This is a genomic window from Affinundibacterium macrobrachii, assembly GCF_014652415.1.
Taxonomy (GTDB): Bacteria; Pseudomonadota; Gammaproteobacteria; order Burkholderiales; family Burkholderiaceae_D; genus Undibacterium; species Undibacterium macrobrachii.
Genome location: NZ_BMYT01000003.1, coordinates 115,344 through 230,686 on the forward strand (window position 1 = coordinate 115,344; position 115,343 = coordinate 230,686).

The 115,343-nt window shown below is 45.2% G+C and carries 89 protein-coding genes and 2 pseudogenes (2 of these 91 cut by a window edge); 50 read left to right on the forward strand and 41 right to left on the reverse strand.

Going from position 1 to position 115,343, the window contains the following annotated elements:
* A protein-coding gene (apbC, locus tag IE103_RS09520; RefSeq protein WP_189345901.1) for an iron-sulfur cluster carrier protein ApbC crosses the window boundary here: on the reverse strand, positions 1–153 show its beginning. The gene continues 960 nt to the left of window position 1, outside the view; 153 of the gene's 1,113 nt are visible here — the first part of the coding sequence; the start codon lies at positions 151–153; the stop codon falls past the left edge of the window.
* A 294-nt stretch (positions 154–447) separates the two neighbouring features.
* On the opposite strand from apbC, the gene IE103_RS09525 reads away from it, so the two are divergent.
* Both IE103_RS09525 and IE103_RS09530 read left to right on the forward strand, forming a co-directional pair.
* Positions 448–885, forward strand: a complete 438-nt coding sequence (locus IE103_RS09525) for a pilin (protein WP_189345902.1) — start codon at positions 448–450, stop codon at positions 883–885.
* A gap of 84 nt (positions 886–969) precedes the next feature.
* On the forward strand, positions 970–2,568 hold the full coding sequence (locus tag IE103_RS09530; protein WP_189345903.1) for a sulfatase-like hydrolase/transferase: 1,599 nt from the start codon (positions 970–972) through the stop codon (positions 2,566–2,568).
* Positions 2,569–2,589: 21 nt separating this feature from the next.
* Here IE103_RS09530 and IE103_RS09535 read toward each other — a convergent pair whose 3' ends face one another.
* The gene (locus tag IE103_RS09535; protein WP_189345904.1) at positions 2,590–4,056 is read right to left on the reverse strand and encodes a phosphoethanolamine transferase; all 1,467 of its coding nucleotides are present in this window, start codon (positions 4,054–4,056) and stop codon (positions 2,590–2,592) included.
* Positions 4,057–4,358: 302 nt separating this feature from the next.
* On the opposite strand from IE103_RS09535, the gene IE103_RS09540 reads away from it, so the two are divergent.
* The 5 genes from IE103_RS09540 (at position 4,359) to IE103_RS09560 (ending at position 12,130) form a co-directional block, all read left to right on the forward strand.
* Positions 4,359–6,941 (forward strand): fused MFS/spermidine synthase, encoded by a 2,583-nt coding sequence (locus IE103_RS09540; protein ID WP_189345905.1) that lies wholly within the window; start codon positions 4,359–4,361, stop codon positions 6,939–6,941.
* A gap of 197 nt (positions 6,942–7,138) precedes the next feature.
* Positions 7,139–9,217, forward strand: coding sequence for a methionine--tRNA ligase (gene metG, locus IE103_RS09545; RefSeq protein ID WP_189345906.1), 2,079 nt, complete (start codon positions 7,139–7,141; stop codon positions 9,215–9,217).
* Positions 9,218–9,232: 15 nt separating this feature from the next.
* Positions 9,233–9,709, forward strand: a complete 477-nt coding sequence (locus IE103_RS09550; RefSeq protein WP_189345907.1) for a GNAT family N-acetyltransferase — start codon at positions 9,233–9,235, stop codon at positions 9,707–9,709.
* Between the two features lie 92 nt (positions 9,710–9,801).
* Positions 9,802–11,598 carry an aminopeptidase P family protein gene (locus IE103_RS09555; RefSeq protein ID WP_189345908.1) on the forward strand — a complete coding sequence of 599 codons (1,797 nt, stop codon included), beginning with the start codon at positions 9,802–9,804 and terminating at the stop codon, positions 11,596–11,598.
* A gap of 10 nt (positions 11,599–11,608) precedes the next feature.
* On the forward strand, positions 11,609–12,130 hold the full coding sequence (locus IE103_RS09560; protein WP_189345909.1) for a GNAT family N-acetyltransferase: 522 nt from the start codon (positions 11,609–11,611) through the stop codon (positions 12,128–12,130).
* Between the two features lie 12 nt (positions 12,131–12,142).
* Here IE103_RS09560 and IE103_RS09565 read toward each other — a convergent pair whose 3' ends face one another.
* The 7 genes from IE103_RS09565 to IE103_RS09595 form a co-directional block, all read right to left on the reverse strand.
* Positions 12,143–12,973 carry an alpha/beta hydrolase gene (locus IE103_RS09565; RefSeq protein ID WP_189345910.1) on the reverse strand — a complete coding sequence of 277 codons (831 nt, stop codon included), beginning with the start codon at positions 12,971–12,973 and terminating at the stop codon, positions 12,143–12,145.
* A gap of 76 nt (positions 12,974–13,049) precedes the next feature.
* Positions 13,050–13,889: an alpha/beta hydrolase gene (locus IE103_RS09570; protein WP_189345911.1), complete on the reverse strand. Its 840-nt coding sequence runs from the start codon at positions 13,887–13,889 to the stop codon at positions 13,050–13,052.
* A 444-nt stretch (positions 13,890–14,333) separates the two neighbouring features.
* Positions 14,334–15,014, reverse strand: a complete 681-nt coding sequence (gene rsfS / locus IE103_RS09575; RefSeq protein WP_189345912.1) for a ribosome silencing factor — start codon at positions 15,012–15,014, stop codon at positions 14,334–14,336.
* An 89-nt stretch (positions 15,015–15,103) separates the two neighbouring features.
* On the reverse strand, positions 15,104–15,832 hold the full coding sequence (nadD, locus tag IE103_RS09580; protein ID WP_189345913.1) for a nicotinate (nicotinamide) nucleotide adenylyltransferase: 729 nt from the start codon (positions 15,830–15,832) through the stop codon (positions 15,104–15,106).
* A complete protein-coding gene (gene hemF / locus IE103_RS09585) occupies positions 15,823–16,722 on the reverse strand; it encodes an oxygen-dependent coproporphyrinogen oxidase (protein ID WP_189345914.1) in 900 nt (299 codons plus the stop codon). Before hemF ends, nadD begins: the two co-directional genes overlap by 10 nt.
* Before the next feature lie 133 nt (positions 16,723–16,855).
* Positions 16,856–18,130: a phosphoribosylamine--glycine ligase gene (purD, locus tag IE103_RS09590; protein WP_189345915.1), complete on the reverse strand. Its 1,275-nt coding sequence runs from the start codon at positions 18,128–18,130 to the stop codon at positions 16,856–16,858.
* A gap of 196 nt (positions 18,131–18,326) precedes the next feature.
* Positions 18,327–19,052 carry a YebC/PmpR family DNA-binding transcriptional regulator gene (locus IE103_RS09595; RefSeq protein WP_189345916.1) on the reverse strand — a complete coding sequence of 242 codons (726 nt, stop codon included), beginning with the start codon at positions 19,050–19,052 and terminating at the stop codon, positions 18,327–18,329.
* A 256-nt stretch (positions 19,053–19,308) separates the two neighbouring features.
* Here IE103_RS09595 and IE103_RS09600 point away from each other — a divergent pair, with 256 nt between their 5' ends.
* The 9 genes from IE103_RS09600 (at position 19,309) to IE103_RS09640 (ending at position 29,989) form a co-directional block, all read left to right on the forward strand.
* The gene (locus tag IE103_RS09600) at positions 19,309–20,898 is read left to right on the forward strand and encodes a helicase HerA-like C-terminal domain-containing protein (protein ID WP_189345917.1); all 1,590 of its coding nucleotides are present in this window, start codon (positions 19,309–19,311) and stop codon (positions 20,896–20,898) included.
* 107 nt (positions 20,899–21,005) lie between these two features.
* Positions 21,006–21,476 (forward strand): 23S rRNA (pseudouridine(1915)-N(3))-methyltransferase RlmH, encoded by a 471-nt coding sequence (gene rlmH, locus IE103_RS09605; protein WP_189346337.1) that lies wholly within the window; start codon positions 21,006–21,008, stop codon positions 21,474–21,476.
* 38 nt (positions 21,477–21,514) lie between these two features.
* Positions 21,515–22,126 carry a Maf family protein gene (locus IE103_RS09610; RefSeq protein ID WP_189345918.1) on the forward strand — a complete coding sequence of 204 codons (612 nt, stop codon included), beginning with the start codon at positions 21,515–21,517 and terminating at the stop codon, positions 22,124–22,126.
* Between the two features lie 78 nt (positions 22,127–22,204).
* Positions 22,205–23,680: a ribonuclease G gene (gene rng / locus IE103_RS09615; RefSeq protein WP_189345919.1), complete on the forward strand. Its 1,476-nt coding sequence runs from the start codon at positions 22,205–22,207 to the stop codon at positions 23,678–23,680.
* 155 nt (positions 23,681–23,835) lie between these two features.
* Positions 23,836–25,347: a PD40 domain-containing protein gene (locus IE103_RS09620; RefSeq protein WP_189345920.1), complete on the forward strand. Its 1,512-nt coding sequence runs from the start codon at positions 23,836–23,838 to the stop codon at positions 25,345–25,347.
* A gap of 334 nt (positions 25,348–25,681) precedes the next feature.
* A complete protein-coding gene (locus IE103_RS09625; protein WP_189345921.1) occupies positions 25,682–26,878 on the forward strand; it encodes a hypothetical protein in 1,197 nt (398 codons plus the stop codon).
* Between the two features lie 175 nt (positions 26,879–27,053).
* Positions 27,054–27,410, forward strand: coding sequence for a helix-turn-helix transcriptional regulator (locus IE103_RS09630; protein WP_229827203.1), 357 nt, complete (start codon positions 27,054–27,056; stop codon positions 27,408–27,410).
* A 50-nt stretch (positions 27,411–27,460) separates the two neighbouring features.
* The gene (locus IE103_RS09635; RefSeq protein ID WP_189345922.1) at positions 27,461–28,441 is read left to right on the forward strand and encodes an AAA family ATPase; all 981 of its coding nucleotides are present in this window, start codon (positions 27,461–27,463) and stop codon (positions 28,439–28,441) included.
* 312 nt (positions 28,442–28,753) lie between these two features.
* Positions 28,754–29,989 (forward strand): phage/plasmid replication protein, II/X family, encoded by a 1,236-nt coding sequence (locus tag IE103_RS09640; RefSeq protein WP_189345923.1) that lies wholly within the window; start codon positions 28,754–28,756, stop codon positions 29,987–29,989.
* A 112-nt stretch (positions 29,990–30,101) separates the two neighbouring features.
* Here the strand turns inward: IE103_RS09640 and IE103_RS09645 are convergent, their stop codons facing one another.
* Both IE103_RS09645 and IE103_RS09650 read right to left on the reverse strand, forming a co-directional pair.
* A complete protein-coding gene (locus tag IE103_RS09645) occupies positions 30,102–30,707 on the reverse strand; it encodes a hypothetical protein (RefSeq protein WP_189345924.1) in 606 nt (201 codons plus the stop codon).
* A gap of 857 nt (positions 30,708–31,564) precedes the next feature.
* Positions 31,565–32,491 carry a viperin family antiviral radical SAM protein gene (locus IE103_RS09650; protein WP_189345925.1) on the reverse strand — a complete coding sequence of 309 codons (927 nt, stop codon included), beginning with the start codon at positions 32,489–32,491 and terminating at the stop codon, positions 31,565–31,567.
* A gap of 190 nt (positions 32,492–32,681) precedes the next feature.
* Between IE103_RS09650 and IE103_RS09655 the strand changes: the two genes are divergently transcribed.
* Both IE103_RS09655 and IE103_RS09660 read left to right on the forward strand, forming a co-directional pair.
* Positions 32,682–35,411 (forward strand): ankyrin repeat domain-containing protein, encoded by a 2,730-nt coding sequence (locus IE103_RS09655; protein WP_189345926.1) that lies wholly within the window; start codon positions 32,682–32,684, stop codon positions 35,409–35,411.
* Positions 35,412–35,881: 470 nt separating this feature from the next.
* On the forward strand, positions 35,882–36,241 hold the full coding sequence (locus IE103_RS09660; protein ID WP_189345927.1) for a hypothetical protein: 360 nt from the start codon (positions 35,882–35,884) through the stop codon (positions 36,239–36,241).
* Here the strand turns inward: IE103_RS09660 and IE103_RS09665 are convergent.
* The 5 genes from IE103_RS09665 to IE103_RS09685 all read right to left on the reverse strand — a co-directional run bounded on the left by IE103_RS09665 (position 36,238) and on the right by IE103_RS09685 (position 41,564).
* A complete protein-coding gene (locus IE103_RS09665; RefSeq protein WP_189345928.1) occupies positions 36,238–37,143 on the reverse strand; it encodes a hypothetical protein in 906 nt (301 codons plus the stop codon). The two genes, IE103_RS09660 and IE103_RS09665, sit on opposite strands and share 4 nt — an antisense overlap.
* Positions 37,144–37,368: 225 nt before the next feature.
* Positions 37,369–39,528, reverse strand: coding sequence for an N-6 DNA methylase (locus tag IE103_RS09670; protein WP_189345929.1), 2,160 nt, complete (start codon positions 39,526–39,528; stop codon positions 37,369–37,371).
* Between the two features lie 204 nt (positions 39,529–39,732).
* Positions 39,733–40,716 carry a site-specific integrase gene (locus tag IE103_RS09675; RefSeq protein ID WP_229827204.1) on the reverse strand — a complete coding sequence of 328 codons (984 nt, stop codon included), beginning with the start codon at positions 40,714–40,716 and terminating at the stop codon, positions 39,733–39,735.
* Between the two features lie 91 nt (positions 40,717–40,807).
* Positions 40,808–41,221, reverse strand: a complete 414-nt coding sequence (locus IE103_RS09680) for a hypothetical protein (RefSeq protein WP_186890622.1) — start codon at positions 41,219–41,221, stop codon at positions 40,808–40,810.
* A gap of 1 nt (position 41,222) precedes the next feature.
* The gene (locus IE103_RS09685; RefSeq protein WP_229827205.1) at positions 41,223–41,564 is read right to left on the reverse strand and encodes a hypothetical protein; all 342 of its coding nucleotides are present in this window, start codon (positions 41,562–41,564) and stop codon (positions 41,223–41,225) included.
* A gap of 654 nt (positions 41,565–42,218) precedes the next feature.
* Between IE103_RS09685 and IE103_RS09690 the strand changes: the two genes are divergently transcribed.
* A complete protein-coding gene (locus IE103_RS09690; RefSeq protein WP_186890621.1) occupies positions 42,219–42,704 on the forward strand; it encodes a GGDEF domain-containing protein in 486 nt (161 codons plus the stop codon).
* A 105-nt stretch (positions 42,705–42,809) separates the two neighbouring features.
* Here IE103_RS09690 and IE103_RS09695 read toward each other — a convergent pair whose 3' ends face one another.
* Positions 42,810–43,148 carry a YnfA family protein gene (locus tag IE103_RS09695; RefSeq protein ID WP_222613357.1) on the reverse strand — a complete coding sequence of 113 codons (339 nt, stop codon included), beginning with the start codon at positions 43,146–43,148 and terminating at the stop codon, positions 42,810–42,812.
* Entirely contained in the window at positions 43,148–43,654 is a 507-nt protein-coding gene (locus IE103_RS09700; RefSeq protein ID WP_308426980.1) for a MerR family transcriptional regulator, read from the reverse strand. Before IE103_RS09700 ends, IE103_RS09695 begins: the two co-directional genes overlap by 1 nt.
* An 86-nt stretch (positions 43,655–43,740) precedes the next feature.
* Between IE103_RS09700 and IE103_RS09705 the strand changes: the two genes are divergently transcribed.
* Entirely contained in the window at positions 43,741–44,019 is a 279-nt protein-coding gene (locus IE103_RS09705; protein ID WP_186890619.1) for a hypothetical protein, read from the forward strand.
* Between the two features lie 20 nt (positions 44,020–44,039).
* Here IE103_RS09705 and cadR read toward each other — a convergent pair whose 3' ends face one another.
* Positions 44,040–44,495 carry a Cd(II)/Pb(II)-responsive transcriptional regulator gene (gene cadR, locus IE103_RS09710; RefSeq protein WP_186890618.1) on the reverse strand — a complete coding sequence of 152 codons (456 nt, stop codon included), beginning with the start codon at positions 44,493–44,495 and terminating at the stop codon, positions 44,040–44,042.
* 76 nt (positions 44,496–44,571) lie between these two features.
* Here cadR and IE103_RS09715 point away from each other — a divergent pair, with 76 nt between their 5' ends.
* The 5 genes from IE103_RS09715 (at position 44,572) to IE103_RS09735 (ending at position 53,531) form a co-directional block, all read left to right on the forward strand.
* Positions 44,572–46,827 carry a heavy metal translocating P-type ATPase gene (locus IE103_RS09715; RefSeq protein ID WP_186890617.1) on the forward strand — a complete coding sequence of 752 codons (2,256 nt, stop codon included), beginning with the start codon at positions 44,572–44,574 and terminating at the stop codon, positions 46,825–46,827.
* Positions 46,828–46,870: 43 nt separating this feature from the next.
* Positions 46,871–47,245 carry a hypothetical protein gene (locus IE103_RS09720; RefSeq protein ID WP_186890616.1) on the forward strand — a complete coding sequence of 125 codons (375 nt, stop codon included), beginning with the start codon at positions 46,871–46,873 and terminating at the stop codon, positions 47,243–47,245.
* Between the two features lie 131 nt (positions 47,246–47,376).
* Positions 47,377–48,732: a TolC family protein gene (locus IE103_RS09725; RefSeq protein WP_186890615.1), complete on the forward strand. Its 1,356-nt coding sequence runs from the start codon at positions 47,377–47,379 to the stop codon at positions 48,730–48,732.
* 8 nt (positions 48,733–48,740) lie between these two features.
* On the forward strand, positions 48,741–50,306 hold the full coding sequence (locus IE103_RS09730; protein ID WP_186890614.1) for an efflux RND transporter periplasmic adaptor subunit: 1,566 nt from the start codon (positions 48,741–48,743) through the stop codon (positions 50,304–50,306).
* A gap of 81 nt (positions 50,307–50,387) precedes the next feature.
* The gene (locus IE103_RS09735) at positions 50,388–53,531 is read left to right on the forward strand and encodes an efflux RND transporter permease subunit (RefSeq protein ID WP_189345931.1); all 3,144 of its coding nucleotides are present in this window, start codon (positions 50,388–50,390) and stop codon (positions 53,529–53,531) included.
* A gap of 432 nt (positions 53,532–53,963) precedes the next feature.
* On the opposite strand, the pseudogene IE103_RS09740 reads toward IE103_RS09735, so the two are convergent.
* The 5 genes and pseudogenes from IE103_RS09740 to IE103_RS09755 all read right to left on the reverse strand — a co-directional run.
* Positions 53,964–54,077, reverse strand: a pseudogene (locus IE103_RS09740) (prevent-host-death protein); the annotation flags it as partial.
* Between the two features lie 184 nt (positions 54,078–54,261).
* Positions 54,262–55,452 carry a hypothetical protein gene (locus IE103_RS09745; protein ID WP_186890611.1) on the reverse strand — a complete coding sequence of 397 codons (1,191 nt, stop codon included), beginning with the start codon at positions 55,450–55,452 and terminating at the stop codon, positions 54,262–54,264.
* A 240-nt stretch (positions 55,453–55,692) separates the two neighbouring features.
* Entirely contained in the window at positions 55,693–57,447 is a 1,755-nt protein-coding gene (locus IE103_RS09750; RefSeq protein WP_229827206.1) for an Ig-like domain-containing domain, read from the reverse strand.
* Between the two features lie 30 nt (positions 57,448–57,477).
* Positions 57,478–57,912, reverse strand: a pseudogene (locus tag IE103_RS18670) (Ig-like domain-containing domain); the annotation flags it as partial.
* Between the two features lie 179 nt (positions 57,913–58,091).
* The gene (locus tag IE103_RS09755; protein WP_186890609.1) at positions 58,092–58,841 is read right to left on the reverse strand and encodes a DUF2628 domain-containing protein; all 750 of its coding nucleotides are present in this window, start codon (positions 58,839–58,841) and stop codon (positions 58,092–58,094) included.
* 180 nt (positions 58,842–59,021) lie between these two features.
* On the opposite strand from IE103_RS09755, the gene IE103_RS09760 reads away from it, so the two are divergent.
* Positions 59,022–59,225, forward strand: a complete 204-nt coding sequence (locus tag IE103_RS09760; protein ID WP_229827207.1) for a helix-turn-helix domain-containing protein — start codon at positions 59,022–59,024, stop codon at positions 59,223–59,225.
* Positions 59,226–59,264: 39 nt separating this feature from the next.
* Here the strand turns inward: IE103_RS09760 and IE103_RS09765 are convergent, their stop codons facing one another.
* Both IE103_RS09765 and IE103_RS09770 read right to left on the reverse strand, forming a co-directional pair.
* Entirely contained in the window at positions 59,265–59,774 is a 510-nt protein-coding gene (locus IE103_RS09765; RefSeq protein WP_186890607.1) for a hypothetical protein, read from the reverse strand.
* Positions 59,775–60,257: 483 nt separating this feature from the next.
* The gene (locus IE103_RS09770) at positions 60,258–61,529 is read right to left on the reverse strand and encodes a tyrosine-type recombinase/integrase (protein ID WP_186890606.1); all 1,272 of its coding nucleotides are present in this window, start codon (positions 61,527–61,529) and stop codon (positions 60,258–60,260) included.
* Positions 61,530–61,719: 190 nt separating this feature from the next.
* On the opposite strand from IE103_RS09770, the gene IE103_RS09775 reads away from it, so the two are divergent.
* The gene (locus IE103_RS09775) at positions 61,720–62,670 is read left to right on the forward strand and encodes a hypothetical protein (protein WP_189345932.1); all 951 of its coding nucleotides are present in this window, start codon (positions 61,720–61,722) and stop codon (positions 62,668–62,670) included.
* A gap of 164 nt (positions 62,671–62,834) precedes the next feature.
* Here the strand turns inward: IE103_RS09775 and IE103_RS09780 are convergent, their stop codons facing one another.
* Positions 62,835–63,413, reverse strand: a complete 579-nt coding sequence (locus IE103_RS09780; protein WP_189345933.1) for a flavodoxin family protein — start codon at positions 63,411–63,413, stop codon at positions 62,835–62,837.
* A gap of 128 nt (positions 63,414–63,541) precedes the next feature.
* On the opposite strand from IE103_RS09780, the gene IE103_RS09785 reads away from it, so the two are divergent.
* From IE103_RS09785 to IE103_RS09850, 14 genes are all read left to right on the forward strand, one after another.
* The gene (locus tag IE103_RS09785) at positions 63,542–64,612 is read left to right on the forward strand and encodes a LysR substrate-binding domain-containing protein (RefSeq protein ID WP_189345934.1); all 1,071 of its coding nucleotides are present in this window, start codon (positions 63,542–63,544) and stop codon (positions 64,610–64,612) included.
* Between the two features lie 58 nt (positions 64,613–64,670).
* A complete protein-coding gene (locus tag IE103_RS09790) occupies positions 64,671–65,180 on the forward strand; it encodes a GrpB family protein (protein ID WP_189345935.1) in 510 nt (169 codons plus the stop codon).
* A 211-nt stretch (positions 65,181–65,391) separates the two neighbouring features.
* Positions 65,392–66,609 carry a pyridoxal phosphate-dependent decarboxylase family protein gene (locus IE103_RS09795; RefSeq protein WP_189345936.1) on the forward strand — a complete coding sequence of 406 codons (1,218 nt, stop codon included), beginning with the start codon at positions 65,392–65,394 and terminating at the stop codon, positions 66,607–66,609.
* Positions 66,610–66,897: 288 nt separating this feature from the next.
* Positions 66,898–67,266 (forward strand): ArsR/SmtB family transcription factor, encoded by a 369-nt coding sequence (locus IE103_RS09800; RefSeq protein WP_189345937.1) that lies wholly within the window; start codon positions 66,898–66,900, stop codon positions 67,264–67,266.
* Between the two features lie 80 nt (positions 67,267–67,346).
* Positions 67,347–68,048, forward strand: a complete 702-nt coding sequence (locus tag IE103_RS09805) for an aquaporin (protein ID WP_189345938.1) — start codon at positions 67,347–67,349, stop codon at positions 68,046–68,048.
* Entirely contained in the window at positions 68,045–68,524 is a 480-nt protein-coding gene (locus IE103_RS09810; protein ID WP_189345939.1) for an arsenate reductase ArsC, read from the forward strand. The genes IE103_RS09805 and IE103_RS09810 overlap by 4 nt, the downstream gene beginning before the upstream one ends.
* Before the next feature lie 102 nt (positions 68,525–68,626).
* Complete coding sequence (arsD, locus tag IE103_RS09815) at positions 68,627–68,995, forward strand: arsenite efflux transporter metallochaperone ArsD (protein WP_189345940.1); 369 nt, start codon at positions 68,627–68,629, stop codon at positions 68,993–68,995.
* Between the two features lie 65 nt (positions 68,996–69,060).
* On the forward strand, positions 69,061–70,824 hold the full coding sequence (arsA, locus tag IE103_RS09820) for an arsenical pump-driving ATPase (RefSeq protein WP_189345941.1): 1,764 nt from the start codon (positions 69,061–69,063) through the stop codon (positions 70,822–70,824).
* A 387-nt stretch (positions 70,825–71,211) separates the two neighbouring features.
* Complete coding sequence (locus IE103_RS09825; protein WP_189345942.1) at positions 71,212–71,955, forward strand: FadR/GntR family transcriptional regulator; 744 nt, start codon at positions 71,212–71,214, stop codon at positions 71,953–71,955.
* 1,072 nt (positions 71,956–73,027) lie between these two features.
* A complete protein-coding gene (gene kdgD / locus IE103_RS09830; RefSeq protein WP_189345943.1) occupies positions 73,028–73,939 on the forward strand; it encodes a 5-dehydro-4-deoxyglucarate dehydratase in 912 nt (303 codons plus the stop codon).
* Positions 73,940–74,176: 237 nt separating this feature from the next.
* Positions 74,177–75,757, forward strand: a complete 1,581-nt coding sequence (locus IE103_RS09835) for an aldehyde dehydrogenase (NADP(+)) (protein WP_189345944.1) — start codon at positions 74,177–74,179, stop codon at positions 75,755–75,757.
* 200 nt (positions 75,758–75,957) lie between these two features.
* A complete protein-coding gene (locus tag IE103_RS09840) occupies positions 75,958–77,343 on the forward strand; it encodes an MFS transporter (RefSeq protein WP_189345945.1) in 1,386 nt (461 codons plus the stop codon).
* 1 nt (position 77,344) lies between these two features.
* Positions 77,345–78,265: an SMP-30/gluconolactonase/LRE family protein gene (locus IE103_RS09845; protein WP_189345946.1), complete on the forward strand. Its 921-nt coding sequence runs from the start codon at positions 77,345–77,347 to the stop codon at positions 78,263–78,265.
* A 68-nt stretch (positions 78,266–78,333) separates the two neighbouring features.
* Entirely contained in the window at positions 78,334–80,058 is a 1,725-nt protein-coding gene (locus IE103_RS09850; RefSeq protein WP_189345947.1) for a glycoside hydrolase family 43 protein, read from the forward strand.
* A gap of 56 nt (positions 80,059–80,114) precedes the next feature.
* Here IE103_RS09850 and IE103_RS09855 read toward each other — a convergent pair whose 3' ends face one another.
* The 4 genes from IE103_RS09855 to IE103_RS09870 all read right to left on the reverse strand — a co-directional run bounded on the left by IE103_RS09855 (position 80,115) and on the right by IE103_RS09870 (position 86,593).
* The gene (locus IE103_RS09855) at positions 80,115–81,419 is read right to left on the reverse strand and encodes an MFS transporter (protein ID WP_189345948.1); all 1,305 of its coding nucleotides are present in this window, start codon (positions 81,417–81,419) and stop codon (positions 80,115–80,117) included.
* Entirely contained in the window at positions 81,406–82,491 is a 1,086-nt protein-coding gene (locus IE103_RS09860; protein WP_189345949.1) for a glucokinase, read from the reverse strand. Before IE103_RS09860 ends, IE103_RS09855 begins: the two co-directional genes overlap by 14 nt.
* 24 nt (positions 82,492–82,515) lie before the next feature.
* On the reverse strand, positions 82,516–83,850 hold the full coding sequence (locus IE103_RS09865; protein ID WP_189345950.1) for a GH1 family beta-glucosidase: 1,335 nt from the start codon (positions 83,848–83,850) through the stop codon (positions 82,516–82,518).
* Positions 83,851–84,145: 295 nt separating this feature from the next.
* Positions 84,146–86,593 (reverse strand): TonB-dependent receptor, encoded by a 2,448-nt coding sequence (locus IE103_RS09870; RefSeq protein ID WP_189345951.1) that lies wholly within the window; start codon positions 86,591–86,593, stop codon positions 84,146–84,148.
* 171 nt (positions 86,594–86,764) lie between these two features.
* Here IE103_RS09870 and IE103_RS09875 point away from each other — a divergent pair, with 171 nt between their 5' ends.
* Both IE103_RS09875 and IE103_RS09880 read left to right on the forward strand, forming a co-directional pair.
* Positions 86,765–88,330 (forward strand): tryptophan halogenase family protein, encoded by a 1,566-nt coding sequence (locus IE103_RS09875; RefSeq protein WP_189345952.1) that lies wholly within the window; start codon positions 86,765–86,767, stop codon positions 88,328–88,330.
* A gap of 380 nt (positions 88,331–88,710) precedes the next feature.
* Positions 88,711–89,748, forward strand: a complete 1,038-nt coding sequence (locus IE103_RS09880; protein ID WP_189345953.1) for a LacI family DNA-binding transcriptional regulator — start codon at positions 88,711–88,713, stop codon at positions 89,746–89,748.
* A gap of 20 nt (positions 89,749–89,768) precedes the next feature.
* Here the strand turns inward: IE103_RS09880 and IE103_RS09885 are convergent, their stop codons facing one another.
* The 7 genes from IE103_RS09885 to IE103_RS09915 form a co-directional block, all read right to left on the reverse strand.
* Positions 89,769–93,725: a response regulator gene (locus tag IE103_RS09885; protein WP_189345954.1), complete on the reverse strand. Its 3,957-nt coding sequence runs from the start codon at positions 93,723–93,725 to the stop codon at positions 89,769–89,771.
* A gap of 77 nt (positions 93,726–93,802) precedes the next feature.
* Positions 93,803–94,720 carry a GGDEF domain-containing response regulator gene (locus tag IE103_RS09890; RefSeq protein WP_189345955.1) on the reverse strand — a complete coding sequence of 306 codons (918 nt, stop codon included), beginning with the start codon at positions 94,718–94,720 and terminating at the stop codon, positions 93,803–93,805.
* A 141-nt stretch (positions 94,721–94,861) separates the two neighbouring features.
* Positions 94,862–96,793, reverse strand: a complete 1,932-nt coding sequence (locus IE103_RS09895; RefSeq protein WP_229827208.1) for a glycoside hydrolase family 28 protein — start codon at positions 96,791–96,793, stop codon at positions 94,862–94,864.
* A complete protein-coding gene (locus tag IE103_RS09900; RefSeq protein WP_229827209.1) occupies positions 96,793–99,603 on the reverse strand; it encodes a pectinesterase family protein in 2,811 nt (936 codons plus the stop codon). The genes IE103_RS09895 and IE103_RS09900 overlap by 1 nt, the downstream gene beginning before the upstream one ends.
* Before the next feature lie 5 nt (positions 99,604–99,608).
* The gene (locus tag IE103_RS09905; protein WP_229827210.1) at positions 99,609–100,454 is read right to left on the reverse strand and encodes a rhamnogalacturonan acetylesterase; all 846 of its coding nucleotides are present in this window, start codon (positions 100,452–100,454) and stop codon (positions 99,609–99,611) included.
* Positions 100,455–100,682: 228 nt separating this feature from the next.
* Positions 100,683–103,379 carry a TonB-dependent receptor plug domain-containing protein gene (locus IE103_RS09910; protein ID WP_229827211.1) on the reverse strand — a complete coding sequence of 899 codons (2,697 nt, stop codon included), beginning with the start codon at positions 103,377–103,379 and terminating at the stop codon, positions 100,683–100,685.
* A gap of 251 nt (positions 103,380–103,630) precedes the next feature.
* Positions 103,631–104,308 carry a FadR/GntR family transcriptional regulator gene (locus tag IE103_RS09915; RefSeq protein WP_229827212.1) on the reverse strand — a complete coding sequence of 226 codons (678 nt, stop codon included), beginning with the start codon at positions 104,306–104,308 and terminating at the stop codon, positions 103,631–103,633.
* A 512-nt stretch (positions 104,309–104,820) separates the two neighbouring features.
* Here IE103_RS09915 and garD point away from each other — a divergent pair.
* The 6 genes from garD to IE103_RS09945 all read left to right on the forward strand — a co-directional run bounded on the left by garD (position 104,821) and on the right by IE103_RS09945 (position 111,233).
* Positions 104,821–106,383 carry a galactarate dehydratase gene (gene garD, locus IE103_RS09920; protein WP_189345958.1) on the forward strand — a complete coding sequence of 521 codons (1,563 nt, stop codon included), beginning with the start codon at positions 104,821–104,823 and terminating at the stop codon, positions 106,381–106,383.
* 98 nt (positions 106,384–106,481) lie between these two features.
* The gene (locus IE103_RS09925; protein WP_189345959.1) at positions 106,482–107,297 is read left to right on the forward strand and encodes an NAD-dependent epimerase/dehydratase family protein; all 816 of its coding nucleotides are present in this window, start codon (positions 106,482–106,484) and stop codon (positions 107,295–107,297) included.
* Between the two features lie 272 nt (positions 107,298–107,569).
* The gene (locus IE103_RS09930) at positions 107,570–108,037 is read left to right on the forward strand and encodes a MarR family winged helix-turn-helix transcriptional regulator (RefSeq protein ID WP_189345960.1); all 468 of its coding nucleotides are present in this window, start codon (positions 107,570–107,572) and stop codon (positions 108,035–108,037) included.
* A 1-nt stretch (position 108,038) separates the two neighbouring features.
* Positions 108,039–109,367 (forward strand): S41 family peptidase, encoded by a 1,329-nt coding sequence (locus IE103_RS09935; RefSeq protein WP_189345961.1) that lies wholly within the window; start codon positions 108,039–108,041, stop codon positions 109,365–109,367.
* 457 nt (positions 109,368–109,824) lie between these two features.
* Positions 109,825–110,553 carry a hypothetical protein gene (locus IE103_RS09940; RefSeq protein WP_189345962.1) on the forward strand — a complete coding sequence of 243 codons (729 nt, stop codon included), beginning with the start codon at positions 109,825–109,827 and terminating at the stop codon, positions 110,551–110,553.
* A 116-nt stretch (positions 110,554–110,669) separates the two neighbouring features.
* Positions 110,670–111,233 (forward strand): papain-like cysteine protease family protein, encoded by a 564-nt coding sequence (locus IE103_RS09945; RefSeq protein ID WP_189345963.1) that lies wholly within the window; start codon positions 110,670–110,672, stop codon positions 111,231–111,233.
* A gap of 137 nt (positions 111,234–111,370) precedes the next feature.
* Here the strand turns inward: IE103_RS09945 and IE103_RS09950 are convergent, their stop codons facing one another.
* The 3 genes from IE103_RS09950 to IE103_RS09960 form a co-directional block, all read right to left on the reverse strand.
* Positions 111,371–111,781, reverse strand: coding sequence for a hypothetical protein (locus tag IE103_RS09950; protein WP_189345964.1), 411 nt, complete (start codon positions 111,779–111,781; stop codon positions 111,371–111,373).
* A gap of 105 nt (positions 111,782–111,886) precedes the next feature.
* Entirely contained in the window at positions 111,887–112,771 is an 885-nt protein-coding gene (gene gcvA, locus IE103_RS09955) for a transcriptional regulator GcvA (RefSeq protein WP_189345965.1), read from the reverse strand.
* A 280-nt stretch (positions 112,772–113,051) separates the two neighbouring features.
* On the reverse strand, positions 113,052–113,969 hold the full coding sequence (locus IE103_RS09960; protein WP_189345966.1) for a hypothetical protein: 918 nt from the start codon (positions 113,967–113,969) through the stop codon (positions 113,052–113,054).
* 450 nt (positions 113,970–114,419) lie between these two features.
* On the opposite strand from IE103_RS09960, the gene IE103_RS09965 reads away from it, so the two are divergent.
* Positions 114,420–115,343: the 5' portion of a 2-dehydro-3-deoxygalactonokinase gene (locus IE103_RS09965; RefSeq protein ID WP_189345967.1), read on the forward strand. It continues 78 nt past the right edge of the window; 924 of the gene's 1,002 nt are visible here — the first part of the coding sequence; it begins with the start codon at positions 114,420–114,422; the stop codon falls past the right edge of the window.

A 115,343-nucleotide genomic window follows, 5' to 3' on the forward strand; every position in this document is an offset into this window, starting at 1 on the left:
CTCCAAACTCACAATACCTGTTTGAATTTGTATGTTTTTGATTGATTTGCTTGAAATAAAATCTTTATTGGTATTCGGATCAATTACCGAAGATAAGAGCGTTTTAATTTGCTCAACTTGTTGATTTTTTGGATCTTGATTTATTACAGACATACGTTTCTCCGTTCAATTTCCGCAAGTCTAACGTAAATCAGTCACAGACCTTTAGATAACCATGTCACGAAGTCGTGTTTTGAGTACCATAAAATTACATTAAAACTGACAATTTTTTGTCACATAAGATTTGAAACTGACAAAATTCGTCAACTAAAGCTGGAAAAATTATTGAAACCTTATTTAATCGAGCTCAAAACCGCGTTTTACAACTTGGCACAGCATTTGCATAATAAAGGTCGTAGCAAGCGGTAACACCAATTTTTTTTATTTTTAATCGAGGGAGTAACGAATATGAAATCCACACGAGTACAACAAGGTTTTACATTGATCGAATTGATGATCGTTGTTGCAATTATCGGTATCTTGGCAGCAGTTGCGTTGCCAGCGTACCAAAACTACACAAAGAAAGCGAAGTTTTCTGAAGTTGTGTTGGCAACGAATGGCGCGAAAATTGCTGTTGAAATTTGCGCACAAAATACAGTTAGCACGGAAGCTGGCGCAATTACAGCATGTGGCAATGCAAATCCCGAAAATGGCATACCTGCAGCCGTAGCCGCATCTGGATACATAGCTTCCGTTACAACTGCTGCAAATGGTACAATTACTGCAACAGCAGTATCCACCAATGGCCTTGGCGGCGAACAATATATATTGACACCAGCCTTCGCTGCCGGCAAAGTAACTTGGGCTAAATCAGGTAGTTGTACATCTGCTCCAGCACTTTGCTAATTTTTTAGTGCTCATAGAAAAGCCCACTTCGGTGGGCTTTTTCTTTACCTCGATACCTCAAAATATTAAAACTTCGCAAACTCCATGCCATTGAATCAAGCACTCGACGCGCGTTTTGCCTTATTCATCAGTTCTTTGATGCCGATGTCGGTATGGATATTGACTGGTCATACCATTGTTCATCCGTGGCAAGTCTGGGGCTGGAGTTTATTATGCGGTGTTCTAGGGGCGACAGCGCCGGCACGTTTTTTTAAACCTTTAGTGCTCTTGCAAATCTGCGCTTTGCCGCTAACTTTAGGCTGGATAGGTGCGATTGCTGTCACGGGTTTTGGCCCATCGAATGCCGCATTTGAAGCTGCACAGTATGGCCCATTACATGAATTTAAGATCGTACTCAATCTGGCGCTCAATCACTGGTCATTTATCTTAGCCGGTATAATGTGCTGCTGTAGTCTGATCGCAACAAGCTATCTCACATGGAGAAAAGCACCCCCACGCTCAAGTAAATTTGATTTAATTTTCTTAATCACCCTTGCCCCCTTGGCGATGATTAATCTAGATGGTTTGGGCTATTTTCAATTGACACGTATAGCCGGGCCAGAAGCACGTCTTTCTACCCCTTGGCTTTATCAAATAGAACTAGGCAAATCTATCATCATCAAAGCAGCAGACCAAGCCGGACGCATCCCTGGCAATAATCCGGATATTCGTGACGCAACATCCGTCGAGAAAACATTTACCATGCAAGATAGTATTGCCGTGTTTGTGGTTGGCGACTCCACCAGAGCTGATAGTTTTATTCAACCCGACCGTGGAATTTGGTCTAAGCAGTTACAACAAAGAATTAATGCAGGGATGGGAGTGCGTCTGAGCGATGCATGTGCGGGCGGAAGTTCTACCAACGATTCCGTACCAAGGCTATTCACAGCCTCAGCAATTGATGATATTAAAAGTATCAATCAAAGTCCGACAATTTTAGCGATAGCAAAAGCGGCTGGTGCCAAAACCGCCTACATCAGCAATCATGAAATGTGGCTACTCCCTGAGGCTGGACACGACCTCGCGCAGCGCACTACGGCCATCGAAAAACAAGCTTTTGACGATGTTCCGGTTGAAGTACTAGGCGATTTTATTAAGAAAAGTCGTGCGGGACCGAAAGCAGCAATTTTGCATTTGTACGGACAACACTTTTTATACGAAGACCGCTATCCTCAAGAAGAGTTCCCTGCCATACCATCTGGATTATCAGGCGATGAATTGACAGAGTTACATTACGAACGTGCGGTCGAATATGGCAATAAGGTATTACTTGAATTGGCCTCCATTTTAGATCAAAGCAACACCCCCTCATTTGCCATTTTCACCAGCGACCATGGAGAAAATCTCCCATCAGATAAAACTGGCAAGAAATATCACGCATTACCCAGCAGCGGAAAATTCGACACGACAGTACCCGCTTTGATTTTATGGAATAAAGCCTTTAAAGACACAGGGAAACCCGCTTTGCTCAAAACTCTGCAAAATCAAAAAGGACTAATTGCACACGGCGATTTGGCGCAAGCTTGGCTAGTTTTAGCAGGAATGAAAGGATCAATTGCTGCAACAGATAACCCACACACTTGGGGCGCTTTAAACCCTGGAGAAAAAAATAGAGCACTTGCTTGCAACACTTTACATCCATAAATTGACACCGCCATCAAGCATTTATGGAACTTTAATTTCAACCAAATTTCCATTATTTGCCAACACCTTTGCATTTGCGCGCATTTGATAATCAGTTCGCACCAAACTTAAATCTCGGCGTTGTAAAGGATATTGCATATCAAGCAAATCCAACATGGTATGGAAATAATTTTCTGCGCCAATCGCAGCGCTTTGGTGCCTACTCAATTGCTCCCACTGCGATGCATATTGCTGGCGAAACCCTTCACTTCCCCACTTAAAATACGGGATATGTTGTTCATACTGTGAAGAATCACTAGATCCATGTCCAAATCGCTGAACGCCATGATCGTATAAGTCATCCCCATGATCAGCAATGAAACTCATCGTACTAATCACATTCCGCGACTTCAGTTTTTGAATTACCTGATCAAGAAACCAATCAACATACAAGACGCTATTGTCATAACTATCCTGTAACTCTTGGCGTTGCGTGTACAAATTATCTTGCTTACTTGAAAATTGTGCAAAACGAGGGGGGTACCTTAAGTGATAATCCATGTGATTACCTGTCGTATGCAAAACGATGAATTTTTTTTGGTGAGAAAACTCTAAAACTTGATCCAATAAAGGCAGCAATTCCTCATCGTAAGGCAAGCGTTCAAACAAATACTTAGGTTGCCCCATATTGTTGTGGCGGGCTAGAATCAGGTCGGCTCTTACTTTGGCTTGAGCGCCCACTTGCGCGTCCTGACTACTTAACCAAGCCGTCATAAATCCAGCTTTCTTCATGTAGTCGAGAATTGTGGCGTACCTAGCGCTAGCCTGGTACTTCTCGGGCAATACGCCTGTCAATAAAATTGGAACTGCTACTATCGTCAAGTTGCCGCCACCATGCACCCGTTTAAAGCTAAGAAACTCAGAATCGTCTAACTTCGCAAGAAAGGGGGAAGTCGGTCGTGTATAGCCGTTGACTTGCCAACGGTCAAATCGGGAGGACTCGCCAATCACCAATACATGCACCTCATCTTGCTTTGGAATGGCCCTTCTTCTCACAACAATGTGAGTCGTATCAACATCTTGAGAAGTCATCTTCTCTATCGATACTTGCAATATCTTGGCAATTGCCGAAGGATAAACTTGGGTAGCACCCAAGTCAGAGACAGGTGAAGGGAAAGGAGGTGTTGCCCAAGGTAGATGATCCCAATGCAAACCCAACGCTATTGCAGCTAGGTTAAGTGCGAGAACATTCATGCGCCAATTTGACGGAAGCAAATCACCGCGCATTTTGCTAGCACACCAAATCGCCGAACCAATTGCAAACAGGAAAACAAAGAGCCAAATCAGCAAACCGGTGGCGTGTAGATATTCAATTGCTTCCGATAAATTTGACGTCGCAATAATGTCAATCAGCAGCGCTGCAGGTACACCTTGATGCTTTAGATTGATAACAAAAAAAATCCATGCACCAACACTATAGAAAACGGTTATGAAAGCTAAACGTCGCATGTTACGGCTCAAAATCAATATCGAGCCCAAAAAAATCAAACTAAATAAAAGGTAGGTTATCGCCATTGCAGGACCTTTTCTCAATTGCTGAGAAAAAATCAAAAATGCTGGCATAAAGCAAAACAAGAACAAGTAAATATATATAAATCGCACCATTTTTCCCAATCCCAAACTTGTCAAGAGCAAGCGAGTCCCTTACAACATTTTCACTCTATATTTACGCGACGCACATTGAATCAAACATCTAATGATATGCTACAAAAAACAAGTAAACTGCATCCAACATCTTTAGCGGAGCAAGAATGAAAAAGAATCGATTGCACACTTTCTTACCTTATTTCGTGGGTGCACTTTACAGCCTACTATACATCGTTGGAGATTTTTCACGCGGTGATCGTCTTTGGGACATCAGTCTTAACCAAGTTAGTGAAGGCTTGAGCCTATTAATTTTTCTTCCCCTAGCACTTCGACTCTGGCAACAATTTTCTCATGAAAAAATCATCGATAAAACCATGACGGAACTTGAACGGTCAAGTTTTTTCAGGTTTGAACAGTGGAGCTGGTTTATTCTACTCGTGCCAAATCAGTGGATGACGGGTATTCGTCCAAGCTGGGCATTGACTTTAGTTATGGTGAGTACCCTCATCATTTGCCAAGGAGTCTTTTACCTAACAACATTATCAGCTGAAAAACGCAAGACTCTATTTGGGTCAGAACGCTATATAGCTGTTCTATTTTTGGTGTCAGGATTCTCGGCATTGATCTATCAAGTGGTATGGCAACGCGTCTTATTTGCAACCTTCGGTATCAATAGTGAAGCGGTCACCGTGATCGTCTCTGTTTTTATGTTTGGTCTAGGTATTGGGGCTCTCGTTGGTGGAATTTTACAAAAACGCTTTAGCAAACACTTACTGAGGATATTTGTTGGTCTTGAGGTTTTTATCGGGTTATTTGGCCTAGTTAGCTTGTCATTGATCCATTACATCAGCTCACTAGTGAGCCAAAATTCCACGTTGCATTTGATTGGTTGGACCTATCTAATTCTCGCAATTCCAACGCTGCTGATGGGAGCTACTCTACCGATTCTCGTTTCGTTTCTTCAGCAATACTTCCAAAATTTAGGGAAAACGGTGGGCCTACTATATGCATTCAATACGATAGGTTCAGCGATTGCGGCTTACTTTACGGTGGAGGTTTTATTTGTATTTTTAGGTCAAAACTCTACAATTATCATTGCAGCACTGTGCAATCTTTGTACCGCTGTTTTAATTCTAAAGGCCAGTCAATTTTTGCGCGCTGCTCCAGCGGAACAAGCGATCAGTGCTCAATTTCTTCCAACGTCGACAAAAAGTACAACCGCACTTCCATATTGGTTTGTATTTACCAGTCTTATTTTTATTGGGTATATCTCGTTAAGCCAAGAAATTATCTGGTACCGTTTAATCGGTTTCTCCTCAGCAGGCCGACCACAGGTATTCGGCATATTACTGACCGCCTTTCTTATTGGTATAGCAATGGGATCGCTAAAGGCAAAGAAGCTATGTGAGTCCAAGGAAGACCCATACACCTGGTTAATTCGTGCCTTATTGATTGCGACTTTAGTATTTTATTTGGCGACGCCAAGTGTTGCCTTTGTTAGCGCTCTTATTAGTAAAACAACAGGACCAACTATTGCTTATTTACTGACGGCGATAGCTGCGTATTACACAGGCGGAATGCTGCCGATGTTAATTCATATCGGTGTAAACGAGCAGAAGAAAAACTCATCGATGGCAATGTCTTGGCTTTATTTTGCGAACATTATAGGTGCAACTCTCGGTCCATTATTGACAGGCTTTATATTACTTGAGTACTTTACTCTTGAACAGAATGTACTCATCCTATCAGCACTCACACTGCTATTCCTGTTTGCACTGTTACTATTCATTCCCGTAGAAAAGAACTTTAAATTGAAGACCATGGGAGTAATCATTGCAGGTCTTGCAAGCGCAGCAGTTTTACATGATCCACTCTATACAACCCACTTAGAACGCATTCAATTTGGCGCTTGGGAAAACGAGCCTTTCAAGTACAAACTAGAAAACCGTGCTGGAATCATTACAGTCGCAGCGAGCGACAGCGACAGCGATATCATTTATGGTGGAGGCATTTACGATGGTAAGTTCAATACTGACCTGACTAATTCCACAAATGGAATTGACCGCGCCTATATGTTTCCCGTCCTACATCGAAACCCGAAAAAAGTTCTAGAGATTGGTTTAAGTTCAGGCTCTTGGGCTAAGGTTTTAACTGAATATTTTCCACTTGAAAGTTTGACAATCGTGGAAATCAATAAAGGCTATCCGCAAATGATCCGGAACTATCCAGAAATTGCGGAAGTATTGAACCATCCTAAGGTTAGCCTTCATTTTGATGATGGACGTCGATGGCTGAGAAACCATCCCAATGAACAATTTGATTTCATACTTATGAATACAACTTTTCACTGGCGTAGCAATGCAACGAATCTACTTTCCAAGGATTTTTTGGAGCTATGTAAACGTCATCTAAAGCCGGGGGGGGTTGTTTACTACAATACAACGGGATCGAAAGACGTCGTTCTAACAGCTTCACACGTATTTAAATATGTGACTGTTTATGCTAATTTTGTGGCAGCTAGCGATTCGCCATTTGATATGACTACGGAAGAAAAAATTCATAATCTCAAGCTGTTTAAGAATAGTGAAGGACGCACACTCTATGATTCGGATACACAGCAGCAAAAAGCACTTGACTATTTGTCCAAAGTTAAATTATTGGAAGTACAAGAAAGTATTCGATCAAATAAGAATCTTCAATTGATTACTGACGACAATATGGCTGTTGAATTCAAAATAGATTACTAGATGTAATTCTCGCCCAATCCCTCTAAATAAAGTTGGGCGAGTAAATTCTCAACGAGAAATAATTAAGCCAATTAAAGTTCATGTGTTTCCGATCCTGACATTACGTCAATTCTTGCGAACAATTCAAAACCCTAAAAAAATACCGCATTCACTGTTAAAATAACGCCTTTATTCCTCAAATAAAGCAAACACCCATCATGACTCGCAAGCTGTTCGTCACCACTGCCCTTCCCTACGCTAACGCCCCTTTCCACCTCGGCCACATCATGGAGTATATCCAAGCTGATATCTGGGTTCGTCATCAGCGAATGTCGGGGCATGAAGTGAACTTTGTTTGTGCTGACGATGCGCATGGTGCGCCGATTATGATTGCTGCTGAAAAAGCGGGTATCACACCGCAAGAATTTGTGGGGCAAATTGCTGCTGGTCGCAAGCAGTACCTTGATGGCTTTCATATCGCATTCGATAACTGGCACTCGACCGACGGTGCGGAAAATCATACATTGTCGCAAGACATTTATCGCAAGCTAAAAGCTGCAGGTTTTATCACTAGCAAAACCATTGAACAGTTTTATGACCCAGTCAAAAACATGTTCTTACCAGATCGCTATATCAAAGGTGAATGTCCAAAATGCGGTGCTAAAGATCAGTACGGCGATTCATGTGAAGTGTGTTCGGCTGTCTATGCGCCAACTGAATTAAAGAACCCGTATTCCGTGTTGACTGGTGCCACGCCAGTGATGAAATCCTCTGAGCATTTCTTCTTCAAATTATCCGATGAAAAATGTGTGGAATTCTTGCGCGGTTGGGCTTTGCAAGATAATCGCTTGCAATCCGAAGTCGCGAATAAATGTAAAGAATGGTTGGAAGGTGAAGGCGGCTTGGGCGACTGGGACATCAGTCGTGATGCGCCGTATTTTGGCATCGAGATTCCTGATCAACCAGGTAAATACTTCTATGTTTGGCTCGATGCACCTGTTGGCTATTTGGCCTCATTAAAAAACTACTTCAACAAAACTGGCCGCGACTTTGACGCCTTCATGGCAGATCCAAGCACGGAGCAAATTCATTTTATCGGTAAGGATATTACCTATTTCCATACTTTGTTCTGGCCTGCAATGCTGAAATTCTCTGGCTACAAAACACCAGATAATGTGTATGCACATGGCTTTGTCACAGTCTCTGGCGAAAAAATGTCGAAATCCCGTGGCACAGGCATTTCCCCATTGCGCTATCTCGATATCGGTATGAATCCTGAATGGCTGCGTTACTACTTCGCGGCCAAACTCAATGCCAAGGTCGAAGATCTGGATATGAATCCAGATGATTTCGTTGCGCGGGTGAATTCTGATTTGATTGGTAAGTACATCAACATCGCAAGTCGTGCTGCTGGTTTCATTACTAAGCGTTTTAACGGTGTCGTCAACACAGCATGGGCGACTTCTGATGACGCGTTCATCCAAAATTTACGCAATGTATCTGGCGATATCCAAGCATTGTATGAAGCGCGTGAATTTGGCAAAGCCTTACGTGCCGTGATGGAACAAGCCGACATTATTAACGCCTATGTTGACGCGAATAAGCCATGGGAATTGGCAAAGCAGGCGGAGAACGACGCTAAATTGCAAGAAGTATGCAGCCGCTTGTTAGAAGCTTTCCGCATACTGACGATATTCTTAAAACCTGTATTGCCACACTTAGCTAGTCAAGTCGAAGCACAATTGAATATCTCTCCACTGAATTGGGCATGTGTAAACACGCCTTTGCCAGATCAACATACGATCAATCCTTATGTTCATTTGATGCAGCGTGTTGATATTAAGATTTTTGATCAATTGTTTGATGCGCCTGTGCCTGCGGTTGCTGCCAATTCTGTTACAGCAACTTCAACTGAAGCAACAAGCGAATCAAACACAAGTATTGAACCCTTGGCTGATGAGATCAAAATCGATGATTTCGCCAAAGTGGATTTACGTATTGCGAAGATCGTCAACTGTGAACATGTAGAGGGCTCTGATAAACTTTTACGTCTGACTCTAGATGTGGGTGAAGGCAAGACGCGAAATGTATTCTCTGGAATCAAATCTGCTTACCAACCTGAACAGTTAATCGGCAAGTTCACCGTCATGGTGGCCAATTTGGCACCACGTAAGATGAAATTTGGTATGTCAGAAGGCATGGTTTTGGCAGCTTCTGCGGCGGATGAAAAAGCCAATCCAGGCCTGTACATCTTAGAAGCATGGCCTGGTGCGCAACCGGGTATGCGTGTCCGTTAATTCTTCAAACGCACAATGGACATCGTTATACGCGAAGCCAATACCGAAGATGCGCCGCTGTTGGCGCATCTGACCCGAGCCTGCTGGGCGGGTAAAGTTGCTGCTACCTCATCTGGCCATACCGAAAGCAGTGAAAAAGTCGCTGAAGAACTCAGCTTAGGTGGCGGCTTTATTTTGTTAGTGGATGAAGAACCAGCAGGTTCTGTGCGTTGGTTACCCGTCGATGGTGAAACTAATACTTGGGAAATGCGCCGTATGGGCATACTCCCTGCCTTCCGTGGTGAAGCACTTTCTCAACATTTGCTCGAAGCCGTCATTCATCAAGCGCAAACCTCTGGCGTAGAAGAATTGCGTTTAGGTGTACGTACCGACCAACCGCGCCTAGTTGACTTATATACCGCTTACGAATTTGAGTTGGCTCCCGAACTCGAATATGCGCACGCCAATCCCAATGAACCAATGCCGCATGTGATGCGCCGTTTTCTGCGCTAGCAATCGATTAGCCGCATATATCCCAGTTTGATCGGCGCTCGTGTTTGTGCCTGTGTTTTTGTTTGTCTTTGTCTTTTTCAATTGGAATAATTATGAGTATCTCTATCCCAGAACGCCTGAGTGAACTCCGCGCAGCAATGGCCAAATTCGACGTTGATGCATGCTTGATTCCATCCGCCGACCCACATTTATCCGAATATTTACCAGCACGCTGGCAAGGTCGCGAAGTTTTTTCTGGCTTTACAGGGTCAGTTGCGACTCTCATCGTAACGCAAGATTTTGCTGGTTTATGGGTTGATAGCCGCTACTGGTCACAAGCAGAAATTGAGTTAGCGGGCTCTGGTATCCAGATGATGAAAATCCAATCAGCTGCAGCGACTGCGCATATCGATTGGCTTGCACAGCATTTGCAAGCTGGGCAAACACTAGCGGTTGATGGCAATGTGTTGGGACTAGCAAGTGCTCGTGCATTACAAACAGCCTTAGAGGAAAAACAGATCAAGATCAACACGCAACTCGATCTTTTAAATGAAGTCTGGCATGACCGTCCTGCTCTACCAGATGCAGCGATCTATGAGCACTTAGCACCATTTGCGGTCGTCAGCCGTGCTGACAAGCTCGCCGCAGTACGCGCGCAAATACAAGCCAAGGGGGCAAATTGGCATTTTGTCTCAACGGTTGACGACATCGCGTGGATTTTCAATTTACGTGGTGCGGACGTTAACTACAATCCTGTGTTTGTCTCGCACGCTTTAATTGGCTTGGATAGCGCGACCTTGTTCACACCATTACATAAAGTCTCGCAACAAATCGCTGACAACTTAGCGCAAGACGGTGTTGTCTGTCAGCCCTATGAAAACGCAGCAAGTGCCTTGCAAGTTCTGAATGCTAGCTCAACCCTGTTGATTGATCCACGTCGCATTACTTATGGTTTTCAACAGGCGATTCCCAAACACGTCAAGGTCGTCGAAGCGCTAAATCCATCGGTCTACAACAAATCGCGCAAACATCAAAACGAAGCACAATTCGTTCGCGAAGCCATGGAACAAGACGGTGCTGCATTATGTGAATTCTTTGCTTGGTTCGAACAGACACTGGGTAAGCAGCGCATTACAGAAATCACGATTGACGAGCAAATCTGTGCCGCGCGTGCACGTCAGCCACATTTTATTTCACCCAGCTTTGGTACTATCGCAGGCTTTAACGGGAATGGCGCGATGCCGCATTATCGCGCAACGGCGAATTCGCATGCAGTGATCGAAGGTAATGGTTTGTTATTAATTGATTCAGGAGGCCAGTATCTAAACGGCACCACCGACATCACGCGCGTGGTTCCAGTTGGCACGGTATCCGCCGAACAAAAGCGCGACTTCACGCTGGTATTAAAAGGCATGATCGCACTCTCGCGTATGCAATTCCCGTACGGTACTTACTCCACCGTACTCGATACGGTGGCGCGCGCTCCGATGTGGGCAGAGGGAATTAATTATGGTCATGGTACTGGTCACGGTGTCGGTTACTTCCTCAACGTGCATGAAGGCCCACAATCGATTTCTGGTGCCATTCCGAATAGCGATATGGTGATGGAAATCGGCATGATCACGTCGAATGAGCCTGGCATTTATCGCCCAGGAAAATGGGGCGTACGTATCGAAAATCTCTTATTATGTGTTCCCGCACAAACAACAGAATTCGGCGACTATTTGAAGTTTGAAAGCTTGACCTTATGCCCGATTGATACGCGTTGCATCGCCCTCGACTTAATGCAGCAAGAAGAAATCGATTGGCTAAACGCCTATCATCAAGAAGTACTACAGCGCCTGTCCCCTCGGGTACAAGGCCATGCTTTAAATTGGCTAAAACAACGCACTTTAGCGATCAGCAAATAGAAAGTTAGAGATGAGCGATTCCAAAACGTATATCGTCACGCCAGCCAGCAAACAAGATTTTGCTGGCATTAAAGCACTCTACCAAAGCGTGGCAAGACAAGGTGGCGGGATCGCGCGCACCGAAGAAGAAATCACCGACGATTACATACACCATAATTTAGAAAACGCACTAACACGTGGCATCTGTTACCTTGCAAAATCAGCTGATCAGGTCGTTGGTGAGATCCACGCTTATCGACCTGTGCCGACGCTATTCGCTCATGTGTTATCTGATCTGACGATTGCAGTCCATCCCGATTTTCAAGGATGCGGTGTTGGGCGCGCGATCTTTAGCGCTTTACTCGACGAAGTAAAAGCTAAACATCCGCACATCCTACGCGTCGAGCTTTTTGTCCGTGAATCAAATCTCAAAGCGCAAGCGTTTTACCAAAGCCTAGGCTTCCACATCGAAGGGCGCTTTCAACAACGTGTGCGTCGGCTCGATGGCGAACTCGAAGCGGATATTCCTATGGCATGGGTGCGCCAGAACTAATACAACTAATTCCTATTTTTTTTCAGGGGCAATTACAAATAGCTTTTGAAGTGCGAATAAAAGCATCGGTTGATAAAGCGGATGTACTTCATTGAAAGACGTACATTCCCAATATAATAGTTTAGGCTTTTGATCAGCCAACATTTGTAGGAATCGACCAAGGTAACTATTCATTACCAACTTTCCATGATCAAATAAGTAAAGGTTCTTAATTTTTGAATTTTGAGGCCTCCACAATTCAGGAAATTTTGAAGTTAAATATTCATCATTCCAAATCAACTGTGGACTAATCACGATATAGGTCTGAAAATTTTCAGGCGTACGAAGCAAGACCTCTAAAGTGAACAGTCCTGCCCAAGAATCGCCAACCAAGACACGCTCTTCCGTTCTCGGATATCGCAGTGAAATTTCAGTAATGAGTTCTTCATTTAAAAATCGACGAAATAACTCCGCCCTCCCCAAATTTCGGAAATTCGCTTTATCTATTTCACTCTCACTCGTGCCAACAAAATCAAGCAATTTAGTGTCTTCTATTGCCACTAAAATGATGGGACTAATCATTCGTAATTTGATAGCGTTTTTCACCCAATTTGCAACATAGGAAAAATCATCCGCTGTTTGACTATTGAGAAGATAAACAACAGGAAATGACTTCGTTCGATTTAGTTTATATTCATCTGGCAAATAGACATTAATATGTCGTTTCTCTCTCAAGTTTTCAGAATTGATATCTAGGGACTCAACAATGACTAACGGCTTATTTTCCACTTGTGCAAAGGCAGGCAATACATTCATCAGGCCGAATACAAACAGGGTGGCGATAAGCAGGTGATTGACTGACATACTTTTTTCCATAATTAGGTCATCGAGGGCACGATGATAAAGCTCGCTATAACACGCGCACATTTCGTACAAGATTTCATTTTTGCACTGAAATCGGGGTAAACAACTTACGAAATGCATTCATAGCCGCTGGATGATAAATCGTTGCGTGGGTTTCTTTAGCGAAGTGCTCATAAGTCCAACTCAGCCCTTCTGGTTTACTCGTTGTCAGCATCTGCGCAAATCGTTGAATTGCTGTTGCCATCCCCACTTGACCGCTGCTAGCAAAAAATAAGTTCTTCGCCAATCTAGGCTGCGATTGCAACTTCTTCGCAAAGTCTGCAATCAACTTTTCATCATTCCACCACAAACTAGGATCGATCGCGATATAGGTTTGAAACACATCGGGAGTTTGAAATAAGGTCTCGATCGTAAATAATCCAGCTAAAGACTCACCAACCAAGGCGCGCTCTTGCGTGGTGCGATAGCGTTGTTCGATTTCAGGAATGAGCTCCTTAATCAAAAAGCGACGATACAGTTCCGATCCACCCAAATTCGGTATCGCTTTTTTATCTAATTCGCTTTCGCTAGGCCCGGTCAAATCGCGACGTCGCACGGTATTTTCTATGCCAACTAAGATAAATGGGCGCATGCTGCCATTCGCGATAGAGACTTGCATGAGGCCAGCGATGTGCAAGAAATCTTCCGCTAGCCCACCATCGGGCATGTAAATCACAGGATAGGATTTGCTCTGATTTAACTTGTAATCATCTGGTAAAACCACATTGATGCGCCTTGTTTCTTGCATGGTTTTAGACGCGAGTTCTAAAGATTCGCCGATGATTAATGGTTTGACTGTGACTTGTGCTTGGCTAGTCGATGTAAATGCCAAGCTGATAGCTAGCAAAGCAGTGGAGATAAAGTGATGGAGTTGCATTGTGGTCTCTCAAATGATGGCGATGTGAATTCTCGCTGCGCTCCAAACCTGTCTTTGGGAATATGGGCGCAAAGCCTTGTTAATGCAATTTTGACTAATTAATGAATTACTGTCTATCTAGTCGTGCTAGATCGTGATCTGAAATGAATTTTTTTGCGGAGCTTACTTTGAACCGAAGGTCTTATCAATCTTGTGGTGCTGATTCGGTCATTTGGCTGCTACTTTATATTTTCTCTCACACCGCTCGGAGGCAGGACCGCCCTCACCCCAACCCTCTCCCGCTTGCGGGAGAGGGAGTTTTTGGCGGCAGGTTCGACCTGATTAAAAAATTCTGACAAGAAAAAAGGAGAAAGTCCCAAAAGACTTTCTCCTTTTTTTAGCCTAAATCGTCTGCAAAATTGATCGCAAAATCGACAGCGATCTCGCAACAATTTTCCCGAAGAATTACTCTGCTGTCTTACGACGCGTAGTTGCTTTCTTTGCTGCCGCCTCTTTCGATGATGCAGTTGCTGTCTTCGTCGCTGCGACTTTTACACGACCGCCAGATGGAATCTTTGGTGTTGCGGAAGTTGCACGAGGCTTGCGGACTGGCTTCTCACCTGCCAACTCAGCAGCCACTTTGCTCACGCGTGGTTTGCGTTTTGGCTTTTCGTCTTCTACTGTCGTTTGAATCGCCATCATATCTGGCGTTACTTCGACTGGTGCTGCTTTAGAACGTGAGCGTTTTGGTTTTTCTTCATCCAAAGGACCAGCAGTCATTTTCGAAGCGCGTGGTGCACGTTTCGCTGCGCCCATCTTCACTTCTTTGCCGCCCCAAATTTCTTCCAAACGGTAATAAGCACGAATCGCAGGTTGCATGATGTGTACCACCATGTCGCCCAAATCAACCAGCACCCATTCACCAGTCGCTTCACCTTCCATACCAACGATGTCGCCACCGTTTTCTTTAACCTTGTCGCGTACAGAAGCAGCGAGTGCTTTGGTTTGGCGATTAGAAGTACCTGATACTACGCAAACGCGATCGAACAAGCTGGTGATTTCGGTGGTGTCGAAGATTTGTATGTCTTGACCTTTAACGTCTTCTAATGCGTCGAAGACCAATGTTTGCAGTTTTTTGATATCCATAATGTCCTATCTATCTTAATTTCTTATCATCCTGATTGCTGCGTCACTACTAGGTAGATACTGCATTTATTCAGCTTAATCGTTTTGCGCTAATTGTAAATGTGATGCACTTGAAGATAGTCTAACACCTTGCGTGGAATAAGCGAGGTGGTTTCCTTGGTTTGCCCTTGTTGCTGCAATTCGTCGCGAATTCGTGTTGCAGAAATATCCCAAGCCAGATCAGTTTCTAGCCAAGTTTTACCAAAAGAGCATTGCTTTAGATCTTCAATAGCGCCATTTGCTTGCTGCCAGAGCGCGGCAAATTCGCTGGGTAATGTGTCGAGTTGCAAGCTGTAGCCTGGTCTTGCGGCAACGACGATATGTGCTAAATTAAAAATTTGTTGCCAGTTTTTCCACGTTGCGAAATTGTGAAATTGGTCGGCACCAATTAGCAAAATAAGCGCGATCTCCTCATTTAACTGAGCATTACCCCATTGAGATCGCATATTAGTTAAGGTATCCACCGTGTAGCTAGGAATCTGCGTCGCTGCACGTTCTACCTCTTGTTGGTCGATGCTGTAAGGCACGGATAATTGCCCATCAAATGCCAATTCCAACATCTTAATTCTTTGTTCGGCGCTTGCTTTTAAACCCGCTTTTTGCCAAGGTTGGCCAGCCGGAACTAAGCGCACTTCATCGACTTTAAGCAGCATTGTAAAATGCTGCACCAGTGCGACATGTCCATTATGAACGGGATCAAAACTACCGCCAAAGACCAGCACCGAGCGCTGGATCCTTGTTGCTGCGGCAGGTTCGGAAGGAGCGGATTTTACACCCATTCCTTGTGTACCAAGAAATCAGTCGCCAATTTGGCTTCTGCACTACCCGCTTCGGGCCTCCAATCGTAGCGCCATTTCACGATCGGCGGCATCGACATTAAGATCGATTCAGTACGACCGCCTGACTGCAGACCAAATAGCGTGCCGCGATCAAAGACCAAATTAAATTCTACGTAACGGCCACGACGATAGGCTTGAAAATCGCGTTCAGTTTCGCCATAAGCGAGATCTTTGCGACGTTCGAGAATCGGGCGATAGGCTTTCAAAAAGCCATCACCTACGCTCTTGGTCATCGCAAAGCTTTGTTCAAATGATTGCTCATTAAAATCATCAAAGAAAATACCACCTACGCCACGCGCTTCTTTGCGATGTTTGAGATAGAAATACTCATCACACCATTTTTTAAAGCGTGGATGTAAATCCGCACCAAATGGAGTCAAGGCATCTTTGCAAGTTTGATGAAAATGCTTGGCATCTTCTTCAAAGCCATAATACGGGGTCAAATCCATACCGCCGCCAAACCACCATACCGGATCTTGTCCTTCAGCATAGGTGGTAAAGAAGCGCACATTCATGTGAACGGTTGGTGCATAAGGATTGCGTGGATGGAGCACCAACGACACGCCCATCGCTTCCCAGCGGCGCCCTGCTAATTCCGGACGACTCGCGGCAGCAGATGGTGGCAAGTTTTTACCCATCACATGCGAAAAATTCACACCGCCACGTTCAAATACATTGCCTTCTTCAATCACACGCGAAATACCACCGCCACCTTCTGGACGCTCCCAGCTATCAGTGATAAAGCGGCAGCCATCAACTTCTTCCATCGCAGCAACGATGGAGGCTTGTAGGCCTAGTAAATAGTCTTTAACGGAATTAGCGTCAGTCATGTAATTTCAAGAATTGTGTGCAGTTGATTTATTTTTCTACGGCAGAGGCGCAGAGTACGCCGAGAAATTGAAATTACACCTCTGCGTACTCTGTGCCTCTGCGGTTTAAGTTGTTTGCATTTAGTGCTTGCGCTCAGTGCTTTCGATTCAGTGCACGCCAGCCAATATCTTTACGGTATTGCGCGCCTTTGAATTGAATCTTTTCAACTACATCATAAGCATGTTTTTGCGCAGTTTTGACCGTATCGCCAAGACCGACCACGCATAATACACGGCCACCAGTCACACTCAACTTGCCGCCTGCTAATGCGGTACCAGCATGGAAAGTGATGCAATCAGCAGTTTCTGCAGGAATGCCCGTAATATCTGCACCTTTTTCTGGTGCGTCTGGGTAGCCCGCTGCTGCCATCACCACGCCCATTGCGGTGCGTCTATCCCATTCGAGTTCAACCGTGTCTAGCGTACCGTTAACTGCATGCTCCATCACGCTGATGAAATCTGTTTTGAGACGCGACATAATCGGTTGCGTTTCTGGATCGCCCATGCGGCAATTGAATTCCAAAGTCTTAGGATTGCCCGCTTCATCAATCATCAGACCCGCATACAAAAAGCCTGTGAACACGATGCCGTCTTTCGCCATGCCTTGCACAGTCGGTTGAATAATTTCGCGCATCACGCGCGCATGCAATTGTGGCGTCACGATCGGTGCTGGGGAATACGCGCCCATGCCGCCAGTGTTTGGCCCTTGGTCATGATCAAGCAAGCGCTTGTGATCTTGGCTAGTCGCTAATGGCAAAATATTTTTGCCATCCACCATCACGATAAAACTCGCTTCTTCGCCAGCCAAAAATTCTTCAATGACGACACGCGCACCGGCATCACCAAGCTTGTTATCCGATAACATCATATCGACCGCAGCATGTGCTTCGTCAGCAGTCATCGCTACCACGACGCCCTTACCTGCCGCCAAGCCATCCGCCTTAATCACGATAGGCGCGCCTTTTTTGTTCAGATAGTCATGTGCTGCTTGTAAGTCGGAGAAGGTTTGGTATTCCGCAGTGGGAATATGGTGACGGTGCATGAAGGCTTTAGCAAAATCTTTAGAGCTTTCGAGTTGTGCTGCTTCTTTTGTTGGTCCAAAAATTTTCAGACCTTTTTCACGGAAGATATTCACGATACCCGCCGCGAGTGGCACTTCTGGCCCCACCACGGTGAGGCCAATATGCTCTTGAATCGCGAACTCCGCCAAAGCATGCGGATCGGTGATATTGATATTCTTCAGGTTTTTATTCAATTCTGTACCGCCATTTCCTGGCGCAACAAAAATCGTTTGCGCACGTTCAGATTGCGCTAATTTCCATGCCAATGCATGTTCACGACCACCGGAGCCGACTACGAGAATTTTCATTATTTACTCTGAATAGTTGAGTTGAATTGATGTTTGCTACGAATTGCGACTTTTTCGCTAAATCAAAACGCGAACCTAAGATGTTTCAGAAATTCAATTTCAGGGATGCTGCGCTAGGCGCGCACCGGAGCAATACGTCGGTATTGCGAGGATGCGCAACAACGCGAAGCGCCCTGTAATTTAATTTATAAGCATCTTATTCTTCGATGATGGCATTCGTAAATACTTCCTGCACATCATCAAGATTTTCTAATGCATCAATAATTTTCTGCATCTTGATCGCATCTTCGCCTGTGAAAACCGTTTCAGTTTGCGGCTTCATCACGACTTCTGCGACTTCTGATTTAAAACCTGCTTTTTCTAAAGCATCTTTCAATGCCGACAAATCATGTGGTGGGCAAGTGACTTCAATACCGCCTTCATCATCCGTGATCACATCATCTGCACCGGCTTCTAACGCGGCTTCCATCAGCGCATCTTCATTTGTGCCGGGTGCAAAAAACATTTGACCGCAATGCGTGAACAGAAACGCCACCGAACCTTCGGTGCCCATATTGCCGCCATGCTTGTTAAATGCATGACGCACTTCAGCTACCGTACGCACACGATTATCGGTCATACAATCAACAATAATCGCTGCGCCACCGATACCGTAACCTTCATAGCGAACTTCTTCGTAATTGGCACCTTCCAAAGTTCCGGCTCCGCGTTGAATCGCACGTGTGACGTTTTCCTTGGGCATATTTGCATCAGTAGCTTTATCCACTGCCAAACGCAGACGTGGGTTAGAAGCAATGTCTTCGCCGCCCATACGCGCTGCAACCGTGATTTCTTTAATCAAGCGTGTCCAGATCTTGCCGCGCTTTGCGTCGGTCGCTGCTTTTTTATGCTTGATGTTGGCCCATTTACTATGTCCTGCCATGATTATTCTTTCTAAAATTGACAATGCTTTGCAATGATCTGTGAAGATTTGCGGTAATTTTCGCCTTGCGCTGACTAATTTAGATGTCGCGCCGGAAACTTTGCAAAGGATTGGTTTTATAATGAAGACCGCTATTCTAACATAGAGCACTTAGGCAAAACCGCTGTGATCTGCTTAGGATAGTGTGGATCACCTAAGTTTTCGAACTAGATTTGAACAATTATCTCTTTTTATTGATCTTCAACCCAGGCAAATCATGTCAAAACCACTCTTAGTCGCCAAATCCATTGCGAAAAATCAAATTTTTGATCTTCATTTGCTGTCTGATTGGGCAAATCGTCATGGCTGCATTACTGGCGCCACCGGCACCGGTAAAACCGTGACCTTGCAAGTGTTGGCACAATCGTTTTCGGATATCGGCGTGCCGGTGTTTATGGCCGATGTCAAAGGTGACTTATCTGGCATGGCGCAAGCGGGACAATTAAGCCCGAAGATGCAACAACGTATAGAGATGTTGGGTATCGAAGCGCCAAACTGGCAAGCTTGCCCAGTTACTTTTTGGGACGTTTTTGGCAAACAAGGTCATCCAGTACGCGCAACGATTTCTGATCTAGGACCTTTGCTATTAGGTCGAATGTTGAATTTGAACGAAACCCAAGAAGGTGTTCTGCAACTCGCATTCAAAATCGCCGATGACAATGGCTTGCTATTATTGGACATCAAAGATTTGCGCGCGATGTTGCAATACTTGGGTGATAACGCTTCTGAATTTCAAACCGAATACGGCAATATCTCCGCCGCCAGCATAGGTGCGATTCAACGGGCTTTGCTGGCAATCGCAGAGCAAGGTGGCGAAGAATTTTTCGGCGAGCCCATGCTCAATCTTGACGACATGATGCAAACCGATACAAGTGGCAAAGGTTTCATCAATATTCTGGCAGCAGATCAACTCTTGCAAGCGCCGCGCTTGTACTCAACATTCCTGCTGTGGATGCTTTCTGAATTGTATGAAAACCTGCCGGAAGTCGGTGATGTAGCGCAACCGAAGATGGTATTTTTCTTCGACGAAGCGCATCTCTTATTTGATGAAGCACCCAAAGTTTTACTACAAAAAATCGAGCAAGTTGTGCGCTTAATTCGTTCTAAAGGCGTTGGCGTGTATTTCGTCACGCAAAACCCGCTCGATATTCCGGACACGGTGCTCGGTCAACTCGGCAATCGCGTACAACATGCGCTACGTGCTTATACGCCACGTGACCAAAAGGCAGTACAAGCAGCAGCAGAAACCTTCCGCCCCAATCCTGAACTCGACACGGTCGCGGTGATTAGTGAACTGGGTGTGGGTGAAGCTTTGATTTCTTTCTTGGATGAGAAAGGCCGTCCGAATATGGTACAACGCGGCTTTATCGTTCCGCCCGCGTCACAAATAGGTGCAATCACAGCCGAGCAAAGACAAACTATCATTGCGAATTCTATCGTCGCAGGCGTCTATGAAAAAGCGATTGATCGTGAATCTGCCTATGAAAAAATCAAAGGTCGCGTCGCGCAAAATAACGCAAGCAATAGTCAGCCTGCTCCAACAGCGGGCAATGACAATCAAGCTTGGGGCCGCTCTTCAAACAATACGCTGCAAACAAATTCTCAACAACCAGCACAAGAATCCGATGGCGGTGGAATTGCTGGTGCATTAGGCGGCATGTTCGGCAATTTATTCGGTGGTTCTGGCATACGACGCAAAGACAATGTGGCCGAAACCATGGTCAAATCCGCCGTGCGTACGATAGGCTCACAAGTCGGGCGCGAGATTATTCGTGGCGTATTAGGATCGATCATGAAGAAACGCTAAACATGACCGGTTGGGTGGCAGGCGCGAATACATCTATGCCGCCCACGCACAATTGGTTTGATTCAGCACCGCCTCCTTCAACACAGCAACACTTCATCATAAGCATCATGCAACTCATCATCGCCGCCGTTGGTCACAAAATGCCTTCATGGATAGAAACTGGCTTTCAGGAATACGCCAAACGTATGCCGCCTGAAGCACGCATTCATCTGAAAGAAATCAAACCAATTGAACGCTCCGGCAGCAAGACCGCCGAAACTGTGATGGCACTCGAAAAAGAAAAGATCGAAGCGGTCATCCCGAAAAATGCGCGCATCATCGCACTTGATGAACGCGGCAAAGATTTAACCTCAGTCGGGCTCGCCAAACAATTAACCGATTGGCAGCAAGATGGGCGTGATGTGGTGTTTGTAATTGGCGGTGCGGATGGTTTAGACGCCGAGTTCAAAGCAAAGGCGGATGGTTTGATTCGTATTTCGAGTTTAACTTTGCCGCATGGCATGGTGCGTGTATTATTAGCAGAACAACTCTATCGCGCTTGGTCGATTACGCAAAACCACCCTTACCATCGGGTATAAAAAATAATGCGACCGCGCCCTGCTTCAGGATTTTAGCTATGTCGCAACACCGAAAAATTTATCTCGCTTCCAAAAGCCCACGTCGACGCGAGTTACTGCGTCAAGTCGGTATTGATTTTGAAGTTTTACTATTACGCGATGCACCGCCGCGTGGACCCGACGTGACCGAGATCGTACTGCCAGGTGAATTACCAGAAGCCTATGTCGGGCGTGTCACCCAAGAAAAAGCACAAGCGGCTTGGGATGCTGTGCTAGCAAGACGCTTATTCCCGCTCCCTGTCTTAGCCGCTGATACCACAGTAGTGATCGCGCAAGAGATTTTAGGCAAACCCGCCAATCGTGACGAAGCGATCAGCATGCTCAGTAAATTGGCAGGAAATACGCATCAAGTGCTCACTAGCATCGCGATCAAATACCAACACCAACTTCTACAATGTACGCAAAAATCCGAGGTGACATTCGCGGCATTAAGCGACGTGCAAATCGCCGCCTACTGCGATAGCGCAGAACCGTATGACAAAGCTGGCGGCTATGGCATACAAGGTATGGCAGCACGATTTATCAGTCATATCAATGGCAGCTATTCAGGCATCATGGGTCTCCCTTTATACGAGACTAGCGACCTATTAGAACGCTTAAATCCACACTAAAGTGCAGCACTAAATAACAAATATAAGACACAGCACTGCTTACAAAATTCGAATTCAAAATTTAACGGAAACCCAGCCATGAGCGAAAGTCTATTAATCAACGTCACGCCGCAAGAAACCCGCGTAGCCCTGATTTTTCAGGGAGCAGTACAAGAATTACATATCGAACGCACGCTATCACGCGGCCTGGTTGGCAATATTTATTTAGGCAAAGTCGTGCGCGTTTTACCCGGCATGCAATCCGCTTTTATCGACATCGGTCTCGAACGCGCTGCGTTCTTACACGTTGCCGATATCTGGGATGCGCGTCCTCAAGGGCACGAAGGCAATCCAAATAATGTGCCACTCACGCCTATCGAGAAACTCTTGTTTGATGGTCAGGCAATCACCGTGCAAGTCGTGAAAGACCCAATCGGCACCAAGGGCGCACGCCTCTCCACGCAAATTTCGATTGCGGGGCGCATGCTCGTATTTTTACCGCAAGATTCCCACATCGGCATTTCACAAAGAATCGAAAACGAAGAAGAACGCGAAGCCCTGCGCACCAAAGTACAAGGCTTAATGTTAGAAGATGAAAAAGGCGGTTTCATCGTGCGTACGATGGCAGAAGACGCGTCGGAAGAAGATCTGCGCACCGACATCGAATACCTACGCCGCACTTGGTCCACCATTACCAAACTCGCCAAAACCAAACCACCGTGCAGCCTCTTGCACCAAGATCTCAATCTAGCACAACGGGTTTTGCGCGACTTCGTCAACGAAGAAACCAGCAGCATACAAATTGATTCGCGTGAAAATTTTTTGATGCTGCAAGAATTCGGTCGCACCTACACACCGTCGGTTTTGCCCAAGCTCCAGCATTACACAGGTGAGCGTCCGCTGTTTGATCTCTATAGCGTAGAGGAAGAAATCGAACGCGCACTTGGTCGTCGCGTCAATCTCAAATCGGGTGGCTACCTGATCATCGATCAAACCGAAGCAATGACTACCATCGACGTCAACACCGGCAGCTTTGTCGCAGGCCGCAATTTTGACGATACGATTTTCAAAACCAATCTCGAAGCCGCCATCGCCATCGCCCGCCAACTACGTCTGCGCAACTTAGGCGGCATCATCATCCTCGACTTAATCGATATGGAAAGTCAGGAACATAAGGATGCGGTGCTTGCAGAACTTAACAAAGCCCTGTCACGCGATCGCACCAAACTCTCAGTATCTACCTTCTCTGCCTTAGGCTTAGTCGAAGTCACCCGCAAACGCACACGCGAATCACTAGCCCATGTGCTATGCGAGCCCTGCCCTGCCTGCAGCGGCAAAGGCCAAGTCAAAACCGCCCGCACCATCTGCTACGAAATCCTGCGCGAACTACTACGCGAAGCCAAACAATTCAACCCAAGAGAATTCCGCATCATGGCATCGCAAGTGGTGGTTGATATGTTTTTGGAAGAAGAATCGCAACACTTGGCGATGCTGGGGGATTTTATTGGTAAGCCAATTTCACTGCAGGTGGAGAATGTGTTTCATCAGGAGCAGTACGATATTATTTTGATGTAAAGAATTAAATTAATTCACAGCCTACTGTAGCTGGTGAATTGGACTGCATATGAATCTTCACTCGCAAATATTTCTTGTTATTCCCATACAGTGAGATGTATACCTATTACTTCGGACTAAATTTAAAAGCCTTTCCTTACTTTATTTTTACTTCCATGCATAAATCACTTATTGCTGTCGCGCTTTACATTTGTGCATCAGCTTTCAACTTCTCGAACGCGCAGTTTGCTGATTTCAAAACAACGGAAAAAGTATTAGGCAAGATGATCAAAAACCGTAGCAGCAATTTTGTCGTTAGCGGTGATGGGCAGCGTATTGCCTACGTCGTCGGTACAGGTCGATACGACGCGGAAATGGGGCCAAGCGAAAGTTGGGAAAAATATCACCTCGTGGTAGACGGCAAAGTGGGAAAACCATATCGTCGAATTTCAGAAGTACAATTCAGTCCAGATAGTCAACGTGTAGGCTACATTAGCACTACTGCCGTCATCATTGATGGCAAGGAAGATCAGGCATTCGGAGAGAGCGCCACTGATGCGGTCAATCAACAGATTCGTGAACTATATGGCTTACGTTTTAGCGCTGATAGTAAGTCGTACGCTTACGCCACATCTAGTATCAACGCAGAAGGTCCTGCTTTCATCGTTCTCAATGGGATAAAACTAAAAAGCTATGCTCGTGTCCATAATCCTCTATTTAGCCCTGACGGCAAACACATCGCCTACTCTGCTCAAATTGCCAATCCCCGGCGCGAATTGGTTATATTAGATAATAAGGAAGGTCCGACTTTTGATCATCTCATCGAAGACGATAATCTCAAGTTTAGCCCCGACAGCTCAAAATTAACTTATCTCGCCTGGCCAAAACATAACAAGCCAGCGCAATACATCATGGTCAACAATGGTCGTGAACATGTCGTTTTACTGGGTGGTGAAAAATGGCGAACGTTTAGTCCTGATAGTAAACATTTAGCTTACGCTTTTGAAACTGAGCACAAGAAAAAAACTATATTGGTCGATCAGAAAATCGGCCAGCTCTTTAATGCTTGGGGTTTAAGTGCTCCCATATTCAGTCCTGACAGCCAACGTATAGCATTTGTCGTGACGACACATAATCCGTCCTTACGCAAGGGACAAGTATACACTGTGCTCGATGGGAAAAGTGGTAAGGTCTACCAAGAACTTCTGCTACAGCAGCCTATATTTAGCGCCGACAGTCAACATTTCGCCTATGGCGCCTTCAATGGAACTTCTTGGATGACGGTCGTTGACGGTATCGAGGGTACCCATTTCAATAGCGTGCGCGACTTACAATTTAATCCAACCAAGGAAGGACTTGCCTTTATCGCTCAAGTCGGCGACAAATTTTGTGTCAGTTACCGCGGCACCAACGGAACATTGTTCGATCAAGTTGTGGACCTACAATTTAGCGATGATGGGAATACGCTCGCCTATGCCGCACTGAACTCAAAAGACAAAAAATGGCGAGTAATTATCAATGGAAAAGAAAGCCCACCATACGATTTTATATTAGCGAAAGATGCTTACGACCATAAAACCTCCACGCCGCAATCACAAAGTAGCTTGCGTTTTATATCCAACAATCAATTGCAATTCCTTGCAACGCGCGGTGATCGACTTATTTCTGTCAAATTGCAAATACCGTAACTCGGCAAGGCGTGGATATGCGCGCTTTCTTGCCCACGCGGATTCAATGCTTAGTCGACCAACGCTTCTCCGTGTACTTAATACATTTCTCCTTTTTCGACCGTAACGCGTGGGGGATTTCATTGGTAAGCCAATTTCACTGCAGGTGGAGAATGTGTTTCATCAGGAACAGTACGATATTATTTTGATGTGATTTTTTTATACTTTAAAATCAATTACTTAAAGGTTCTTTCACAATAAATATCGACTTAGCTACAAAGCTAGCTACAAATAGTTTTACGGCAGTCACTCCCTGCTTAAGACAAATTCGCGCATAAAAGGCTATGGACAATTCATGAACAATTTAAAACGTTTGAGCGACGAAGAGTGCCAAAATATTCGCGATCAACTTTTCCTTAAGCTCAATTCGGATGAAGCACCATTTGCCTTAAACAAAGATGAAGAGAAATTCGGCCCAGATGATTGGGCTTGGCTATTTCTTAGGATGAATAAGAAATACCAGTTTGCTTATTCTAATCACCCCAAAGCCATGAATGAACTCAAGATTTTGGAATTCGTTCACGAAAAAGACCTATGCAATATTCACGCTGACCTCGATGAACGCTGCCGAAGAAGTTTCGGGCTGGCAGCTTGGTTAGACTACACGCAGCCGATTTTGCCGGAACTAAAAAATGAAGTTGATTCCTGGTTTGCACCTTTAAAGGCAGCAATTCCCGAAGATCACTCGCGCCGAACGGTAAGCAAAGAAATATATATTAGGCCACTGGGTCCACAATCACAAAAGCTGGACAAGTATCCTTATCATCTAATCGAAGAAACACCTTTTGGCTATCGAATTAGAGGACTACCAATTACATCTCGCCATGGAATTCGAGATGACCTTGGTTGCATCGCTTTCGCCGTTGATTGCAGTGTCCCTCCAAGTGGACAAATCACGACGCTAAAAAAGATTGCACACAAAATCCGAAGCATCTTAATGGATAGTAATGAATTAACGGATACCGAGTTGAATGAGACGATGATCTTGGAAATTAAAAACAGTGAGAATTTTAATTACATGAACTTCAAAATAGCAGGTGGAGCGGAAGATATTGTTCGAGATTATGAAATTGTGTGGCGCGCCGTTTACCTTAATGTACTTGGTCCAATCACAATGCAGATCGAAAAAATATTAGGTGAAGTAAAGGATGTATATCAAGAGTTGCAAGATGATGGCTTTGCAAAGCCATCCAGCCTCCTACGATTTAAGTACAATCTGGTCAATTCAAAGGATCTCGATGGGTTATCTCGGAATGGGGGCAACTATTTAAAATGCTTAGTCTTAATTGCTCAACTACACGATCAAGGATTTGGCAACAATCAGATTGCGCAAATTTTCAATCTTTGCAGCGAAACCGGAAAATACAAGAATACTTGGCGGGAGCAACTACACAACAAAATTGACGAATACATTGTCGAAGCTAAAGATATGATTAACGGTGGATATCGTCTATTAATTCAAACACAAAAGCCCGACCAAAACCAAAGTTAAACCTAAGAACCAATTCAAATCACAAAAATGGCCGCTTGTCAAACGATAAGCGGCCATTTTCGTTTGCAGCACTGTTTTCAAACCACCTCTCTCGCTTCTGACGCCCTGTCTTTAACAGTTCAAAGTATGGGCTGATTCGGGCCTGAATCTTTCATAAATCAATTGGAGCTTAAACATGAAACATTCAATCAAAGTGTGTGACGATGAGCAGAGAACAACTAATAAAAATCAGGTCATGAGTCCAGAACTGCTTGCGCTCATAGAGCGTGTGCGATCAGTCGTCAATGACCGCCTTCTTAGACTTACTCAAGTCAAAGTGAAGACTGGGCTAGCGTCTTCTACGATTTGGAAATATGTAAAGCACGGAACACTACCACCACCCATACGCATTGGTTCTCGTTCTGCATGCTGGAAAGAATCAGAAATTAGTGCATGGATTGAGGCTAACGCTTTTGCTTCACGTTCTGAGAAACCCGTGAATATAAAAATGTTTGTCGCCTTACTGATCGATTCAAAAATTCATTCAGATTGATTCAAGCGCTAGTTGAAGTGACTAAATGTTTGATCCAGAAAATATTTTGAATGAAACCAAAATCAGGAGCTGTAAAAATGAGAAATACTAAACGTCATCAACAACAACCGCATGCATTGCGCTTAGGTGACATGCTAAAGGTGGTTTTACCACCCGACGAACAACTCCTAGGTGAAATGATGCTTGCAAAATCAATTGGGATGCTAGCTGGTCCACGAGGTTCTGGAAAGTCATGGCTCGCACTTCTAATCGGTTACGCAATAGCCTGTAGCAAGACACTTCCCCCATGGGGAACGGGTGCCGGTGTACCGGTTGCAATTCTTGACGGAGAAATGCGAGCCGCTGGCTTACAAGATCGCATCGCACTGATTCATGCTTACAACACCAATCAAAAATCTATCAAAGATGCCGAAAACAATCTTCATATTATTAGTAGAGACTTCATGGGCGATGCGATTGGCTCAATCGATACAGAAGAGGGGCAGAAAAGTATTAATGACCTCATCGAGCCTGAAGTGAAATTAATCATCATTGACAATTTATCCGCATGGACATCTGGGGGACGTGAGGACAGCAATTCATGGGCTAAGGTAAAAAATTGGTTGATAAAAATGCGTCTGCAAGGTGTCGCCATTTTGTTAATTCATCACACAGGAAAAAACGGCCAGCAACGTGGAAGTAGCTCGCATGAAGACTTGCTAGATTACTCTATTTTGCTAAGCCCACTCCCGAGCAGCCAAAATCGACAAGATACTCGCTTTTCAATTGAGCACACGAAACTCAGGGACTACATTCCTGAATTGCGACAAACTTTCGAATACTCAATTTGGAGCGAAGACGGCGCATTCCGCTTCGATGGAGCTCCAGCAGGAGTCAAGCTCTCTGTGAATGAAGCAGATATGTTGCGCTTACGTGAAGAGGGTCTCTCCCTTGAAGCCATCGCAACCAAATTAGGCATCAACAAATCAACCGTCAGCCGCTGCCTTAAAAAGTTACGCGATTCATCACAGGATAACGATTTAATCGAATAGGCTGCATTTTTTGACTACCGTTGCACTGTTGCATGCGCTAAGTGAACGCAACAATGCAACATAAAAAAGACTGGCATGGGTGTGTACTCATATGGCAAAACACCGCAATCGCGAGCGGTAATTTTCACGGCAACAGCTGTCGTGCCATCACAGTAATACCGTAATACCGTAACTAATGCACTCACATCACCAACACCAGTCAGACAATATTTAGATATGCCGATGTATCAATGGTCACTACTTAGACAGTCGATACATGCTGCCAACGTACCTCACACAGAGATATGAGTATTACTAAACTAAGGACATTAAATGAATAACGATAAAAAGAACCTAAAACATATCGAAGATTGCATCATGGTAGATACACTTGGCTTGCGAGTCAAAAACGTACACGGTGCTAAGCTACCTAAGACTTTTTCACGAGTTAGTGATGATCTTCAATTTGCAGCTAGTACGGAGTGGTCAAAAGCCAGCATAAAAGCTGCATCAGGCAAACTATCACTTCGAGTTCGTGGAATCAAAAAAACCGGCGATCTCCTTGTTGAAGGTAGTAATGGATTCCACTACCAAGGTCACAATATAGTCTCGTCTAATGATGTAACTATGAGTGCTTTCTCTATGCTGCATGCGCTTAAAGAACAGCATGAATTAGAGATCGACAAATTCCGCCAGCGGAACTTCATCCAAGGTGACGATATCGAGATCACAAGAATTGACACGCCGATTATGCTTAAAATACCTGATGGTCTTCAGAAAAGCAGCATCATTAATGCACTTGCATTTGCCGGATTTCGTAGCGGAGTAAATACTAGCGTGTACATAGACGAAACTGTATATTTCGATCAGAGCTCTCAGGACGTAGCCCTTAAAGCGTACGATAAAACATCTGAGATGCAAAAGAAGCGGCCAAAAATCCAGTTGCCAACTACGACCAATACTCCCACGCTTAACCAACTCTCGGAGAATACTATTCGTTTTGAGGCTGTGTATCGAAAGAAATACTTTAAGAATGATCCATTTTTCAAGCAGCATGAGATGGTTACTCCCGTTATGTTAACACCTCCAGTGCTCGCTGCAATGTTAATGGAATTATTTGAAAAATATGATTTGAGGGGTAGTTTGCGCCAGCGCTTAAGGGAAGAAGATTTGTGGCGCATACGTTCACCATATCGAACGACTGTCGCCCTCTGGCAAAGTGGCGTATCACTACTCAAGATGTTTGATAACAAAATCACTATGCTACAAAAACACCAACGGATCATTAAAAATGACTACGGAATAAATATTTCTGCACCGCCACCTGGAGAAATTTATGTTCCGATTGAGCTTGGTGAAATTCTGGCCATCGAAAATTTTGTGCCAGTACCAGCGGCAATTCGCTCAGACCCAGTACTATTCTACGAACGCGATATGCGCACTGAATGGAAACAGATTTGTGGCGAATTGGGATTTACGAGAGGAATAGGCGCAACATACATCAGTGCCGACCAGACGACAGATGTTGAAGAATATCGTGCGATGCGCAAACGACGAGGAATAAATTAGCGGAACAATGTCCTAATCAAGTGGGCTGGCCTATCTACTAATCACTTAGTGCCGCCCCACCATTCCGCTCAAAAGCATCAATTGAATTTCCAACAAATGGATCATCAAATAGTTACTTTGTCATCAATCCAGCAGCACCACCTTGAAGAGCCAAACTATTTAACTGGGCTCCACTTTCTTGCATTACCACAACACTGCTCTTGGGGCTTCGTTTAAACCGCTCTGGGCGACTATCTTCCTCGATATTTTTAAGCAGCCGTTCATTGTTCAACTCTAAGGCTTCATAGTCTTTTCGCAGTTGGGTTACTTCACCTTCCAATTCCCGAATCCTGTCGTTTTTAACGATATCCGCTTCCTCTACTTTCTGATTCCGCATTTCATCTAACTTCTCATTGGAGCTTTGAGTTAACAATTTGTAGGCATTTTTTGACTTGCTAAGACTCAATTCCAGAGAAGTTACTTGCCCTTGTAATTTATGATTTTCAGCACCAATATTTCTATTCTCTAAGCGAGCAGCGTTCAGTTTCTTCTTTGCGTCCAGCAAGGATTTCAAACGCGCACCTTGCAATTCCACGTACCATTCGCGCACGCCTTGCAATCGCTGCTCCGCAACGGCAAAGAAGTTGAATTTGGAAAGAAATAGTAATTCCTCTGGAAGTTCCTCTTTGCCAGAAACAATATCTTTTTTCAGGAATCTTTTAAATTTTGCAGCCATCATTAATCCTTAATATTAGTATCTATTAATCAGGTCTATACCAGTTGATACCACAGAAGAAATGAAAGTGTCAATGAAACAACCGCCCTAGCGGCACAGGTAACACTAGCCAGCTATTTGAAGAGTAACGGCTGATCCTAAATGCAGTGACTGCATTGCGCCTAACTCATCATTTTCGCACCTCTATGCCACAAAACATAAGTACAAATGGGCACTGGAACCGCCAATTTAGCTGATACACAATGGCTATACATTTTTAATTAGGAGAAAACATGCCAACTATCTGCAAATGGGGAAATTCACTGGGTCTTCGGTTATCGAAGTCTGTCTCAGAAGAAGCTGGATTAAAGTCCGGCACCTACGTTGGAGTGCGCCTTCTTGATAACGGTTGTATCTTGATCACGCCGCTAAACAAGACTGTCAAAGTGGACGATGAACAGTCGCTCGAAGTAATACCACAGCCAATCGGAAAATGGTGACACTGGCGACATATCCATCTGTTTCAAAATGTCCCAGACACACCACGATTAGAGAAGGCACTTAATCATGCCCTTCCTTTTCACACTCGTTAGAACCTCAACCTTCTGTACACGATCCACTTTAATAACGTCTTTTCACGTGTTTTGAGGTGCGCATAGGTCTAGATCAAAACTAAACACGTCTGGCACCAGTCAAAATCCGATCTACGTCTCGTGAAAAATTCAATGAAGCCCTACTATCACTTGGCGTCTTTGGCACCGTCAGTACGGGACGGCCAATGGGGTGCCTTATTCGTCCATGTTTAGCGCCCCAGTAAAAGAACCACCCTTGGCGAATCAGTTTTTGCACGATAACGTTTATTTCCTTGTTAGCACTGTATTTCATGCGAGTACCTCTTCGCTTATCCGCTCATAACGACCAATAAATTTTTCGGTCGAAAATGTAAGCTGGGAAAATGCTGCCTCAATACCCTTAGATAAGATCGGTTCACTGTAAAAATAACCTGATCCGTTTCGGCTTTGCTTATTTTGAAAAAACCTCCCATAAGGATCGACCATAATGTACGACTCAGTCATGTCACTATTATCTTCAATGCACATCACGTTCTTTACGGCCAGATGACGATCAACAAAGCTATTGAATTCAACGTCCGAAACTGCCAAGTCATTGTTTAGCACCGGAAGCATCCGTAAGACTTTCCATCGCTCTGGTTGTAAAGTCTGGATAAGACAGGACATATCCTCGCTGGCATTCAAACTATTCACGACCGTGTTCACCTTTAATCGCATTTGGGGGTTAATTTGCCTACCCTTTACCAAAATTTCCTCAACACTCTGGGCTCTGAGCAACAGTCCCTTCTTATCGATACGTCCTATATCTCGGTTGGTTTGGTTATTGCTAGAATCAAGGCTTATACCCAATAGCGAAATGTCAGGCGCTATTGCCTCAATCAAAGGCTTAGTTAACCTACTTCCGTTTGTGATAATAGAAACATTCATTCCAAGATCACGAGCAACTCGAATAACTCGCAAGACTTTTTGTTCATACAGCAATGGCTCTCCGCCAGCGATATTCAATCTAACACTAGCCCACTGAAGACGACTTTGAAGTAAATTTGCCTTGTTTTTAGCGCAAAAGAAGCCATATAGAATTTCAATCAGTTTTTGTGATCGAGTCTCATCATGAATAATTTCACCTCGAATGTCAGATTTATTCCAGTGCGCATAGCAATAACGGCATGAGTAGTTGCATGCTTCTGTCACATGCCAGTTGATGACTAGTTCATTGATTTGTCGCGGCTCGTACATATTGGTTTTCCTTGAAATTAAAAACCCTAATGTACAAATTTCCATTAATAGAAAAAATGAAGCTTCCTTTCTACCCCTTCTTTAATGCATTACAGCCAAAACATTGAAGGGGTAGCAAACAAGCTTCAGTGACTTCGATTGTTGCGAATAGGATTATTCGCTCTCTATCATTCTTTATAGGTATTACAAAATGGCGACAATCCCCTCAACTGAGCAACTACTTCTAGAAGTTCATCAATGCCTAGGCCTGAGCGCACCAACGAAAAAAAAAGAACTAATAGGCTTTGAACGACCACTCGAAACGCATCAAAGAATCATTTCTGAACTTATAAGTGAAATATTCACAGCGTTAAATATCGATGAGCAGGCAAAGAATGATGCGTCCATTAACCTATGCCACTTACTAGGCATTAATAATTCTATTGAGCGTTCAGTTTGGACTCATGAAGCAAGCATGCAGCAAATAGTCTGGAATATGGCAGCATATTTATATGCGCCTTACCTCGGCCGCACCGTTGCATTTTGGAGCCTATGTCAAACTATGGATGAGGGAATGCCTGGCGGAAAATTTTGGTATCTACCAAACGTCATCGAGAGAAATGATAAAAAAGAATTACGCCTGCCTGTTCCTCAAGTTCTTGATTGGCTATTGGATCTATCAGGACAGACCATCAGTGAACTTGCTCAAAGATTGGCTGGCAAAATAAATGCGGCAGGAAAATCAATCAGTGTTGGTGTCGAACTTGAATCTATTGAAAAAATCCTCTCAAATTGGGATAAAGGTGATATGCCACGTGTAGGCAACATCAATCTATATTTTTCCAATATAGCAGCACTTGATTTCAGAGGTGCATTTAAACTTGATACGGCATCAACTAAAGAAGAACAGTTTCAATCTACGCTCCAATTTATTAAACGTAAAAACCTTTCAGCTTCTCTGTTGCGTGAGCAAATCCCAATGTCACAACCCAACCGCATTGAAAACATTCTAAATGGTGTCGCGGATGAGGATGAGAAACATGACTTCGTGGAATTGATCGCTACCCGCTATGCCGTTCCCACACCACAAACGATACACCAAAGATTCCTTGTGGCGCGTGCAGTTCAGGATGGATATTTCCGCTTAGGTAAATTCTTACTTGAAAGTGACTTTGATAAGACCTGTGCAGATTTTTCCAAAAATAAAGTTCTACAGTTATTTGAGTTATTCAAACTGAGTTACAACCTTACAGTAGACGCACATAAACAAAGCTCTGATTGGCAGATTCAAGACGCATATTTCGAAAGTAAAATTCCCCCTTGGGATAAACTCGGGGTTTTCCTTTCTGTCGTACCATCATTAAGACCCGACGTAATCAATATCTTGGCAGATCGGTTGAATCATCTGTTCCCCAACGAATATCAAGGAAAGCCACTCGTTGACCATATTGGACATGATATCGAATCAGCGAAATTAATTGTTACTCGTAATTTGGTCACACTAAAAGCAGAACAACAAGAATCTAACATCGTGAAGGAATGCTCACAAAAACTGCGGACTCATTCACCTTGGCGCACATTACAAAATGTTCACAGCTTTTGGGTTGCTAATGAGCTGGCTCAAGATGATCAACATAGCTTCAAAATTCGTCAAATGGCGGCAAACCGTATGCGAGAGTTAGCCCAAACTCCCAGTGAAAAAATGGGTGCTATTTTCATCGAGCTTAGTCATCTTTTGAATAACGATGATCGCAAATACCGAGATAAAGACGCAAAGAAAAAAGTTGAATCACTACTGATAGAGGCGAAAGAAAATCCAGCATTAAACGCATGGCTCGCTGGCATTTTGCAATATGAAGCAAAGCACCATCTAGCCTTCAATGATTTTGATAACGCGCGTCGTCTTTTCAAGGATGCACTCGAAGCTTGTAAGGACAATGGATTTGGATCACTACGAGGAGAAATTGCGCGTGACGGTTTTGCACTAGTGGTTGAACAACCACCCACAAAATTCGACCTCAACAATTATGAATACTATTTCAGAAATGTTTTGGCATATGGTGAACTAGAAGGTGAGGAAGAAAATAAAACATTCGAGGATACGGCTTGCGCTATGTCCACTTATTTTTGGGAAACACTTTATCGCCCTTATCCGAGTGAAACTAGCGTAGCACCATTATCGAAGGAATTGGGTGAAACATTTATCAAAGGGGCGATGCCATTTGTTTTTGAAGGGAATTTTGACGGCTTACTCAACTGGTTCAAAAATAATTCAAAACTGAAGGATAAGAAGTTTAGAGAGGTTCGAGGCAATACTGCACTAATGAGCTGGTTGAAAATGTTCTATGAGCTTGAGAAAAAATTGCCTGCTTTAGACCATTTTTTGTCTGCCGATAAAACACCAGAAGATACAAAGCTTGCAGTTAATTGGCGAAAAGCGATATGCCTTATGATTGGAGCCTGGCCTAAATTGGTGAACATGCCCGACTTCAAGTTGCAAACCCCCGCCATACTGGCAGCTAACCATGGTGATATCGTTGTTGTGAATGCTCTACTCAAGGAAAATGCCAATTTGAGGCAGCAAGATTTCAAGGGAAGGACAGCTTTACACGCAGCAATCGCGTCAAATTCGCTTGAATGTGTTGAGGCCATACTAAATCACGATGCAGAGGTCGCGAATATATACGCAGATAAAAATCAATCCGCACTGCATACTGCCGTTAAATTTGGACAACCGAAGATCGTCGAGACGCTAATCTCATGCGCACCTCATTTACACAGCCATACGGATACATATGGCAAATCTGCGCTTGAAATTGCGACGTATTTCGCTATTCCAAGCAATTGGCAGGAACATCATAAATTCATGAGTCGTGAGCGCAGGACAATTGCAACGCTCGATGATTTTCAAAAAGTATCTTCATTTTTATCGACACATTAACAACGCTGAAGTTACATATTTTTGAGCTAAAAAAGCAATCACACCATTATTGTTAGCCGCCGCTGACTATCGATAATGGTGGCTTTTCGATAGTTGATCGCCACCATATAAATGAATTCGATTATAGTTTTTCCCGAACGATGGTTTGAGAATAATTGTAACGATGATTCGATTCCTCCTCGTGCCACCAAGAACATATCTCGCAAAACGCTCGCTCATGCGCGTGGGGGTTGTCGCTTCTAAAATTTCCCCCTCGGCTCCGCTAGTTTTTCGGCGCTTACCCAATTACTAATCATTCCAATTGAAGGTTGTACTTCTTATCATCATTCCCATTTTCGATCCCAACCGAGGCGAGACGATCAACACTTCATACGGCCTGTCTATTAATAAAATGAACGTTTAGCAACGTATCGCTAGACACAATTAGAATTATTCTGTAGCTTGTAAGAATTAGAACACAAGCTAATTTCATGCCAAAATATTTTGATGGGGAAGTAAAACTTCCATTTGAGATCGTTCGTTTGATGTCATCAGAAGTTACAGTTGCCGCGCTCGACTCTGTGTTTTCCACGAGAGATAGCGCGACCATTTCAGTCGTTTTTGCGGGATTTGAGGTTGGATGCCTTGGATACGCTATCAATGTACGGAAACAATCGATGGCGTTTGAAATCGTCAATATCGCAGGCGAAACGGAGCTTATCGTAACAAGTACGGAGCGCCTCGTCGATATAATCGAACATATTTCTGGCACTCGTTACGTTGATGACGTCCAAGATGTTTTTCACGGTTCAAGGAACAATATTGGCTCATCAATGACATATTCTTACTAAAGCTCGGCGGCCTCTTCAAGCCAATGCGCCGCCCTGAGGTTAGCCTGAATTCGATCATATTCGGAATCTGGCTTTTTCCCTTGGTCTATCACAGTCCAATGGCCTCCTCGGTTGGCAAAAAGTTTCCAGTCAAGCTTTACACCAAGCCATAGAAGCGCAGCTTTTGGCCGAAACATACCAGAGGGAGTCGTTCGCAACCATTGATCTGGTCTGGGCCCTGCAAGTAATAGGAAATTAACGCCGCTCGGAAGTTCGACATCTCCTAAAATTTTGCATTCCAGAGGGTATTCCGTGCCCACATCTGCTTCAACTTGATCACATCCCTCAAGCAAGCAAATATCCAAGAAAGTTTCTCGCAGTCCCAACACAAGCACCTGCTGCTTAAATTTCGTATATAACTCATCCTCCTCTTTCATTTCCATGTAGTGCGGCACCGACTGAGGCATTTCTGACGGAAGCTGAATTCTCATCAGCTTTCCCATGTTTCCCTCTTCCGCTTTGTATCCCGCCCCTGAGCCATTGATGATTGGGGTCGCAACATCGATTCCCTTAGTACGCCCACCTTGATTCAGGAGCCAACCATAGTCTCGAATTTTCGCCAGTAGCCAAGCGTCAAAGACACCAACAAGATGAATATGTGGATAAGTTATACTTGTACCTTCGTGAACCCCGACCTGCCATCCCCAATTAATTATCACAATAAAATCTTTACGGTATCTAATTAATTGTAAGGGAGTCGCCAAATTTGCAGATTTCTCCTCAGCCGCAGTGTGCAACGCTTTAACTTCGAGTCCTAATTCATTGTCCCGCTGACGATTTCTGATTATCAAATCTGGAAATACATTCCACAATACGGCAGCCACCGAATAACCCGCAGCATCCTCGTTGAGAATATTATTCATTTCATAGGCTACGGAGTATTCGAGCAACGTCGAAACGCGCGTCCTAGTATCGGTTAGGTGTCGCGGGTCTCTCGGAGGTCTCTCACTTGTCTTTCTTGCCGTTAAGGTTTTGGAAACTCCAGCATTAACACGTTCAACTGCACTTTCAAGCAGCTTTAGGACGAACTGTCTCGACGTCAACCCATTAATTTCCTGCAAGGAATACTGAAAGATTTCTGACATTTTTTAACCCTTCGTTACAAAAGCATTAGCAACACTGTTAATAGCTTGAAGCTCCAAATGTGCTGCGGTTGTTTCCAATTGTCGAGCTTCATTGCGTGTTCGCTCATAATGGCTCTTCGCGTTAGAAAACGCATCTAGAATCTCAATTTGTCGATTCTTTGGCGGCAGCGGAATCTTTATATGCAGAATATCTTTAAGCGTGATTCGAGGACGTCCAATTCCAGCAATAAGATGAATGATTTGCCCGAAAACAAAATCGGAACGCAGTAATATCGATAATAACAAAGGGTCAATAATCGCCGCATTTCCATTTTCACGGACAGTCAATACAATACATTCCGCCGAAGTGTATCCCGAGGTGTGCCAATCAACATAGGTAACCTTCCGGAGACCGGGGCGCATTTTTGCGAATAAGATATCCCCACGACAGTATCTTTTTACAGCACTCGACAACGAATTTGCAGGCGTTCTCACTTGATGCGCAAACCCAACATAGGACTCGATATGCGCAAGCCCAGTATAAGGGATAATCTGGTCAGCCAGATCGACTGATGGAACATAGCTCTCGTTGCGAACGCCGCAAATGTCTCCTAGCTGAACCAAAGGAAACTCGCATCGAGCCACTGCTGCTTCAGCCGCCACACGAGCAGGGTGATGGAAGCGAAAATCCAATCGATTTTCTGCTCGAACAACCGAAAGATTATTGCCGGATGAATTAGCCACGAATAAATTCTCAGTCTGACGCTCTAATACTCCGGTACGCTCGAATTGCCTCCAAACGGCGAGAATTTCGGGAAGGTCGTTGTTTAGAGAAGGCATTCCAGCTTCGTCGTATGTGAGATCTGGCTCGCCATTTGCCTTACGACCAACGTTTTCAGCTCGCGCATAAAACGTCAAATAATTTGTGCTTGGGGCGTGCCGTTTGCGGAGCAGGAGTATCGAGGTATTTACGTTTGCATAGGGCATAAATGCCGTCTCGGGCAGGCTTATCACCGCGCAAAGCTCTGCCTGAGTCAGGATTACGTCACGGACATCAGATGCTGACGGCAAGGACAATACACCCTCGTCGATTACGATGGCGAGCCAACCACCCTCCCTTAAAAGTGCAAGGCTGCGTTCGAGGAACAAAATACCTCTGCGGCGACTTGTTTTTCCCCTGCCAAGAATGAAAGCGTCCAATTCCTCTTTATCAGAAAAATCACTACCAAATGGGGGATTTGTCAGAACAACATCAAATTGCTCGATGAACTGTCGTCCAGCTGAACCTAGTGTCCCACCATTCGCCAAACACAAAGTTTGGAATGTTGGCGCATTATGAACAAAAAGATTTATACCAGAGACCCACGCAAGTCGTTCGTCGATCTCCAATCCTATCAGCTTGACGTTATCCCTCTGTCGCTTCGCCACCTCAACAAGAAAACCACCAGTGCCACATGCGGGATCGGCGATAACACCAGAAAGATGCCCCTCCACCAAGCCCACCATGAATTCGACAACGCTTTGCGGAGTAAAAAACTGCTGGTGATCGCCTTTATCAAAGGTGTTTCGTATCATTTCTTCATACGCATAACCTTTGACATCTCTGGAACCAGCTGCGAGCGAAATTTCATTAAGAGCAGAGCCTAACGAATCTAACGCCGAATCACTTACACGGAGCTCACGAAATTTCTCTGGAAATAGATTGCTATTCACATCGGTTGACGTACAAAAGGCCTTCCGAATTTTCGTCGCGTAATCACTTTGAGACTCATTTGATTTTCGATCAAACAGCGTTGAATCGTGACGTGCTTGATCGACAAGAAGTTTCAGAAACAATAGTTTTGTAACCTCGTCAAAACGCTCAACAATGCTACTGTTTGCATCCGTGTCACGTAGAATTTTGTGCAATTTCACCAAGAGTTTACGGATTCCCTTTTCCGTTTCATCCTTTGAATTTACCTCACCAGTAGTAATCTGATCTTCCGAAGTAGCACTTTCGAATAACATCTGCTGGTCAATCGTCAGCGGGTTTAAATCTTGAACGTCTTTCAATAAGTACATCCGATAGTTATTTGTAGAGTTTCGTACGGGCTTTAGCTTCCCCGATTTATCCCAGTTTCTCAATGTTTCCTTTGTGACACCAAGCAGGCTTGCTGCTTCCGTGAGAGAAATATACGCTGCCATAATTTTCTAATTTCCAATGCTTTATAATGTTTCAAGGTTACAAGAAAACACCTTTCGGTGCAAGCTTTTGAATTTCTTTCTGTAGACGTCCAAATCGTTACGATCGGTAGGTTTATGAAACGACACCATAACTTTTCTGAGTACTATGAACGTTGTCGCCCACGCCGCAGAAAAAATAAAATTCGATCATGATAGAAAATAAAATCATAATAGACTCGGTATTTTCCGTTTCGCAACTGGCCGAATATACCGAGCAAGAGTGACGTCTGATTTATGACCAGTCTGCTCTCGAATTTGATACGGCTGTAATCCGACTGTAGCCGCTTCAGTACAATAACCAGCGCGCAAACTATGCCCAGCCACTTTGCTGGCTGCGTCGTCGCCACTCACTTTACGGACGGCCGCTTTCACAATCAGGGCAACAGATTGAGGAGTCAACGCTTTTGTATTCACTTTTGTGTCATGCCGACTGACAGCTCTAAACAATGCGCCCTCGTTGATCTTCGCTAGTTCAAGCCAGTTTTTAAGCGCTTTCACTGGACACGTTTTGCCCTTAGCGGTCGGAATAAAAACTGTTCGCCCAACGCCCTCCTGATCAGTCTTTGAGCGCCGAATCATTATTTCTAATCCAGTGTCATAAGTGGTGACATCTTCAATCTGCAATGCCACCAATTCAGAACGACGGAATGCACCAGCAAAGCCGATCAAAAGCAATGCCTTATCACGTGCTGCTTTCAGAGGGCTCTGTTGGTCTACCATTACCATAATTTCTAGCAGATCGTCTTTTACCAATGCAGTAACGCGGCGTTGTGCTGTCCCGAAGGTGCGCCTTATTCCCTGCATCGTTCTTTTCACAGACTTATCCATTACTGGCGATACGATGCCAATGTCAGTATGGGCGCGGTGAATGGCGATTAGCCGATGCTGTAAAGTTGCCACCGCCAATGAATCGGCAAATTTAGCAATGTATTCAGCAACCATACCTGGCGTTGCTGGTATTGTGCCGCCATGCTGTTTGAAATGCCGTAGGTCAGCGCTGTACGTGCGTTGTGTGGCTTTTGATTGAGCCGCTGCTGTGTAGCTTTCAACTAGTGATGATGGTGGCGCAGGAATCGATTTAACTAATTTAATGCGCGGCGCCTTATTAGGTTCGATCAATTGTATTATTTTTGCTGTTTTGGTAGCCATTTTAAGTATTCACAATAGTGTATTTTCGATAGCTGACACGACGAAAAAAAAGCAACGAAAATTCTCGCCGCTTCTTTTGTTCTTAGTCAGTTCATGGTTTGGCATTTGGGAAGCACTCAACAGTGCCAGGGACATAATCAACAATCGACCTTCGGCAGGCTGCTGCGATACAGTGAATAACAGCAGCTAATTCACCCAACTCTCCTATCAGCCACCCAATGGCTTCTGCTGCGTCACCAGATATTTCACGAGTTTCTATCTCTGGCGCGGAATTGGCCAATAGTATGCCGATAGCGGATATGCCGAGATTGACAGTACGCATTGCGACATCACCGTTATTTGCGATCTGCAAAAGTAACGTTGGATTTGCGGCAAGGTAATCAATCTCAAATTCAGCAGTCACCGTCAAATGTGGCAGTTGCAAAAGCAAATCGCGTATCGGTCGCATGGCCTGCATTGTCGCGATGGCGTTACCGCTCTTTTGTGATGATCGTTTGGCGCACATATCAGTATTCCTCGGGAAACAGGAAAGTAGTAGCACTGCGATCCGCTTCCGTGATCACCCAAAATCGTCTGTTAGCTGCAACATACGCCGACAATATGCGAAGCCCGTTCTCTACGGCAAAATCATTTGCAATTGCGTCTTCAGGCGATACATCACCCCAATCGCTTTGCAAATGACGCTGAATTAGATACGGCTCGATTTCAATATTGTTTTCGCTAAAATGCGCCATGACTGCTGGAGTTGCCACGACTGTGCCACAAGAAAATAGCGACACTTTTTTCTGAGCGCCGTGCACATCAATCGCTGACATATTTGAATTGGTGTTGGTATCTTTTTTCATCATTTTTATCTCAGTAAAGGTAGGTATCCCAAGCAAGAAGACGACAAAATTCACTGATAGCATTCTGGCTTTCAGCGAAACATTACAGGACGTCTTTAGGGAAGTAGAAAGGGAACAGCGTTTGCCAAATCAGAGACGCAAATAGTGAAGCCAAGCTAGAAAGGCTTGATGAGAATACTTGCGTTGGTATGGGTTAGCGTTGGCTGCTGCGACGCATTGCACGCCACAGCAATATGTTAACATGGGGCACAAATCAATTTCATTGAAAATAACTTTGTGAAAACGCGACTCACGTCCATTATTTGAGGGTTCATTTATTGCACTTGCCTGTCAAAACTGCGATTTCTTTAAGCCTCGAAAACATCTCAATACACAGATTTCACCTACTTTCAACCTGCAAATATGCATCACTTTTTTAAGTCATTTTTACAAACCATGTTAGGTAGCTTCCGCCGAATTTCGAGAGCAACAAAGAATGAAATGTGAGTTGAAGATTTACACAGTGAATCTTGGATCATGGCTGATGCCATCAGCAAACGACGTGGATTCAACATTGATTTTTCTGACCCCGATGACGCCAGCCTTATCATCCGTGCGATAAATGTTGAACAAGTGAAAAGAGGCGACTGACAGATATGTAATTCCGTTCGCCTAGCTTTGCATGATGCAAAGACTAGTTTATATCACCGACGATTTCTAGATGCTGCGATAGTCAGAGATATATCGCTTGCGGAAAGAGAGAAAAGACCACTCGCTTTGATTATGTTAGACCTTGATCACTTCAAGAATGTAAACGATCAATTTGGACATGGCGCGGGTGATGAAGCTCTCAAAGCGCTTGCTGATATTTTGAAAAAGACGTCTCGTGACAGTGACTTAATTTGCCGCTATGGTGTTGAAGAGTTTATCGCAATTATTCCAAACATGTCAGCTTCGCAAGCAGTTGATAGAGCCGAAGTTTGGCGAAAGCAATTGGAAAAAAATACGGTAAATTGCGATGAAAATGCGATTAAAATCACACTATCTGCGGGCATAGCTTTTTATCCAGATCATGGAAAAAATGCCGAAGAGCTAGTTTTATGTGCTGATGGAATGCGCTATAAATCTAAACGATCTGGGCGCAATCAAGTGACTATTGCTTAAACATACTGTCATTAAATAATTTGAGAAGTGCTAATTGCCAAGAGTTTAGAAACAGCAGTTAATCAAATTTATTTCGTATTGAAAAAGCTTAACTTACAAAGGTCATCAGGATTTGTTTCCAATAATGATGATTCCTGCACCGAGCAAGGCAACGGCTGCCCCAAGGTAATCATTCCAGCTTGGCTTAATCCCGTCTACAACAGAAAGCCATGCAATGGCTGTGGCAATGTATACGGCACCATAGGTTGCGTATACTCGGCCACTCGCTGCTGGATGCAAAGTCAATAACCAAACAAACACGGCTAAGCTCGCCGCCGCCGGGAGCAATAGCCAAGTTGTACCTTTGCCAGTGAGCCACAACATCGGCAAATAGCAACCAATGAGTTCGGCAATGGCCGTTGCGACAAATAAAGCGAAAGATTTTCCGATGTCATTTAACTCCATTAACGACCTCGCTTTAATTCAGTAACGGAAAAAGAATCAGGATTTGTCGCTAGTTGGATGCTGTCCTCAGGTCGTCTCTGCGGTATGACAGGCGCCTGTAAAGTTTCGATGATGGAGCAGTCTTTTGTTTGACCCTCTACGCAGCCAGTATTACAGGCACAGACATAAGCATTTAGCGTTTTTTCTAATTCGCGCATTTCAACTATTTTTTTTCGTACTTCATCAAGATGACGCTGTGCCAGATCTCGTACTTCGACGCAAGCGCGCTCACCATCCTCTAAAAGCTGACCCAATTGACGCACCTGCTCAATCGGAAAACCAAAATCGCGGCAGCGTTTAATAAAGAGCAGTCGTTGAATGTCTTCATGACGATAAAAACGATGCCCATTCGACGCACGCTCAGATTGCGGCAAAAGACCTATTTCTTCATAGTATCGAATGGTCGGCACAGTACACTTAGTCTGCTGGGATAAGTGCCCGATTGTCAGTATAGGTTTGTTCATCATCCTAAAAATAAGGCTTGCATCTCAAGTGACTTTAGCATGTACCTTGCAACTTCGGTAAAACAATTTCATTTTTAAAGGAGATGGATATGGAAGTAATGAAGAGCAAGTCATGGCGTACTGCCTTAGGTGCTGCGGCGGTAATTATTGCGGGGTGTGGTTTGTGCTGCCTGCCACTAATAGCGCCATTACTTGCATCACTTGGCGTATCTATCGGGTTAGCAGCATATCTTGATGAACTGTCGATATGGCACTTCATCCCAATCACAGGTATAGGTATTGGGGTATTCGTCATGATAAGAAAACGATTTGTGCAACAAAAATGCAAAAGAGACTGCAAGTGCGAAAGCCAGTGCAATACGTCTTAAGAGCCGTTTTCACTAAACTGTTAATGGCAGCCTTCCCCATGACTGCCCAGTTTTTTTATTGGCATACCTTCTGTCGTAGCCAAGTTATGCAAAATGCCGCAGTCTTTGCCTGCGTTGGAATTATGGCAAAGACTACGTAATTGCATCAGTTGCTTTTGTAACTCAGTCAATTCATGAATGCGATGTGCTACATGATCAATATGTTTATCTAAAATTTGATTCACTTCCGTGCAGGTCTCCTGAGGTGCATCCTTAAAAAGTAAAAGCTGACGGATTTCATGCAAGGTCATATCCAATGATCGACAGTGGCGGATAAATAAAAGTCGTTCAGCATGGCTTTCACCATACAAACGATAATTTCCTTGCGAGCGTATGGCTGGGGGAAGTAAGCCTTCTTTCTCATAAAAACGAATGGTTTCTACCTGACAACCAGATCGTTTTGCAAGTTCGCCAATTTTTAATTCCATTTGGTTCATCCTCATCGCAAAATAATGCTTGACCCTATACCTACTACAGGGTTTTTAATAGCACTATACGCCTTAAGGAGCTTTTATGTCATCGACAACTGAGCAAACATCCATCTGTACCAGCAATCAACACGACTGTGCTTGTGGAGATACGCCGCTGATCACTGCAACGTCACCGGAGTCAACCGCTGCCGTCGGTGCGTCATCGGTGGTATATCGAATTGAGAACATGGATTGCCCCACGGAAGAAACCTTGATTCGTCAGAAACTGACTTCTGTTGAAGGTATTACGCAACTGAAATTTAATCTGTTAGAGCGAAAACTCACAATCGAACATCGACTAGCCGATGAAAAACCGATTCAGCGGGCTTTACAGGAAATCGGTATGCAAGCCGAGCTGGTCGACACTGCGACGCAAGCCCAACAACACCGAAGCACATCCCCTACGAGCAGTAAATCATGGTGGCTGATTGGTTTGGGAGTTGCCAGCGCAATTGCGGCAGAAGTGATTGCCTGGGTGAGTGGCAACGAATCAAGTTGGGCTGTGATTGCGCTATCCTTATTTGCCATTCTCATTAGTGGCGTTGGCACCTATAAAAAAGGATGGATCGCGCTCGCCAATCTCAATTTAAACATTAATGCCCTGATGGCAATTGCTGTTACAGGTGCTGTGATCATCGGACAATGGCCAGAGGCGGCAATGGTGATGGCTTTATTTAGTCTGTCAGAAATGATCGAAGCCTTATCCTTAGATCGTGCACGCAATGCTATTCGGGGATTAATGGCAATGGCGCCCGAACAAGCGACGGTAAAGCAGGCTGATGGTACTTGGCTCACCGTAGGAACCGACCAAGTTCAAATTGGCGAGATTCTACGGGTCGCGCCCGGAGAACGCGTTCCACTCGACGGCGTATTGACTGAGGGTGCATCTGCGATTGATCAGGCTCCCATTACAGGAGAAAGTATACCGGTCGCAAAAAATATTGGGGATCAGGTATTTGCTGGGACGATCAATCAAAGCGGCTCCTTTCTCTATCGCGTCTCTTCTTTAAAATCAGATTCAATGTTGGCACGCATTATTGTGCGTATTGAAGAAGCGCAGGCTAGTCGCGCGCCGACACAACGTTTTGTGGATCAATTCGCCAAAATTTACACACCTGTGGTCTTCTTGTTAGCGTTGGCAGTCATGATTGTGCCGCCTGTCTTTTTCGGATTATTGTGGTCGGTGTGGGTCTATAAAGCCTTGGTACTTCTCGTGATTGCTTGCCCTTGTGCACTCGTGGTGTCAACACCAGTGACCGTAGTGAGTGGACTGGCCGCAGCAGCTAAAGCGGGCATCTTGATTAAAGGTGGGGTTTATCTGGAAGACGGTCGAAATTTAAAAGTGCTTGCATTGGATAAGACCGGCACCATTACGCTGGGTAAGCCTAGTGTCACCGATATCACGCCACTTCAAGGGGATACCAACACACATTTAGGGCTTGCGGCAAGTTTGGCCAACCGTTCAGACCATCCTGTCTCCGGTGCCATTTGTCGTTATTGGAAAACGCAATTTCCTACAGTTTCTCTCACTGAAGTATCTCAGTTTGAAGCTTTGATGGGACGTGGTGTAAAAGCACGCGTGGATGATCAGTGGTTTTATTTAGGCAATCATCGACTGGTTGAAGAATTAGGTATCTGTAACACGAGCCTGGAAGCGACTTTACGTACCTTTGAAGGTGATGGAAAAACTGTGGTCATTCTCTGTAATGAAACAGCGCCACTTCTGATGGTTGCCGTAGCCGATACAGTTCGAGAAACTAGCCGACAAGCCATTGCCGAACTACATGCGATGGGCGTGCGTACCGTGATGCTCACTGGCGACAATACACTCACCGCTAAGGCGATTGCCAAACTGGTCGGTATTGACGACGCCCGTGGTGACTTGTTACCGGAGGATAAATTAGCGGCTATTCAGCAAGAGATAACACAATATGGTCACGTCGGGATGGTGGGCGATGGCATTAATGATGCCCCAGCACTGGCCAAAGCCCATATTGGATTTGCAATGGGTGCCGCTGGGACGGATACCGCATTGGAAACGGCCGATGTGGCATTAATGGATGATGATCTGCGTAAGATTCCCCAGTTTATCCAATTGAGTCAACGTACCTCTCGCATTCTGAAACAAAACATTAGTTTAGCACTCGGGATAAAAGTAATTTTCTTAATACTGGCAGTCTTTGGCTCTGCAAGTCTTTGGATGGCGGTATTTGCAGATATGGGGGCAAGCCTGTTAGTCATTTTTAATGGCTTACGCTTGGTCAAACTTACTACTACGTCCAAGACCACCTTAGTTTAACTAGCGCAGATAACAAATTTGTAACCCAATAGAGAAACCGATCATGTATATAATTCGCGTCATGTGTAAAAAATGGATCATCCTGTTAGTCCTTGCGTTGACCTTCCAACTAAGTTGGACGGCGGCAAGTGCTTTCTGTCAGCATGAAACAGATAAATCCACGCAACATTTTGGGCATCATCCTCACCAACATCACACTGCGGATCAAGAGGATCAAAAGAATAAGGCTGGCAATAAGAAACCTGTGTCCCATCCAGATTGTACGACATGTCATCACGGCGCATCAATGACCGCTGATTCACGAGTATCTCCATTTGATGATCTAGGACGTCAAGATTCCCGATCGCTCACACAACTTCAACCTCCCATGCCGTTTTTGGCAGAGCCAGAACGTCCCAAGTGGATACGCGTCGTTTAATCCGGTGCCAATTCACTGTCTTCTTCATTATTTTCTTTTGTATTGAGATCCAAGGGTTGACAGCGCACGACCGGATTTTTCCTATTGCTTCATTTTAAGAATAGTTTCAGGAATTATTTCAGGGGAGTTCCATGCAAAAATTGCTTTTGCCGCCCACGTTATCGTGGCTCGCGGCAGTATTACTAACGTCTTCACCCGCATACCTTGTGGCGCAGACATTACCGACTAATACCCACATAAAAGATCAAGCGAGTACGCAAATGCTCGCAGTCAATCTATCCTCCAACAAGTTGCCTGACACCGTTGCCGTTGGTCGCTTGGGCTTACAAGAGACCCTACGTTTGGCTCAACAATACCACCCGGATATCGCTGCTGCCAAACGAGAGATAGCGGCGACCGAGGCAAGCTTACGTCAAGCAGGTTTATTACGTAATCCAGAACTGGTTGCGATGATGGAAGATGCACGAACTGAAAATCGCAATACGACTTGGCAACTCAATCAAGCGATCGAACTTGGTGGCAAAAGGCGTGCCCGCCTATCGGTGGCCGAAAGCGGTTTGAATATCGCTAAAGTCGAGTTCGCCATAATGTTGAACGAGATTCGGGCCACCGTTACAACACGCTTTAATGAGGTACTGATTGCCCAAGAGCGTCAACGATTGGCGCTCACTTCGTTGGAGCTAACACAGCGCGCTTACAGTGCAGCTAAAAAACAAGTCACCGTGGGCAAAGTGGCGCCCTTAGAAGAGAGTAAGGCACGGGTGGCGCAGTCCAGCGCACAGCTTGAGTTAGCGAAATCCGAGAGTGAATTAGTGATTGCACGCCAACGATTGCACTCTATGATCGGCAATAACGCGACTTCATCCATTGAATTGGTAGGACGTTTTGATGCTTTACCTGTGGTGCCTGATAGCTTGGATGTAGAAAAGCAGCTGATGCAATCACCACAGATCATCAAAGCAAAAATAGAGGTGGAAAAACGCGCTGCAATGGCCGATGTAGAGCGCAGTAAACAAATTCCAGATATCACCTTAAGTCTTGGTGCCAAACGGGAACAACTGACCGGACGACAGCAGCCTATGATCGGTGTCTCTATCCCGATTAGCCTGTTTGATCGTAATCAGGGCAACGTGCAGGAAACCATTAGCCGTCTGGATAAAGCGAAAGACGAACTGCAATCGACACAGATTCGGGTGCGCAATGAATTGATGCAAGCTCAGCAGCGACTCCGATTTGCGGTCGACGAAGCACAGCTAAGTAAAGCAGACGTTCTCCCTAATGCCCAAAATGCCTTTGACCTTGCGCTCAAGGGCTTTGAATTTGGCAAATTCGGTTTCTTAGACGTACTCGATGCGCAGCGCTCTCTCTTGGCTGCAACAGCACAATATTTACGTAGTTGTGGCGATGCCCATCTTGCCGCGGCGGATATTCAAAGACTGCTGAATGATCAAGCGTTTGAATTCTATCCAGCGACTGACTCATTTTAGGAATAATCATGAAATTTTTATCTCAACTGACACAATCATCGCCAATCAAATATCGGAATCAGGCAATTGCAGTCGGCATCGTTCTCGTCGTTGGCGTTATCTTGGCGATAGCCATCTTATTTACAAATAAATCTGGGACTAAAGCCGAAGAACATGATGAAGCCGGTCATGCAAATGAGCATGCGGAACATGCAAAAGAAAGAAGTGAGGAACCAGCCACTGATCAGAAGGGGCCGCATGGAGGACGTTTATTGAAACAAGGAACTTATGCCTTAGAGGTCGCTATTTTTGAAGTGGATTCGGCACCAGTCTTTCGTCTCTATCCCTATCAAAACGGAAAAGCCTTGCCGCCTAAAAGCAGCGAAGTGACTGTCTTGGTTCAGCGTTTGGGTCAGGAAGTCCAAACCTACCTATTAAAAGCCGAACAAGATTACCTGACTAGCACTAAAGAATTGGAAGAGCCGCATTCTTTTGAAGTGAAGATTAAGGCAATATTTGACCAAAAGACCTATGATTTTCAGTATGAACAGATTGAAGGCCGAGTACAAATGAGTGAGCAGCAACGCAAACACAACGGCATAGAGACGCAAGTTGCTGGACCGATGTTATTGCAAAGCACGATGTCGCTATTAGGTGAGATTCGTCTGAATGCTGACAACACGGTACATGTCGTGCCACGCCTGACGGGATTGGTAGAGCGTGTGTTGGTAAATGCGGGAGATAAGGTCAAACAAGGGCAAGTATTAGCCATCATTTCCAGTCAACTCTTAGCGGATCAACGCGGCGAAGTGCTGGCGGCGCAAAAACGGTTTGTGTTAGCGAAAAAAAGTTTTGAGCGAGAGAAGAAACTGTGGGAAGAGAAAATTTCTGCCGAACAGGATTATTTGGCGGCACAAAACGCCTTACAAGAAGCCGAAATCACTCGCCAAAGTGCCGAGCAAAAATTAGCCGCTTTAGGGGCGAACTCTCCTTTAAGTGCGACTGGCGGATCACTTACACGTCTGGAAATTCGATCACCCATTAACGGCACCATCACAGAAAAAAATATCGCGATGGGACAAGTATTGAAAGAAGATGCCACGATCTTTACGGTGACCAATCTGGATACGGTATGGGTTGAGGCAGTGATTCCTGCGAAAGAATTAGGACAAATCAAAGTCGGGCAAAAGGCGACGATCAGCGCAACGGCGTTTGAAGCCAGTACCACTGGAAAAGTGAGCTATGTCGGCTCCGTGGTTGGCGATCAGACCCTAAGTGCGATGGCGCGCTTGGTGGTATCCAACGCCAAAGGTATGTGGTACCCCGGTCTGCCAGTCAATCTGGTTGTGCAATCTGCCGCGGTGAACACACCGGTTGTTGTTGCCAGCGAAGCCATTCAAAGTGTGAATGAAGTCTCCAGTGTATTTATCAAAGTCGGTGATCAATTTGAAGTGCGACCAGTTGAATTAGGGCGGACTAATGGCAAATTTACCGAAGTAATTAAAGGCTTACTGGCGGGTGAAACGTACGTCTCAAAAAATAGTTTTCTGATGAAGGCGGAATTGGGTAAGTCGTCGGTCGGTCATGACGATTAATTCCGATTCAAATGATCTTCTTATGAATCATCTTATGAATCATCTTATGAATCATTCCATTCATTTCAGAAAGTAAAAATTATGTTTGAGAAACTTATTCGCTTTTCCATCGATCACCGATGGATGGTGCTGGCCGTGACCTTGTGTTTCGCTGCGCTAGGTATTGTCAACTATCAACGTCTCCCCATAGATGCAGTACCCGACATTACCAATGTTCAAGTGCAAATTAATACGGTATTACCTGGTTACTCCCCCTTAGAGTCTGAGCAACGCGTGACCTTTCCGATAGAAACCGTGATGGCAGGTTTACCAGCGCTACAGCAAACGCGTTCGCTATCGCGTTACGGCTTGTCGCAGGTAACGGTGGTGTTTAAGGATGGTACCGATATCTATTTCGCGCGCCAATTGGTTAATGAACGTCTACAAGAAGCAAAATCGAAACTGCCTGTCGGTGTTGAACCTTCAATGGGACCAATTTCTACTGGGCTTGGCGAAATTGTGATGTGGACGGTGGAAGCGAAACCCGGAGCCTTGAATGCAGCAGGTGAGCCTTACTCTGCAATTGAGCTTCGGGAAATTCAAGACTGGATCGTTAAGCCGCAACTACGTAACGTTGCCGGTGTCACCGAGATCAATACGATAGGTGGATATAACAAGGAATTCTTGGTTGCTCCCAGACCAGAAAAACTCGTTGCCTACGACGTCACTTGGCAGGAAGTCGCTGCCGCAATCGAAAAAAATAATGCCAATATAGGTGCTGGCTATATTGAGCGACGCGGGGAACAATACTTGGTGCGTGCACCTGGCCAACTCAACTCTATTGCAGATATTAAACAGATCATCGTGAAATCCATCCACGAAACACCGATTCGCATTGAAGATGTCGCAGATGTGGAAATCGGTAAGGAGTTGCGCACAGGAGCCGCTACTGAAAATGGTCGTGAAGTGGTGCTGGGTACCGTATTTATGCTAATGGGCGAGAATAGCCGGAAGGTGTCACTTGCTGTCAGTAAAAAAATCGAAGAGATTAATCATACATTGCCAAAAGGCGTGATTGTTAACACTGTTTATGATCGAACCATATTAGTGGATAAAGCGATTAGTACAGTAAAGAAGAATCTGCTTGAAGGTGCCGTTCTGGTGATCGTAATTCTGTTTCTATTCCTAGGAAACATCCGTGCTGCAATTATTACGGCGATGGTAATTCCACTAGCAATGCTGTTCACGTTCACAGGTATGGTCGGCAACAAGGTCAGTGCAAATCTGATGAGTCTTGGGGCATTAGATTTTGGGATCATCATTGATGGTGCCGTCGTCATTGTGGAAAATTGCGTGCGGCGTTTAGCCCATGCACAGCTTCACCATGGCAGGCTATTAACGCGACATGAACGATTTAACGAAGTGTTTGAAGCAGCAAAGGAATCCCGTAGACCTTTGCTATTCGGTCAGTTAATCATCATGGTGGTGTACTTACCCATATTTGCATTGACGGGCGTCGAAGGAAAAATGTTTCACCCCATGGCATTTACTGTTGTTGCGGCGTTAATTGCGGCGATGGTGCTTTCAGTGACATTTATTCCGGCCGCCGTTGCATTATTTATCGGTAATAGTATCGTTGAAAAAGAACATGGTGTCATGAGTCGCATTCAAAAAAGCTATGAATTAACATTGAATTGGACTCTGCATAGCAAAGCTTTGGTGCTCAGTATTGCAGCCACTACGATCATGTTGAGTGGCTTACTCCTAACTCGCATGGGGAGTGAATTTGTACCTAGCTTGAACGAAGGTGACATCACAATGCATGCGATGCGTATTCCGGGTACTGGCCTCAATCAGGCAGTACAGATGCAGCAGGATCTTGAACGTGTAATTCAAAAATTCCCTGAAGTTGAACGGGTATTTTCTAAAATAGGTACGGCAGAGATCGCAACTGACCCTATGCCGCCAAGTTTGACCGATACTTTTATCATGCTTAAACCAGAAAATGAATGGCCTAAGCCAAAACGAAGTAAGGACGAATTAATTGAGGCGATCCAAGAAGCGGTCGCGAAAGTACCAGGAAATAACTACGAATTTACGCAGCCTATTCAAATGCGCTTTAATGAATTGATTTCAGGCGTCCGTAGTGATGTAGCGGTCAAGGTATTTGGTGACGATATGGATGCCATGAATAAATCCGCTGAAAAAATCTCTCAAGTGCTGGCCAAAATTGATGGTGCGACCGATGTTAAGGTTGAGCAAACAACGGGCTTGCCAATGCTCAATATTCAAATTGACCGGGATAAAATCGCTCGTTTAGGCGTCAACGTCAATGATGTTCAAGCGGTCATCAGCCACGCCATTGGTGGGCTGGCAGTAAGTACGATGTTTCAGGGCGATCGTCGTTTTGATATTGTAGTTCGCCTGCCAGATCACTTGCGCAATGATGTTGACACGATTAAGCGTCTACCGATTCGTCTTCCGAAAGACGGTGCCAGCCCAGATAAAGCGGGTTATCTGCGATTGAGCGATGTGGCGACGGTCAGCATGGGAACGAGTCCTAATCAAATCAGTCGAGAGGAAGGAAAGCGCCGCGTGGTTGTAACCGCAAATGTCCGCGGACGCGATATCGGTTCATTTGTGACTGAAACCCAACAGCGTATGCGTAAAGAAATTAATATGCCTGCTGGTTATTGGATGACCTGGGGCGGAACCTTTGAGCAATTAGAGTCGGCCAGCAATCGCCTGAAAGTCGTTGTGCCAGCTGCATTGGTGCTGGTCTTTATGCTGCTCTTCGCCATGTTTGGCAATATGCGAGATGGTTTATTAGTTTTTACCGGCGTGCCGTTCGCATTAACCGGGGGCATTGTCGCCTTATGGTTACGAGACATTCCTTTATCGATTTCAGCGGGTATCGGTTTTATTGCCTTGTCTGGCGTGGCCGTCTTGAATGGTCTGGTGATGATTGCCTATATTCGTTCACTCATTGATAAGGGCATGGATGTAGATGTCGCAATTAGTGAAGGTGCGGTAACAAGACTGCGCCCTGTATTGATGACGGCTTTAGTCGCTTCTCTAGGTTTTATTCCGATGGCCATCGCCACAGGCACAGGTGCTGAGGTACAACGACCGCTAGCGACGGTCGTCATTGGCGGAATTATTTCATCAACCTTGTTGACCTTACTGGTGTTGCCATTGCTGTACAAGCTCGTGCCTTCTTATTTCACGAAAGAAATCGAAGGCTAATGACATAATCTTGCTCGCCCCTGTATGTCACTTAATGCGTGCGGGGGCACTGTTCTAGCTAGGAGACATTCAACTAATTTCTTGAAGAAATCTCCCAAATCTTTACATTGCAATTGTGGATCTTGTGGTGATTTTGCAATACTGTACCGAAGTAGATTATTCTTACATTGGATATTTTATTAATAATTGGTTTTTAAATTAACCAGCAAATATTGTGTTAATTACTTTCGCTACTTGTTCAAATTAATTAAGTAAATTTATTGTCAACATTAATCAAACGTGTTGCTCAGATCGTAAAGATTAAACAATAGGCACTATCCCGGAACGCAGTAATGCGACCAAAATTCTATTAAAAGTCGACGTTGTTCTAATAAATCCGTTAGGTGATACGCTGCTTCAACTTTTCCACCTTTCGCAGGCGGCATCGACACGCTCACCATTCTTGGTAATGATTTTCTCTGAACCAGCCTTCACCTGTTCAGCCAACTCAGAAAGGTTGGCACGTGCCAGCGAAAACGGCACTACATCGCTTGCAGAGATTCCCATGAATAATCATCAAAGCACAAAATGTGCAAAACTTTATACAATTACATGCCGATGGTTAGGTGTGAAGGGGAGTTTTATCACCAAACTGATGTGGTGACCCTTGCGATGCACTGGAGTGTTGGCAACAATTCTCGCGTTTACTAGAGGCAGAGAAATCGTTGCCAGACATTTTAAGATCGAAGTTTTATTGATTCCGTAACGCTGCAAATAATTCTGCATAAAGCATTCGGATGTTCTGACTTGTAATACTATAGGACTTGCCATCAATCTTGGCAGCCGTGGGCACAAGCAGTGGAATCTTTGGGTCACCACCCGCTATACGTCGCGATTCAGGAAACACTTGTACAGTTCGCACTGCATTTTTCACCTCAAATCCTTCTTTTGAAAATAAACCACTCGGTAAGTAACGGATTTGCACTCCGGCGCTCATGGATTCACAGATCAAACCAAGAAACTCAGTAGAATTATTCCATTCAACCATTAAATACGCAGATCGCCATGCGGTAGGCAGATTAGCGCGAGCGTAGTTCACATCACAGGTTTTGCGAAACAGTTGGGCTTGAAGTTTTTTAATTTTTTCAACAGCAATCTGCAACTGCGGATGGAAATTTTGATCAAAACCGATGTGCAAAACGGGAGCGATCAACTGTTTATGCATGGCCTCAAGTTCTGCCAGAGCAGATGGCGTAATGTCTGGGCGTAACGCGACCAAATCGACTCGCTTGGAAAATACTGGAATAGCGGAATAAAACCGTGTCAAGGCGTCAACGTTTGCCTTAACTATATTTGCTGCCTCTTGTTTAATAGCGCCACTCGCCAGACAGGCATCAGAATATATGGCTAATTTTTTTATACTTGCTTCATCTAACCAGCCAATTTTCCTACTCCCACCAGCATCGTTGCACTCCCATTTTTTTTCACGGAAAGGTACTCCTTCGAATAAATACAACAGTATTTCAGTCGGTCTTCCACCACTTTGGCTGACAGGAATATCAATGCCTTGCTCTTTCGCAATCGCCACTATTTGCAGTGTTCGTGAACGCGTTTCGGCTGCGCGTAAATTTTCATCACGTCTTTGCAAGTAACTATCCCGCATGTCAGTAAGGCGTTTTGCTTCATTGCGCTCAGCCTTTCTCACGGATTCAGGATAATTACTTATAGCCATACATTCCTCATTTTTGACGAGCAGGGCGTCAAAATATTCGGATTTCCAATCCCTTACTTTTACACCAAACAATAACTTGTCAGGGTCTTTCTCCAATTGGGTTAGCAAATCCAATCTTACAGGACAAGAAAGTTGGAGGTCTGCGTGAGCGCTGAGAGACGATAGCGCTATACTCAAACCCGCAACAATTCGAAGGGCTAATAGTTTCATTTTTATTTCCTCTTGACGATTTGTCGGTGATCATGATGAGCTACTGGATGGCATCTAAGGACTGTCCCCCATACGCTCAAGTATCGAACGGATCGAGTGCTAAATAACTTTGCTAGGTTTCACAAATAGGCCAACCGTTTCAATTACTAAGCCTCTTTACCCATCTTCAAAAAAGTGTCCAACATGGTTGACGTTCATTAATAAAAACCTCGCACCATGAATGGCACCGGGCTTCTTGGTTTAGTTTATGAGGCTTCCGTACACCGAATAAAACTCAGCCCCGTTTTTCACTTTGTCGAGCAGATCGATCAGTGCTTGTTTACCGTTCTTCTGTATCCAGCTAGTAATCTCTTCTGATCCTTGGCAGTAGTGAGGTGCATCTATTTTCCACTGCGTTTGATCCTTCAAATCTGGCTGTGCTTTTGCAGGGAGAGTAACTCCAGGTGTAAATGGTCTACAAACAGGGCTGCCACCAACGTAGGTAGCTAACCCCTCATTGAACCAAGTTGGCACTCGTCCATTACCAAGCCTTGCTAGAAACTCCACGTGAGTCAATTCATGCGCAGAAACCAACAGCCTATTGAATTCGCTTCCGTAGGGCTTACCCACAACAAAAGTATCCCGTGGTGCAGTGAATGATCCATTTTGAGTTGACATACCTTGTGGCATGACGCGACCACCATAATCTGCATCCATAAAAAAAACTGAGCATTCCGCCGTCTTACAAACAATAATATCTGGCACTGTTGTCATCTTTGACGTGCCGAAGAACTTCTTAATAGAGTTCATTGAGAATGTTCTGACTTGTGCGACCTCACCATACTCAGCCGTACTGATTGCAGGATCAGAAAAGATGCCATTACATACTTCTACCAATGGTTTGCCGTTCATAACTGGAACACTGGTGCGTGGTGCTGTCTGATCACACACAACACTTGAAACTCTTGATCGGACTTTAAAGGTAGTCAAGATTGTTGAGTAGCCCTTCATGAGGTTGTTAGCCAAGTCCCGAGTGTCCGCATTATGCAGAGTAACCACGCAAGTTGAACCATAGGGTAACAACGCGGATGCGACCATGAATTTGACGCGCGAGGTAGTCTTATCGTAAACATCCGCATTATCCAAGTAGTTGGCGCTAGTCCCACCTGTACAACTATAGCTAACTCTTATAGTGGCAACCTTCTCACTCATATCAAACTGAATCTCAGTATTAGGCATAACATCGGTTGCACCATCTGCTGGAAAAATACCACCGAGATATACAGGTGGCGTTACATCTCCTGTTGGCGTGGTAGGACCCGTGTCTGGCGGAATAACTACCACCGTACCATCAGTAGTAAACTTTGTGATCAACCAGTTTTCCGAAAATGCATTGCCTGCCAAATCTTTGGAACCCGTACGGTCTATCAACAGGTTGCATGTCGCATTTGTGGGGTACGGTGCAACTGGTGTAACCGTCACTGAATTACCGCTAGTCCAACTTGATACTGCAACGGCTGCACTGTTTGCACCACAGAACATCAGAGTTTTAATGCTGCTCAAAGGCTCGGATACTTGGAAAATAACCTTCGCGTCTGTCGCTACATTTATCGAACCGTTTGAAGGGAAAACAATACCTGTCAAATTCGGTGGAGTCTTGTCTGAGGTCGGTGGAATGACTACCACTGGTGCCTGCTCTACCGTAAAACTGGTAATCACTACATTGGATACAAACTTGTTACCAGCCATGTCTTTCGTCATGCTGCTATCCACTGTGGCTATGCAAGATGCACCATAAGCCAGATTCTGGATTGGTGCAGCTACTACAACATCCGAGTTAATAGTATTGTTGGTAGGAATAGCTGTGCCGCTGCAAGTCAAAATCACTCTGACGGAACTTAAGGGCTCACTCGCCTTAAAACTAATATTGGGCATCAGCGACACGCCTGTTGATCCATTCAGCGGCGAGATTACAGCGGAGATTGTGGGTGCGGTAGTATCTCCTGGGGTAACCACAACGGGTGCCTTCTCAACCGTGAAACTGGTAATCAGAACGTTAGACCCGAACTTATTACCAGCCAAATCCTTTGTACTAGTGCTGTCCACTGTCGCGGTACATGCTGTTCCATATGGGAGACTCTGACTAGGCGTTGATGTCACTGTGTCCAACAGAAAGGTAGTCACTGTTGGAACAACTGCTCCACCGCAAGTCAAAATAACTTTGGCCGAACTAAGCGGCTCACTGGCTCTAAAGCTAATGGGTGCGTTCTTAGATACATTGCCGTCACCGTTAGGAGGAGAAACGATAGCTGTTGTCGCTAACGTGGGTGGTACAGTATCTGTTGCGGCTGGAATAGTAGATGTAGGGTTGGAAGACGCGGCTGTTGAGCCACCTCCACTTCCACCGCCACAAGCAGATAGCAACACGGAGCTTAGAAGCGCTATGCTGAATGACATATTACTTTGGCACATTAATTTCATTTAATAACTTTCAGCGGCATTTCCGCATTAAGTAAAATTTTATTTCTTCGAATTTTTGACAGTTCTGCACGATAATTTTGAAAATAACTTCGACGATTAACACCGATAAAGCTCCCCAAATTGTGGTCACTTAACGCCTTGCTCCTCAACGTCTATACCGCACAGCAGATTTACTCCGCTCACCACCAACCGTTATCGCCTAAGACCATCCTTTTGTAGTAATCAATATTGGCTCTCGTAGCAAATATTGCTGGCGATACAAAATAGGTAATTTTGGAATTTCCCATGTCCATTGACTCTAAAATCGCATCAATGATAAAAATCAAAACGATACTAATAGACGTCAGTACAATCGCTTTCTTCCACATTCCTTTTGCCAAGTAATACATAAAACAGAACAGCGCCCCTAAAACATTAAAGATGACCATTCGTTCCCCAGAGCTCAGTTCATTGAACTTTTGAAGGCGTACCCCACCTGCTTTTTCGATCAGTGCAAACTTATTCTTCCAACTATCGGATACGTCCAAATTTAATATGCTCGGCTCGGTTTCTTGACGATCTTTTTGCATGGACTTATCTTGCACGCCTTGCGGCGGCGTCGTCATTTTTGGCTCTTCCTCATGCCTCTTCAAGCTTGGCAAATCAACATCCAAAGTAAAAGCCGAAATATTCTCTGACTTCACTTCACATACACCACCCGCTAACTCAATCGCGCTTTTGTATTTAGACGCCATATCAAATGAAATCGCCTTCTTCACTACGAAATTTGGTGTACTTAGAATCTTATCCATCTGCTCTACCGTTGCTTTAAACAAAGTCGCTAGTTTTAGCTTGGCTTCCTCTTGTATAAAGCTTGAATGCAAGCCCTTTAAAACAACTTGAAATTTTTCATCAGGATTGGTACTGGTTGGCGGTATTACTTGGTTCACGAGCAAATCTCCTTATTAATATGATTGATAAAACACACTTTAAGTTTGGTATTATCACATGCAATTGCGACAAACCAAACCCAAAGTGTGTGGAAATTTATATAAAAAAACTGGATGCTTCGCCTTGTGCAAAGCAACCAAACCCAAAAGTGTGATGCTCAGAAATTATTTGCGGCAAACATGCGCCGTATTCGCCGCTCCAAGTGCTTAACTCAGGAGAAAGTCGCTGAATATGCTGAGCTACACCCCAACTACATTAGCTCGGTAGAACGAGCCGAACGCAATATCTCAATCTGCAACATTGAGAGGATTGCACACGCCTTAGGGGTTACGATGCCTGAACTATTGAGCCCACTTCCTGCTGGTGATTCTGCAACAGAATAAGACTCACGTTTTCGCTTTGGTCTCAACCTGAAAGAATGTCTACTTTCCTGCCTTTACAGTCGTTTTATTCATCGGATGTACTCCGATGTACCATGCAGGCTTTAGTACGTTAAGATCCGTTCGAATCTGCTGCTTTAGCTCTTTAGCCGCTGGATCAATCGCATACTGAATGATTTTCGCATCATGCGTGGTTTTTGCCTTATGAATGACGACAAAACGTCCGACTTCCCAATCGACATCGTAATCCACCAATGCCATGCAAAGATCAGGTAAGTTTGCAGCATTCGAGCCCTCCTTCCACACGGTAGCCACCCATCCAAAATGTGCCAAAAGTTTCGCAATGAAATCAGCATCTATCCATTGATAATAAGGTCCAGTCTTTGGCATGCCAAAATTTTCTGCTTGAAGACGAACGTCATCAAAACTGACAGAAGCGATAATGGCGATGGAAGCCAATGCGCAAGCATGCCTGTCTGAAGTCCCTATATGTTGAAAAGCAGGCTGAAATCCAGCACTGGTTGAATTAACGGTGGTGGGCAAAGTCGCCATAAATTACTCCTTGTTTTATCGAAAAAAAAAGAATGCAGCAGGACACCGCTGAGAATTAGCAAACTCAGAAAAGTAGTGAAACAGGAGGGTGAGATTTTGAATCCTGAAAACTGGATTAACATCGTCGTACTAATCCGATGTACCAAGTCTGAGAGATGTTGCCGCAAGAATGAATCAAGTGCTGTAACGAGCAACGAATAATTACTTCGAAAGACGCTTGATGACTATAGTTTATCGGAGTTTGACGAGAGAAATATGGCTAAAAAACTTTGCTAAAATAGCTGACCGATCTGGCTCAAAAAATCATTAAAACGTTTGATTTCAACACAAAACTGCAATCGACATTTGACGGCTGATTTATACATGCGCAGAGAGTGCATTTAACAGCCAGACAAGCGGCTTTGGCAAACTTTTGATGCCATTGCATACAGTAACGACTCAAATGCAGCCTAGCGCGGGGAATTCATATCGGCGATTTGACTATCAAACTAAAGCGCTCTCAATTTGCTTCAAATAGTCACCCCATTTTGCAAGCGCTGCTTTTCGTTCTTCAAAATACGTGTGAATATCGTAAATACCTTCAACCCCAGATAATTTATGGTTGAGGCACATTTCAGTGATGTCACGGGGAACACCCAACCGACGCAGATGACTTTTTGCAGTTGATCTCAAATCATGTGGTGTAAATCGTCTAACTTCAGGCGAATACTCTACAAACCAGAACTCTATCGCGGAGCCAATTGTATTCGGATTGATGCATGCATCCCCACCGAACCGCTCTTTTCGACTCTCTGCCCTAGCAGGTAAAACAAAACTGGAACCACCACTTAATAGCTTCAAGTCCTTAAACCAATCTAGCACTGCTATAGAAAGTGGAATTTGCATACCAGTACCCGTTTTCGTCGTGGGCACAGTCCAAACACCTTTGTCAGTATCGATTTGATCCCATTTTGCTCCAAATAATTCAGCAGATCTTACAGCTGTTCCTAATAAAATTTTTACAGCCAACAGATTTTCCGGTCGCATATTGGCGCTAAATAGGCACTTCAACTCTGCTTCATTTAACATTAATCGTCGCCGAACTGGTGGTCGTGGCCCCATAGTTGCACTCAGCTCAATCCCGAAACACGGATTCACTGAAATAAGCTTCTTCCCTGCCGCATGCCTGAATAACATCTTCACTGTACATAGCAGCATAAGTGACTCTGTCCACGTAGCATCTACGCCTTCTAGCATTACGACGATATCAACGGATTCAACCTTTGATACTGGGAAAGGTCCAATTTTTGACTCAATGCGGATCAGATTGCGACTATAACTTCTCTGGGTACTCGTACTTAAACCCGGTAGTATCTTTTCTCGATAATCCTCAATCAATTCCGCCACGCTCCAATCTTTCAAGGCAGAAGCCTTTGATTTGCGCTTATCAAGTGCTGGATTACTACCAATATCAATTCCAGCCCTTTTTTCTCTAGCGTATTTTCTCGCGTCAGATAGACTGATGTCTGGATAGTTGCCGATGGTGAGTTCCTTTGACCGTCCACCATACCGATAACGCAAGACCCATGTTGCAGTTCCTGATTTCGAAAGTGTGAAAGTAAGTCCTTCACCATCTGATCTTGCAAGCGGCAGAGGAAGCGGTACAATTTCGTTGGTTACTGAATCTTTTTCCGTAGGAATTTTTCCGGATTGCACGGCTTGTACCCAGTGCTTCAATTGAATTGCTTCAAGCGCTTCTCTTTTTTTTCGTTGCATAATTTTCTGGTTTTAATGTGTAGCTACACAGCTAGCTACACAATATAGTAGCAACACTATGATACGTCAATAGACCACACTAGACAAATTATGATTTAAATTCAAGCACTTACAGTTAATCGTAGACGTTAATAGATAGCAATAGAGTCAAAAAAAATAATACGACATTATTTTGATGTGAAGACATAGGATGAAAAAAATTATACTCGCATTGATGTGCTGCCTATGCACGAATGCATATGCTAAACGTTTACAAGACGATGCAGTCTTAAAATGGGTCGGGGTCGAGGTCGTTACCAAAGATTTTTCAAGTGTTGGAAAAATACGTGAGTTAACAAAAATCACCCCTGGTATGACTGCGGCAATAACTAATCCGGCATTGCCGCAAGCTTGTCGCAACATAAGAGAAGCGTATCCGTTAGAAGCAGTCAACTGCCAAGCGATCTCAATGGAAGGTGGAACCGCCTTATACGCAGTAGAAATCAGCTCAAAAAATATTTCAGTAAATCAGAATACGTTCAGGTGTAATAAAAATAGTTTCTTGCCAAAGCGACTTAAAAATCTCGAAGCACATTCGTTTCAAATATTTGATAATTATTTAAAGAAACCAAACTCTATAGCGGCCAACGATATCATTAATAATCGAAATGCTCTTGACAGTACCGAACCAGAACTAAGTACGCAACTCAACAAAATTTCCATTGAATTGCAAGATCAGATCGATGCACTGAGAAAAGGAGTGTCTAGTTGTAAATCCGAAGATCGGGCAGCAGCGATACAGCTCTTCAACTATTCAGGTAAACCAACGTTAGCGACCGAAATAGCTACAAACATGATGCTAGACCCAGACAGTCATGTTCGCAACAATGCGACACGCCTACTCAGCGTTTTCGCAAAATTTATTCCATCTCATAAACATGCGCAGTTAATGATCAACTCATGCAAATTAATTGATCATCCGAGTTTCACTGACCGCAACAAAGGACTAGCACTAATCGCACAACTTTCAAAAGAAAACAATTGGAACAAAACCATCTTCCCTCAAGCTTGTCTCAACACCATAAGGGAAATACAGCGAATGAGCATCTCTGAACAATTAGGCGGATATGCAAATAGCATATTGAAACAAATTGAACCGTAAGCCTTACAAAGTGCGCGCGTTATTTATGCTCAGGCAAGTAGGGTGGGCAAGATTTTTCATGCCCACACGGGTTCATTGCTTAATCGACCAACACTTCTCCGTGTACTTAATACATTTCTCCTTTTTCGGCCATAACGCGTGGGCACAATGAAGCCGTGCCCACCCTACGCAGCGACAAAATAATTCTCAGCTCGCTCCAACGCAGACCGATCTTGCATCACATCGCCAGGTCGATTGCCATAGCCAATCAAACTGCCATTCCAAGGCATCTCCATATATCCAGCGGTTAGGCGTAAACTTTCTACCAAGGCTTGCGCATAACGTTGATCTTCATCGGCGGTGACTGTGATGTTCCACAGACGACGACCGCGCATTTTTTCTTTGAAATCTAATGCGGGAATACGCATCCAGCCTGACCAATGGTCTAAATATTGTTTCGCCGCTGCAGGCATGCTGTACCAGTACAGTGGCGTGACGAAAACCAAGTCTGTCGCGTTTAAAGTGGCGTCGAGTAGTTCGCGCATTTTGCCTTGTGGTGCTGCGTAGGTGCCATCGCCTTGATGCCGTTGATCGAGAAAAACGGGCATGCTGTAGTCGTGCAGATTGATCCATTTTTGCTCAAACTCCACAGGCAAATATTGCGCTGCGTAGCGTGCGAGTTGTTCGGTATTGCCGTTAGCTCTACTGCTTGCCAATAGAAATAGGAAGCGGCGTGATTGAGATGCGCCATGAAGTGGTGTCATGCATTGCTCCAAATGATGTTGAGTTCAATATTGCTTATTCGATCGAATGGAAAGCAGTTTAAGAGTGGCTGCCTAAGCTGACAAATGATGATTTTTGCGATTCGGATTAGTTCTGCTAAACTGAACTGATGACGAAATCTATCCACATCCGATCCGCTCCACTCGGCGCCATTCGTGCTTTTGAAGCCGCCGCACGTCTTGGCAGTTTTAAATTGGCAGCGCAGGAGCTTTCTGTAACACCCGCGGCGATTAGCCATCAACTGGCAGCTCTAGAGGAATATCTTGGTACGCCTTTATTTGTGCGTTCGAATCGTTTGGTGCAGTTGACGACGAAAGGACGGCAATTCTCGACACAAGTGACGTCGGCATTTGCGCAGTTGCAAACAGCGATGCAAGAAGCGAGTGCAACTGATACTAACGAACAAGTGCTGGTCGTTAGTGCTGCACCGTCGATCGCCGCGAAGTGGTTAGTACCTCGTTTAAGTCGCTTTCATGCGCAATTTCCTGACATCGATTTGCGGTTATCGTCTGAAAATCAAAGCCATGATTTAATGAATGATGCTAGTGTTGACGTGGTGCTGCGTTATGGCAAAGGTGGTTACGATCAAGATTTTTCTGGCGCGAAAAAGACTGGTTTGCATGCAGAAAAACTATGGGAAGAAACGTATTTATTTCCAGTTTGTAGTCCAGCCACTTTACGCAACACACAAGTCAGTGAGAACATACAGATTAAATCTGTGCTCACTCGCTCTCAAGATCTGAATCAACTTCGCCAACATACTTTGTTGCGATTACCACTCCCGCCGAACCGCGACACAGGCGAAATTGGCGAACGCTGGCAGGCTTGGCTGAGTAACACAAATGAATTTCATACACTGAATCAAAACGAACAAGCCGCCTTACTCGCACACGCAAATAAAGGTCCTTTCTATAGCCACGAACATTTAGCAATTGATACGGCCAAATCACACCACGGCATTTGCCTAGCACTGGATGTATTGGTGATTGAAGATTTATTAGAGAAAAAACTGGTACGCCCACTCGCTGTGCGCGCCCGTGATCCCTATTCACATTGGCTGTTATATCGAGAAAAAGATGCGCAAAAAGCGAGTATCCAAGCATTTTCGCAATGGATTAGAGACGAGGCGGCGCTGTCTTTAAAAACACTAGCAAGTTGCCGCTCGCAAGTTTCGCCGTAGCTGAAAAAATATCGCAGTACCGACATATCTAAGCAATGAGCATGCAATAAAAAACCATATGAAATCAATGCTCACTATCTGCCCTTATTCGGACGAATGGCCGCAACTGTTCAAGCAAGTTCGCCAAGAACTGTTCACGGTGTTTTCTCAGGACAACACGCAGATAGAGCATATAGGCAGCACCGCAGTTGTTGGACTTTGTGCGAAGCCCGTCATTGATGTACTTCTTGGGGTCAACTCTTTAAGCCAGATTGAATCGAAAATTACTTCACTAGAAAACATCGGCTTTCTCTACGTCGCAAAATATGAAAAAGAAATCCCAACACGACGCTACTTTGTCAAATCTCCCAAGGATAGTTTGCGCATTCACTTGCATGGCGTAGAAATCGGCTCGCGTATTTGGTGCGACCATCTCAAATTTCGTGACTTATTGCGATCAGATCTACAACAACGTTCTGCCTACCAACAATTGAAATTCAGCCTTGCTTTGCAATACGCAGACGACAAGGCTGCTTATACAGAGGCCAAAGCACCGTTCATCACATCTGCACTGAATATTGTGGACTGAGCACTGCACACTGCCGCTACAAACTATGTCGAATAAAAAATACAAATATACGACAATTTAAGGCTGGCGACTTAGCGTAGCGCATCAGAGAATTGCAACGGTAATTAAAGTGTTCAGTTCAGCGTTCAGTTACAGCTCACCTACGAAGCCAGCGCATAAATTTTTGCTTACTAGACCGCATCCACGCCGTTCCATTTTTCTAGGATCTCATATGCATAGTTCCGACCATATTTCCGACGCCAGTTTTTTTGATTTAGATGGCCTGACGAAAGCATTGACATTAATGACTTCCAGCGAGACTGATGTGCGTGAACTGCCAATTAGCTTACCTCAATTAGGGCTAGGTGAAAGCCAAGTGCTCGATTTGCTTGCTCCGCAAGTTCTTGGTACAGCCGCACAGCTTGGCGCATCGACCTCAATGGCGCACATGGACCCGCCAACCCCGTGGATCACTTGGGCAATGCAGCTGTGGAATGCCAGCTTGAACCAAAATTTACTACATGAAGCAACCTCGCCTTTTGCGGCGCGAGCGGAGAAGTTGGTATTGGATTGGCTAGCGCCTTTCTTCGGAATGCGCGGCGGTCACTTTTGTTCGGGTTCTACCATCGCTAATTTAACGGGTATCTGGGCAGCACGCGATGTCGCAGGGATTCGACAAGTGGTAACGTCGCAAGCAGCGCATCTCAGCATAGAAAAAGCTTGTCATCTGCTTGGTATTAAGTTGGTAAAAATCGCAGTGGATGCACAAGGTCGCTTAGACACTACGCAACTTCCCGATTTAAAAAATAGCTGCCTCGTACTTAACGCGGGGACGACTGCGACAGGCGCAATCGATTCCTTAGCACTCTGCGGCGCGGCAGCATGGACACATATTGATGCCGCTTGGGCAGGACCTTTGCGCCTAAGCCCTGAATATGCAGAACGCTTAAATGGGATCGAAAACGCAGACTCAATTGCGGTGTCCGCACACAAGTGGCTGTTTCAACCTAAAGACTCGGCATTGATCATGTTTCGTGATTTAGAGAGTGCAAATAAAGCGATCAGTTTTGGCGGCAGTTATTTAGCCAAACCGAACATTGGTGTACAAGGTTCACGATCTGCTGCGGCAATTCCTTTGCTAGCAACGCTGTTAGCGTGGGGACAAAATGGACTTGCTCAACGACTTAATCATCTGATGCAGGCAGCAGATTCGTTTGCGCAGAAAATTGAAGAGGCAGACGAACTTGAGTTATGGAATAAGCCGCAAACGGCAGTCAATGTTTTTCGACCTCGTCACATCAGCACCACCGAATTACTCGCGGCACTCCCCGCTGGCATGCTGTCCAGCTGTGTAATCGACGGAGAAATTTGGGCTCGTTCAGTGGCTGCAAATCCTATGGCCGATGTCGAACTCATCTTTACTAAAATTATCGCCACTTGCAGAAAATAACTAGATTGACTCGTAAATTAAGAACTGTGTAACGAGCAGAATATGGACTAGCAACATCAACTGTCGTCGCGCAGTAATCTGGCTGGCTCAGGCTTGCATAAACATTGATGTGCAATGAAATTCAATAGAAATACACTAAACCTTTCCCTGCAAACTAACTAATAGAAAAACTAAGCACTCACATAAAATTTTTAAAAAGCTTGCTTCTATATTTCGATAAATATAGAATTATCGAAATTAAACGAATCACTGAATAATTTTGTTCTGTACGATAAAGAAAGACAAGCCATGGAAACCAAATCGGCGATTAGCGCCCTTGCCGCCTTAGCCCAAGAATCGCGCCTAGCGATCTTTCGCTTGCTAGTTACAGCTGGTCCGGAAGGCTTGGCAGCTAGCAAAATTGCAGAGCAACTTGAAGTGCCCTCTTCATCGCTATCGTTTCATCTAAAAGAGTTATCGCACGCAGATTTGATCGTGGCGCGGCAGGATGGGCGATTCATTATTTACTCGGCGAATTTTGCTGCGATGAATGATTTGATAGTATTTTTAACTGAGAGCTGTTGTGGTGGTAATCCATGTGGGCCGAGCTCCACACCAAAATCGGTGACAAAAAAGTCAACGACCAAATCCGTGCCGAAATCGATGGTGAAAGCTTGATTGGTTTTTTCTTTTTTACTCTTTCATTTTGCGATGATTTATCTGTGATTTTTCTTTGATTTTTCTTTGATCGTGCTTTTATGTCTTCAAAAAACATTTTACTAAAACGCATCGTTGCCGAGTTCCTTGGCACTGCTTTTTTACTCGCCATCGTAGTCGGCTCTGGCATCATGGCGCAGACGCTTTCTGCGGGTAATGCTGCGATCGCTTTGCTCGCTAATGCGCTTGCAACAGGCGCAGGTTTGATTGCCTTGATTTTGATGTTTGGCAATTTGTCGGGTGCGCATTTTAATCCTGTGGTGACGCTGTCTGAAGCGTGGCAAAAAAATTTACCAAGGCACTACATTTTTCCTTATGTCGTTGCACAAATACTGGGGGCCTTTGCTGGTGTCGCAGCAGCACATGGCATGTTTGATTTGCCGCTATTTTTTGCATCGACGCATGCGCGTACTGGCGTCTCACAATGGTGGAGTGAATTCATTGCGAGCTTTGGTTTAATTGCCGTCATCATCAGCACTTCACGCACACGACCAGCAACTACACCATTTGCAGTCGCAGCGTATATCACGGCGGCATATTGGTTCACCTCATCGACTTCATTTGCGAATCCCGCTGTGAGTTTGGCACGAGCAATGAGCGATACCTTTGCCGGCATACGTCCTAACGATGTGCCCGGTTTTATTGTGATGCAGTTGTTAGGCGCGGCATCTGCGACTGTGCTGTTTAACTGGCTATATCCATCATCTTCCCCATCTTCATCAACTGAGGTCAGCTCATCATGAACGTCTTATTTCTTTGTACGGGTAATTCTTGCCGCTCTATTTTGGGCGAAGCGACTTTTAATCACCTAGCACCTGCTGGTTGGCGCGCAATGAGTGCGGGCAGCAAACCAACTGGCCAAGTGCATCCACGTTCACTCGCATTATTGGCGCGCGAGGGCATCGCGACCGATGGCTATTTCAGTAAATCCTGGGATAACTTGCCAGCGACACCAGACATCGTGATCACAGTTTGCGCGAGTGCGGCAGGCGAAACTTGCCCTGCTTATTTGGGCCCTGTACTACGCACCCATTGGGGCGTCGAAGACCCCGCACACGCCACAGGCACCGATGCAGGAATTGACGCTAGCTTTATGCAAGCCTATCGTATTTTGCGAGCGCGTATTGAAGCTTTTTTTGCATTGCCACTGGAAAGCTTGCAAGACGATAAAGTGGCTTTAAAAGCAGAGATGGATAAGATCGCTAATCTCATGGCTTAAGTAAATAAAAGCGAACAAGTATGCGCCAGCGCAATGCGCTGCGTGCAATAACTGCTGTAATGTAGTTCAAAGCCCCTCCATGATAGATATCGAAAAAATCATATGAAAACCCTACAAATTTTTGATCCTGCCATGTGTTGTAGCACTGGTGTTTGTGGTGTCGATGCAGATCAACAACTTGTCAATTTTGCTGCCGATGTGGATTGGGCGAAAAAGCAAGGTGCACAGATAGAGCGATTTAATTTGGCACAACAGCCAATGGCATTTGCCGAAAATACGGTAGTTAAAAGGTTTTTAGAGCGCTCAGGTCAAGAAGGCTTGCCCTTGATTTTGCTCGATGGTGAGATCGCACTGACCAATCGCTATCCGCGTCGTGCTGAATTGGCGCGTTGGTTGGGCTTAAGTATCCTGCCTGTTGCTGCTGGCACCACTAGTTCTAAGCCATGCTGCGGCGAAGGTCAGACTTGCTAACGACTAATTTGCTAGCTGCTATTTTTGCTTTATCAATTCGATGTATCTTATGACTGGGTAAGCTCGTGAAATTTCTTGAACAGACTCCTAAGTTTTTATTTTTCACCGGCAAAGGTGGCGTGGGTAAAACGTCGCTGGCCTGCGCGACCGCGATTCATTTCGCTGATCTTGGTCGGCGCGTGCTGTTGGTTAGTACCGATCCGGCATCGAATGTCGGACAAGTATTCGGTATCACGATAGGCAATCACATTACCGCCGTGAGTGCGGTGGCGAACTTATCCGCCTTAGAAATTGATCCGCAAGCGGCGGCACAAATCTACCGCGATAAGATCGTCGGTCCGGTACGTGGTGTATTACCTGATGCGGTGGTGAATAGCATAGAGGAACAATTATCTGGCGCGTGCACAACCGAGATCGCTGCGTTTGATGAATTCACTGGCTTACTGACTAATCAAGCTGTAATCAGTCAATTTGATCACATCATTTTTGATACCGCTCCTACAGGTCATACCATACGCATGTTGCAATTACCCGGTGCGTGGTCCGACTTTTTAGAAGAAGGTAAAGGCGATGCGTCGTGCTTAGGTCCCTTGGCTGGTTTAGAAAAACAACGCGAGCAATATCATGCTGCGGTGGAAGCCTTGGCTGATCCGCAACGCACGCGCATGGTCTTAGTCGCTCGTGCGCAAACAGCTGCCTTGCGCGAAGCCGCGCGAACCCACGAAGAACTGGCTGCGATTGGCTTCCAACAGCAGTACTTAGTTATCAATGGTGTGATGCCCGAAGCCGAAGCTGCGCATGACAAATTAGCTGCCGCGATTGTGCAACGTGAGCAAAGCAGTTTGAACGCCATGCCTGCTGTGTTGAAGGAGGCACCGTGTGATCAACTTCCTTTGCTTGGTTTCAATTTAGTTGGTTTGTCGGCCCTACGTGCCTTACTCAACCCATCGTCTTCAGTGTCGTCTCCCAAGTCGATTACGGAAGCACCAACCTGCCCTGATTTGTCGAGCCTGATTGATGATTTAGCTGCTGATGGACATGGTTTGATTATGACTATGGGCAAAGGTGGCGTTGGCAAAACCACAGTGGCTGCGGCACTCGCAGTCGAATTAGCGCGCCGCGGTCATGCAGTGCATTTAACCACCTCTGATCCCGCTGCTCACGTGTTAGCAGCGCTAGGTGGTGAGGTTGAAAACATGAGCGTCAGTCGCATCGATCCACATGCAGCAACAGAGGCATATCGTGCGCAAGTGATGGCGAGCAAAGGCAAACATCTAGATGACGCTGGGCGCGCTTTGCTGGAGGAAGATTTACGCTCGCCATGTACCGAAGAGATCGCCGTGTTTCAAGCATTCTCGCGCGTGATCCGTGAAGCAGGTAAGAAGTTTGTGGTGATGGATACTGCGCCGACTGGACATACCCTGCTCTTACTTGACGCGACGGGTGCTTATCATCGCGAAATTGCGCGACAAATGGAAAGCACAGGCATGCGCTTCAATACGCCGATGATGCAACTACAAGATCCGCAGCAAACCAAAGTCATTATCGTGACACTGGCAGAAACGACGCCGGTATTGGAGGCCGCTGGCCTACAAAAAGATTTACGACGCGCAGGGATAGAACCATGGGCGTGGGTGATTAACAATAGTTTGGCACTAGCGCATCCAACTTCTGCTTTATTGCAAGAACGTGCGCAGAATGAATTGGCGCAAATTCAAACTGTGGCGGAACAACATGCCAAGCGTTGGGCGGTGATTGCTTTACAAGAGCAAGAACCGGTTGGGGTTGCGCGTTTGCAGGCGTTGTTGAGGAACGATGTGACGGAGTAACATTCCCCCCTCTACAAGGCATAGGTATCAGCACAAATTCAGGTTCGGTTAAAAAACTCCTTCTCCCGCAAGCGGGAGAAGGCTGGGATGAGGGTGGTTCAAGTTAGCGAAATGCAATTTCAATGTTAGATCCGATTTTGGAATTCGTAACACAAACATGCTTCTCGCTTGACCAAGCTCCCTCACCCCACCCCTCTCCCGCTTGCGGGAGAGGGAGCATTAGTCATCGTACAACCATGACTTCTTGGGCGCGACTTTATCTTTTCCACCATCATAAAAGCCCATTTCAATAGTAAGGCCTTATCGGTTATCATACGAGAAACAACTGCCTACACGTGATCGCTCTGTAAACCATTAGATCACCTTCGACAAAGAATCGACACCGTTATGAATGCCTCAACCATCAATCCTATTCCCCTCCGCAGCAAGCCACGCAATCTTGCCAGCGCCGTAGTTGATCATTTGACGACGCGTATCAAGAGCGATGACTTAAAAGTGGGTGAAAAGCTGCCGACCGAATCCGAGATCATGCAGGTATATGGCGTCAGCCGTACTGTTGTGCGCGAAGCGATTTCTCAACTGAAAGCCGCAGGATTAGTCGAAACTCGACATGGGATTGGCACTTTCGTCCTCGCGCCATCGCATCATCTGGGCTTGCAGAATTCTTCCATTGTGACAGTACGCGACGTGCTCGCCGTTTTAGAAATTCGCATCAGTCTAGAAACCGAAGCCGCTTGGCATGCAGCATCGCGTCGCACTGACGCACAAGTTGAGGAGATGCGCGCTGTATTACAGCAGATGCGCACCACGGTGGAGTCCGGCGCGCATTCGGTTGATGCCGATGTGCGCTTTCATTTGTTGATTGCACAAGCGACTGGTAATCCTTATTTTGTCGAATTACTAGGTCATTTAGGACATACCTTAATCCCACGCGCACGTTTGAATACGGCGCAAATCAACCAAGACGATCCATCCGCTTACTTAGTGCGCGTGCACCATGAGCATGAGGATATTTTTAATGCGATTTTGCGGAAAGATCCTGAGGCGGCGCGGGCGGCTATGCGGACGCATTTGAGTAATAGTCGAGAGAGATTGCGGTTGGCGCAGGAGGTGATTGAGGGTGGGGTTTGATTTGTTTTGCGTCTTTCACCTTATTAAATTCTGATTCTGCGCTGAAAGCATTTTTGTCACACATTATTCGTTATCATTGTCTCTTGGTCGGGTGTGACCCGACAGCCAATTACCTTTTTTGGCGAAGCAAAAAAAGCGACCTTAGCCTCTCACTATCGAATTCCATTTCTCCGCCTGCTTAAGAGAAATTTGCCTTCATCCTTTCTCGTCGTTTACAGGTCGGGGGTAGGTCAAAAGCAACGACCACCAACCGCTATTGGAAAAATGAGAGCCTGTAGATAATATGACCCTTTTTGCGATGCCTTACGCTATGTACGTCATTACCGCGAAGGCGGGAATCTAGTAACGTAAAAGCCTAACGTCACGGGATCCCTGCCTAAGCAGGGATGACGCCACGATTTTCTAGCCTAGTTGAATGCCGTGATGGCCGATACTGTTTGTTTTGCTTTTGACTTTAACGCCGTTCCACTTCTGACACTGCCAATTGTGCAAAACAGAAAATGGATAAAGAAAGCTTCGTTGTTTGAGCCGAAGGCGAGTTTCGAAGCTTTTCCATTTTTTGTCTTGCATAATTGGGAAGCCGAAGGCCAGTGGCAGCGTGGTCGCCTTTCTTTGCTTACTTTCTTTAGCGAAGCAAAGAAAGTGAGTGGCTGTCGGGCCACACCCGACCTACAGACCGCTCTGCAATCACAAAAATCTAAAAAACCTATGGTCGACGATATACAAAAACTTTGCTCGAATACTGAACATTAACCCATCCCCATCCCAACCTTCCCCTTGAAGGGGAAGGAGCAAGGACAATCACACTATACGTTCAGCAGTAACAAATACATTGGGTACAAGCACAAAGCGAAGTCTCTTGGCGCAATTTTCGACAAAACATTCGTGGATCATTCCCGCGCTACCTCAAAACCACATTTCATAAAAATCAATAAAACCCCAAACAACAATAAAAAACCAAAAACCCTTTGCAAAAACCAATTTTAAGTTGTACGATGACGTATCACTTAAACGCAATCACATGATTTTCTCTAACTCAACCCAATTTCCTGCCTTTATCACTGGAGACACTATGCACCCGCAAGACCTCAAAAAAATCCTCTCATCTGGACTTTTATCCTTCCCTATCACCGACTTCGACGAAAACGGTGATTTCCGTGCTGATACTTATGCTGAGCGTCTTGAATGGCTGGCTCCGTATGGTGCAAGTGCTTTGTTTGCGGCTGGTGGTACGGGTGAATTCTTTTCTTTGACACCAGGTGAATACAGCGATGTGATTCGTACTGCGGTCGATACTTGCCGTGGCAAAGTGCCAATTTTGGCAGGCGTTGGTGGCCCTACTCGCACTGCGATTGCTTTAGCGCAGGATGCGCAACGTTTGGGTGCGCAAGGTTTGCTGTTGTTGCCGCATTATCTGACAGAAGCTAGTCAAGATGGCTTGATCGCGCATGTTGCTGAAGTTTGCCGTTCTGTAAGTATTGGTGTGGTGGTGTACAACCGTGCGAACTGCCGCTTGACGCCAGATTCACTCGAAAAATTGGCAGCGATGTGCCCGAACTTGATCGGCTTTAAAGACGGTGTCGGCGATATCGAACTGATGGTGTCGATCTGGCGTCGACTAGGTGACCGCTTTAGTTATCTCGGTGGTTTGCCAACTGCAGAAATTTTTGCTGGCGCTTACAAAGCGATCGGTACACCGGTCTACTCGTCTGCGGTATTCAATTTCGTACCTAAATTGGCAATGGATTTTTATCACGCAACAGCAGCGGATGACTTTGCCACGACCAATCGCTTAATCGATGAATTCTTCTTACCTTACCTCGATATCCGTAATCGCAAAGCAGGCTACGCGGTCAGTATCGTCAAAGCAGGTGCGCGCCTAGTTGGTCATAGCGGTGGACCAGTGCGTGCGCCTTTAACCGACTTGACGGCAGAAGAAGATGAAATGTTGTTAAAGTTAATCCGAGCACAAGGTCCGCAGTAAGCATAAAAGCAAGGGTAAAAATAGGCGCAAATGATGACGATTTCCATCAAGACTGGACGTGCGCGCCCAGTTAGAATGAAATGTTCGCCTAATTAACATTTTATCTGAGTAGGACTTACGCAAAATTGCGCTGGCTAGGCGTGAAGCCGAAGACAGTACAAGCTGTACGGCGAGGCGAACACAACGACGCCAGCGTCTGTTTTACGTAAGTGCTATTTAAGAATTAAGGAGTAATGCATGAAAATCACTGGAAGCATGGTCATAGGCCAGCAAACCATTTTCGGTAGCGCGGGGACGATCAAAGCGATCAACCCAGCCACCAATAGCGAATTCGAACCCGCATTTGGTTTGGCAACCAAGGATGATGTCGATCAAGCCTGTCTGTTGGCGGCAGCCACGTTCGACAGCTATCGTGAAACCACGCCAGAAAAACGCGCCAGCTTTTTAGAAAAAATCGCTGACAACATTCTGGCATTAGGCAATACCTTGATCGAACGCGCACACCAAGAAACCGGTTTGCCGGTAGCGCGTTTAGAAGGTGAACGTGGTCGCACCATGAATCAATTGCGTCTATTTGCCAAAGTGGTACGCGATGGCGCTTATCTGTCTGCAACCCTTGATTCTGCGCTACCAGAACGCGTACCGCCACGTCCTGATTTGCGTATGCGAAAAATTGGTTTAGGTCCAGTGGCGGTGTTCGGTGCAAGTAACTTTCCTTTAGCGTTTTCTGTTGCGGGTGGCGATACGGCATCAGCTTTAGCGGCAGGTTGCCCTGTAGTGGTCAAAGCCCATAGCGCGCATCTTGGTACGTCTGAATTGGTGGGCAAGGCAATACAGCAAGCGGCGAATGAATGCGGCTTGGCAGGTGTGTTCTCGATGTTGATTGGTGACGGTCGTCAAATTGGTCAAAGCTTGGTCGCGCACCCTGCGATTAAAGCGGTTGGTTTCACCGGTTCACGTCAAGGCGGTATGGCCTTGGTGCGTACCGCTGCGGCACGTGCAGAACCAATTCCTGTATATGCAGAGATGAGCAGTATCAATCCAGTTATCTTGTTGCCAGATGCACTCAAGACCAAAGGCGCAGCGATCGCCCAAGGCTTTGCTGATTCTTTGACCATGGGTGCGGGACAATTCTGTACCAACCCTGGCATGTTGATTGCTCTTGAAAGCCCAGAGTTGCAAAGCTTTATCGAAGCTGCGACAGCGGCCTTGCAAGTTAAACCTGCCGCGACAATGCTGACGCCAGGCATACATCAAGCCTACAGTTCTGGTGTAGAACGCTTGAATCAAGTAGCTGGTGTTGAAGTCGTCGCACAAGGTCTAGCAGCAAGCACACCTTGCGCGGCGCAAGCCAATCTGGCGGTTTGCGTCGCTAAAGATTTCTTGAACAATAGCGCCTTGCACGATGAAGTATTTGGCCCATCTTCGCTACTGATTCGCTGCAAAGACCTGGCAGAAATGCAGGCAATCGCAGAACACATCGAAGGTCAATTGACAGCGACTGTCCATGCGACTTCTGCGGACTACACAATTGCAAAATCATTGTTACCAAGCTTGGAACGCAAAGCCGGTCGTATCTTGTTTAACGGCTTCCCAACTGGTGTGGAAGTATGCCATGCGATGGTGCATGGTGGTCCTTTCCCATCGACCTCGGATAGCCGATCAACATCGGTCGGTGCTACCGCGATTGATCGTTTCTTGCGTCCAGTTTGTTATCAAGAATTCCCAGCGGATCTGTTGCCTAGCAGTTTGCAAGACGTGAATCCGTTTGGCATTCCACGTGTGGTCAATGGTGAATTGACTGTGCCAGCGAAGTAAATCTTGATGTACATCGCTCTTCTCTCAATCGTGAGAGAAGAGTGATGAAAAATATAGGGCGGGTGCAACCCGCGCCGCCTGTTGCCAAATTGTAGCCAAATGAAGCCAAAACGACGTTTTGACGACGCGGGTTGCACTCGCCTCAGTATGCAAAATACACATTAACAGCAGTACCAAAAACAATAAAACCGGAGACAAATATGTCAACACATGCACAAGTCCATGCTACAGGCATAGGCAAATATCGATGGACCATCTGCGCTCTATTGTTCTTTGCTACTACCATCAATTATCTCGATCGTCAGGTATTGAGTTTACTGGCACCGGATTTGAGCAAAGAATTTGGCTGGACCAATAGTGATTACGCAAATATCACCGCAGCTTTCCAATTTGTGTATGCGATCTCGATGTTATTTGCCGGTCGGTTTATCGATAAGATTGGCACCAAAAAAGCGTTTATCTTGGCAATTACCGTATGGTCGCTCGGTGCCATCATGCATGCGTATGCGATCTTCTTTGGCGAGGCGATCAACAGCATTGCCACCGCTTTAGGCTTGGCAGCAGTACCGGTTTCGATTGCTGGTTTTATGATTTCTCGCGCCGTCTTGGCCTTGGGCGAGGCCGGCAATTTCCCAGCAGCGATTAAAGCGACCGCTGAATACTTTCCTAAAAAAGAACGTTCTTTTGCGACTGGCATCTTTAACTCTGGCGCGAATATTGGCGCGGTGTTAGCACCGATCGCCGTACCGCTGATCGCCGCTGCATGGGGTTGGCAAGCGACCTTTATTATTGTCGGCGCGGTTGGTTTTATCTGGCTTGGTGCGTGGATGGTTTTCTATGAAAAACCAGAACAACAAAAGCGCTTATCCGCAGAAGAACTAGCGTATATCAATCATGACCAAATTACAGATGGCGTCGTTGAACAAAGTGACGACGGTAAGAAATTTTCTTGGTTTCAATTACTCGCCTATCGTCAAACTTGGGCCTTCGCTTTTGGTAAATTTATGACCGATGGCGTTTGGTGGTTCTTCTTATTTTGGTTACCGAAATACTTGGCGGCACAATACGGTATGAAGACCACCGAGTTCGTCGTCCCGCTGGCGGTGCTGTACAGTATGACCATGGTTGGCAGTATCGGTGGTGGATGGTTGCCAACTTATTTTATTAATCGCGGTGATGCGCCCTATGATGGTCGGATGAAGGCGATGTTGATGATTGCGGTTTTACCTTTGGTCGTTTTACTGGCACAACCTTTGGGTTACTTAAGTTTCTGGGTTCCGGTGATTTTGATTGGCATCGGTGCGTCGGCACATCAAGCTTGGTCGGCGAATATCTTTACGACGGTTTCTGATATGTTCCCGAAAAAAGCAGTCGCATCGGTGGTCGGTATTGGTGGTATGGCGGGTGGTTTGGGTGGCGTCTTGATTACCAAACTCGGCGGCTGGTTATTTGACTACTATGGCAATCAAGGTCAATTGCAGACTGGCTATACCGTGATGTTTGCAATCTGTGCACTCGCCTATTTAGTCGCGTGGAGTGTGATGAAAACCTTGGTTCCCAAATACAAAGTGATTAGCGATCTCTAATATGGTAAGCACACAAACCCCAGATATCATCCGCGTTACAGCACCGCAAACGACGATTCGTTGCGGTGTGGGTGAGAGCCCGATCTGGGTCGCCAAAGAAAGGGCTTGGTATTGGGTTGACATCACCGCAAAAACCATTTGGCGCTTAGACGGCTCTAGCGGTGCGGTATCACACTGGCAAACCGCAGAAATGATAGGCTGTCTGGCACCTCAAAGTGACCGCAGCGTTACTGGTTTTATTGCGGGGATGGAGAGTGGCATCTTCCATCTCCGCCTTGAAAGCAATGGCAACATTCAAGCCAAAAGATTAGCTTCCCCCATTACATCGGAACTCGGCATGCGCTTTAACGATGGGCGCTGCGACCGTCAAGGCCGCTTTTGGAGCGGTACGATGTTGATTAATATGTCGGAACCACGCGCCGCTGGTCATCTATATCGCTATAGCAAAGAACATGGTATTTCGGCACCCATCATCTCCAATCTCTTTGTGCAAAATGGGCTGGCTTGGTCACCTGATGGTCGCACCATGTACTTATCGGATTCGCACCCAAATAGCCAACTGATTTGGACCTTCGATTACGACACCGATCACGGTGTCCCCCACAATCAACGCGTGTTTGTCGACATGAAAACGATGGCTGGTCGACCTGATGGCGCCGCGATGGATGTCGATGGATGCTATTGGATTTGCGCGAATGATGCGGGCTTAGTTTTACGCTTCACCCCCGAAGGAAAGCTGGATAGGCAAATCATCGTACCAATGAAAAAGCCAACCATGTGCTGCTTTGGCGGTGACAAACTCGATACCTTGATGGTTGCTTCGATCGCCGCAGGACAAGCGCCAGAAGATCCATGGGCGGGTGCCACGATCTTACTTCAACCTGGTGTGCAAGGTTTTGCGGAAACTGCGTTTGCTGGATAGAGCTTAGCTACATTAGCACGACCAGCGACATCATTCGCCCGCACCAAAGAACTCTACAAAGGAAAGTCATGAACTGCTTTGATAAAGCACTCTACTGCTTATTGTCGTCCGTCTTCTTGCTTGCCCAGCCAGTGCATGCACAACATCACCAGCAAGCGGATTCCAAGCAGGTGTGGGAGCCAGATCTAGGCAATGGTCGCTACCGCAATCCAATTATCCACGCAGATTATTCCGACCCTGATGTGATACGGGTTGGCAAGCACTATTACATGACAGCCTCTAGCTTCAATAGCGCACCTGGACTACCGCTATTACAATCCGAGGATATGATCCATTGGCGCATCGTCGGCCATGCCTCACCACATCTGATACCCGCAGAAAACTTCCGCACACCACAACACGGCAAAGGTGTGTGGGCACCAAGCTTACGTTTTCATGATGGCAAATTTTGGATTTTTTATCCAGATCCTGATTTTGGTATCTATGTCATGACCGCCAAAGAATTTACTGGACCGTGGAGTACACCGCATCTCTTAGTGGCAGGCAAAGGCTTAATCGATCCAACGCCGTTGTGGGATGACGATGGAAAGGCTTGGCTATTACACGCTTGGGCGAAAAGTCGTGCCGGCTTTAATAATCAACTGACGCTACGTGCAATGGATCCGGATGCCAGCAAACTCTTAGACGACAAAGGCACACTCGTCGTCGATGGCGATCAACTACCTGGCTACAAAACCTTAGAAGGCCCGAAATTATATAAACGCAATGCTTGGTACTACATTTTTGCACCTGCTGGCGGCGTCGAGTTTGGCTGGCAATCGGTGTTTCGTGCTAAAAATATCCTTGGCCCTTATGAAGAAAAAATCGTGTTAGCACAAGGCGATAGCAAAACAAATGGGCCGCACCAAGGTGCATGGGTCACGGCGGAAGATGGTCGCGATTGGTTTTATCATTTTCAAGATAAGCGCGCTTATGGTCGCATCGTGCATTTACAACCGATGCAATGGCAAGATGATTGGCCAGTGATGGGAAAGAGGCATCCAACAACTGGCATCGGCGAACCTGTCGATACCTGGGAAAAACCGGTATTGGAATCACCCTTAATTAACTTGGCAAATCCACCCAGCTCGGATGATTTTTCGAGTCCGACCCTCGGCTTGCAATGGCAATGGAATGCCAATTGGAACAGCGATTGGTATTCACTCACGGCAAATAAAAATCATCTACGTCTTTATCCGCAAGCACTCGCTGCGTCGACATCGGCGTCCTCAAGCTTAATCGATTACCCTGCCATCCTTTTACAAAAGCTACCAGCTCCGGCATTCGAGGCTAGTGTAAAACTCAAACTCAATAGCAACATCAATGGCGATCGTGCCGGCTTGGTCTTGTACGGTTTGCATTATGCTTGGATAGGCTTAGAGAGACATCAAGACCATTATTCACTGCAATACCGTACCTGCAGTAGTGCAAACTTAAATCAACGCTGCCAGGAAAAACTTGTGCAGACAAAAATCGCAGAGCAAGCAGAAATCCATTTAAAAATCGCCCTCAATTCGGCAGGCGTGGCGCAGTTTTATTACAGCGAACAAGGCGAGCAATTTACCGTATTCGGTACTGAATTTAACGCGACACCAGGACGTTGGGTAGGAGCGAAAATTGGCTTATTCCACATCGGCACTCGCGACGTAGCAAGTTCCACAGTTGTTAGTAACAAGAATAAAGAGCAAGCAAAGTCGACAAACAGATTTGCCGACTTTGCTGATTTTCGTGTGAGCCCCAGAACAAATTACTAACACTGGTTACTAATAACTCACAAAAATAGATTGCAAAGACAAATGACGAGAATAAGCTATTGCGTACGCTGATCCGATACATGGAACGGTGCATACCAACAAGCGATAAAGGAAGGAATCGTCGCTACCATCACCAGCACAAAGTAACTAACATAGCCGAGGTATTCTTGTAGATGCCCACTTAATACACCTGTCAATAAACCACACAAGCCCATCAAGCCAGTGCCATAGGCATAATGTGTGGTGGTGTATTTTCCCGGTGCGAGTTCTTGCATCAAATAAATCATAAAGCCAACCGAGCCGAAGCCAAAAAAGAACTTCTCAATAATCACGCCAGCGCCTATCCAATACAAATTCTCTGGCAGATAAATACTCATGATCAGAAAAGTCACATTCGGAATATTCACCGCACAGCAAAGCCAGAACAAGGTCGATTTTAAGCCTCGTCTTGCAACCAACCAGCCACCTAATAGCGAACCCAACAAAACAGCGGCAAGACCATAGGTACCATAAATAATTCCAAGTAATTCATTCGACAAGCCGAGGCCACCCTTGCTAGTCGGATCGACCATAAAGAAGGGGCCAATTTTTTCTAAGAAGCCGATACTTAATCGAAACAAAAACGCAAACGCAATCATGCGCCATACATCGCGTTTCTCAAAAAAGCTGCGAAATGAATCAACGATAATGCCCACCGTCGCAGAAACGCTGTCAGGTGTATTACTAGCGCGCTCACCATCTGGCATCACGCGCCAATGCCACACCGCCATCAATAAGGTCAGTCCAGCAACCAGTAGAAAAATAATCCGCCAAGCCTCTATCCATGCTGGGCCAAAGCTGGTACTACTATGCTGAAAAACATCCGTATGCAAACGCCCACTCAAATAAACCAAGCCGCCAGCAGCAACGATCGGACCGATGTTCCAGCTCAGACTTTGAATTCCGCAATATAAAGATTGACTGCGAGCATCAAGCGAAGTCACATACACACCATCGCTAGCAATGTCTTGTGTGGCGCCGACAAATGACAATATCCAAAACAGCGGGATCAATACCAACATGTAATCCGGCAAAGACATCGCAAATGCAACACCTGCAAACCCTAAGCCGATCAATACTTGCGCACACAAGACAAAAAATTTTTTGGTCTTATACATTTCAACAAACGGCGCAAACAGCGGTTTAATGGTGTAAGCCAGAATAAACATGCTGGAATACTGTGCTGCTCTGCCATTATCCATGCCCAAGTTTTTAAACATGATGGCACTTACATTGGTCAGCATCATAAAACCCAAGGCCATTGTGAAGTAACCTGTTGGCACCCACAACAATGGTGAACGAGCGCTGTTAAATCGCTGCATAATCTTTATCCCGATTGATTGATTTTTCAAGCTGTACCAAGCTATTCTTTATTTCCATGTGCGATGTTGCCGAAACGATAGGCAAAGCACGACTATGCCCTTGCAAGTGCTGCGCTAGCAGTACCGATGCACCTGTCAATGCTGGTTGCTGTGCCGTGATCACATAGGTTGGTATCTGTGCTGTGAAGTCAGAAAAACGGCCCTTCTTTTCAAAACGATGACGAAACGAAGAACGCGCAAAAAAACCACCTAAACGCGGCACCACACCGCCACCAATATAAATCCCGCCTTGGGCAAACAAAGTCACCGCTAAGTTGGCTGCAAAGGTGCCGAGCATACCGCAAAAACAATCCAGCGTCTCTAAGCAAACTGCATCGCCATTCAAGCCATTGGCAACGATCATTTCTGTCGTTAAAGTATGATCAATAACGCGCCCAGCAGATGCCGCCAAGGCCGCATGAATTAATGTAATTCCAGGTCCTGATGCCAGACGTTCGGTTGATACGTGTTGATACTGCTCCCAACAATAACGCAACACCGCGACCTCGCGCTCATCAGTAGGAGAGAATGCCACATGCCCACCTTCGCTTTGCAGCGACTTCCAAGCGCCTTGGTCTGGCACCAAAGCGCCTACGCCTAAGCCAGTACCTGCGCCTAATATTCCAATCACACTATCTTTACGCGCGTAACCACCGCCAATTTTGCGTAACTCATTAACCTGTAAAGTCGGAACCGCCATCGCCAATGCAGAGAAATCATTGACCATCAACAGAGTATGCAACCCTAAGGTCTGTTTAGCAGCAGCAACAGAAAATGCCCAGTGATGATTCGTCATCTTAATCGCATCTTGTCCAACCGGATTGGCAATCGCAATCACCGCATGACGCACCGTCAGGTCTGCATGCATTTGCAGATAATGAAGTGCCGCATCTTCAAACCGCGGAAAATCCAAAGTTGCCAGAGTTTGGATGCGACAAATAGCGCCGGATGCCAACTCCAATGCAAAACGTGCGTTAGTACCACCAATGTCCGCTAATAAGCGTGCTTCATGAATTTGTTGAGATTCTTGCATACCAAGTCCTTTCACTATCAGCGCTTACGCCCTAGCGCGCCTAGCTCGTTGTTGGGTGACAAAATCACGATACCAAATCGCACTGTCTTTTAATTGACGTGTTTGTGTCGCGTAATCCACATGAACGATGCCGAAGCGTTTTGAATAACCAGAGTTCCATTCAAAATTATCGAGTAAGCTCCACAAAAAATAGCCTCTCACATCCACCCCTGCGTCGATCGCTTGCGACAATGCATCCAGATGTTTGCGGACATATTCAATGCGTGCAGTATCTGCAACCTTTCCATCGACAATTTGGTCAGCAGCTGCCATACCGTTTTCGGTGATATAAATCGGTGGCAATTTGTATTCGGCTTGTAGGGCGATTAATAATTCCGTTAAACCTTGCGGATAAATCTCCCAGCCCATATCAGTCACACCTTGTAAGGCAGGAGCGGGAATAGGCGGATTCGCAGCCGAACACCAGGCGCGGAAATAATAGTTCACACCAAGAAAATCGATCGCTTGATGGATCACTTCCATGTCGCCAGCGTGAACGATCGGTGCTTTATCGCCATGCGCGCGCAGGGCTAGCTCAGGATAACGTCCTTTAAAAATCGGATCCATAAACCATTGAACCGAGCGTGCATATTCCAACTCAGCCATCGCTCGATCGGCATCGCTTGCTGTCGCCGCATCAGCGGTCCACTGATTTAAGACGATGCCTAGATCAGCACTCACGTGCTCCGCACGCATCGCTGACATCGCTAAACCATGTGAGAGCAATAGATGATGTGATACCTGTATCGCACTTTTCTCATCCGCGATACCGGGAGCGAACTGCGCATTGCCATGTCCTAAATTCGCGGTACACCAAGGTTCATTGTGAGTCGCAATACTTGCCACCCGATTACCGAAACGACGCGCTACTTCTTGCGCATAATCAGCAAAGCGATAAGTCGTATCTCGCGACAACCATCCACCAGCATCTTGTAAAGCCTGAGGTAAATCCCAGTGATAAAGTGTCAAATGCGCTGCAATATTTTTCTTCGCCAAGGCATCAAGTAGCCGATCATAAAAATCAAAACCCGCCTCGTTCCAAGCGCCCTTCCCAAGCGCCTGAACGCGCGGCCAGGCCATAGAAAAACGATAAGTATCCAATTTAAGCGATGCCATTAAATCGACATCCTCTTGATATCGATGATAATGATCACAAGCGATCAAGCCATTACTCTGGTCTTTAATATTATTGGGATTCTCGCAAAAACGATCCCAAATTGATGGCCCCTTACCATCTTCGTATGCGGCCCCCTCGATTTGGAAAGCGCTGGTGGCAACACCCCATTGAAAGTCGGCGGGAAAGTGCGATGTGTACGTCATAGTGATCCAATGAATCCAAGTACAGACGTACAAGATCCAGCACAGGCAATGCACGGCACTTAAGAGAAGCTGTAGCCAACAATCAATTGACTAGGCTAAAGTGAACTTATCTGAAGCTGTACAAATCTGTGAACTTGATCAAATACGTCGTTAATAAAAAAGTGACGAAAAAAATGAGAAATAAAGGTGATGAAAATTCATAGTAGGCATCGACCGATTATTAAACCTGCCGATGCCCCTTGAACTGGGTGCTGCCCAATCTGAATTGATCTAAAAAGCCATTACTTGCATCAGTTTAGAAATTAAATCCTGCATTCATCCCTATTGTGCGTGGTGGCAAATACTGTGCAACCCAAATACCACCAGTGTTACCGTTCTGTGCACTAGTCTTCACGTTGGCATTCGTTGCATTGCGAACGAAGAAGTCCATATAGAATTTATCCCCTTCATAGCGCAAACCTAAGTCGGTACGTGAATAAGCTTTTTGTTTGTCTGGTGCACCAAAGTAATCACTAAACACACTGAGATTACTTTCTGTTTCATAGTGCACACTCACACGTGGAGTTAAGGTTCCTTGGCTCAAATGGAAGGTATGTTGATATTGAATCTGCATTTGGATTTTTGGTGTATGCGCCATCGTTACACCAGTCACATCAACACAGTTCGACACCGTTTTATCCGCTTCGCAAGTTGGAATTACATAGTCATTCGACCCTGCTAATAATTTGCCGAGTTTGGCTTTGGGCGTATAAGCTAAAGACAATTGAATTCTGTCGTCTTTACTTAACTTAGCAGCGATTTCAGTTTCAAAGCCTGCAATTTTTGCGCCCTCAGCACTGGTGGTCGCCAATGTTCGACTTCCATCCGGATTGGTGACAGGAGCAGAAAATTGATAGTCTTTGAAATTCTCGTAAAAAATTGCATTACTAATTTTGACCGCGCCATCCAACAATGTGTGTTTGGTACCGAACTCATGGTTGGTCAGCGTTTCTGGTGCGTAAGTACGACCACCATCTTGCAGACCACCTGATTTATAGCCAGTCGAAATGCTGGTGTAGAACATATTGTTCTTATCCAGATCGTAGCTAATACGCGCCAATCCAGTGAGCTTGCTACCAGAGTACTTACCATCATTCAAACCTGGGCTACCAAAACCTGAATTCGGCTCCCAAGGATTAACGTTTTGATTCACTGGAATCTGTGCGACAGTCTCTGGTGTAGCTGGATAATTTGCCCAACCATAACCACGTCCACCTATATTGGCACGATCGTCTTTGGTGTAACGTGCCCCCGCAGTCAAATGTAATTCTTCAGATACGTTCCACGTCGCTTGACCGAAAATTGCTTTAGAAGCGACCGTTTCTTTGGGTTGAATGAAGGAACCTTGCCACCCCACCGTGCCTTGCTGCGTACCATTCATAATTGGCAGATCGAAACGGATGTTATTGTCTTCCGCTGCATAGTACAAACCGAGTAACCAATCGACTTTTTTTTTGCCTGTAGATTGGACTTCTAACTCATGACTATAGTTTGTATAGTTGGATGAATTGGTATTGTGCTGACGATGACTTCCGCCCGTAGTAAAACTGGTCGGTACCACCACACCTGCATCACCATCAAAAGTTTGAGAACCACTGAATTTGGCGTAACCGGCGATATAGGCAAGCGACACATCATCACTCAATGCGGTTTCAAAACGACTACGAATCGCATCCGAATCGCGGTGGATATTCGGTGCAGTATCGATCAGCGCAGACCACATCTTCTGTCCTGCACGCGGTGTTTGCATCAAGTTCATATGTGGTGCGCCACGATCCGCAAACTTCTCATAAGACAAATCCCATTTGCTTGTGGACGTTGGTTTCCACAACATTGAGAGTCGCGCCGCGGTTTGATTCTGTGCACCATACTTTTTACCACCGGTGACGAACAAGGCAGTATTGATCGGCTGGAAGTCCGACAATTTTCCGCCACTGGCGAGAAAAGCCGCACGCTGACTACTCAAAGGAATCGTCGGCATCGTTTGATAATCCACATAGCCATCATGTTGCTCGTTGACGAAAGCAAAGCGTAAGGCCATCGTATCGCTGACCGGCACATTAAATGCGCCGCGCATCCCTAGCCGTTTATAACTACCAATACCCAGTTCCGCGTTGCCAAATGATTTTCCTATCACTGGCTTGGTGGTTTGCATATTTACTGCACCAACGGTCGCATTACGTCCCCACAGTGTTCCTTGTGGACCACGCAAAATCTCAATCGCTTCAAGATCAAACAACAAAGCGGTGGCACCTTCTGGTCGTGGTGAGTAAATGCCATCAACAAATGAAGCAACCTCTGGATCGGCATATTCGGTTTTCGCACTATCGTTACCAACACCGCGCATGGTCATGGTCATTACACCGTGATCGCCTTGTGCTGTTGCCGAAAAACCAGGAACTAAATTGACGATGTCTTGCAAAGTCTGCACATGATTGTCTTCCAGTGCGGCAGAATTTAAAGCTGTAATCGCAACAGGAGTGCGTTGCAATGAAGTAGTTCGCTTGGTACCTGTGACCAATACTTCGATAATTTTTTCGGAATTATTTGCGGCTGTGGCAGTTTGTGCCGAGCTCGTCTTGGTGCTGTCGGCGGTAGCCGCAGTCTGTGCATGCGCAACACTTGCGCCTGCGATTAATGCCAACACTGCGAATTGTATCGGGGTACTGGCGCGCTGCTTTGTTTTTAATACAGTGGTTTTCATCTTGTCTCCATTAGGATTTATTTGTTCACTCGGTTTTAACATCTAAACTGGTCGTGAAAACGATTTCATTTACTGTGAAAACGTTTTCATGATACATTTCGATTAAAAATGATGTCAACAAGAATTTCAAGTGGTACTAAAAATCCTGATAAAAACCAACGGAGACCCCTTATGCCAAAAAGCATGCATATCTTGATTGTGGGCGGAGGCACAGCTGGTTGGCTGAGCGCTGCTTTTCTAGCAAAAACACTGTCAACATCTGACAACAAGCAGATAAAAATCAGCCTTATCGAATCGCCTGAAATTGGCATTATTGGTGTTGGTGAAGGTAGTTTTCCCTCGATTCGCGGCACCCTGGCTGCGATTGGTATCAGCGAAGCACGCTTTATCCGCGACTGTCATGCGACTTTTAAGCAAGGCATCCAATTTCGTGATTGGGTGCATACACCAACCGCACCGACCGCATCCACAAGCTCTACACTATCCTCGAAGAATTACTATTTTCATCCATTTAGCCAGCCGAGCCAACGTACAGGCATGCCAGAATTACTGCCCTATTGGCTACATGGTCTCGCCGGTAAAGATCGCGCGTTCGCAGATGCGGTAACGATGCAAACCTATCTGGCAGAATCTGGGCGCGCACCGAAACGCAGTACCGATAAAGATTTTCTCGGGCCAATGAATTATGCCTATCACTTTGACGCAGGCCGTTTCGCTAACTTGCTTGCGGAGCATGCGCGCAGCTTGGGTGTGCAGCATCTACTTGGAAATGTCGATGCGGTGCAGTTAGCAGAGAGTGGCGCAATCGCCTCCTTGCATAGTCAAGAGCATGGACAAATTCAGGCGGATTTATACATCGACTGCACTGGCTTTCGGGCGCGTTTAATCGGCGAGGCTTTAGGCTCTCCTTTCCATCGCGTCAACGATGTTCTATTTGTTGATCGTGCCTTGGCGGTGCAAGTACCCTACCCACAAGAGCAGAGTCCGATTCCATCTTTTACCATTTCTACTGCACAGCAAGCTGGATGGATCTGGGATATCGGATTGCAACAAAGACGCGGCATAGGCTATGTGTATTCAAGCCGCCATACTGACGCCAATGAAGCAGAACAAGTGCTGCGTCGCTATGTCGGCAACAGCATGGGAGATTTACAGCCACGTCAGTTACAATTTGAGCTCGGCTACCGACCGACGCAATGGATACACAACTGTGTGGCGATTGGTCTTTCGGGCGGTTTTCTAGAACCACTTGAATCGTCAGGGATTGGTTTAATCGAAACTGCAGCTTATTTGTTGAGTTACCTGTTTCCTTACAATGGAGAATTTGCACCTGTAGCCAAAACTTTCAATCATCTGATGGCGCAACGATATGAACGCATCGTAGAGTTTATTAAGCTGCACTATTGTCTGAGTCAACGAAGCGACTCTGCATTTTGGTGCGACAATACAGCTGCAGCATCGATTCCTGCGTCTCTACGCGACAAACTCAGCATGTGGCAAGGTCGTCCGCCCTCACGCTTAGACTTCATTACCGATCTAGAAATGTATCCACCTTCAAGTTGGCAGTATGTTTTGTATGGCATGGAATTTAAGACCCAACTCCCCGCAAACTTGATTCGCGCTGATGAGATAAAGGCTGCGCAAGAAGAGTTTCGCAATATCGAAAAGATGCGTGATTTTGCAGCAAACGATTTACCAGATCATCACCAATTGATTGCACAGATTTGCGCAAGATGACAATACTTAAACTGCGCGTTTGAAATTGATACTGACCTTGCCAGATAGCGCATATTTGAAAACGATTTCAATTCAGATAAAGCTAAATCAAGCAGCACAAACTTTGTCTTCTAAAAAACAGAAAATCATGCAATGACAGATAAAATATATTTAAAATACGGCATCTTCTTTTCTTAATAATTTATGAGCTATGCCAGATTAAGCACAAATACGAGAAAAAATCATGTTAGTTAAATAAGTTATCCATTATTCTGTGCTATTCTTCGGGAAAATTGGCTTGAAACCCTTTTCATACATAAAACAAGAAAAATGATGCTGCATCCGCCAACATGGATGGGCTGCATCGACAACCTTATTGATGCGACCAGAAGTCGAATTTCATGAATCAACAGAATAATTCCAGTACGAACGATAGCAATGATGCGCCCACAACTTTAATTGAGGTCGCACGTGTTGCTGGTGTATCCCCGAGCACGGTATCGCGCATTTTGAATGGGACTGCCAAAGTATCGGAAGACAAGCGCCAAGCAGTGATGGATGCCATCGCCAAAACCAACTTCGCCCCCAACCAAATGGCGCAAGGCTTAAAAAAGGGAAAGTCGATGACGATAGGCATCGTCGTGCAAGATATTTCCAGTCCGTTTTTTGACGAGACTTTGCATGGCGTTGACGATGCACTCAAAGGTACAGGCTACGCCTCTGTCATTGTCAGTGGTCACTGGAATGCAGCGGAAGAAATAGAGAGAATTCGACTACTGATTGCCAGAAAAGTGGATGGCATTATTCTTTTGTCAGGGCGTATTACCGACGAATCGGTTTTAAAATTTTCACAGCATCGCCCAATTGTCTCTACCGGACGAGCCATTCATACTGATAAAGCGCTTGGCTTTAAACTCGATAATGAACATGGTGCATGGTTAGCAGTGCGCCATCTGATTGAACTCGGTCATCGACGCATCGCCTTTATTACGGGGCCAGCAAATAATTGTGATGCCGCTGAACGCTTAACTGGCTATACACGAGCCTTGCGCGAAGCCGATATTCCCTTCGACGAGAAATTAGTGGTCGAAGGCGACTTCCACGAAAGTAGTGGCATGCGTGCGGTAAATCATTTGTTTGAGAGCCAACAACAATTCACCGCCATTTGCGCTGCAAATGATCTCAGTGCCTATGGCGCACGCCTGAGCTTATATCGTAAAGGTATCCGCGTTCCCGAAGATATTTCATTGGTCGGATTCGATGATTTACCTGGCTCGTCTTACACCACACCGCCATTGACCACGATCAAACAACCGCTATACGAAATAGGACGAATTGCCACCAAAGCATTGCTCAGTATCATTCATGGTGAAGTGGTGGAAACCAGCATCCCACCACTAGAACTCGTGGTGCGCGAGACGACGCGCAGGGTGCGCTAAATCTTGAACTCACAAGCACATTAAAGTGAGAATTTTTCCAAAATTAAATCGGCTCGTTTAAAGTCTAAACCATTAATGAGTTCTTCCAGTTGTAACATGCCCTCCGTCGGGATTTTCTGACTTAAATTTTCTTTTACAAGCGAAAAAACATCACAAGCGCCAATATCATTCTGCTGCAAATATTCTCTTAGTTGAAGAATTAACTTCCGTTCTTCAACATGCGTTAGCAAAGTTCCCTGCTCGCTTGGAGTGATAGCCTTTTTTTGCTCCAGCCAATGACGCGCCGCGTTGACTGTTTCTTGTAGAGCGTCCTCTACGCTTCTCAGCACACCATCAATATTGCATTTGTCACCGTCACGAATTTCTATTTCAGCCTGTAGACTTAATTCAGCAAACTTTCGGGCTCCTAGTGTACCGACTGATCCCCTCATCGTGTGTAGCAACCTAGCGGCTACATCCAACTTATATTCGCCTAATGCTGCTCTGACCTGAAGTATTTGTTCGTTCGCGTTTTCAATCACCGAACTAACCGAAGTCAGTATTTTCTGCATGTTCTTTGGGTCTAAATTTCCTAACATTTCTAAAGATCGAGGATCAAAAATACCCAATTCCTCGTTTGCTTGATCAGCACTATGCATTCTCTCAACGGTTGAATTAGATTCAGTTGCCTTTTTCAACAAACCAACTGGTAACACTTTAGAGATAGCCAAAAACATTTGCTCAACATCGATAGGTTTTCCAACAAAATCATTCATTCCAGATTGCAGACAACGTTCACGCTCCGAATACATTACACCAGCCGTCATTGCGATGATTGGGATAGATAGATGCAGTTCATTGCGTATCATCCGTGTGGCACTGATACCGTCCATAATGGGCATTTGTACATCCATCAAAACTGCGTGATACATTTCCGCATGGCTTCGCAAATGTTCAACTGCAAGAAACCCATTTTCCAACACATCGACCGTTGCGCCACCCTGCTCAAGAAAGCCTTTTGCAACAATTTGATTGAAAGGATTGTCTTCCACCAAAAGTAACTTTGCGCCTTGAATTTGATTGACGCGTGTTAATGCTGCTTTACTATAGCGGGGCATCACTTCTATGCCAGAAGACAACATGATCGCTTCATGCACGGTATCAAATACGCTAGATCCCGTAATCGGTTTCATCAAAATTGCATCAGCATAATCCGCCGCTTGCTCTTGCAACATTTTGTCTCGACTAAATGCGCTCACCATAATAATTAAAGGCGTCTTTCCTTTGGGGAGCAACTCACGCAACATTTTTATGGTGACTAGACCATCCATCATTGGCATTTGCCAATCAACAATAATGGCGTCAAAATATTTTCCTTCCGAAAGTCGAGCCCGCACGACATCCAGCGCTTGCTGCCCATTCAACGCAGGTTCAGCGTTCCAGTTCCATGAGCTCACTGTCTTACAGATGTAATTGTTACTTGTTGAATTGTCGTCCACGACCAAGAGATTTAACTGCTTTTTATTCGTTGAACTGATGGGTGTAGTTGTATCAATGATCGCAATCATGGGGACCGTTATCTGGAATTCACTACCAATCCCTAAACGACTTTTCACTTCAATCGTGCCGCCCATAAGTGTGGCAATACTGTTAGAAATCGACAGTCCTAAACCGGTTCCACCAAACTTTCTCGTCGTCGAGGCATCGGCTTGAGAGAAAGGCTGAAATAATTTCTGCAACTGCTGATTGTCCATCCCTATGCCAGTGTCACTGACCGTAATTTTGAGCCACACTCGGTTAGTTTCAAGAAAGTCATTATCTTTGACCGCATCGATGAATACGGCCACCTCACCTTTCTCAGTAAACTTCAGTGCATTCCCCGTCAAATTGGTCAGTATCTGTTGCAACCGCAATTGATCACCAATCAAACGTTTTGGAACATCTGCACCCATACCCATTGCCACTTCAACCTCTTTTTCGCCTACCGAAACGGCCATCATGCTGGCTAATGCGCCGAGTACATCATCGAGAAGAAATTCTGTATTCGACAATTCCAGACGATTCGCCTCGATTTTAGAAAAATCTAAAATATCGTTCAAAATTCCCATCAATGACTGACCAGAAACTTTAATCATCTCTAGATATTTACGCTGTTCAGAGCTCAGATTAGTTGAGGCGAGCAGTTGCGACATACCGAGCACCGCATTCATCGGTGTTCGAATTTCATGGCTCATATTGGCGACAAAGTCACTCTTCGCCCGGCTAGTCTGTTCCGCACTTTCTTTGGCTTGAATCAACAAACGTTGTAGCTCTTTTTCGTCAGAAATGTCATTTGCGATACCGAGAAATCCGACTATCTTTTTATCTAAACCATAGATCGCATTTACCACAAGCCGCACTGGTATTTTTTTCCCTGACTTGTGAACATAAGTCCATTCGCGCTTTTCATTGACACCCAAAGTCGCTTTAAGAATAAACACATCGAAACCTGCAACATCTCGGCCATATTCAGCACTTAGTTCCTTGCCACGCTGTACGACTTCTTCTAAAACATGTATCACGGCTGGCGTTGCTTGATGCTCCATTTCGGCTGCGGCATAACCCAACATTTTTTCCGCGCCAACACTAAAAAGTGTAATCGTCCCTTGCAAATCAGTGGCGATAATAGAAAATTCGGTCGCTGAATCAATGATCGCCTGGAGCCGTTCTTGCGCAATATATTCTGCTCGCTGCGCTTTTTTGATTTCTGTGATGTCACTGACAAAAGCATAAACGCCTTCGATTTTCCCGTCACGGTAACTTGGCACATAAGACGCTAGACTGTCACGGTTTACGCCATTCGGACTCACGATGGTGCGTTCAAACATTTGCGGTTCACCACGCAATGCCGCTTCCATATAAGGAATATTTTTTTCGTATAAAGCTTCACCAACCACTTCGCGCACATGCATGCCTAGTATGTCCTCGGGCTTCCAACCAAAATAGTCAATGTATGCGTTATTCGCGAAGCGGTTTTTTAATTCCAAGTCCCAAAAACCAATCATCGCGGGGACATTATTCACAATCATTTGCAACTCAAGATGTTTTCGCTGCAAGGCAGCCTCTGTTTCGAGTCGTTGCTTGTCCTGACGTCGAAATAAATTCATGCTTCCGACCAAAATCAGCACAGGAATGAAAGTCACCAAAATCGGCAAGTAACTCAAGAAGGACAAGGCATTAGTCGAATCAAACGCTTTTTGAAAATAACCTAAATGCAACATCGCAGCAATCACCAAAGATTGCAAAAAAACCAATCCAGAAACAACCACCGATTTTGTATTGATGGCGGCAAACACTAAAGGAATAACTAAATAAATGAAAGGGAAAGGTAAATAACGAAGCGCAAAAAAACTAACTAACAAAACGCTAATAGCATAGAGGAAAAACGATTTTTTCTCGCCCGAAGTTAAGGGATCAAATCTTGTAGAAACCCAACTGCGTTTTAGCAGGAGCAACAATGGCAAAAGAGAGATCGTGCCAACAGAAGAACTCACGAACCAAGTTGGGAAGACCACTTGAAATGGTGCGAAACCCAAGAGTGTCAACGTACTCGCGCCGATTACGGCACCGATTCCACTTGGTAAAAGGCAAACAGCCAGTACAAACCGCAGCATCAAATCTGGTGACTGATCAAAATCCGATTGCATCTTCAGTCGAGCAGCCGACCAAGGAGCAACTAGCATTTCAAGGACGTTTGGAATGACAAAGGCGATCGACAACCACCACGAATTACCCATAGCCCAATTCGACAAAAAATTGGCTACAGCGAAGAGCGCGGTGAGATACCATTTCTCCTTACCTTGAAACTGTAACAAATAGGCAATACCCAAAGCATTGGCATACCAAAAATGCGCGACATTGCCCGCTTCTTTTGAAAAATGGATGGAGATCGACGCCAGAATAAAATACGCTAAGCCAATCCCTAAGGCCTTAGTGAGAAAAAATCGATTATCCGTCATGAAATTTATCATCAAGTATTGTCCGAATAAATAGCATCTTCAACCGTGCTCGATTCCCGCTCCACTCAACAGCGATTTTATGCGGAAGAAATCTCGCATCGGTTCCGACCTAATGTTTTCGCCCGATAAAGCGCTTGATCGGCTCGATCGACCAAAGTTTGGGGTGACGAATCGACAGTAGGAATAGCATGAGCGAGGCCGACACTAATGGTAATATTTTGAAAAATATCAGAAGTGTCATGGGGTATCTTCAAAGCAAGGACTTCATCACAAATCATCTGCCCATATTGCTTCAAAGTTTGCTCATCGGTTTGTGGCAAGACCACGACAAACTCCTCCCCACCATAGCGCGCAACAAATTCCGCAGGTCGTTTGGTCGCAGCTTCGATTACATGCGCAACGGCTTTTAAAGCAGCATCCCCAGCAAGATGGCCATACGTATCGTTATATTTTTTAAAAAAATCAATATCAATAAGTGCGATTCCCAATGGCAATTGGTGGCGCTGCAGTCGATTGTATTCTGCTTCTAAGGCTTTATCGAAATAGCGACGGTTATATAGTCCCGTCAGCGCATCGTACTGAGCCAATCGCTCTAATGCAGCCGAATCATGTTGTAGACGCAAATGCGTCCGGACACGCGCTTGCACCACAGGTGGATTAAGCGGTTTGGTTATAAAATCTACTGCCCCCGCATCTAAGCAAGCGATTTCTGTATCCATCCCAGTGTTAGCAGTGACGAAAATAATTGCGCTTTTACTAGTCGCATCATCATTTTTTAAACGGCGGCATACTTCATAGCCATCCAAGGGTAGCATACCCACATCAAGCAAAATCAAATCGGGTTTATGTTTTTTCGCGATTTCAAGACCTTGCTCTCCATCGACCGCAAATAAAACTCGCCCAAAGTCTTTCAATATATGACTTAACATGCGAATCAAATTCACATCATCATCAATAATTAAAATAGTGCTATCGTTTGGCGAGTACGCAGGCATGAATCAGATTTATAAATCGGCTAATTTTGGAAACTACTATTATTTCTAAATTACAACGATACATGAATCAAGTGTCTAAGCCAAACAAAGTTTTCTCGAACGAGTCAAAAGTCCAAGTCTGAAACAATATGTATCAATTATTCAAGCATCTAAGCTCTGATTAAATTGGACATGATTTATCTGCACATTCTTCAGAATTAAACCATCAACGTTATATAAAAACAAAGACTGAGCACGATTGACTGGCGATCCAAAATCACAGTTTTCGATATGAACATTACGAACTGCCTGGACCTTTGGCATAGGTAGCCCACCATTATAATCAGACGAGACCGGGCCTAAAATAACAATCGCCTGATAACAAGAATACTTACCAGACTGACTGAGCACATTGCCGACTTTCACATTCGAAATGTGGATATGACTCACTTCGGGAGGACGAGTCCTGACGTTATCTGCGACCGGTGCGTAATCACAATCAAATACGACGACAGCGCCGGCAGCACTGGCTACAGTTTTTGCAGCGAACGGTGAATTAGGTAGAAAGGCATAGTAGGAAGGACTCAGTTGCACACCATTTGGGATCGTCACATTACGCACATAGAAGTGTCGTAAGAAACCACCACGATTCATATTGGTTTTCAATCGAATCGCGATATTCAAAGGATTCGTCGCCCAGTTTTTGTTCTCAAATAGAAGATTTTGAGCATAGATATGTTCAATCCCGCCCGCCATTTCGCTACCTAACGTAATCGCGCCATGCCCACTTTGCATCGTACAATTTTGAATCACCATGTGCTGTGAAGGCCCATATTGTGTGTCACGATTCTTACCGGCTTTAATCGCTATACAATCATCACCAGAATCAAAAGTACAAGCATCTACCAACACGTTTTCGCAAGCTTCGGGATCAAAGCCATCACTATTCGGACCATGACTATTCACCAGCACGTTCGCGATTTTTAAATCACGGCAATTGACTGGATGATGCACCCAAAACGGCGCGTCTTTCGCTTGGTAGCCTTGTAGTAAAACCTTGTCGCAACCAATCAATTGAATCAAAGGCGGACGCAAAAAATGACCTTTACCAAATACACGTTTAGACAAAGGCATATTGGCTTCAGACAAAGCAGGCAAGTACGCAGCATCAGCACGCCAGCGCTCGCCTTCACCTTGGATCAACTGTGCTTGTGCTTCATCTATCTGTGTAATCTCGTGCAAAGATTTGGCATTATTTGGATTGACTGTGTTCTCCGACATTTTTCCCGCGACGAAATTGGGCGTCGTTCCCTGCCCTATCGAATTAATCGTGCGTTGTTTGCCTTTCCATGTCCACCAGCAATCTCCCTCGGCATTGAACGGCACACCAGCTTGGCCATCTAAAATACTGCTATTACCCTCGCCTGTTAAGGCGATATTGGTTTGCCCAAACGCATACACCATAGGGGAGTAATTTAGACAATCATTACTTTGCCAACGCGAGATCACTAATTTTCCGTTTGCGCCACAATTCACGCTGCCATATTTTGCATAATCATCCGGCTGATGGCTAAAATAAATATGCGCTCCTGCTTGCAAATGCAAATGCACGTTCGTAAGAAGCACAATCGGTCCAGCGCAATACCAATTTCCACTAGGGATGAGAACACGTCCACCACCAGCTTGATGACAAGCTTGAATTGCCGCATTGATCGCGGGATAACTATCGAAGGCATCCTTGATAGGCGTCTGCAACATCGCTTGCGATTCAAAAGAAACCCAAGCTTTTAATTGCATCAATTCACTTTGCTGCGCTCCATATTGTGTGATTAAAAAATCTTGATCACGAAACTGTAAAGGCTGAGCAAAGCGATCAATAATCTTTTGCGCGGCTCCCCATGGATCAGACATCAAACCTTGATCCTTATGCTCTACCTGTGAATGTACCGGCTGCGCCTGCGCTAAGCTAGCGCTACCCAAAGCAACACCTGCATAGGTAGTAGTTCGCAAAAAGCGACGACGACTATTTTCTTGGTTCATTGTTTGATTGGCTTTGGTTTGGTTGAGTTTGGTTTGGTTGCGTTTGATATGCATTACTTGGCCTCGCTTGCTTGGTTCTTTTGCATACTTACTGCGGTCGGTCGAACGCGATGCGTGTTATTGAATTCTGACAAAAAGATTCCTGTAGTTGCAGGTGCCAAATTCTCCATACTGTCATAGCCTAGATCTTGCACAGGATCGAGTCCGGCCTGCTGCAAATTACGCCAAAAATCGGCAACAGAAAATTGCGCTGGGCGAAAAGCCAAGCTGCCTTTTTTATTCCAATCCGCCCAAGGATGTTGCGCATTGATATGTTCACCGATACTGGAATTTAAAATCACTGTCTTACCAACTGTCTCTAATACCCTCTTAGAAATGGTGCCAAGCGGTGCTTGATAGGCATCGATGTCGGCTAATGTGCAACGATACGATGCCACATTAATAGTGGCATACGGTGTACATTTTTGTGTATGAAACCACTGACGCCCTAAGTAGAATTTGCCAGTTAAAGCATTTGCACTGCCGTCGTGCGTGAAATTGACTTCATTAAACACAAAGCCGTAAGGTGTACGCACGTTGGTATTTGGCGCTGTTACGTACGACGTTGAGCGATCACCAAGCGACTTGATTTCTGAACGATAAAAATAAGCGGTCGTATCACCGAAAATGAAATCGACATTGCCTTCGACATAAGATCGATGAAAAAAACTACGGGCCGTATGGGCAATCGCACTTGATCTTAAGAACAAAGTATCTTGAAAGCCCAATACACGAACATTTTCAAATTGCACTTTATCGGCGCCCTCGACCATCAGCGCAACCGCTTGATGCTGAACTACCACCACAGGTGCGGTGCCAGCGGTAGCACCACAAACGGTGTTCGGACATTCTGCGTTGGTATCGACTTGATCTTTGTTGTAGGTATTTTGAAATGTGATGTTCTTCGCTTGGAATCCATGACCACGTATCCACGCAATTGCTGAACCGCTAGTACCGATCACTGGGCGGTCTTTTAGAGAAGCATACATTTCTTGAATACTAGGATCGACTTGTGCGAACTGCGCCGCATAACGATGAATATATGCAGTACCTAGCAGAGCAGCATGCGCACTCGCTGCAATCTTGGTTTTTTGCGCATCATTCTCATTCGAATATAAAGTAATTGGCACTGCGGTCGCTGGCACGTACATCAATTCACGATATGTACCGGGTTTTACTAAGATATACAGGCGCCCTTTTTTCGATTGCGCAGCTAGCAGTTGACGCCCATCTAATACCGCTTGATTGATCGCTGCTTGTACCGTTTTAAATTGCGTCTTGCCATCTGCAACTGCATTCGCATCTACCACATAATCAACCGGTAACTTGGTCGCAGTCACCAGTTCATCTGACAATGGATTCCACGGATCGATAACGGGTTTATCGGCCGGCCCTGTGCTACGCAACACATTCTCAATCGTGAACGCTTGCGCCTGCTGGCTACTTAATTGTGGACGAAAATTGAATGGCGTATGCACAGGAAAATCCGCAAAACGATTAGCGCACACAGAACTCGATGGATTGTCCCAAACCAGATTTTCCGCTTGCTCGCCAACCGTGATGTTCTTCTGCGCTATCTGTAAATTAGCAAACTGTATCAACTGTGGCGAATTGGCTGCGATGCTGCTTTGCGTAAATGCGACTGACATCGGATGCGCTTGATCATAAGCGCGCAACACGATACGACCGGGCGTCAAACTATGTACGCGATCAAACACAATCGCCTTGTATGTAGGAGTCTTGTCGCCAACTGCAGCTCGATCGTAGCGCGTATCTAAATCAATCGGGCGCTTGCTATTGCGTATGCAAACATCTTCATAACGTACTTGCTCAACCACGCCACCGCGCGAAACATCGCTCTTGATACGCAAGCCCGATGTCGTACCATCTAAGCTAAGATTCTTCACTAAAACACGTCGCACACCGCTATTGGTTTCGCTACCGATTGACATGCCATGACCACTGTAAAAGTGATTATTCAAGATAGAGACATTTTCGGTCGCACCACTATTACCGCCTTTAATCGCGATATTGTCGTCACCAGTACGAATATAACTATGCGCTATCGTGATATTGCGTGAAGAGATAGGATCAATACCGTCCGTGTTACGTGCATCTGCTGGCGTATCAATCTTGACGCCCCACGCAGTAAAACCATCAGTTTGGCTGACCGTTACATGAAAATTCGGTGAATTACGCAAACGTATGCGATAAAACGTAATGTCTTGCGATTTCTTAATCTCGATCAGGCGTGGGATATTGAGCTCATTTTTTTCACGTTGTGCACGACGCGCCATTTGCCACCAAGTTTCGCTCTTGCCTTGCACTAATTGACCACCTTGTCCGTCGATCACACCATCGCCATAGATTCCACTACCGCGTGCCTGATCAATCGTAATAAATGGAGTACAGGTACGGCCTTTCTGCGCATTCACGCCACAGGTTTTACCGCCTTTATCGTATAGATCCGCATCGGTACTCGCATACAAAGTCGCATCACGATCCACGATCAAGCTAACTCCAGTAGGGATCTGCAATGGACCTGCGTGAAAGCTATCTTTTTCGTTGTTTGCTGCTAGCTGGACCGCCTGCCCTGCTGGACAAGCATTTAATGCAGCCTGAATTCTTGCGGTATCTAATTGCCGCAAACCTTCTGCATAGACTTGGCTTGCTGTTAGCACTGTGCATACGGCTGGCAAACGCGGTTCACTGACTTGTCGGGTATCTTGTGCACGACTACTTGGCGCATGCAAAGTAGTCGTCATGGCGATCATCAGCAAGGCATGCTTAGGCTTGAATAGTTCGATTTTCTTGAAGTTAGTCATGACAATTATTCTCCTGCTGCTCGTAAAAACCGACTAATTACATCAATCTGACGACGCAATTGGCCTTCAACCATATTCGCAAAAAAAGCAGCACCTTTCACACCAACATGTGTACGATCGAAAGCCGACTTCGCCGCGCCTTGCGGTTCGATTTTATTGGGATCAACAGCAACACCTGACTCTACTTTTGCAGCCGGTGGAGGTGGCGGTGCAACGGCCAAAGTATCTGCCTCAGCTTCTCCCATCGCTTGCACTGCTGCATGGCTTTCTGCATTCAAAGGTAGCAACACCGTTTGCGTCTGTTGTGCAACCACTTCGATCGCATCCGCCCACGGCTTCAAGTTATTTTCTAATACACCATTGCGAAAACTACGTCGTGTTAATGGTGTCAACAAAACCGGCACCCCGCCCCATTGTTTCACTTCATTGACATAACGCGTCATATTCACTGGAAATTCGGTGACCAAATCGGTCGATCGTCCTGGTTTACCGGGTTGATCATTATGTCCGAACTGAATCAAGACATAAGTGCTGATGCCACTGGCAGCCGATTGGCTTAATAATTCTTGTACACGATTCCATAAACCCTCGGCACGAAAACTGCCAGAACTGCGGCCACCACGCGCCAAGTTGACGCAATCGACTTCCGGCTTAAAACGCGCACACAAAGCATCGCCATAACCACTCTTAGTCGCCATAGTCGAATCACCGACAAGGATCACTCGCAGTTGAGGGCTACTTGATGGCAGCTGAGTCTGTGCCTGACCGCTGTGCGCCATTGATACAGCTAAGCTGATGCTCGCAGCACGCAGAAAAGTACGGAAATGATGTGAAGAAAAAAGATGTTTCATAGTCGATCCATATTCGTAATCTAGCTTTTCATCTGATCGAAGAACAAGCTAATTAGCTAACAAGCAGTATTTTTATCGAAGCAAAATCAAAAAAAGCCCGGCATCTTTGGATCAATATGATCAGCTTGAATACCGGGCTTTTTTCTATGGTCGACTTGCGAATCGCGCTAGCACAAACACGCAGTTGACCGTCTTTTACGACCTAATTAAAAAATGAAAACGCGTCATTTAGAACGTATAGGTAACACGGGTATTGAAAGCACGGCCTAATGGGCTAGCCGCACTACTCAAATAACCGTTGTATCCACTATGATTGGTCACAGGTGGATTCACATCAAACAAGTTATTCACACCGAATACGATGTTAAAGTTTTTAAAGCCTTTATAACTCATCGTGAAGTTGTACACCGTGTATTGCTCGATATCACGGTGATACTGCGCAGCGACCAAATTCTGATCGTGATAGCCCGTGTTGTAGTTCTGTGTCAACTGTGATGTCCAGTTACCGTTCGACCATGACAAGGCCAAGTTATGTTTCCAACGGAAAGTGATAATTGGCAAGCTACTAGTCGTGCCATTGCTAGCCAATCCAAAGCGACCGATATTAGAAGCCCACTCACCGCCTTTTTCCAATTGATTATCGAACTGCGTCAAGTAAGTACCGTTCAACTGCACTTTAAATGTGCCCAAATCAGATTTTGGGAAAGTGTAGTTGGTTGCCACGTCAATACCCGCCGCTTTTTGGCCACCCAAATTCATTGTCGTATTTTTGATGTACAACAATTTACCGGTTTCATCACGTACAAAGTAGGCTGCATACTTGCTTGGATTTAAGAAGTAAGCTTGCTCAGGCAAATTCGCCAGCATGTCGTCCATCGTGACACGCCAGTAGTCAAACGACATCGTCAAATTCTTCATTGGCTCAATCACCATACCCAAGGTGCCACCGACCGAGGTTTCTGGCACCAACTCAGCATTACTACCAGTTTGCTTAGGCAATTTCACATTACATACCGTCGCTGCGACTAGCCCTGGCAATGGCTTACCCGTATTAGCAATCGCTGGAGTCGCACTTGGGCATTGCAAAGGATCATCCCATGCTGATGAAGTTGTTGTCGTTGCACCTGGCAAACGATAACCGTAGCGATCAAATAGCGTCGGTGCGCGGAAACCCGTATTTGCTGAACCACGGAACATGATCATGGAATTTGGCTGATAACGGAAACTCGCTTTTGGATTAAGCGTGTTACCGAAGTCACTAAAATGATCATCACGCAAAGCCAAGTTGACGTTTAATGCCTTGGTAACAGGAATTTCCAATTCCGCAAACAAGGCAGCGACATTGCGCGAACCCTGACCACGTGAAGGTGTGGATGCCGCATAGGTAGCTGCCAAACCGACGTCAGTTTTTACATCTTCGGTAGTATCACGATGGAAATCTGCACCCAAAGCCAAACCAACTGAGCCTGCTGACAAAGTCATGATTGGCTTACTCAAAGTTAATTCAACACCAGTAAAGGTACTTTGCGAAACACGTAGCTTTTGACCATTGAGTGAAATACTATCGAGATACGCTTTACCAGTGGCATCTTGCAATCCAAATGGATTTAGCACGCCGGTAGAAATACCTGACAACAATTTCGGACCATCTAATGCGCCAGAATCAAGATAAGCAACACGATCACTAATACCAATCACTAAACCAGCTTTGTAATCCCAACCGCCGATCACACCTTCATCAGAAAAATTCAAGCGCTGATTCACTTGCTCGTCTTTCGTGATGTACATACCGGCATCCGCTACGCTCCAAGTAACCAATAAAGGAGCACCATTGGTACCCGCTACCGCAGGTACACCACCGCTACCGCCCGGATACCATTTACTCGTTGATGGCAACAAGGCAGTGACACCATTCGCAGCCAAACTGGTGGTTGGAATCTTAGTGCCAAAGATTTGACCTTGACCGCGCGAATAATCGACAGAAAAAATGTGATCATCACTGAATTTTTTAGTCGCCTTCGCAAAGAAAGTTAATTGCTCACGACCATAAATCGCTGTGTTGTAATTGCGATTATCGATAACGCAGGTATTCTTACCACCTTGGATCGAGTATGGCGCTAAGCAACCGCTGGAATAATAGGGATTGGCAGCCGCAAACGATTTATTGCTAGGAATCGTAAAGTTTGCTGGGCTAGCAAAACCGCCACTTGCCAATGAAGGCGCACGGCCGATGCTGCTTAACAATTCATTCGAAGTCAATTCAGCACGATCAGATGCAGCCAAACGACTACGACGTAAACCATCTATGGTTGCGTATACGTTCCAACCATCTTTTTGCAAATCACCTGCACCAACGGTCGCACTAATGCGTTTCTCATCGCCGCCACCTTCACGTTGTGGATCAAGAATCTGACCTGTGATCGTGGCGCCTTTAAAATCACGTTTGGTAATGAAGTTAACAACACCGCCAATCGCGTCAGAACCATAAATCGAAGAAGCGCCATCGTTCAAAATTTCAACGCGAGCAATTGCGCTCATCGGAATCACATCAAGATTTGCATAACCATCTGCAATCGCTTCATTGGCGAGGCGACGACCATTTAATAAGACCAAAGTACGATTCACACCCAAACCACGCAAATTGATATTGGTGCCGGAACCAGCGTTTGACGGTGCCAATGAATTCGATTGTGGCAGTGCCATCATCAAGTCGGCTAAGGTGGTCATGCCACGTTTTTCAAATTCTTCACCAGATACACTGGTGATCGGTAAAGATGCTTCACTTGCAAGGCGTTTGATCGACGAACCTGTTACCTCAACGCGCATGGGTTCTTGCGCGGAAGCTTGTTGCATCAGACCCATTACAGCAATGGTAATTGCGGACAAGGCCAATTGTTTTACTGGTGATTTCTTTGGATTTTTCATGCTAAATTGCATCACTGTCTCCTACTATTTTTAAATTGAAGCCCATCCATCGCCGAGTATTTTTTCTCTTTGCACGGTGAGACCTTAGTCGGCGTACCTCGCGTACCCGTTGCCGTCGCGACGAAGGGCAGCGTGCTGCACCGAGGTCTGAGCGGTCAATTTTTACTACAAATTCTGTTCGCTATCTTGCGCCTAGCGATTGCATATCACTTACAAACAAAAACACTGCACAAAGTGCGATCAATTCATCACTAACCGCGTGAAAAAGTTCTAGTCACGCGCTCAAGATGTGCGCGCATGGCACGCCGCGCCTCAGCTGGATCATGTGCCACAATCGCTTGTAAAATTTGGCGATGATCACCCAAGGTTTGCTGACGCAATTCTTCGGTTTGAAAATGTTCCTTCAACCGATGCCATAAACTACCGCGCTGATTCCACAGATATTCCATGGTGCCAACCAAAGCACTATTACCAGTAGCACGCGCAATCGATAAATGAAATTCACGATCCGCTTGCTCATTACTAGCTGGATTGTGATGATGCTTTTCCATCTCCAATACGGCTTTCCAAATCGCATCAATCGCACTATCGGTAGCGACTCGCGCCGCAATCGCCACCACTTCTGCTTCAATCAAACGACGCGCTGACAAAACTTCAAATGGACCGGGTCCGACTTCGGGTATCGCTTCTTCCACCTGCTCATCGCACAAATACACACCAGAGCCACCGCGCACCTCAAGTACGCCACCTAATTCCAAGGCCAGTACCGCCTCGCGCAGCGAAGCGCGACTGACTTGCAAGCGCGCCGCTAACTCACGCTCCGACGGCAAACGATCACCCGCGATTAATCCTGTTTCCGCAATCAATGATTGAATACGATTTGCCACCACGCGATATAGACGCGGCTCATGCTCGCTAGCGGAAAACATTTTTTTACTCATTGCATCGTCTTCTTAATTACAACCTTTGCTTACTTTCACTTATCTCTCGAAAGCCTATCAGCGCCAATCTAGCTGTCTCTATTTTGCCGCATTTGGTAAGACCATTCTAATGTGGTTAGACCAATTTTGCAATGTGGACTAGCCAAATATTTTTTTTGGTGGCATACTCACCACATCAAGAAAGCTCCAAAGAGAGTCGAAATCGATCGCGTACAAGGCGCGTCTTTTTCCTTAAGCCACCAAGATCACAGTAGCAGTACCCAGAAGCAAGCAAGAAAACAAGAGCAATGCAACACGGAAGAGACTTCTACCCTGTGCATTCGATTGGCATCACAACTGGATATCTAGTTAGGATTTTTGTAGTCGTGAAACGACAAATAGATTACAGAATACTGGTCAGACCAGAATCAAAAAATCCACTGGCGAACACTGGTGAATTCAGTGATGTGTGACTAAGGCAAAAAAGAACGACGAATAAAAAGACTGGAAGAGAGGAAAAGATGGCTACAGATACACCGACTCCCTTATTCATACGCATGCATGAAAAGGATAACGTCGCCATCGTCGTCAACGACGGCGGCCTGCCCGCAGGCACGCAATTTCAAAACGGCCTACGCTTAATAGAAGCAGTACCACAAGGACATAAACTTGCGCTGATCGATATCGCAAAAGATCAAGCGATTACCCGCTACAACGTGACGATTGGCTATGCGCAAACTGATATCGCCGCAGGTAGTTGGATCCAAGAAAACATGGTGCAGTTGCCGCCAGCGCGCGAGCTTCACAATCTTCCTATCGCGAACCGCAAAGCACCTGAGTTACCAGCATTAGAAGGCTATACCTTTCAAGGCTTCCGCAATCCCGATGGCAGTGTTGGCACGCGCAATATTTTAGCTATTACCACCACAGTGCAATGTGTGGCTGGCGTGGTTGACTATGCGGTCAAACGAATTAAAGAAGAACTATTACCCAAGTATCCGAACGTCGATGATGTCGTTGGACTAGAGCATAGCTATGGCTGCGGCGTAGCGATTGATGCTCCGGATGCGATGATACCAATACGCACAGTACGCAACATTAGTCTCAATCCTAATTTTGGCGGACAGACTATGGTGGTCAGTTTAGGTTGCGAGAAATTACAACCGACTCGATTGTTTCCAAAATCAGTGATCCCGATTCAAGTACAAGCACAAACGCAGACCGAACCCGATGTAGTGTGCTTGCAAGACGCTGCCCATATTGGTTTTCAAAGCATGATCACAAGTATTATGCAAACCGCTGAGAAACACTTAGCGACACTCAATCAACGTCAACGCGAAACCTGCCCAGCCTCTGAGTTAGTGGTGGGTGTGCAATGTGGCGGCAGTGATGCATTCTCTGGCGTTACTGCCAATCCAGCGGTAGGTTTTGCAACGGATTTATTAGTACGTGCTGGCGCGACCGTGATGTTTTCAGAAGTGACTGAAGTGCGTGATGGGATTGATCAACTAACCTCACGCGCAGCAACGCCAGAAATCGCCGAGGCCATGATCCGCGAAATGGATTGGTATGATCAATACCTCAAACGTGGCGGTGTCGATCGCAGTGCCAATACAACGCCTGGCAACAAAAAAGGCGGCCTATCGAACATCGTTGAAAAAGCCATGGGTTCTATCGTGAAATCGGGCAGTGCTGCGATCACTGGCGTATTATCACCGGGCGAAAAATTGACACAAAAAGGCTTAATCTATGCAGCTACGCCAGCCAGCGATTTCATCTGCGGCACACTGCAAACTGCCGCCGGCATGAATTTGCATATTTTCACTACGGGCCGTGGAACACCTTATGGCTTAGCTGCGGTACCGGTAATTAAAGTCGCTACCCGTAATGATTTAGCACGACGTTGGCATGATCTAATGGACATTAACGCTGGTCGTATCGCCAGCGGTGAAGCAACGATTGAAGAATTGGGCTGGGAATTATTTCACTTCATGTTAGAAGTCGCCAGCGGTAAAAAGACTTGGGCAGAATATTGGAAACTGCATAATGCGCTGGTGTTGTTTAATCCAGCGCCGATTACTTGATGACGACACTGATAATACAAAAAGATTTAACCGTGATAAATCCCTTCTCCCAAATGCAGGAGAAGGAATTTAATAATACAAAATAGTTGAGAACGACCATGACGACAAATCAAAAACCATTTAAACGTATTTTATTAACCGGTGCAGCAGGTGGTCTCGGACGCATTTTGCGTGAGCGCATCAAGCCTTGGGCAGAGATCGTACGCTTGAGCGATATCAGCGATATGGGCGCCGCACAAGCCGGTGAAGAAGTGGTGCAATGTGATCTCGCTGATAAAGCAGCGGTGCACGCTTTGATGAAAGATGTCGATGTTGTTTTGCACTTTGGTGGCATCTCGACTGAGAATAATTTTGAAGCCATCATGCGTGCCAATATTCAAGGTACGTACAACATCTATGAAGCTGTTCATCAAGCGGGTGTCAAGCGTGTGGTATTTGCAAGTTCGAACCATGCGGTTGGATTCTACAAAACCACCGATTACATCGACGCCAATAGCCCACGCCGCCCAGATGGCATGTACGGTATTAGCAAATGCTTTGGCGAAGATTTATCGCGTTATTACTACGATAGATTCGGTATCGAGACAGTCTGTCTACGCATAGGTTCATCCTTCCCAGAACCGATCAATAAGCGGATGCTAGTCACTTACTTTAGCTATGACGATTTAGTAGAAATGCTGCGCTGCTGCCTATTCACGCCACGTGTTGGTCATACGATTGCATTTGGCATGTCAGACAACCCAGCAAGCTGGTGGGACAACCGCTATGCAAGCCATCTTGGCTACCAAGCAAAAGACAGCTCAACACAATTCGCACATAAATTCCCCGATAGTGGCGACTATCCTGAGAAAGACGACATCACCACCATTTATCAGGGCGGCGGATTTTTACTGACGGGTCCGCAGTACATATAGCGAATCGCAAATCGCGAATCAATGGTCAAAAATCGAAACGCATATCAATGCTATTCAACCCCTCGGCGCAATCAGCCATGCCTCGCGCCGAGGTGAATATGATGCAATTCTAATTTTGATTATCAAATAATATCCAGTTCCCCACCTCCAGCACCAATCCCCTACAACTACACCATTAACTATTTCAAGCCTCCCACAGGAAAAACCGTCTCGATTTAGAGTAAATTAAATTTTACTTGCGCACTTATATAAGTGCGCATATACTTTCCTTTATGGAAAAACTTGGAACACGATTACGTCATTTAATTGACTTACTAGACTCAGCAGTCGCCTCAACGTATAGCGAAGCAGGTTTGAGGTATCGGCCACGATATACACCCATCGTAAGAGCCTTGACCGAATCTGAACCACTCACAATCAATCAGATTGCGAAGTTAGCGGGGATTACACAGCCAGCGGCAACACAAACCATTGCACTGATGGTGAAAGATGACATTGTGAAAATAAACACTGAAAGTAAAGATGGACGTCATAAATTTGTGAGATTCACAGATCATGGCAGAGCTATGTTGCCACTACTTACCGCTCATTGGGAGGCAACAACCGAGGCAACAAAAGAACTTGAATCCGAACTCCCCTATTCTCTAACTGAAATAGTAAAAGCAGCTACATCCCGACTCGAGGAAAAGCCGTTTGCCGCTCGGCTAAAAGAGGCGCATCAGAAAAAAATCGGACGATAAAATGAAGATTCTTATTCGTATATTGTTGTTACTTTCTGTATTTAACAACTTGGAATCACATGCACAAAAAAAATCCCCAGATCTCACGGCTAACGAAAAATATGCGGTGCTGCAATCGCTAAAAACAAACTTATTAGAAAACTATATTTTCCCAGATAAGGCTCATAAAGCGATCAACTTCCTTGAGGCAAGGCAAAAAAGTGGATCGTATGAAAAAATTTCAGATCCAAACAAATATGCGGAAGTTTTAACAAACGACATCATGTCTGTGATTAAAGACAAGCATTTCAACTTGTTTTTTGATCCTGAACGCACAGAAGATGAATTGCGAGCAAAGTTGAGTAAAGAGGACGAAAAATATCTTGAGCAAAAAGAACTAGAAAAAGCACGACGAGATAATTTTGGTTTCAAAGAACTTCGAATTTTAGATGGCAACATCGGGTACCTAAATTTGACTGGATTTTATGACCTTAAAAATGCTGCTCAAACCGTGAATAGCACAATGCGCTTCTTTGAAGGGACATCAGCAATCATTATTGATCTACGATATAACCGAGGCGGAGCATCAGACTTAGCTCAATATCTAACTAGTTTCTTTTTCAACGATGAAACTACACTCTTATTTGATTTTCATACACGGCAAGGTAACAAGACTGATCATAAACAATACCTTACCTTCCCTTATGTTGAAGGACGACGGAGACCAGAGCTACCTGTTTACATTCTAACTAGTCAATTTTCATTCTCCGCATCTGAAGGCTTTTCATACTCAATGCAAAGTACAAAAAGAGCTACCGTGGTAGGAGAAACCACAGGCGGTGGCGCAAATATGTGGACGGGAAAAATAATTGATAAAAGATTCTACGCGCATATTCCAAACGCAAGACCAGTCGATCCTAGAACCCAAACTAACTGGGAAGGTATTGGTGTAGCTCCAGACTTAAAGGTGTCAGCCACGCTAGCTTTACCAATAGCCCACGCGCTCGCTTTAGAGAAACTCATGTTGGCTGACTCAGCAAATGCATCAAGCTACAAATGGCATCTCGCGACTGCAAAATCAAATCTAAAACCTATACAAATTACAGAAGAGCACTTAAAGAAATTTGTTGGAAACTACGAAGGAAAATCCATCATTTTCGAAGATGGACAGCTTTACTTGCGTTGGAAAGGTACGAATTGCAAGCTAATTCCCATGTCTGAAAATCTTTTTCGTGTGGACGAATTCGACTACTTTCGTATCGAATTTATTTATGACACAAATGATCAGGTCAGCCTAAAAATAATTAACGATAATGGTAGTGAGTTTGTATCGATGCGAGTGGCGAACTAACTTTTACTAAACTCGATCAAGATCAATTTTTTGTCGAACTTAAAAACCCCACATAAAAGTATAGAAGTTGCCATCATTTTCTGCGACTACCTGCTCTTTAGTGAATACTGATTTTGTTTACTCACAATTTGTGGCGTAGCAAAAACATCGAATCAGTTAATTGTGTTTTCTATCTTGATTCAGAATGACATTTTAAATTTGGTATCAATCGAATTCTATACGCCTCGTTTTTCATTTTTTTCCAATCCACCAGATATGCACTGTGCTGCATGGCTGGTGTGGAGCCACTTCATATAAATCTGCATTATTCCTTTTCGTTTAAGTCAGCTTTTTCATCATCCCAAATCTCGTGTAATGCCAATGCGGTGCATGGTTTAAGCCGCATACCGATAAGAAACGCTTAGTCAATTTGCTTAAGTGTTTTACTCACACAACTACTTACACTAGGAAAACAGCGATGAAATTTCCCTTGAAATCTTTAGCGATCAGCATTGCGATGTTGACGTCTATTCCAGTGCTTGCACAAGGTGCAGGTAGCGCACGCCTTAGTTTTGATGCACAAGCGGTTGCAAAAGCATCCGCCGCCAGAGAACCTGCTGGCTTGCGTAATGCGGCCAATATTGGTTTACGTAATTTGATTTCTGAAATTAGCAAAGACATTAAAAATGGCGAATTGCCGGAAGGCTTCCCATTCGATGTCAGCGATATTTCTGAATTAAAAAATGCGACCTTAGGGCTAGGCTTTGAGGTTTATTCAGCTCATCCACAAACCCTATTGGCTGGTGGAAGACCATTTGATCAAATGTTGATGGGCACTGGTGTATGGAATTTTGTGGTGCTGGTCGAAAACAATCCGGTTGCATTACTTGAGTTGGAAAAGATCAATGGCAAATGGCAAGTGAATGGCGCTGGTGCTGCAAAATTGGCGCAAGACTTGCATGTTTCAACACAGAACTTCGCGGGCAAAAACGCATTCCGCTTTATTCGCATTTATCAAGCGACTGCCGACTTCATGGAAGTGAAAGACATGGAAGGCCGCGCCCGCTATGCTCCGCTGCTCGCAGCACGCCAATCTCTGCGCAGCACCCAAGCTGTCAATACAGAAACGCCACTGGCAGCGAGTCAAGATGTGCTGCCGGCTTTGCAAAATGCGGTACGCAATCATTTAGAGCGCTTTGGCAAATAAACACTGGCGTCAGCAATTCAGCCTCATTTGCAATCTATTTTCAACTTAAAAACCGTTTGATTCACCATCGCTATGCTGTGTGATGATCAAACTCATTCCGTCTCGGAGACAAGACCATGAAAAAAATAATTCGTCGATTACAACTTCTTTCTATAGTAGCTGCGTTAGCAGTCAGTAGTTATGCTTCTGCACAAACCAAAAATCTCAACGTCCCTTTGCGCGTGCAAGAACATAGCCAATGGTGCTGGGCTGGCGCTAGTCAAATGGTACTCAATTTCTTCGGCAAAACACCGAGCCAATGTGCAGAAGTCAATTACGCAATCGGTATCAACTACGCTTGTGGCAATACAACGTTTAATTGGAACAGCCCTGCCAATCAACCCAAGCCAACCAATACCATCACTTATATTTTGAACGGTTGGGGTGTGAGCTCCTCGGTAGTTGGTCGCTTGTCACAAGCTAATTCAACTGCAAAAATCAATGCCAATCGGCCTTATGTTTTGCTATGGCAGTGGACTGGTGGTGGCGGCCATTTTGTGGTGGTCAAAGGTTACACCAACAATGGCGCAACTTTGTACATTAATGATCCGTGGCCAGGCAATGGCGCTTATGTGAGAACCTATGCAAGCACGGCGTCTGCCTCTGATCGCTATTGGTACAACACTGCTGTGACAAACTAATGATTTGAAATCATCGCGCAATCTTTGATGAGATGAACATGGATTGCGCGTTGTTTTTTCTTGGCTTCTTGCGCCTCGTATTGGCTTAACTCGAGTTAGTCTTCCTAGAACTCATTTCTACAGCAGATTTCTAACACTTATGTTTGATCAACTTGATTCGCAAGTGATTTTAAAAATCGGTGCAGATAAATATCTAATTGCAACGCGACATGCTCAAACGAGCGAGTTCCAATCACCATCATGCTTTCCGCATGGCCAGAACAACGCAAAGCATGCTCAATGCATACAGCAGATTTGCCGAAGAAAATAAGTTCTTTATAAGCTAAGCAAGACTGTGCTGAAGGTATATTTTCAAGACAAATCACCGCGCAAGTGCTTGGGGTATCAGCAAATTCTTCCTTCGAAAATTCGTCTGGAAAACATAATGCTAGTATTTGTTTTTTCATCGCGCTGAGCCATTCATTTTTCTCAGTCATCAAATTCACTGACATCGCGTTCGACAACGATGCTGTGTTCAAAACTAAAATATGCGGTGCGAATAAACCCATAGAAAAACAAGAAACGTGATCAAAGTATGATGAGAGCAAAAATGCAGGATTGCTTAGAAAAGAAAAATTAACTCGATTCTGAAAGAGACCTAAATAGCGCCCAAATCAACGCGATTGCGCTTCGCTGATCAGCCATTGGTGAAAAGCCACAAATGCGGCATTCTCTTTCATGTCTGCCGCATAGATCAGGTAATAATCCAAGCGCAACGGTGTCTCCACATGAAACGGCCGCACCAAACGCCCTGCGGCAATATCATACTCAACCAATAATGCCTGCCCCAAGGCCACGCCCTGACCATCGATTGCCGCTTGCAACGCCATTAAAGCGAGTGTGAATAAGGGGCCCTTACGTACATCTTTATCATTCACACCCAAGGTTGAAAACCAAGATTGCCAACTAGGATAATCGGGATCGTTCATTGCACTGACTTCGTGCAGCAAGGTTTGTTTGCTTAAATCTGTAGGCTGCGCAATGTTTTTTGCAATGGCAGGACTACACACTGGAAATACTTCGGTTGCGATAAATGGTTCGATGCGAAAATCAGCAAATTGTGTACGACGAAAATCAATAGAGATATCGCAATCACGATAGCTACGATCGACTTCGGAGACGATTTCAACACGAATATGCGGATGACGATTCAAAAACCGATATAAGCGTGGAACCAACCATTTAGAACCAAATGAAGGTGGTACGCCTACTCGCAACAAGACATTATTGTCATTGAGCAGCGTATCCGTCGCTTGTTGAAAAATCTTAAAACCCTCACGAATACGCGGCAAATAGCGCTCACCCGCCTCGGTTAGTTTCAACACATTATTACTACGCTGAAATAAATCTAAGCCCAAAAAATCCTCTAATAACTTGATTTGATGGCTCACCGCAGCATTGGTCACATGCAATTCTTCCGCCGCACGCGTGAAGTTTAGTCGCCGTGCAGCGACTTCAAAAACCTTCAATGCGTTTAGTGGTGGAAGACGTTTAGACATATTACCCTCGTTGAAAACCGATACCATATCAGAACTTCATTTAATAAAATTTGATGAAAGCTTGAAATTTAGTTGTTGTCCCACTGAAATCTAGAACACCTCAACAGTATCAATATATCAATTACTAAATAATATGAATTAAGATTTTGCAAAACTACCTAATAATTTGGTAGTCATTTTAATATCATTCGATAAAAGAATGACTGCGAACAGAATGCCAATATGAGCATAAACATATGACCTGCTGGAAGGAGTAAAGTAAAGGATTGAATACTTGCCACTACATAAGTCTTATGGCGTATTGCTGACGAGTGGTAACAGGAGAGGCGACATAATCCATTTTATCACTACCTAGTAATGCAATAAGTAAGCGACAAGCCAAAGCCTCCATTTCCAAAGTCAAATTTACCCCCGTTCCTACTCCATGCAAAACAAAACCGAGCGGCTCCCCCATAAAAAGCGCCTCATGGACACTTTCGTTTCGAAGAGATGCGATCTCTGTGCTTAGTACGCCACTATCGTCAGCCCAAGCGGGAATTTGCATACCAAAAAGCTTACACATCCAGGAAATACGCTGTCCATGTTTGAGGTATTCTGGCGGCTTTTGAATAGACTTGGCTAGGGCGAAACAAGCGTCGAATGCTGAGTAAAGTAGTAAAAATCGTTCGAACTGAAGGTGATGCGGATTTTGACTAAGAAACAATGCATGAATAATGCCTGCAATCAGCTTAGCCCTCTCAGATTTAGTTCGGTGCTTGGCCCAAAACGCTTCAGCTAGTACTAATACATCCACAATCCCTTGTCCAGTCAAAACAAAATCAAAAAGCTTATTTGGTTTAATTGGAGTGGAATCAATAAAACCCGCTTCAGTCGAAGTAAGACGCATGCCAACAAAAAAGGACAAAACCCAAAGATGGAAACGTAGATGATCGTCATTATCGGGTGATGAATGTGACAATATATGCGTTTTTGGAAGACCAAAGATACGAGTCGGATACGGCATCTTGACTATGTTGCCACCAAATTGAAGTACCTCTTGCGGGGGAGCATAAATCCAATCGCCCGCGACATGTTCGCTGTCCTTCTCAATGGCAAAAACTATGTCGGTTAAATTTGGAATCGTCGAAATTGAGACTGCACCAGCAGAAACATCGAGCGTCTGTGGATAGTAACCAAAAGATAGATTGTGAGTATTCATTAACTAATTTTGAAAAAGAGGGAGATCAAGAAGTCCAATTTATGTGCCAAAACCAACTACTTTCACTTCACTCTGACTTGCATAGTAGACATCAAAAAGCGTAATTAGACCATCTGCCTTCTGTTTATAGTCTACAACGATTTGATTATATTAAGAGTCTTTATGCTCTTTTATAAAATCCAAGTAGTGACAAAAAAACTTGGTATGGCTGTGCAAACTTAGAGAATTACCAAATCAATCAGTAAATTAAAATTTACTCATTAAATATTTCTTAATGACATCTCAAATATTCCTCGCTTGCTCCCTCGCCTTTGCACCGTTAAGCTGCTAGACATCTAATTAAGTTGCACTACGACACATCGGTTTCTAGTGGGATACCATCGATTTCGGCGTCACAAAGTTGAAACTGTCGTACTGCAACACACTAATTTCATTTAGGTCTTATTCGACATGACTCATATCATTACCATCGACACCGGCACCACCAATACCCGCGTCACCTTATGGCAAGACCATCAAGTGCTGGCTCATGAGGCTTGCGAGGTTGGCGTACGCGATACCGCGATCACTGGCAATCGAGAAAAATTACAAAATGGGGTGCGCAACACCATCAATAAAGCCCTCGCCAGCGCACAGGTCGATGCAGAACAAATCGATCTTGTGATCGGCTCTGGCATGATTAGTTCCAATGTCGGATTGTTTGAATTGCCGCATGTGTTAGCGCCTGCTGGTTTACAGCAACTAGCACGAGGTATGGTATCGGTGACGATTCCTGAAGTATTTTCAAAACCGATCTGGTTTGTACCGGGCGTGCGTAATGTAGTGGAAAACATCGGCTTACATAATTGCGAAGCAATGGACATGATGCGCGGTGAAGAAGTTGAAGTCATGAGCGTGATTGATCAACTCGGCATAACAGGCCCCGCCATGATGGTGATGCCTGGTTCACACTCGAAGTTTGTTTGCATCGACGATAAAAATCGTATCACTGGTTGCGTCACCACACTCGCTGGTGAACTAATGTATGTGATCACACACAATACTATTTTGGCGCAATCTCTTGACTCTCAATTTGCGACCTCCATCAATCAAGAGATGCTATTGGCGGGTGCGCAATCAGCGCAGACTATCGGTTTGGGACGCACCTGCTTTAACGTGCGCACACTAGATCAATTCACGATTTATGAACGCAATGACCGCGCTAATTTCTTATTGGGCGCAATCCTTGGTGCTGACTTATTGACGCTCAAAAATAGCACGGCAATCAAGATGATGCCCGGCACACCAGTGATCGTGTGCGGCAAACCCATCATGAAAGAAGCCTTGGCGATTCTGATTAATAACGATGATTATTTCTCTGGAAAAATCACCGTC

Bases quoted from the DNA above. Each gene is read 5' to 3' on its own strand.
- IE103_RS09525 (WP_189345902.1), top strand. From the start codon at position 448: ATGAAATCCACACGAGTACAACAAGGTTTTACATTGATCGAATTGATG.
- IE103_RS09530 (WP_189345903.1), top strand. From the start codon at position 970: ATGCCATTGAATCAAGCACTCGACGCGCGTTTTGCCTTATTCATCAGT.
- IE103_RS09535 (WP_189345904.1), bottom strand. From the start codon at position 4,056: ATGCGACGTTTAGCTTTCATAACCGTTTTCTATAGTGTTGGTGCATGG.
- IE103_RS09540 (WP_189345905.1), top strand. From the start codon at position 4,359: ATGAAAAAGAATCGATTGCACACTTTCTTACCTTATTTCGTGGGTGCA.
- metG (WP_189345906.1), top strand. From the start codon at position 7,139: ATGACTCGCAAGCTGTTCGTCACCACTGCCCTTCCCTACGCTAACGCC.
- IE103_RS09550 (WP_189345907.1), top strand. From the start codon at position 9,233: ATGGACATCGTTATACGCGAAGCCAATACCGAAGATGCGCCGCTGTTG.
- IE103_RS09555 (WP_189345908.1), top strand. From the start codon at position 9,802: ATGAGTATCTCTATCCCAGAACGCCTGAGTGAACTCCGCGCAGCAATG.
- IE103_RS09560 (WP_189345909.1), top strand. From the start codon at position 11,609: ATGAGCGATTCCAAAACGTATATCGTCACGCCAGCCAGCAAACAAGAT.
- IE103_RS09565 (WP_189345910.1), bottom strand. From the start codon at position 12,973: ATGTCAGTCAATCACCTGCTTATCGCCACCCTGTTTGTATTCGGCCTG.
- IE103_RS09570 (WP_189345911.1), bottom strand. From the start codon at position 13,889: ATGCAACTCCATCACTTTATCTCCACTGCTTTGCTAGCTATCAGCTTG.
- rsfS (WP_189345912.1), bottom strand. From the start codon at position 15,014: ATGGATATCAAAAAACTGCAAACATTGGTCTTCGACGCATTAGAAGAC.
- nadD (WP_189345913.1), bottom strand. From the start codon at position 15,832: ATGGGTGTAAAATCCGCTCCTTCCGAACCTGCCGCAGCAACAAGGATC.
- hemF (WP_189345914.1), bottom strand. From the start codon at position 16,722: ATGACTGACGCTAATTCCGTTAAAGACTATTTACTAGGCCTACAAGCC.
- purD (WP_189345915.1), bottom strand. From the start codon at position 18,130: ATGAAAATTCTCGTAGTCGGCTCCGGTGGTCGTGAACATGCATTGGCA.
- IE103_RS09595 (WP_189345916.1), bottom strand. From the start codon at position 19,052: ATGGCAGGACATAGTAAATGGGCCAACATCAAGCATAAAAAAGCAGCG.
- IE103_RS09600 (WP_189345917.1), top strand. From the start codon at position 19,309: ATGTCAAAACCACTCTTAGTCGCCAAATCCATTGCGAAAAATCAAATT.
- rlmH (WP_189346337.1), top strand. From the start codon at position 21,006: ATGCAACTCATCATCGCCGCCGTTGGTCACAAAATGCCTTCATGGATA.
- IE103_RS09610 (WP_189345918.1), top strand. From the start codon at position 21,515: ATGTCGCAACACCGAAAAATTTATCTCGCTTCCAAAAGCCCACGTCGA.
- rng (WP_189345919.1), top strand. From the start codon at position 22,205: ATGAGCGAAAGTCTATTAATCAACGTCACGCCGCAAGAAACCCGCGTA.
- IE103_RS09620 (WP_189345920.1), top strand. From the start codon at position 23,836: ATGCATAAATCACTTATTGCTGTCGCGCTTTACATTTGTGCATCAGCT.
- IE103_RS09625 (WP_189345921.1), top strand. From the start codon at position 25,682: ATGAACAATTTAAAACGTTTGAGCGACGAAGAGTGCCAAAATATTCGC.
- IE103_RS09630 (WP_229827203.1), top strand. From the start codon at position 27,054: ATGAAACATTCAATCAAAGTGTGTGACGATGAGCAGAGAACAACTAAT.
- IE103_RS09635 (WP_189345922.1), top strand. From the start codon at position 27,461: ATGAAACCAAAATCAGGAGCTGTAAAAATGAGAAATACTAAACGTCAT.
- IE103_RS09640 (WP_189345923.1), top strand. From the start codon at position 28,754: ATGAATAACGATAAAAAGAACCTAAAACATATCGAAGATTGCATCATG.
- IE103_RS09645 (WP_189345924.1), bottom strand. From the start codon at position 30,707: ATGATGGCTGCAAAATTTAAAAGATTCCTGAAAAAAGATATTGTTTCT.
- IE103_RS09650 (WP_189345925.1), bottom strand. From the start codon at position 32,491: ATGTACGAGCCGCGACAAATCAATGAACTAGTCATCAACTGGCATGTG.
- IE103_RS09655 (WP_189345926.1), top strand. From the start codon at position 32,682: ATGGCGACAATCCCCTCAACTGAGCAACTACTTCTAGAAGTTCATCAA.
- IE103_RS09660 (WP_189345927.1), top strand. From the start codon at position 35,882: ATGCCAAAATATTTTGATGGGGAAGTAAAACTTCCATTTGAGATCGTT.
- IE103_RS09665 (WP_189345928.1), bottom strand. From the start codon at position 37,143: ATGAATAATATTCTCAACGAGGATGCTGCGGGTTATTCGGTGGCTGCC.
- IE103_RS09670 (WP_189345929.1), bottom strand. From the start codon at position 39,528: ATGGCAGCGTATATTTCTCTCACGGAAGCAGCAAGCCTGCTTGGTGTC.
- IE103_RS09675 (WP_229827204.1), bottom strand. From the start codon at position 40,716: ATGGCTACCAAAACAGCAAAAATAATACAATTGATCGAACCTAATAAG.
- IE103_RS09680 (WP_186890622.1), bottom strand. From the start codon at position 41,221: ATGTGCGCCAAACGATCATCACAAAAGAGCGGTAACGCCATCGCGACA.
- IE103_RS09685 (WP_229827205.1), bottom strand. From the start codon at position 41,564: ATGATGAAAAAAGATACCAACACCAATTCAAATATGTCAGCGATTGAT.
- IE103_RS09695 (WP_222613357.1), bottom strand. From the start codon at position 43,148: ATGGAGTTAAATGACATCGGAAAATCTTTCGCTTTATTTGTCGCAACG.
- IE103_RS09700 (WP_308426980.1), bottom strand. From the start codon at position 43,654: ATGATGAACAAACCTATACTGACAATCGGGCACTTATCCCAGCAGACT.
- IE103_RS09705 (WP_186890619.1), top strand. From the start codon at position 43,741: ATGGAAGTAATGAAGAGCAAGTCATGGCGTACTGCCTTAGGTGCTGCG.
- cadR (WP_186890618.1), bottom strand. From the start codon at position 44,495: ATGAACCAAATGGAATTAAAAATTGGCGAACTTGCAAAACGATCTGGT.
- IE103_RS09715 (WP_186890617.1), top strand. From the start codon at position 44,572: ATGTCATCGACAACTGAGCAAACATCCATCTGTACCAGCAATCAACAC.
- IE103_RS09720 (WP_186890616.1), top strand. From the start codon at position 46,871: ATGTATATAATTCGCGTCATGTGTAAAAAATGGATCATCCTGTTAGTC.
- IE103_RS09725 (WP_186890615.1), top strand. From the start codon at position 47,377: ATGCAAAAATTGCTTTTGCCGCCCACGTTATCGTGGCTCGCGGCAGTA.
- IE103_RS09730 (WP_186890614.1), top strand. From the start codon at position 48,741: ATGAAATTTTTATCTCAACTGACACAATCATCGCCAATCAAATATCGG.
- IE103_RS09735 (WP_189345931.1), top strand. From the start codon at position 50,388: ATGTTTGAGAAACTTATTCGCTTTTCCATCGATCACCGATGGATGGTG.
- IE103_RS09745 (WP_186890611.1), bottom strand. From the start codon at position 55,452: ATGAAACTATTAGCCCTTCGAATTGTTGCGGGTTTGAGTATAGCGCTA.
- IE103_RS09760 (WP_229827207.1), top strand. From the start codon at position 59,022: ATGCGCCGTATTCGCCGCTCCAAGTGCTTAACTCAGGAGAAAGTCGCT.
- IE103_RS09765 (WP_186890607.1), bottom strand. From the start codon at position 59,774: ATGGCGACTTTGCCCACCACCGTTAATTCAACCAGTGCTGGATTTCAG.
- IE103_RS09770 (WP_186890606.1), bottom strand. From the start codon at position 61,529: ATGCAACGAAAAAAAAGAGAAGCGCTTGAAGCAATTCAATTGAAGCAC.
- IE103_RS09775 (WP_189345932.1), top strand. From the start codon at position 61,720: ATGAAAAAAATTATACTCGCATTGATGTGCTGCCTATGCACGAATGCA.
- IE103_RS09780 (WP_189345933.1), bottom strand. From the start codon at position 63,413: ATGACACCACTTCATGGCGCATCTCAATCACGCCGCTTCCTATTTCTA.
- IE103_RS09785 (WP_189345934.1), top strand. From the start codon at position 63,542: ATGACGAAATCTATCCACATCCGATCCGCTCCACTCGGCGCCATTCGT.
- IE103_RS09790 (WP_189345935.1), top strand. From the start codon at position 64,671: ATGAAATCAATGCTCACTATCTGCCCTTATTCGGACGAATGGCCGCAA.
- IE103_RS09795 (WP_189345936.1), top strand. From the start codon at position 65,392: ATGCATAGTTCCGACCATATTTCCGACGCCAGTTTTTTTGATTTAGAT.
- IE103_RS09800 (WP_189345937.1), top strand. From the start codon at position 66,898: ATGGAAACCAAATCGGCGATTAGCGCCCTTGCCGCCTTAGCCCAAGAA.
- IE103_RS09805 (WP_189345938.1), top strand. From the start codon at position 67,347: ATGTCTTCAAAAAACATTTTACTAAAACGCATCGTTGCCGAGTTCCTT.
- IE103_RS09810 (WP_189345939.1), top strand. From the start codon at position 68,045: ATGAACGTCTTATTTCTTTGTACGGGTAATTCTTGCCGCTCTATTTTG.
- arsD (WP_189345940.1), top strand. From the start codon at position 68,627: ATGAAAACCCTACAAATTTTTGATCCTGCCATGTGTTGTAGCACTGGT.
- IE103_RS09825 (WP_189345942.1), top strand. From the start codon at position 71,212: ATGAATGCCTCAACCATCAATCCTATTCCCCTCCGCAGCAAGCCACGC.
- kdgD (WP_189345943.1), top strand. From the start codon at position 73,028: ATGCACCCGCAAGACCTCAAAAAAATCCTCTCATCTGGACTTTTATCC.
- IE103_RS09835 (WP_189345944.1), top strand. From the start codon at position 74,177: ATGAAAATCACTGGAAGCATGGTCATAGGCCAGCAAACCATTTTCGGT.
- IE103_RS09840 (WP_189345945.1), top strand. From the start codon at position 75,958: ATGTCAACACATGCACAAGTCCATGCTACAGGCATAGGCAAATATCGA.
- IE103_RS09845 (WP_189345946.1), top strand. From the start codon at position 77,345: ATGGTAAGCACACAAACCCCAGATATCATCCGCGTTACAGCACCGCAA.
- IE103_RS09850 (WP_189345947.1), top strand. From the start codon at position 78,334: ATGAACTGCTTTGATAAAGCACTCTACTGCTTATTGTCGTCCGTCTTC.
- IE103_RS09855 (WP_189345948.1), bottom strand. From the start codon at position 81,419: ATGCAGCGATTTAACAGCGCTCGTTCACCATTGTTGTGGGTGCCAACA.
- IE103_RS09860 (WP_189345949.1), bottom strand. From the start codon at position 82,491: ATGCAAGAATCTCAACAAATTCATGAAGCACGCTTATTAGCGGACATT.
- IE103_RS09865 (WP_189345950.1), bottom strand. From the start codon at position 83,850: ATGACGTACACATCGCACTTTCCCGCCGACTTTCAATGGGGTGTTGCC.
- IE103_RS09870 (WP_189345951.1), bottom strand. From the start codon at position 86,593: ATGAAAACCACTGTATTAAAAACAAAGCAGCGCGCCAGTACCCCGATA.
- IE103_RS09875 (WP_189345952.1), top strand. From the start codon at position 86,765: ATGCCAAAAAGCATGCATATCTTGATTGTGGGCGGAGGCACAGCTGGT.
- IE103_RS09880 (WP_189345953.1), top strand. From the start codon at position 88,711: ATGAATCAACAGAATAATTCCAGTACGAACGATAGCAATGATGCGCCC.
- IE103_RS09885 (WP_189345954.1), bottom strand. From the start codon at position 93,725: ATGACGGATAATCGATTTTTTCTCACTAAGGCCTTAGGGATTGGCTTA.
- IE103_RS09890 (WP_189345955.1), bottom strand. From the start codon at position 94,720: ATGCCTGCGTACTCGCCAAACGATAGCACTATTTTAATTATTGATGAT.
- IE103_RS09895 (WP_229827208.1), bottom strand. From the start codon at position 96,793: ATGCATATCAAACGCAACCAAACCAAACTCAACCAAACCAAAGCCAAT.
- IE103_RS09900 (WP_229827209.1), bottom strand. From the start codon at position 99,603: ATGACTAACTTCAAGAAAATCGAACTATTCAAGCCTAAGCATGCCTTG.
- IE103_RS09905 (WP_229827210.1), bottom strand. From the start codon at position 100,454: ATGAAACATCTTTTTTCTTCACATCATTTCCGTACTTTTCTGCGTGCT.
- IE103_RS09910 (WP_229827211.1), bottom strand. From the start codon at position 103,379: ATGAAAAATCCAAAGAAATCACCAGTAAAACAATTGGCCTTGTCCGCA.
- IE103_RS09915 (WP_229827212.1), bottom strand. From the start codon at position 104,308: ATGTTTTCCGCTAGCGAGCATGAGCCGCGTCTATATCGCGTGGTGGCA.
- garD (WP_189345958.1), top strand. From the start codon at position 104,821: ATGGCTACAGATACACCGACTCCCTTATTCATACGCATGCATGAAAAG.
- IE103_RS09925 (WP_189345959.1), top strand. From the start codon at position 106,482: ATGACGACAAATCAAAAACCATTTAAACGTATTTTATTAACCGGTGCA.
- IE103_RS09930 (WP_189345960.1), top strand. From the start codon at position 107,570: ATGGAAAAACTTGGAACACGATTACGTCATTTAATTGACTTACTAGAC.
- IE103_RS09935 (WP_189345961.1), top strand. From the start codon at position 108,039: ATGAAGATTCTTATTCGTATATTGTTGTTACTTTCTGTATTTAACAAC.
- IE103_RS09940 (WP_189345962.1), top strand. From the start codon at position 109,825: ATGAAATTTCCCTTGAAATCTTTAGCGATCAGCATTGCGATGTTGACG.
- IE103_RS09945 (WP_189345963.1), top strand. From the start codon at position 110,670: ATGAAAAAAATAATTCGTCGATTACAACTTCTTTCTATAGTAGCTGCG.
- IE103_RS09950 (WP_189345964.1), bottom strand. From the start codon at position 111,781: ATGGGTTTATTCGCACCGCATATTTTAGTTTTGAACACAGCATCGTTG.
- gcvA (WP_189345965.1), bottom strand. From the start codon at position 112,771: ATGTCTAAACGTCTTCCACCACTAAACGCATTGAAGGTTTTTGAAGTC.
- IE103_RS09960 (WP_189345966.1), bottom strand. From the start codon at position 113,969: ATGAATACTCACAATCTATCTTTTGGTTACTATCCACAGACGCTCGAT.